Source organism: Rouxiella sp. S1S-2, from assembly GCF_009208105.1.
Taxonomy (GTDB): Bacteria; Pseudomonadota; Gammaproteobacteria; order Enterobacterales; family Enterobacteriaceae; genus Rouxiella.
The window spans coordinates 1,897,474-2,012,816 of record NZ_WFKL01000001.1 but is presented as its reverse complement, the minus strand read 5'-3'; the positions used below and the strand labels follow the sequence as shown (position 1 = coordinate 2,012,816).

Annotated in this window: 107 protein-coding genes, 3 tRNA genes, 1 pseudogene and 1 other annotated feature (2 of these 112 only partly in view); of the genes and pseudogenes, 48 read left to right on the top strand and 63 right to left on the bottom strand. The window is 50.6% G+C overall.

Going from position 1 to position 115,343, the window contains the following annotated elements; translation table 11 throughout:
• The 5 genes from GA565_RS09460 to GA565_RS09440 form a co-directional block, all read right to left on the bottom strand.
• Positions 1-98: the 5' portion of an ABC transporter ATP-binding protein gene (locus GA565_RS09460; RefSeq protein WP_152201400.1), read on the bottom strand. Its footprint begins 925 nt before the window's first position; only the first 98 of its 1,023 coding nucleotides appear in the window; it begins with the start codon at positions 96-98; the stop codon falls past the left edge of the window.
• 11 nt (positions 99-109) lie between these two features.
• Entirely contained in the window at positions 110-1,018 is a 909-nt protein-coding gene (oppC, locus tag GA565_RS09455; protein ID WP_152201398.1) for an oligopeptide ABC transporter permease OppC, read from the bottom strand.
• A gap of 18 nt (positions 1,019-1,036) precedes the next feature.
• A complete protein-coding gene (oppB, locus tag GA565_RS09450) occupies positions 1,037-1,957 on the bottom strand; it encodes an oligopeptide ABC transporter permease OppB (RefSeq protein WP_055770431.1) in 921 nt (306 codons plus the stop codon).
• Between the two features lie 95 nt (positions 1,958-2,052).
• The gene (gene oppA / locus GA565_RS09445; protein ID WP_152198239.1) at positions 2,053-3,699 is read right to left on the bottom strand and encodes an oligopeptide ABC transporter substrate-binding protein OppA; all 1,647 of its coding nucleotides are present in this window, start codon (positions 3,697-3,699) and stop codon (positions 2,053-2,055) included.
• 1,408 nt (positions 3,700-5,107) lie between these two features.
• The gene (locus GA565_RS09440) at positions 5,108-5,995 is read right to left on the bottom strand and encodes an SDR family oxidoreductase (protein WP_152198238.1); all 888 of its coding nucleotides are present in this window, start codon (positions 5,993-5,995) and stop codon (positions 5,108-5,110) included.
• Positions 5,996-6,120: 125 nt separating this feature from the next.
• On the opposite strand from GA565_RS09440, the gene GA565_RS09435 reads away from it, so the two are divergent.
• Positions 6,121-7,047 (top strand): AraC family transcriptional regulator, encoded by a 927-nt coding sequence (locus GA565_RS09435; RefSeq protein ID WP_152201396.1) that lies wholly within the window; start codon positions 6,121-6,123, stop codon positions 7,045-7,047.
• 43 nt (positions 7,048-7,090) lie between these two features.
• Here GA565_RS09435 and GA565_RS09430 read toward each other — a convergent pair whose 3' ends face one another.
• On the bottom strand, positions 7,091-7,735 hold the full coding sequence (locus GA565_RS09430) for a YchE family NAAT transporter (RefSeq protein WP_055770420.1): 645 nt from the start codon (positions 7,733-7,735) through the stop codon (positions 7,091-7,093).
• 557 nt (positions 7,736-8,292) lie between these two features.
• Here GA565_RS09430 and adhE point away from each other — a divergent pair.
• Entirely contained in the window at positions 8,293-10,995 is a 2,703-nt protein-coding gene (adhE, locus tag GA565_RS09425; RefSeq protein WP_152198237.1) for a bifunctional acetaldehyde-CoA/alcohol dehydrogenase, read from the top strand.
• A 140-nt stretch (positions 10,996-11,135) separates the two neighbouring features.
• Here adhE and GA565_RS09420 read toward each other — a convergent pair whose 3' ends face one another.
• Positions 11,136-11,723 (bottom strand): thymidine kinase, encoded by a 588-nt coding sequence (locus tag GA565_RS09420; RefSeq protein WP_152198236.1) that lies wholly within the window; start codon positions 11,721-11,723, stop codon positions 11,136-11,138.
• 695 nt (positions 11,724-12,418) lie between these two features.
• Here GA565_RS09420 and hns point away from each other — a divergent pair.
• Complete coding sequence (gene hns / locus GA565_RS09415; RefSeq protein ID WP_055770413.1) at positions 12,419-12,823, top strand: histone-like nucleoid-structuring protein H-NS; 405 nt, start codon at positions 12,419-12,421, stop codon at positions 12,821-12,823.
• 205 nt (positions 12,824-13,028) lie between these two features.
• On the opposite strand, the gene GA565_RS09410 is transcribed toward hns, so the two are convergent.
• From GA565_RS09410 to rssA, 4 genes and pseudogenes are all read right to left on the bottom strand, one after another.
• The gene (locus GA565_RS09410) at positions 13,029-14,036 is read right to left on the bottom strand and encodes an NAD-dependent epimerase (RefSeq protein ID WP_152198235.1); all 1,008 of its coding nucleotides are present in this window, start codon (positions 14,034-14,036) and stop codon (positions 13,029-13,031) included.
• 9 nt (positions 14,037-14,045) lie between these two features.
• Positions 14,046-14,260 (bottom strand): annotated as a pseudogene (locus GA565_RS24770) (UDP-glucose 6-dehydrogenase); the annotation flags it as partial.
• A 206-nt stretch (positions 14,261-14,466) separates the two neighbouring features.
• On the bottom strand, positions 14,467-15,480 hold the full coding sequence (rssB, locus tag GA565_RS09400) for a two-component system response regulator RssB (protein ID WP_055770406.1): 1,014 nt from the start codon (positions 15,478-15,480) through the stop codon (positions 14,467-14,469).
• 97 nt (positions 15,481-15,577) lie between these two features.
• Positions 15,578-16,489: a patatin-like phospholipase RssA gene (rssA, locus tag GA565_RS09395; RefSeq protein ID WP_055770403.1), complete on the bottom strand. Its 912-nt coding sequence runs from the start codon at positions 16,487-16,489 to the stop codon at positions 15,578-15,580.
• Between the two features lie 136 nt (positions 16,490-16,625).
• Between rssA and GA565_RS09390 the strand changes: the two genes are divergently transcribed.
• From GA565_RS09390 to GA565_RS09380, 3 genes are all read left to right on the top strand, one after another.
• Positions 16,626-17,090: a YchJ family protein gene (locus GA565_RS09390; protein ID WP_152198234.1), complete on the top strand. Its 465-nt coding sequence runs from the start codon at positions 16,626-16,628 to the stop codon at positions 17,088-17,090.
• A 77-nt stretch (positions 17,091-17,167) separates the two neighbouring features.
• Positions 17,168-18,016, top strand: a complete 849-nt coding sequence (gene purU, locus GA565_RS09385) for a formyltetrahydrofolate deformylase (protein ID WP_152198233.1) — start codon at positions 17,168-17,170, stop codon at positions 18,014-18,016.
• A gap of 212 nt (positions 18,017-18,228) precedes the next feature.
• Positions 18,229-18,313, top strand: a tRNA-Tyr gene (locus GA565_RS09380).
• Positions 18,314-18,382: 69 nt separating this feature from the next.
• Here GA565_RS09380 and GA565_RS09375 read toward each other — a convergent pair.
• From GA565_RS09375 to pspA, 6 genes are all read right to left on the bottom strand, one after another.
• Positions 18,383-19,441 (bottom strand): YcjF family protein, encoded by a 1,059-nt coding sequence (locus tag GA565_RS09375; protein WP_152198232.1) that lies wholly within the window; start codon positions 19,439-19,441, stop codon positions 18,383-18,385.
• Positions 19,438-20,835: a YcjX family protein gene (locus GA565_RS09370; protein ID WP_152198231.1), complete on the bottom strand. Its 1,398-nt coding sequence runs from the start codon at positions 20,833-20,835 to the stop codon at positions 19,438-19,440. The genes GA565_RS09375 and GA565_RS09370 overlap by 4 nt, the downstream gene beginning before the upstream one ends.
• The gene (locus GA565_RS09365) at positions 20,816-21,061 is read right to left on the bottom strand and encodes a phage shock protein PspD (RefSeq protein ID WP_152198230.1); all 246 of its coding nucleotides are present in this window, start codon (positions 21,059-21,061) and stop codon (positions 20,816-20,818) included. Before GA565_RS09365 ends, GA565_RS09370 begins: the two co-directional genes overlap by 20 nt.
• A 98-nt stretch (positions 21,062-21,159) precedes the next feature.
• Complete coding sequence (gene pspC, locus GA565_RS09360; protein ID WP_152201395.1) at positions 21,160-21,519, bottom strand: envelope stress response membrane protein PspC; 360 nt, start codon at positions 21,517-21,519, stop codon at positions 21,160-21,162.
• Positions 21,519-21,746 (bottom strand): envelope stress response membrane protein PspB, encoded by a 228-nt coding sequence (gene pspB, locus GA565_RS09355; RefSeq protein WP_152198229.1) that lies wholly within the window; start codon positions 21,744-21,746, stop codon positions 21,519-21,521. The genes pspC and pspB overlap by 1 nt, the downstream gene beginning before the upstream one ends.
• 51 nt (positions 21,747-21,797) lie before the next feature.
• Positions 21,798-22,469, bottom strand: a complete 672-nt coding sequence (gene pspA / locus GA565_RS09350; RefSeq protein WP_152198228.1) for a phage shock protein PspA — start codon at positions 22,467-22,469, stop codon at positions 21,798-21,800.
• A gap of 219 nt (positions 22,470-22,688) precedes the next feature.
• Between pspA and pspF the strand changes: the two genes are divergently transcribed.
• The 9 genes from pspF (at position 22,689) to fabV (ending at position 34,253) form a co-directional block, all read left to right on the top strand.
• A complete protein-coding gene (gene pspF, locus GA565_RS09345) occupies positions 22,689-23,699 on the top strand; it encodes a phage shock protein operon transcriptional activator (protein ID WP_152198227.1) in 1,011 nt (336 codons plus the stop codon).
• A gap of 308 nt (positions 23,700-24,007) precedes the next feature.
• Positions 24,008-25,741, top strand: a complete 1,734-nt coding sequence (gene sapA / locus GA565_RS09340; protein WP_152198226.1) for an ABC transporter substrate-binding protein SapA — start codon at positions 24,008-24,010, stop codon at positions 25,739-25,741.
• Positions 25,738-26,703: a putrescine export ABC transporter permease SapB gene (gene sapB, locus GA565_RS09335; RefSeq protein WP_152198225.1), complete on the top strand. Its 966-nt coding sequence runs from the start codon at positions 25,738-25,740 to the stop codon at positions 26,701-26,703. Before sapA ends, sapB begins: the two co-directional genes overlap by 4 nt.
• Positions 26,690-27,580: a putrescine export ABC transporter permease SapC gene (gene sapC, locus GA565_RS09330; RefSeq protein ID WP_152198224.1), complete on the top strand. Its 891-nt coding sequence runs from the start codon at positions 26,690-26,692 to the stop codon at positions 27,578-27,580. Before sapB ends, sapC begins: the two co-directional genes overlap by 14 nt.
• Positions 27,580-28,572, top strand: a complete 993-nt coding sequence (gene sapD, locus GA565_RS09325; protein ID WP_152198223.1) for a putrescine export ABC transporter ATP-binding protein SapD — start codon at positions 27,580-27,582, stop codon at positions 28,570-28,572. Before sapC ends, sapD begins: the two co-directional genes overlap by 1 nt.
• The gene (sapF, locus tag GA565_RS09320; RefSeq protein WP_152198222.1) at positions 28,572-29,387 is read left to right on the top strand and encodes a putrescine export ABC transporter ATP-binding protein SapF; all 816 of its coding nucleotides are present in this window, start codon (positions 28,572-28,574) and stop codon (positions 29,385-29,387) included. The genes sapD and sapF overlap by 1 nt, the downstream gene beginning before the upstream one ends.
• Positions 29,388-29,580: 193 nt before the next feature.
• Positions 29,581-30,759, top strand: coding sequence for a peroxidase-related enzyme (locus GA565_RS09315; RefSeq protein ID WP_152198221.1), 1,179 nt, complete (start codon positions 29,581-29,583; stop codon positions 30,757-30,759).
• A gap of 563 nt (positions 30,760-31,322) precedes the next feature.
• Positions 31,323-32,846 (top strand): dipeptide/tripeptide permease DtpA, encoded by a 1,524-nt coding sequence (dtpA, locus tag GA565_RS09310; RefSeq protein ID WP_152198220.1) that lies wholly within the window; start codon positions 31,323-31,325, stop codon positions 32,844-32,846.
• 207 nt (positions 32,847-33,053) lie between these two features.
• Positions 33,054-34,253 (top strand): enoyl-ACP reductase FabV, encoded by a 1,200-nt coding sequence (fabV, locus tag GA565_RS09305; RefSeq protein WP_084982750.1) that lies wholly within the window; start codon positions 33,054-33,056, stop codon positions 34,251-34,253.
• 67 nt (positions 34,254-34,320) lie between these two features.
• Here the strand turns inward: fabV and GA565_RS09300 are convergent, their stop codons facing one another.
• Positions 34,321-35,328 carry an alpha/beta hydrolase gene (locus tag GA565_RS09300; RefSeq protein ID WP_152198219.1) on the bottom strand — a complete coding sequence of 336 codons (1,008 nt, stop codon included), beginning with the start codon at positions 35,326-35,328 and terminating at the stop codon, positions 34,321-34,323.
• 41 nt (positions 35,329-35,369) lie between these two features.
• Complete coding sequence (locus tag GA565_RS09295) at positions 35,370-36,266, bottom strand: MBL fold metallo-hydrolase (protein WP_152198218.1); 897 nt, start codon at positions 36,264-36,266, stop codon at positions 35,370-35,372.
• Between the two features lie 76 nt (positions 36,267-36,342).
• Here GA565_RS09295 and GA565_RS09290 point away from each other — a divergent pair, with 76 nt between their 5' ends.
• From GA565_RS09290 to gstA, 4 genes are all read left to right on the top strand, one after another.
• On the top strand, positions 36,343-37,278 hold the full coding sequence (locus GA565_RS09290) for a LysR family transcriptional regulator (RefSeq protein WP_152198217.1): 936 nt from the start codon (positions 36,343-36,345) through the stop codon (positions 37,276-37,278).
• A gap of 102 nt (positions 37,279-37,380) precedes the next feature.
• Positions 37,381-37,659: a hypothetical protein gene (locus GA565_RS09285; RefSeq protein WP_152198216.1), complete on the top strand. Its 279-nt coding sequence runs from the start codon at positions 37,381-37,383 to the stop codon at positions 37,657-37,659.
• Positions 37,660-37,928: 269 nt separating this feature from the next.
• Positions 37,929-38,795 (top strand): 4-hydroxy-tetrahydrodipicolinate synthase, encoded by an 867-nt coding sequence (gene dapA / locus GA565_RS09280; protein ID WP_152198215.1) that lies wholly within the window; start codon positions 37,929-37,931, stop codon positions 38,793-38,795.
• Between the two features lie 96 nt (positions 38,796-38,891).
• Entirely contained in the window at positions 38,892-39,497 is a 606-nt protein-coding gene (gstA, locus tag GA565_RS09275) for a glutathione transferase GstA (protein ID WP_152198214.1), read from the top strand.
• Positions 39,498-39,646: 149 nt separating this feature from the next.
• Here the strand turns inward: gstA and pdxY are convergent, their stop codons facing one another.
• The 5 genes from pdxY to anmK form a co-directional block, all read right to left on the bottom strand.
• Positions 39,647-40,507 (bottom strand): pyridoxal kinase PdxY, encoded by an 861-nt coding sequence (pdxY, locus tag GA565_RS09270; protein WP_152198213.1) that lies wholly within the window; start codon positions 40,505-40,507, stop codon positions 39,647-39,649.
• Between the two features lie 102 nt (positions 40,508-40,609).
• Positions 40,610-41,884 carry a tyrosine--tRNA ligase gene (gene tyrS, locus GA565_RS09265; RefSeq protein WP_152198212.1) on the bottom strand — a complete coding sequence of 425 codons (1,275 nt, stop codon included), beginning with the start codon at positions 41,882-41,884 and terminating at the stop codon, positions 40,610-40,612.
• Positions 41,885-42,045: 161 nt separating this feature from the next.
• A complete protein-coding gene (gene pdxH / locus GA565_RS09260) occupies positions 42,046-42,723 on the bottom strand; it encodes a pyridoxamine 5'-phosphate oxidase (protein WP_152198211.1) in 678 nt (225 codons plus the stop codon).
• Positions 42,724-42,757: 34 nt separating this feature from the next.
• Positions 42,758-43,084: an MliC family protein gene (locus GA565_RS09255; protein ID WP_152201394.1), complete on the bottom strand. Its 327-nt coding sequence runs from the start codon at positions 43,082-43,084 to the stop codon at positions 42,758-42,760.
• Positions 43,085-43,154: 70 nt separating this feature from the next.
• On the bottom strand, positions 43,155-44,279 hold the full coding sequence (gene anmK, locus GA565_RS09250) for an anhydro-N-acetylmuramic acid kinase (RefSeq protein WP_152201393.1): 1,125 nt from the start codon (positions 44,277-44,279) through the stop codon (positions 43,155-43,157).
• A 364-nt stretch (positions 44,280-44,643) separates the two neighbouring features.
• Here anmK and GA565_RS09245 point away from each other — a divergent pair, with 364 nt between their 5' ends.
• Complete coding sequence (locus tag GA565_RS09245; protein ID WP_055770303.1) at positions 44,644-45,117, top strand: glycine zipper 2TM domain-containing protein; 474 nt, start codon at positions 44,644-44,646, stop codon at positions 45,115-45,117.
• A gap of 155 nt (positions 45,118-45,272) precedes the next feature.
• Here the strand turns inward: GA565_RS09245 and slyA are convergent, their stop codons facing one another.
• Positions 45,273-45,707, bottom strand: a complete 435-nt coding sequence (gene slyA / locus GA565_RS09240; RefSeq protein WP_152198210.1) for a transcriptional regulator SlyA — start codon at positions 45,705-45,707, stop codon at positions 45,273-45,275.
• Positions 45,708-45,899: 192 nt separating this feature from the next.
• Between slyA and GA565_RS09235 the strand changes: the two genes are divergently transcribed.
• Genes GA565_RS09235 through GA565_RS09225 form a run of 3 tightly spaced genes read left to right on the top strand, consistent with a single transcriptional unit; the run spans position 45,900 to position 49,061 of the window.
• Entirely contained in the window at positions 45,900-46,136 is a 237-nt protein-coding gene (locus GA565_RS09235; protein ID WP_193311888.1) for a DUF1656 domain-containing protein, read from the top strand.
• Positions 46,137-46,142: 6 nt separating this feature from the next.
• Positions 46,143-47,000 carry an HlyD family secretion protein gene (locus tag GA565_RS09230; RefSeq protein WP_152198209.1) on the top strand — a complete coding sequence of 286 codons (858 nt, stop codon included), beginning with the start codon at positions 46,143-46,145 and terminating at the stop codon, positions 46,998-47,000.
• A gap of 9 nt (positions 47,001-47,009) precedes the next feature.
• The gene (locus GA565_RS09225; RefSeq protein ID WP_152198208.1) at positions 47,010-49,061 is read left to right on the top strand and encodes an FUSC family protein; all 2,052 of its coding nucleotides are present in this window, start codon (positions 47,010-47,012) and stop codon (positions 49,059-49,061) included.
• Between the two features lie 6 nt (positions 49,062-49,067).
• Here the strand turns inward: GA565_RS09225 and GA565_RS09220 are convergent, their stop codons facing one another.
• Together GA565_RS09220 and GA565_RS09215 are read right to left on the bottom strand one after the other, a co-directional pair.
• Positions 49,068-49,964, bottom strand: coding sequence for an aldo/keto reductase family oxidoreductase (locus GA565_RS09220; protein ID WP_152198207.1), 897 nt, complete (start codon positions 49,962-49,964; stop codon positions 49,068-49,070).
• Positions 49,965-50,042: 78 nt separating this feature from the next.
• Positions 50,043-50,282 (bottom strand): DUF1289 domain-containing protein, encoded by a 240-nt coding sequence (locus GA565_RS09215; RefSeq protein ID WP_152198206.1) that lies wholly within the window; start codon positions 50,280-50,282, stop codon positions 50,043-50,045.
• Positions 50,283-50,484: 202 nt separating this feature from the next.
• On the opposite strand from GA565_RS09215, the gene GA565_RS09210 reads away from it, so the two are divergent.
• From GA565_RS09210 to rnt, 3 genes are all read left to right on the top strand, one after another.
• Positions 50,485-51,576: an alkene reductase gene (locus GA565_RS09210; RefSeq protein WP_152198205.1), complete on the top strand. Its 1,092-nt coding sequence runs from the start codon at positions 50,485-50,487 to the stop codon at positions 51,574-51,576.
• Between the two features lie 124 nt (positions 51,577-51,700).
• Positions 51,701-52,108 carry a lactoylglutathione lyase gene (gloA, locus tag GA565_RS09205; protein ID WP_226950934.1) on the top strand — a complete coding sequence of 136 codons (408 nt, stop codon included), beginning with the start codon at positions 51,701-51,703 and terminating at the stop codon, positions 52,106-52,108.
• A gap of 92 nt (positions 52,109-52,200) precedes the next feature.
• Complete coding sequence (gene rnt / locus GA565_RS09200; RefSeq protein WP_152198203.1) at positions 52,201-52,899, top strand: ribonuclease T; 699 nt, start codon at positions 52,201-52,203, stop codon at positions 52,897-52,899.
• A gap of 76 nt (positions 52,900-52,975) precedes the next feature.
• On the opposite strand, the gene GA565_RS09195 is transcribed toward rnt, so the two are convergent.
• Positions 52,976-53,374, bottom strand: a complete 399-nt coding sequence (locus tag GA565_RS09195) for a VOC family protein (protein WP_152198202.1) — start codon at positions 53,372-53,374, stop codon at positions 52,976-52,978.
• Between the two features lie 221 nt (positions 53,375-53,595).
• Complete coding sequence (locus tag GA565_RS09190; RefSeq protein ID WP_055770254.1) at positions 53,596-53,943, bottom strand: Grx4 family monothiol glutaredoxin; 348 nt, start codon at positions 53,941-53,943, stop codon at positions 53,596-53,598.
• Positions 53,944-54,431: 488 nt separating this feature from the next.
• Between GA565_RS09190 and GA565_RS09185 the strand changes: the two genes are divergently transcribed.
• A complete protein-coding gene (locus GA565_RS09185) occupies positions 54,432-55,343 on the top strand; it encodes a C40 family peptidase (RefSeq protein WP_055770251.1) in 912 nt (303 codons plus the stop codon).
• Positions 55,344-55,479: 136 nt separating this feature from the next.
• Here the strand turns inward: GA565_RS09185 and GA565_RS09180 are convergent, their stop codons facing one another.
• The gene (locus GA565_RS09180) at positions 55,480-55,569 is read right to left on the bottom strand and encodes a YnhF family membrane protein (protein ID WP_139804061.1); all 90 of its coding nucleotides are present in this window, start codon (positions 55,567-55,569) and stop codon (positions 55,480-55,482) included.
• A 337-nt stretch (positions 55,570-55,906) separates the two neighbouring features.
• Between GA565_RS09180 and purR the strand changes: the two genes are divergently transcribed.
• Positions 55,907-56,932 carry an HTH-type transcriptional repressor PurR gene (gene purR, locus GA565_RS09175; RefSeq protein ID WP_055770250.1) on the top strand — a complete coding sequence of 342 codons (1,026 nt, stop codon included), beginning with the start codon at positions 55,907-55,909 and terminating at the stop codon, positions 56,930-56,932.
• A 63-nt stretch (positions 56,933-56,995) separates the two neighbouring features.
• Here purR and punR read toward each other — a convergent pair whose 3' ends face one another.
• Entirely contained in the window at positions 56,996-57,898 is a 903-nt protein-coding gene (gene punR / locus GA565_RS09170) for a DNA-binding transcriptional activator PunR (RefSeq protein WP_055772373.1), read from the bottom strand.
• Positions 57,899-58,069: 171 nt separating this feature from the next.
• On the opposite strand from punR, the gene punC reads away from it, so the two are divergent.
• Positions 58,070-59,269, top strand: a complete 1,200-nt coding sequence (gene punC / locus GA565_RS09165) for a purine nucleoside transporter PunC (protein ID WP_055770246.1) — start codon at positions 58,070-58,072, stop codon at positions 59,267-59,269.
• A gap of 346 nt (positions 59,270-59,615) precedes the next feature.
• Positions 59,616-60,767 (top strand): cyclopropane fatty acyl phospholipid synthase, encoded by a 1,152-nt coding sequence (cfa, locus tag GA565_RS09160; RefSeq protein ID WP_055770243.1) that lies wholly within the window; start codon positions 59,616-59,618, stop codon positions 60,765-60,767.
• Positions 60,768-60,917: 150 nt separating this feature from the next.
• Here the strand turns inward: cfa and GA565_RS09155 are convergent, their stop codons facing one another.
• On the bottom strand, positions 60,918-61,571 hold the full coding sequence (locus tag GA565_RS09155) for a riboflavin synthase (RefSeq protein ID WP_055770240.1): 654 nt from the start codon (positions 61,569-61,571) through the stop codon (positions 60,918-60,920).
• 318 nt (positions 61,572-61,889) lie between these two features.
• Here GA565_RS09155 and GA565_RS09150 point away from each other — a divergent pair, with 318 nt between their 5' ends.
• The 5 genes from GA565_RS09150 to GA565_RS09130 all read left to right on the top strand — a co-directional run bounded on the left by GA565_RS09150 (position 61,890) and on the right by GA565_RS09130 (position 66,196).
• Positions 61,890-63,263, top strand: a complete 1,374-nt coding sequence (locus GA565_RS09150) for an MATE family efflux transporter (protein ID WP_152198201.1) — start codon at positions 61,890-61,892, stop codon at positions 63,261-63,263.
• A 200-nt stretch (positions 63,264-63,463) separates the two neighbouring features.
• A tRNA-Val gene (locus tag GA565_RS09145) sits at positions 63,464-63,540 on the top strand.
• Between the two features lie 31 nt (positions 63,541-63,571).
• A tRNA-Val gene (locus GA565_RS09140) sits at positions 63,572-63,648 on the top strand.
• A 606-nt stretch (positions 63,649-64,254) separates the two neighbouring features.
• Complete coding sequence (gene pykF / locus GA565_RS09135; protein ID WP_055770234.1) at positions 64,255-65,667, top strand: pyruvate kinase PykF; 1,413 nt, start codon at positions 64,255-64,257, stop codon at positions 65,665-65,667.
• Positions 65,668-65,959: 292 nt separating this feature from the next.
• Complete coding sequence (locus GA565_RS09130; RefSeq protein WP_055770230.1) at positions 65,960-66,196, top strand: major outer membrane lipoprotein; 237 nt, start codon at positions 65,960-65,962, stop codon at positions 66,194-66,196.
• A 209-nt stretch (positions 66,197-66,405) separates the two neighbouring features.
• On the opposite strand, the gene GA565_RS09125 is transcribed toward GA565_RS09130, so the two are convergent.
• The 7 genes from GA565_RS09125 to sufA all read right to left on the bottom strand — a co-directional run bounded on the left by GA565_RS09125 (position 66,406) and on the right by sufA (position 73,342).
• A complete protein-coding gene (locus GA565_RS09125) occupies positions 66,406-67,371 on the bottom strand; it encodes a L,D-transpeptidase family protein (RefSeq protein WP_152198200.1) in 966 nt (321 codons plus the stop codon).
• A gap of 293 nt (positions 67,372-67,664) precedes the next feature.
• On the bottom strand, positions 67,665-68,081 hold the full coding sequence (gene sufE / locus GA565_RS09120; RefSeq protein ID WP_055770226.1) for a cysteine desulfuration protein SufE: 417 nt from the start codon (positions 68,079-68,081) through the stop codon (positions 67,665-67,667).
• Positions 68,082-68,109: 28 nt separating this feature from the next.
• Positions 68,110-69,330: a cysteine desulfurase SufS gene (gene sufS, locus GA565_RS09115; RefSeq protein ID WP_152198199.1), complete on the bottom strand. Its 1,221-nt coding sequence runs from the start codon at positions 69,328-69,330 to the stop codon at positions 68,110-68,112.
• The gene (gene sufD, locus GA565_RS09110) at positions 69,330-70,631 is read right to left on the bottom strand and encodes a Fe-S cluster assembly protein SufD (protein ID WP_152198198.1); all 1,302 of its coding nucleotides are present in this window, start codon (positions 70,629-70,631) and stop codon (positions 69,330-69,332) included. The genes sufS and sufD overlap by 1 nt, the downstream gene beginning before the upstream one ends.
• On the bottom strand, positions 70,606-71,352 hold the full coding sequence (sufC, locus tag GA565_RS09105; RefSeq protein ID WP_055770217.1) for a Fe-S cluster assembly ATPase SufC: 747 nt from the start codon (positions 71,350-71,352) through the stop codon (positions 70,606-70,608). The genes sufD and sufC overlap by 26 nt, the downstream gene beginning before the upstream one ends.
• Positions 71,353-71,419: 67 nt before the next feature.
• Entirely contained in the window at positions 71,420-72,940 is a 1,521-nt protein-coding gene (sufB, locus tag GA565_RS09100) for a Fe-S cluster assembly protein SufB (RefSeq protein WP_152198197.1), read from the bottom strand.
• A 30-nt stretch (positions 72,941-72,970) separates the two neighbouring features.
• A complete protein-coding gene (sufA, locus tag GA565_RS09095) occupies positions 72,971-73,342 on the bottom strand; it encodes a Fe-S cluster assembly scaffold SufA (RefSeq protein ID WP_152198196.1) in 372 nt (123 codons plus the stop codon).
• Between the two features lie 458 nt (positions 73,343-73,800).
• Here sufA and GA565_RS09090 point away from each other — a divergent pair, with 458 nt between their 5' ends.
• The gene (locus GA565_RS09090; RefSeq protein ID WP_152201391.1) at positions 73,801-74,205 is read left to right on the top strand and encodes a hypothetical protein; all 405 of its coding nucleotides are present in this window, start codon (positions 73,801-73,803) and stop codon (positions 74,203-74,205) included.
• A gap of 154 nt (positions 74,206-74,359) precedes the next feature.
• On the opposite strand, the gene GA565_RS09085 is transcribed toward GA565_RS09090, so the two are convergent.
• Both GA565_RS09085 and GA565_RS09080 read right to left on the bottom strand, forming a co-directional pair.
• On the bottom strand, positions 74,360-74,779 hold the full coding sequence (locus GA565_RS09085) for a hotdog fold thioesterase (protein ID WP_152198195.1): 420 nt from the start codon (positions 74,777-74,779) through the stop codon (positions 74,360-74,362).
• Between the two features lie 19 nt (positions 74,780-74,798).
• Entirely contained in the window at positions 74,799-77,852 is a 3,054-nt protein-coding gene (locus GA565_RS09080; protein WP_152198194.1) for an FAD-binding and (Fe-S)-binding domain-containing protein, read from the bottom strand.
• A 210-nt stretch (positions 77,853-78,062) separates the two neighbouring features.
• Between GA565_RS09080 and ydiK the strand changes: the two genes are divergently transcribed.
• Positions 78,063-79,160, top strand: a complete 1,098-nt coding sequence (gene ydiK, locus GA565_RS09075; protein WP_152198193.1) for an AI-2E family transporter YdiK — start codon at positions 78,063-78,065, stop codon at positions 79,158-79,160.
• 528 nt (positions 79,161-79,688) lie between these two features.
• Here ydiK and ppsA read toward each other — a convergent pair.
• Positions 79,689-82,064 (bottom strand): phosphoenolpyruvate synthase, encoded by a 2,376-nt coding sequence (gene ppsA, locus GA565_RS09070; protein ID WP_152198192.1) that lies wholly within the window; start codon positions 82,062-82,064, stop codon positions 79,689-79,691.
• 526 nt (positions 82,065-82,590) lie between these two features.
• Between ppsA and GA565_RS09065 the strand changes: the two genes are divergently transcribed.
• From GA565_RS09065 to GA565_RS09040, 6 genes are all read left to right on the top strand, one after another.
• Entirely contained in the window at positions 82,591-83,412 is an 822-nt protein-coding gene (locus tag GA565_RS09065) for a pyruvate, water dikinase regulatory protein (protein WP_152198191.1), read from the top strand.
• A gap of 193 nt (positions 83,413-83,605) precedes the next feature.
• Positions 83,606-84,658 carry a 3-deoxy-7-phosphoheptulonate synthase gene (locus GA565_RS09060; RefSeq protein ID WP_152198190.1) on the top strand — a complete coding sequence of 351 codons (1,053 nt, stop codon included), beginning with the start codon at positions 83,606-83,608 and terminating at the stop codon, positions 84,656-84,658.
• A 540-nt stretch (positions 84,659-85,198) separates the two neighbouring features.
• Positions 85,199-86,230: a hemin-degrading factor gene (locus GA565_RS09055; protein ID WP_152198189.1), complete on the top strand. Its 1,032-nt coding sequence runs from the start codon at positions 85,199-85,201 to the stop codon at positions 86,228-86,230.
• Entirely contained in the window at positions 86,227-87,057 is an 831-nt protein-coding gene (locus tag GA565_RS09050; protein WP_152198188.1) for a hemin ABC transporter substrate-binding protein, read from the top strand. Before GA565_RS09055 ends, GA565_RS09050 begins: the two co-directional genes overlap by 4 nt.
• Complete coding sequence (locus tag GA565_RS09045; RefSeq protein WP_152198187.1) at positions 87,054-88,082, top strand: iron ABC transporter permease; 1,029 nt, start codon at positions 87,054-87,056, stop codon at positions 88,080-88,082. The genes GA565_RS09050 and GA565_RS09045 overlap by 4 nt, the downstream gene beginning before the upstream one ends.
• Positions 88,075-88,890 carry a heme ABC transporter ATP-binding protein gene (locus GA565_RS09040; protein WP_226950933.1) on the top strand — a complete coding sequence of 272 codons (816 nt, stop codon included), beginning with the start codon at positions 88,075-88,077 and terminating at the stop codon, positions 88,888-88,890. Before GA565_RS09045 ends, GA565_RS09040 begins: the two co-directional genes overlap by 8 nt.
• Before the next feature lie 79 nt (positions 88,891-88,969).
• Here the strand turns inward: GA565_RS09040 and GA565_RS09035 are convergent, their stop codons facing one another.
• Positions 88,970-90,412, bottom strand: a complete 1,443-nt coding sequence (locus GA565_RS09035; RefSeq protein WP_152198186.1) for a YdiU family protein — start codon at positions 90,410-90,412, stop codon at positions 88,970-88,972.
• A 9-nt stretch (positions 90,413-90,421) separates the two neighbouring features.
• Positions 90,422-91,120: a TetR/AcrR family transcriptional regulator gene (locus tag GA565_RS09030; protein WP_152198185.1), complete on the bottom strand. Its 699-nt coding sequence runs from the start codon at positions 91,118-91,120 to the stop codon at positions 90,422-90,424.
• A 132-nt stretch (positions 91,121-91,252) separates the two neighbouring features.
• Here GA565_RS09030 and GA565_RS09025 point away from each other — a divergent pair, with 132 nt between their 5' ends.
• The 4 genes from GA565_RS09025 (at position 91,253) to GA565_RS24940 (ending at position 95,798) form a co-directional block, all read left to right on the top strand.
• On the top strand, positions 91,253-92,365 hold the full coding sequence (locus GA565_RS09025; protein WP_226950932.1) for an HlyD family secretion protein: 1,113 nt from the start codon (positions 91,253-91,255) through the stop codon (positions 92,363-92,365).
• Complete coding sequence (locus GA565_RS09020) at positions 92,362-93,921, top strand: DHA2 family efflux MFS transporter permease subunit (RefSeq protein ID WP_152198184.1); 1,560 nt, start codon at positions 92,362-92,364, stop codon at positions 93,919-93,921. The genes GA565_RS09025 and GA565_RS09020 overlap by 4 nt, the downstream gene beginning before the upstream one ends.
• 6 nt (positions 93,922-93,927) lie before the next feature.
• Positions 93,928-95,340: an efflux transporter outer membrane subunit gene (locus tag GA565_RS09015; RefSeq protein WP_152198183.1), complete on the top strand. Its 1,413-nt coding sequence runs from the start codon at positions 93,928-93,930 to the stop codon at positions 95,338-95,340.
• Between the two features lie 188 nt (positions 95,341-95,528).
• Positions 95,529-95,798 carry a superinfection immunity protein gene (locus tag GA565_RS24940; RefSeq protein WP_152201388.1) on the top strand — a complete coding sequence of 90 codons (270 nt, stop codon included), beginning with the start codon at positions 95,529-95,531 and terminating at the stop codon, positions 95,796-95,798.
• Here GA565_RS24940 and GA565_RS09005 read toward each other — a convergent pair.
• From GA565_RS09005 to GA565_RS08940, 14 genes are all read right to left on the bottom strand, one after another.
• Positions 95,707-96,720, bottom strand: a complete 1,014-nt coding sequence (locus tag GA565_RS09005) for a lipoate--protein ligase (RefSeq protein ID WP_152198182.1) — start codon at positions 96,718-96,720, stop codon at positions 95,707-95,709. The genes GA565_RS24940 and GA565_RS09005 overlap by 92 nt on opposite strands.
• 17 nt (positions 96,721-96,737) lie before the next feature.
• Positions 96,738-97,217 carry an NlpC/P60 family protein gene (locus GA565_RS09000; RefSeq protein ID WP_152198181.1) on the bottom strand — a complete coding sequence of 160 codons (480 nt, stop codon included), beginning with the start codon at positions 97,215-97,217 and terminating at the stop codon, positions 96,738-96,740.
• Positions 97,218-97,323: 106 nt separating this feature from the next.
• Complete coding sequence (gene arnF / locus GA565_RS08995; RefSeq protein ID WP_152198180.1) at positions 97,324-97,716, bottom strand: 4-amino-4-deoxy-L-arabinose-phosphoundecaprenol flippase subunit ArnF; 393 nt, start codon at positions 97,714-97,716, stop codon at positions 97,324-97,326.
• Positions 97,713-98,057, bottom strand: coding sequence for a 4-amino-4-deoxy-L-arabinose-phosphoundecaprenol flippase subunit ArnE (gene arnE, locus GA565_RS08990; protein WP_152198179.1), 345 nt, complete (start codon positions 98,055-98,057; stop codon positions 97,713-97,715). The genes arnF and arnE overlap by 4 nt, the downstream gene beginning before the upstream one ends.
• Positions 98,054-99,721, bottom strand: coding sequence for a lipid IV(A) 4-amino-4-deoxy-L-arabinosyltransferase (arnT, locus tag GA565_RS08985; protein WP_152198178.1), 1,668 nt, complete (start codon positions 99,719-99,721; stop codon positions 98,054-98,056). Before arnT ends, arnE begins: the two co-directional genes overlap by 4 nt.
• The gene (arnD, locus tag GA565_RS08980) at positions 99,722-100,621 is read right to left on the bottom strand and encodes a 4-deoxy-4-formamido-L-arabinose-phosphoundecaprenol deformylase (RefSeq protein WP_152201386.1); all 900 of its coding nucleotides are present in this window, start codon (positions 100,619-100,621) and stop codon (positions 99,722-99,724) included.
• 13 nt (positions 100,622-100,634) lie between these two features.
• Positions 100,635-102,617 carry a bifunctional UDP-4-amino-4-deoxy-L-arabinose formyltransferase/UDP-glucuronic acid oxidase ArnA gene (gene arnA, locus GA565_RS08975; protein ID WP_152198177.1) on the bottom strand — a complete coding sequence of 661 codons (1,983 nt, stop codon included), beginning with the start codon at positions 102,615-102,617 and terminating at the stop codon, positions 100,635-100,637.
• Positions 102,617-103,603, bottom strand: coding sequence for an undecaprenyl-phosphate 4-deoxy-4-formamido-L-arabinose transferase (gene arnC, locus GA565_RS08970; RefSeq protein WP_152198176.1), 987 nt, complete (start codon positions 103,601-103,603; stop codon positions 102,617-102,619). Before arnC ends, arnA begins: the two co-directional genes overlap by 1 nt.
• A gap of 3 nt (positions 103,604-103,606) precedes the next feature.
• Entirely contained in the window at positions 103,607-104,746 is a 1,140-nt protein-coding gene (arnB, locus tag GA565_RS08965; RefSeq protein WP_152198175.1) for a UDP-4-amino-4-deoxy-L-arabinose aminotransferase, read from the bottom strand.
• A 368-nt stretch (positions 104,747-105,114) separates the two neighbouring features.
• Positions 105,115-105,864: a vitamin B12 ABC transporter ATP-binding protein BtuD gene (gene btuD / locus GA565_RS08960; RefSeq protein ID WP_152198174.1), complete on the bottom strand. Its 750-nt coding sequence runs from the start codon at positions 105,862-105,864 to the stop codon at positions 105,115-105,117.
• A 70-nt stretch (positions 105,865-105,934) separates the two neighbouring features.
• The gene (locus GA565_RS08955; protein WP_152198173.1) at positions 105,935-106,486 is read right to left on the bottom strand and encodes a glutathione peroxidase; all 552 of its coding nucleotides are present in this window, start codon (positions 106,484-106,486) and stop codon (positions 105,935-105,937) included.
• A gap of 78 nt (positions 106,487-106,564) precedes the next feature.
• The gene (btuC, locus tag GA565_RS08950) at positions 106,565-107,572 is read right to left on the bottom strand and encodes a vitamin B12 ABC transporter permease BtuC (RefSeq protein ID WP_152198172.1); all 1,008 of its coding nucleotides are present in this window, start codon (positions 107,570-107,572) and stop codon (positions 106,565-106,567) included.
• A 222-nt stretch (positions 107,573-107,794) separates the two neighbouring features.
• Positions 107,795-109,645: a glycosyl hydrolase family 18 protein gene (locus GA565_RS08945; protein WP_152198171.1), complete on the bottom strand. Its 1,851-nt coding sequence runs from the start codon at positions 109,643-109,645 to the stop codon at positions 107,795-107,797.
• A 280-nt stretch (positions 109,646-109,925) separates the two neighbouring features.
• Entirely contained in the window at positions 109,926-110,354 is a 429-nt protein-coding gene (locus GA565_RS08940; RefSeq protein ID WP_152198170.1) for a DUF2502 domain-containing protein, read from the bottom strand.
• Between the two features lie 270 nt (positions 110,355-110,624).
• Between GA565_RS08940 and GA565_RS24610 the strand changes: the two genes are divergently transcribed.
• Positions 110,625-110,768, top strand: a complete 144-nt coding sequence (locus tag GA565_RS24610) for a hypothetical protein (protein WP_193311887.1) — start codon at positions 110,625-110,627, stop codon at positions 110,766-110,768.
• Between the two features lie 485 nt (positions 110,769-111,253).
• On the opposite strand, the gene ihfA is transcribed toward GA565_RS24610, so the two are convergent.
• The 5 genes from ihfA to rplT all read right to left on the bottom strand — a co-directional run.
• Positions 111,254-111,550, bottom strand: coding sequence for an integration host factor subunit alpha (ihfA, locus tag GA565_RS08935; protein WP_004717732.1), 297 nt, complete (start codon positions 111,548-111,550; stop codon positions 111,254-111,256).
• 4 nt (positions 111,551-111,554) lie between these two features.
• Positions 111,555-113,942 carry a phenylalanine--tRNA ligase subunit beta gene (gene pheT, locus GA565_RS08930; protein ID WP_152198169.1) on the bottom strand — a complete coding sequence of 796 codons (2,388 nt, stop codon included), beginning with the start codon at positions 113,940-113,942 and terminating at the stop codon, positions 111,555-111,557.
• A 14-nt stretch (positions 113,943-113,956) separates the two neighbouring features.
• Complete coding sequence (gene pheS / locus GA565_RS08925; protein ID WP_055770087.1) at positions 113,957-114,940, bottom strand: phenylalanine--tRNA ligase subunit alpha; 984 nt, start codon at positions 114,938-114,940, stop codon at positions 113,957-113,959.
• A gap of 77 nt (positions 114,941-115,017) precedes the next feature.
• Positions 115,018-115,142: a sequence feature (Phe leader region), on the bottom strand.
• Entirely contained in the window at positions 115,093-115,137 is a 45-nt protein-coding gene (gene pheM / locus GA565_RS08920) for a pheST operon leader peptide PheM (RefSeq protein ID WP_106120997.1), read from the bottom strand. (Overlaps the previous feature by 45 nt.)
• Before the next feature lie 71 nt (positions 115,143-115,213).
• A protein-coding gene (gene rplT, locus GA565_RS08915) for a 50S ribosomal protein L20 (protein ID WP_013576134.1) crosses the window boundary here: on the bottom strand, positions 115,214-115,343 show its final stretch. 227 nt of this gene lie beyond the right edge of the window; only the last 130 of its 357 coding nucleotides appear in the window; its start codon lies beyond the right edge, outside the window; it ends in the stop codon at positions 115,214-115,216.

The following is a 115,343-nucleotide window of genomic DNA, read 5'->3' as shown; positions in this document are numbered from 1 at the left end:
CCAAAGGTCACGCGCAGGTCTTTAACATCCAACAGAATAGGTGCCGCATTGGAATTGGCGGCCTGCGGAGTGCTATTGCTATGTTCAATGGTGCTCATCATCGCACTCCTTAACGATCTTTCGGATCGAGCGCATCACGCAGCCCGTCGCCGATAAAGTTGAAACAAAACAGGGTGATCACCAAGAAACCTGCCGGGAAAAACAGCAGCCACGGTGAAACTTCCATCGAGTTGGCGCCGTCGCTGAGCAGTGCGCCCCAGCTGCTTAACGGCTCCTGCGTACCCAAGCCCAAGAAGCTCAGGAACGATTCAAACAAGATCATGCTTGGCACCAGCAGCGAGGCGTAAACCACGACTACGCCCAGTACATTCGGCACGATATGACGCAGCACGATGTTGCGGGTTGACACGCCGCTCACCAGTGCCGCTTCAATAAACTCTTTGCGTTTGAGGCTCAGGGTTTGGCCACGAACGATACGCGCCATGTCCAGCCAGGAAACCATGCCGATGGCGACAAAAATCAGGAAGATATTTTGACCAAAGAAGGTGACCAGCAGAATAACGAAAAACATGAACGGGAAAGAGTTGAGTATTTCAAGCAGACGCATCATTGCCGAGTCGGTTTTACCGCCCAGATAACCTGAAATAGACCCGTAAAGCGTACCCAGAATAACCGCGACAAATGCCGCAGAGACGCCGACCAGCAGAGAAATTCGTCCACCGATGGCTACGCGCACAAGCAGGTCACGGCCTGAGGAGTCTGTACCGAAGTAGTGGCCGGAAGACATGTCCGGTGCGGCCGACATCATATTCCAGTCAGTATCGTCGTAGCGGAAATGTGCCAGCATGGGCGCAAAGGTTACAAACAGGGCAATCACCAGCAGTACCGCCAGGCTTGCGACGGCCGCGCGGTTGTGAATAAAACGACGGCGGGCGTCTTGCCAGAGGCTGCGCCCTTCTATTTCCAGCTTCTCTGTGAAGTTTTCCAGAGCTTCGCTGCTTTTTTTCTTAGTTAACATCATTGGCGTGCTCCAGCATTAATAACGGATTTTCGGATCGATAACGGCGTACAGCACGTCGACGATCGCGTTAAACAGAATCGTTAAAGCGCCAACCAAAATGGTCAGGCTTAATACCAACGAGTAGTCACGGTTTAATGCACCGTTAACAAACAGCTGGCCGATACCGGGTAATCCATAAATACTTTCAATCACCATTGAGCCGGTAATGATCCCGACAAAGGCCGGTCCCATATAAGAAATCACCGGTAATAAGGCCGGTTTAAGCGCATGACGGAAAATAATCCGGTGCAGTGGCAGGCCCTTGGCGCGCGCGGTGCGGATAAAGTTGGAGTGCAGCACTTCAATCATCGAGCCACGAGTAATACGCGCGATGCTGGCAATATAAGCCAGAGACAGGGCCACCATGGGCAGCACCATATATTTGAATCCACCGTTGTGCCAGCCGCCGCCAGGCAGCCATTTCAGCATGATGGAGAAGACTAATACCAACAGTGGGGCGACCACGAAACTGGGGATAACGACCCCAGTCATGGCAATGCCCATTACCGTATAGTCCCATTTAGTGTTTTGATTAAGCGCGGCAATAACGCCAGCGGAAACGCCGAGAACGATAGCCAGCAAAAATGCGGCCAGTCCTAACTTCGCCGAAACCGGGAATGAGGTGGCCACCAAATCGTTGACGCTATAGTCTTTATATTTAAACGACGGGCCGAAATCACCCTTGGCCAACTGCTCTAAATAGTGGAAATACTGCTTATACATCGGGTCATTAAGGTGATATTTCGCCTCAATGTTCGCCATCACTTCTGGAGGAAGGTTGCGCTCTCCGGTAAACGGGCTACCCGGCGCAAGACGCATCATAAAAAACGAAATCGTGATCAGAATGAAAAGCGTCGGGATCGCTTCCAGACAACGGCGGAAAATAAACTTTAACATTGCTCGTACCTGCTTTGCTCAGCGTGTTACTCGTTCTCTAAAAATCATAATCAAGAGCGGGGCTGCTCGGGAAACCGCCCCGCTCTCACACTTAATTAGTGTTTGATGATGTAGAGATCTTTATCGTAAACGTTATCCTGTGGATCTTTACCGGTGTAGCCACCCACATATTGTTTAACTAAACGGGCATTTACATAGTAATAAACAGGCACAATCGCCGAGTCTTTATCCAGCTGCTGTTCAGCCTGCTGGTAAATAGCCGCACGCTCTTGGTCAGTTTTCACTTTCAGCGCATCGGCAATAAACTTGTCAAACGCCGGGCTCTTATAGTGAGAAGTGTTGTTGCTGCTGTCTGACAGCATGATATTCAGGAACGAGGTAGGTTCGTTGTAATCCGAACACCAGCCCGCACGCGCCACGTCAAAGTTGCCCTGATGACGCGTTTCGAGGAAGGTTTTCCACTCTTGGTTTTCGAGTTTCACGTCGACACCCAAGTTTTTCTTCCAGATTGCCGCCGCGGCGATTGCCAGTTTCTTATGCAGGTCTGAAGAGTTATACAGCAGGCTGAAGGTCAGTGGTTTGTCTTTGGTAAAGCCCGCTTCAGCCAGCAGTTTTCTGCCTTCGGCATTGCGTTGCTCTTGAGTTTCTTTAAACCAGGCCGGAGGCGTCAATTTGCCGTCAGTGCCATCGGTGTAAGGAGGCGTGAAGCCATAAGCCGGCAGGTCGCCCTGTGCTTTCACTTTATTCACGATGATATCGCGGTCCAGGCCCAGTTTAAGCGCGGTACGTACGCGGTTATCGGTGAATGGCGCTTTCTGGTTGTTGATTTCATAGTAGTAGGTGCACAGGTACGGGTCGGCGTGCAGCTGATCAGGAATATCTTTCTTGAGCTTGGAGAACAGCTCGATCGGCAAGTTGTTATAAGTCATGTCGATCTCGCCGCTGCGGTAGCGGTTAACGTCAGAAACTTCAGACGAGATAGGCAGGAAAGTGACTTGGTTCAGCACGGTTTTCGCGTTGTCCCAGTATTCAGGGTTACGTACCAGAACGATACGTTCGTTAACGGTCCAGGTTTTCAGCTTATAGGCACCATTGCTGACGTAGTTTTCTGGCTGGGTCCATTTGTCGCCGAATTTCTCGACGGCTGGCTTATACACCGGTTTCATCGCGGTGTGGGACAGCATTTTAACGAAATAAGGCACCGGCTCGCTCAGAGTGACTTCCAGAGTATGGTCGTCGATGGCTTTCACGCCGAGGGTGTCCGGGCTTTTCTTACCGGCGATAATATCGTCGATATTAACAATGTGGCCGTATTGCAGGTAACTTTCATACGGAGAAGCCGTTTTAGGGTCGGCTAAACGTTCCCAGCTGTAGACGAAATCAGCGGCGGTAACCGGTTGACCATTCGACCATTTAGCGTCTTTACGCAGGTGGAAGGTCCACACTTTAAAGTCTTTGTTGTCCCAGCTCTCAGCCACGCCAGGAATAACGCTGCCGTCTTTTACCGAGGTATTAACCAGGCCTTCAAGCAGGTCACGGATAACGTTGGACTCAGGCACACCTTCAACTTTGTGCGGATCAAGTGACTGAACTTCTGAGCCGTTATTGCGAACCAGCTCTTGTTTATCGGACAGTTGTACACCGGCCGGAACGACTGCCGCGAAGCTGCTAACGGAGGTTACTGCACCGACTGCAGCCAGAATAGCGGCGGCGAGAAGATGTTTTTTTGTGATGTTGGTCATTACTATCAACTCCAGTTGTTATTATATGCCTGATTAACAGGTCAACCCCTACCGGGTTAAACCCTTCATCACGGGCAGGAACGAATTGCCCGCGTATAAACGGTAAGTAGTCAGTCAATCCAGGTGATTGACCCTTCCCTAATTGCATGACTTTTACTGCCTGCTGTCGAATTACCGGATTACAGAGATAAAGACCGTTAAACGCCTCTTTATGCTGTCAATTCTTTCAGAATTTTTTTATCCAATTATTCATAACATCCGCGAAATACAACGATTCATACCTCGCGAAAACTTTACTGACTATGGCTTTTATTCACATTCCATTGCTGGAAATGTGCAAAGCAGTACCGCTAATTAAAAAATCGACTAGCGAAGAGTGTCTATTTTCTGGCGAATAAATTGAGTATAAAAACGGATATCGGGCAAAGGAGAGTGTTTTACCCCAGGCTGCGTAGCTTTTGAGGAGTGACGCCTTAGAGCAGGCGCTGCAGCTTGCTGGGTTTGTTTTCTAATCAACTTCGGGTACTCCAGAAAAAATGAAAAAGAACACGCCTTACTACCTGACTTTACAAGCCTGAGTACTTTGCATAAAAGCTATAGCAAGATCCGTTCTCAATTCGACAAAGTGTCGAAATATTTTCCCTTAAGAAGTGGTCCGAAAATTATCAGATGCCGTGAAACCGCGCCAATAAATTTTACAGAAATGTTAACCAATTCTCTTTTAAACACCGCTATCAGTCGACGGACCCGTCCGATCAAGACGGTCAGCCAAAACATAATTCATTGTTTTTAAAAAATTTTTTAAAAATTAAAATCAAAAATTAAGTCATTTTCGCGCTTAAAAATCGAGCTGACAGATTCCGTTAACATTAGGTTACTTTTAAGAATAAACCCCTGTTAACTGCGCGGTAAACACTAATAACATCTCGAAACAGCATGTACAAGCCCTACAGAATGATGTGACTAATTTAACGACAAAACGGGCAATAAAAGTTAAAAAAAGGGCCTAAATAGGCGAAGAAAAGCAACAGAAATAGCGAGTTGATAGGCATTAGGAGATAGAACGCGACTTTACGCCACATTTGAGTGCAAAAGCCCAATTAAGGGTCATTAGATGCACTATTATAAGGCGAGGCATTATTAGTTTAAGTAATAATTAAGCAAAAGTGTGATCTCTGACTTAAATGACTCAGCAGTGAAATTTAATAAAAAGGATTAAACTCGGGGTGTTAGTGGGCAGGATTTTCAGTAAATATCTTGAGCTGACAGACTCCAGTCTATTTGAGCATCTGCGTCAGTTGATAATGTGACGTTAAAGATAACGAGTGAAGCGAAAATGGCCCAAGCTTATGGGCCTGATAGGCGGGAGTATTTATTATTACGTACACGCTTCAAAAGAGAGTATGTGCTAACGGTAGTCCATCTGCTGAAGGTCAGAGATAAGCCCCGGTCCCGTTGGACTCCATTGCAGCAGTTTCTGGGTAATCGCGCTGGACGCTGACATATCACTGCTCATAAACGGCGCGAGCCAACTAAAATGACTATCAGCACTTTCAGCATCAAGGCTCTTCAGCGGAACATTCAGGCCAAGAGCAATAGCCTCCGCTATTTGTTTGTGAGACACGCCCTCTTCTGCCACGGCATTGTATCGGCTCCCGGCACTATTCCTTTCCAGCGCCAATACATAAAGCCGAGCACAGTCACTGAGGTGAACAGCGGCCCAACGCTTATCTCCTTGACCCACATAGGCCGAAACACCTTTCTCTCTCGCCACTGCGATCAGGTAGGTAATCAACCCTTGTTTAAGCCTATCGTGAACCTGCGGCAGACGTACTATTGAAACGTTTACCCCCTGTTTCACTAATTTGTCCGTCTCTAATTCAGAAATTCTGCGCAAAATGGGTGAGTCAATGTTAAAGGTCTCTTCCGTGGCCACCAGTCCGGGTCCCTTGGCGCCAAGTGCCGCCACCGAAGTCACAACAAAGGGCCGCGAAGACCCCTTAAGCACTGCTCCTATTGCTTCAACGACCTGACGGTCTGCTTCACAATTTGCCGCAAACTTTGAAAAATCGTGATTAAAAGCGGTATGTATTACCCCATCAGACAATTCAGCGCCGCGGCGCAGGCTGTCGAGGTCTTCAATATCACCAAAGTGAACATCGACGCCGCGCGAGGTCAGCAATTGTGCGCCTTCCTCAGAACGCGTCAGGCCTAGTACCTGATGACCGACTTTAGTGAGTTCTTCAATAATCGCCGTGCCCAAAAAACCGGTCGCGCCAGTAACAAAAATACGCATAGTAAATCACCCCTAACATTAACCAAGGACTGAGTTGCTGTCCTGAACGATTTACTGTAAACAGGGAGAGCAGTACGAACAATGCTCTAAAATCCTTATTATTGGTCTAATCGTCCGGAGTCATGATGGATCCACTTTCTGATTGGTTGTCTTTGCTTAAGCCGCGTAGCTATGTCACCGGCGGCGTTGCGCTCGCCGACAATATGGCTATTCAGTGGCCACAGCATGAAGGAATCAAATGTTATGCCGTGGTTTCAGGCCAGTGTTGGCTCACCGTCTCAGGCATTGTCGAGCCTCTACTTCTGACTCCCGGCGACTGCTACATTTTACCGCCAGGTCCACCTTTCTGCCTGGCAACGAGCCTGACGGCTAGCCCCATCGACTTCAGGGTGCTTCGCGACGAGGGTAAACTCGGGACAGAGGTGACGAAGCGCGGTGACGATCCGTGTTTTATGGTGGGAGGACACTTTGTACTGACGGGCAATCATGCGGAGATGCTTTTAGGCTCACTGCCGCCGGTAGTTCATATTCAGAATGAATCGGATAAGGCGGCCATTCGCTGGTCTCTCGACAGGATTTCGCAAGAGGTGCGTTTTCCACAGCCGGGAAGCTCCTTAATTACCCAACAGTTGGCTTACACCATGCTGATTCAGGCACTAAGACTGCATCTGGCAGGCAATCCTAGCGCAGGCTGGCTTTTTGCTCTGGCGGATAAACAACTGAACGCTGCGCTGACCTGCATCCACGACGAGCCAGGGTTTGACTGGACGCTGGATAAACTGGCCTCTCGAATCGGCATGTCGCGATCCAACTTTGCCCTGCGCTTTAAAGAGACGGCAGGCACCTCGCCCATAGAGTATCTAACGCGATGGCGAATGCTTTTGGCCTGTGACAGGCTAGAAAACTCTAATGACTCATTGACGGTTATCGCCAGCAGGCTGGGATACGAATCGGAAAGCGCTTTCGGAAAAGCCTTCAAACGGGTGATAGGCTGTTCGCCAAGGCAGCATGGTCGGCGGACGCAGCTCAATGCATCCACCGCCAAAGCTTAGTCATAAGACTGTTCACGCGGTAAAACTGAACGCGCTGTCAGATTCAAAGCAGGCCCGGGAAGGTCGATTTTAACCCGGTCACAATAAACTCTATGCCGACGGCCATCAGCAATAAACCCATGATACGGGTAATCACGTTAATGCCGGTTTGACCCAGCAATTTCATAACTAACGGGGCGGCGCGAAACAGTAGCCAGCAGCAGAAACAAAAAATGACGATCGCCAGGGTAAAACCAAAAAGATTTGCCCAACTGTGATAACGCGTGCTCCAGACAATGGTGGAGCTAATGGCGCCCGGACCGGCCATTAAAGGCAAAGCAAGAGGAACGACGCCCACATTTTCACGGATGGCTGTCTCCGATTTTTCCTGCTTATTCTGTTTGTCTTCACCCAGCTTGCCGCTGATCATCGACATGGCAATGGTCACCACCAGGATCCCCCCCGCAATGCGGAAAGAATCTATCGAAATGCCAAATACCTGCAGAATGGAATCGCCTAGAAAAAGTGAGGTACACAGAATGATCGCCACGGTGAGATTGGCGGTCATATTGGTTTTATCACGCCCCGTGGCAGGTTGGTAACTGGTCATGCTGATGAAAACCGGCAGAATTCCGACCGGATTAACCAAGGCAAACAGGCCAACAAAGAACTTGATATAACCTGAAAAATCCAAAATTGTCTGACTCACGCAGTGCTCCGCACAAGGGTTGCAGATAGAAGTTATTAATGGGCGCTAATGTACTGGAATTACTGCCGTCACGCCACGGAGTTCAACGGGATTTACCACCACTTTTAAAAGATATAACAGTTATTAATTCTAATAAAAAATCATTACAAATAGACGATTCAAAGCCGCGATCGAATATTTAACAATTTACCATCACTTGCTCACCAAAATTAACAATTAGCCAGCTGAAAGGTGTCAGCTACGCAATATCTCTTGATCTGGATCATATTCAGCCTCCTCATAAGTGAGTAAGCTTGTCTCATAGCAACAAAATCAGAACGTAAGTACAGCAGAACAAATGTGGGACTTACCCCTGATTTTAACAATTTATGTACTGCGCTTTTGAAATAAGGTTAGAGCTTTTTGAGAAAATAGGAGAACTTAGCTAACAATCATCTGATAAATAGTCACTTATAATTGTTCCGGCAGCATTACCGCCTACGACTATACTTGGTTGCATCTTGGCTCGGCTTTTTCAAATATTTTCTAAAAAAGTTTAACATTCTCAGGAGAACACCATGGCTGTCACAAACGTCGCTGAACTGAACGAACTAGTCGCTCGGGTAAAAAAAGCACAGCGTGAGTACGCAGAGTTCACACAAGAGCAGGTTGATAAAATCTTCCGAGCCGCCGCCCTCGCCGCTGCTGATGCACGTATTCCTCTGGCTAAATTGGCCGTTGAAGAATCCGGCATGGGCATCGTTGAAGACAAGGTCATTAAAAATCACTTTGCTTCAGAGTATATCTACAACGCCTATAAAGATGAGAAAACCTGTGGCGTCGTGGCCGAAGATGAAACCTACGGCACCATCACTATTGCTGAACCGATTGGCATCATCTGCGGTATCGTTCCAACCACCAACCCAACCTCAACCGCTATCTTCAAAGCGTTGATTAGCCTTAAAACGCGTAACGCGATTATTTTCTCTCCGCATCCACGCGCCGCTAAAGCCACTATCAAGGCTGCAAAAATTGTTCTCGACGCTGCCATTAAAGCCGGCGCACCTAAAGACATTATCGGCTGGATTGACGCGCCAAGCGTGCCTTTATCCAACGAACTGATGCATCACCCGGATTTAAACCTTATCCTTGCCACGGGTGGACCAGGCATGGTGAAAGCCGCCTATAGCTCAGGTAAACCGGCTATCGGCGTAGGCGCAGGTAATACGCCGGTGGTGGTTGATGAAACCGCTGACATTAAACGCGTCGTTGCTTCCATACTGATGTCCAAAACGTTCGATAACGGCGTAATTTGTGCTTCTGAACAGTCCGTTATCGTGGTTGACTCAGCCTACGAATCCGTAAGAGAGCGTTTCAAATCACACGGCGGCTACATTTTAGTCGGCAAAGAGCTGAAAGCGGTTCAAGACATTATTCTCAAAAACGGCGGTCTTAATGCCGACATCGTGGGCCAGCCTGCGACTAAAATTGCCGAAATGGCTGGTATTTCAGTGCCTTCTAATACCAAAGTATTGATTGGTGAAGTCAGTAAAGTCGACGAGTCAGAGCCTTTCGCTCACGAAAAACTGTCACCAACGCTTGCCATGTACCGTGCTAAAAACTTCGAAGATGCGGTTGATAAAGCAGAGAAACTGGTCACGATGGGCGGCATCGGCCACACATCATGCCTCTATACCGACCAGGACAATCAACCAGAGCGCGTTCGTTACTTCGGCGACAAAATGAAAACGGCGCGTATCCTGATTAACACCCCGGCCTCACAGGGGGGTATCGGCGACCTTTACAACTTCAAACTCGCGCCTTCCCTGACGCTGGGTTGCGGCTCTTGGGGGGGTAACTCCATTTCTGAAAACGTCGGTCCGAAACACTTAATCAACAAGAAAACTGTAGCGAAGCGAGCAGAAAACATGTTGTGGCATAAACTTCCAAAATCTATCTACTTCCGTCGCGGCTCACTGCCTATCGCGCTCGAAGAAGTGGCGACTGACGGGGCCAAACGCGCCTTTATCGTCACTGACCGCTATCTGTTTAACAACGGCTATGCCGACCAGGTGACGCGCGTTCTGAAAAGTCACGGTATCGAAACAGAAGTGTTTTTTGAAGTGGAAGCTGACCCAACGCTGAGCATCGTGCGCAAAGGTGCCGAGCAGATGAACTCCTTCAAGCCAGACGTCATTATCGCCCTCGGCGGTGGTTCTCCGATGGATGCGGCTAAAATCATGTGGGTGCTGTACGAACATCCGGAAACGCATTTCGAAGACCTGGCGTTGCGCTTTATGGACATCCGTAAACGCATCTACAAGTTCCCGAAAATGGGCGTGAAAGCTAAAATGATTGCTATCACCACCACCTCAGGTACCGGTTCAGAAGTGACGCCGTTTGCCGTGGTCACCGACGACGCGACCGGTCAAAAATATCCACTGGCCGACTACGCGCTGACGCCGGATATGGCGATTGTCGATGCCAACCTGGTGATGAACATGCCGAAATCACTGTGCGCATTCGGTGGTCTTGACGCCGTTACCCACGCACTCGAGGCTTATGTTTCCGTACTCGCGAATGAGTTCTCCGATGGTCAGGCATTGCAGGCATTAAAACTGCTGAAAGAGTTCTTGCCTGCCAGCTATAAAGAAGGGGCGAAAAATCCGGTTGCTCGTGAACGCGTTCACAATGCAGCGACGATTGCCGGTATCGCGTTTGCCAATGCCTTCTTGGGTGTTTGTCACTCAATGGCGCACAAATTGGGTTCTGAATTCCACATTCCACACGGCCTTGCCAACGCCATGTTGATTTCGAACGTTATCCGCTACAACGCGAATGACAACCCAACCAAGCAAACGGCCTTCAGCCAGTACGACCGCCCTCAGGCACGTCGTCGCTACGCAGAAATTGCTGACCATCTGGGTCTGAGTGCAGTCGGTGACCGTACCGCGCAGAAAATTGAAAAACTGCTGACATGGCTCGATGAAATCAAAGCTGAGCTGGGTATTCCAACCTCTATTCGCGAAGCAGGTGTTCAGGAGTCTGACTTCTTGGCGAAAGTAGACAAGCTGTCAGAAGATGCGTTTGATGACCAATGTACCGGGGCCAACCCGCGTTACCCTCTGATCTCAGAGTTGAAACAGATTCTGATGGATACTTACTACGGTAATAAATTTAGCGAAGAACTGCCGCTGAGTGTGATTGAAGACAAGGCTCAGCCGGTAACGAAAGCCGCGTCTGCTGCAAAAGCACCGGCCATTAAAAAAGCTAAAAAATAGTAAGCATCAACGGTTAAATAAACAAAAACCCGCCCATTGGCGGGTTTTTTTATGCTTGATACATTACGCATATTAATCATTATATGAACGGCCATTGGCGTTAAATAATAGGCTACCAACGGCGGGGGATCGTTATCGGCTCAATCCCTGTCCTGTGCCATCGCGTCTTTATAATGCTTACGGCAGACGGAAACGTAGCGCTCATTGCCGCCTATAACCACCTGCGCGCCATCGTGAAGGGCTCTGCCCTGCTCATCGAGCCTGAGCGTCTGATTTGCCTTGCGCCCGCAGTGGCAGATAGTTTTAAGCTCAACCAGTTTATCTGCCCATGCCAGCAAATACTGACTGCCTTTGAATAGCTCACCGCGAAAATCAGTCCGCAATCCATAACACAACACCGGGATATCAAGCTGGTCTACAACGTCGGTAAGTTGCTCAACCTGTTGCCGCGTTAGAAACTGACTTTCATCAATTAACACGCAGTGTAACGTTTGCGCATTATGTTCTTCTGCAATCAGGTTGAGTAAGTCGGTGTCCGTGTTATAAAGCTCGGCGTCAGAAGATAATCCAATACGCGAGGTGACCTTGCCAACGCCAAAGCGGTCGTCGAGCTTTGCCGTTAGAACTAAAGTGCGCATCCCCCGTTCTTGGTAATTATATGAAGATTGTAACAAAGATGTAGATTTTCCAGCATTCATTGCTGAATAATAAAAATAAAGTTGAGCCATGAGCCCGTAACTCCAACAGTATAATGAATTCCGATAACGCCTCTTGCTTTCAATTGTATCACACCGCTTTAACCTATTGGCAGCGCGGCATTCGCCAAGACGCAGGGAGCATACACAGGATGTGTATAGCTAGCGTTTAAAATTCGAGTTTAAAAATTGCGAGTAGAATGTCAATAAAGGTGGCTGAAATTACAGCTGCTTACAATCCGAATTTGATATTACTCTTTGTCCTAATTAGTTAATGATGCTTGAAAAACTAGCATCAGATCACAAAAACAAGCCGTGTAAATCAATAATTAAAATCTTACTCTTTTTCGACGGTTATAAACGCCACCGTTAAGCCTCTCGCCTTTATCAACTGACCTAAAGCACATATAGCTAAAATGGATAAGCCTTAACGATGTTGCAGTCTGGTCAGTTATACGTAAGGCCTATTGATATTTGTAACCTCAACCCGAGGTTATAAAAGAGGCGATTAAAAACCTGCCGCGCGCCGCACAAAGCGCTAATCAATTTGCCTTATAGTCATAACTTTAATAGCTCCACTATCGCGCTTATATTTGTAGCGGCAAGAAATATTATTGCTAATAAATGGTAAATTCGCGTCAACATAACAAATTGGCTATTGCAGAATACAGAAGAGCATTCTATTATTACCGCAACGCCCCCCACCTATTTAAATTGAGACTAGTATAATGAGCGAAGCATTAAAAATCCTGAACAACATCCGTACCCTCCGTGCCCAGGCTCGTGAATGTACTCTGGAAACTCTTGAAGAAATGCTAGAGAAATTAGAAGTTGTTGTTAATGAGCGCCGTGAAGAAGATACTCAGGCCGCTGCTGAAATTGAAGAGCGCACTCGTAAACTGCAACAATACCGCGAAATGCTGATCGCTGACGGCATCGATCCAAATGAATTGCTGCAGACTATGGCAGCAACTAAAGCAACGGGCAAAACTAAGCGTGCTGCACGTCCTGCTAAATACAAATACATCGACGAGAACGGCGAAAGCAAAACTTGGACCGGCCAGGGTCGTACTCCTGCTGTAATCAAGAAAGCAATCGACGACGGCAAACAGCTGGATGATTTCCTGCTGTAATTTTGCTCGGCTGTACATCAGTCTCAAAAAATGTTTTACAAAGCCACTGCTCACGCGGTGGCTTTTTATTTAGGTCGTTTACAAACCCGCATTGGGCAATAATTAGTCACCTTCGTTTATCCTTCGCATATCCCGACTTAAACATCAGCCATAAAAAAGGCCGCATCCGCAGCCTTAGTTTATCCCGTACTTTTATCGGGTTCTTTTAACACTGATAATAATCTTTATACCAGTCTACAAATTTTTTGACGCCCTCTTTAACAGACGTCTGCGGCTTAAAGCCGGTGGCCTTATACAGCGGTGTACTGTCCGAGCTGGTCTCGTGGACGTCACCTGGCTGCATTGGCATCATATTTTTCTTCGCCTCAACGCCTAACGCATCCTCCAGAGCCTCTATATAAGTCATCAGCTTGATAGGATTGCTATTACCTATGTTATATAGCACGTAAGGCGCGGAGCTCTGAGAGCCATTACCGGTCTCTACGGTCCAATCAGGCTGAGCCTGCGGAATAATATCCTGCAAGCGCATTACAGACTCGGCAACGTCTTCGACATAAGTAAAATCTCGGCGCATTTCGCCGTGGTTATAAACGTCGATACTTTGATCTGCAATAATCGCCTTCGTAAACTTGAATAACGCCATGTCAGGACGGCCCCAAGGACCATAAACGGTAAAGAAGCGCATTCCGGTCGTCGGCAATCCATACAGGTGAGAATAAGTATGGGCCATTAACTCGTTAGCTTTTTTGGTCGCCGCATAAAGTGAAATTGGATGGTCTACATTATCCTGTGTATCAAATGGCTGCTTACGGTTCATTCCATAAACGGAGCTTGAAGAAGCATAAAGTAAATGCTGCACTTTATTATGACGACAGCCTTCAAGTACGTTAACAAAACCCACTAAATTGGCATCCACATAGGCCAAAGGGTTATCGATCGAATAGCGAACGCCTGCCTGTGCGGCTAAATGTATTACACGCTCAAACTTATTCTCGGCAAAAAGTGCGGTCATCCCTTCGCGATCGGCTAGATCCAATTTAACAAACTTGAAGCCCGGTTTATCTTCCAGCTTCTGAACCCGTGCCAATTTCAAATTGACGTCATAGTAATCATTAAGATTATCCAGACCGGTCACCTGGTGTCCTTCCTCCAACAGTCGTAGAGAAACGAAATAGCCCACGAAACCTGCTGCACCTGTTACTAAATAATTCATGCCATCTCCTTACAATACCGGATCCACTGATACGCCACGGCCGATCCCATAATAGGTAAACCACGTTTTTCGAGTCGCTCAGGATCATACAAATTGCGGCCATCAAAAATAACCGGGTTCTTCAATGCGGTTTTCATCAAATCAAAATCCAGGGCACTGAAATTCTGCTACTCCGTACAATTACTCAGCGCATTGGCCGCCAGGGCAGTTCCATTAATGCGCAAGTGCCGCTATTTCCGGAGTACCCCGAAGTAGCTGCCTCTATTATTGGGCAGCAGTATAACAGTTTAAGAGGACCGTGCGATGTAGAAGATGCGGCAGTGGGCGAGGTGTAGATAGGAATAGTCTTGGGAAATAGTTCGTAATAACGGCAGCTTAAGGCAATTTTGGCAAAATTCCAGACGCAAGCTGTGAGAAAACCACCGTTGAATTATTCTGCAGAAAGCATTAAACGCAGTCGTCCACCGGCTCCCCAAACCTGACACTGCCACGCTTCGCAACGCTGACTGACCTGATTGGAATAGGACGAACCTAACGTACCGAGAGGTACACCGTTACTCAGCTGAATCTGGTTTGAACCCGTGTTGATATTGGCATGCAGTCCCGCTGAAACCAATATCAGATTTTTTTGTTCTGCGTTGTAATAGCCCATCAACAGGGGAAATTGCCCCTCAAGACGTGCCTGTTTGAGCAAATGATTGACTTCTTTAAGCAAGGTCGACATCTGCGGCAGCCGTTGGTTTTGATTACTGAGGTGCTCGCGCAGCAGACCGTTGAAGATGGCACGCAGCAATAAGGCGGCAAGCACGCCGTTATCATTCGCACGCGTCACGTCCAGACAGTAAAAACCGAGATCCTTGGACGACAGCGCGGCAATATCGAGCACCAGACCAGACTGCTGGGCCATGGTGAGCTGACGATAGTTGATGCGACAGTGGGCCAGCGTTTGCTGAACCGGCGGTTGAAGCTCCTGCAGAAGTCTTGCGGCCTCGTGCGGGTTGCGGCAAAGCGCTTCCCAGTCCTGAATCAGGTCACTTTTGTCCATCGCCTGTGAGGAAAAGAGCTTTGGATAAAGGCTCGTGAGCAAAGCATCTTTGAGACGGTTGAGATCTTTAACCGGTTTAAGCAGCACGTCCTCCACGCCCAGACGAAGCATGGTGGCAACGTCTGTCATTTTGTCAGTGGCGGAAATGACCAATACTGGGGTTTTGTTGCCCTGAAGGCGAAGGTTTTCAACGAACTCTATGCCGCCCATTTCGGGCATCGCGAGGTCACAAAGGATTAAGTCTGGTGGAAACTCCTCGACCAGAGACAGGGCTTCGAGGCCGTTAACTGCCTCAGTAAACGTGGCGCCGAGCGAACTTACATAACCTGCGAGTACCGACCGGAAAACGGCTTCGTCTTCGACGATCAGAATGTGCTTGCTTGTAAGTGGCTTGTCCATCAGGGTCTCCCAGAATCTCTTACCCCTAATAGTGGCCTATAAACTAAAATTTTGCCCGTCAGAATTATCAGATATCGCGCGTTTGTTGCTAAGCCGTTCAGAATTGATTGTTTTTAATCAATGGCAATAGCTGATCCATCTGTTTTTCGACCGCCAGACGCCCTGCTTCTATCGCCTCTTCCGCGCGATGGAAATCAAGGGTGGAGATTTGTGGGCAGTAAGGTTGCAGGATAACGTCCGGCGGATCGCCCGCCATGCGATAGCGTTTTAACCGGTTCTCCAGCACCTGAATTGAGGTCGACATGATCTCCATCGCCGTCGGTGCCAGAATGCTTTGCCGCGTTGGCGGACGGGCCAGCTTCTGTCGAATTTTATCGCGCCAGCTAAGCTCTTTTTCATCATCGAGATTGTCGGGATTCGCCTGCACTGACAGCAGCTCCTGCTGCATTAAATGCGCGTCGTGCTGGAGGTCGACCGCAATCACAATATCGGCGCCCATTGCCCGCGTGAGTGATACCGGTACCGGATTTACCACCGCGCCATCCACCAGCCAATAGCCGTTAAACCACACCGGAGCCAGCAGCCCCGGCATGCTGCACGAGGCGCGTACCGCCTGATGCAAATCGCCCTTGGTGAGCCACAGCTCGCGTCCGGTACTGAGATTGGTGGCCACCGCGCCAAATTTGCGATTGCACTGCTCAAAGTCACTGATACGCAGCAGCTGCGACACGGCGTTGAACACTCGCTCACCGCGCAGTAAACCGCCACGACGCCACGAAAAATCCATCAGCCGCAATACGTCCCAATAGCTAAACGAACGTACCCAACCCTCCATTGCAGGCAGACGGCCGCTCACGTAAGCAGCCCCCACCATCGATCCCACCGAACATCCGGCGACGATATCCACCTTTATCCCCAGCTCTTCCAGGGCATTAATAACACCAATGTGTGCCCAACCCTTTGCGGCTCCTGACCCTAAAGCCAGGCCTATCTTTAACTGTCGTGACATTATTTTTCCTATCTTTGCCTAATGACAAAGGATTTGCTGCCGGTTGCGCGTTGTCACCGAGTGACATTGTTAGGTAACATACCGCCCTTCCGCATTCAATAGTGCACGCTGCGTGCTGTCAGCGACTGGAGTTAATGTGACAAGACTTTGCCCCTGCGGCAGCGAGTCAGAATTTGAACAATGTTGCCAACCGGCAATAACCGGCGTACGGCCTGCGGCCACGCCAGAAGTACTGATGCGCTCACGCTACAGTGCTTATGTGACCCAAAATTCCGATTATCTCATTTCGACCTGGCATCCCGACTGCCACGCCGCCGATTTTAGCCATGCGTTGCTTGAAGGGTTTGCGTCAACGCACTGGTTAGGATTACGGGTTATCGCCACCGCGCCCGGAAAAAATGCCGGCGAGGGTTTTGTTGAATTCTCGGCGCGTTATCAGGACAGTGACGGTTCTGCTCCGGTGCTTATTCACGAGCGTTCACGCTTTCTACGCGCCAATGAACGCTGGTATTATATAGACGGTATAAAGCCGCAGACCGGTCGAAACGATCCGTGCCCCTGCGGTTCCGGCAAAAAATATAAGAAGTGCTGCGCGCAATAACACGGCATAATGCGCCCCATAATATAGACATATAACTTAATTTACCCCCCGATCCCTATTGGGGAGACAGGATCCAAATGTCACAACACAACATACAAACTAAAGTTCTTCGCACTATCTGCCCCGATGCGAAAGGCCTGATCGCGAAAATTACCAATATTTGCTACAAACATGAACTGAATATCGTTCAAAACAATGAATATGTCGATCACCGCACTGGTCGATTTTTCATGCGCACAGAGCTTGAAGGCATTTTTAACGACACGACGCTGTTGGCCGATCTCGACAGCGCCTTGCCAAAAGGCTCGGTTCGTGAGCTGCAAAGTACCGACCGCCGTCGCATCGTTATTTTGGTAACCAAAGAAGCGCACTGCCTGGGTGACCTGCTGATGAAATCAGTATACGGCGGGCTGGACGTGGAGATTGCCGCTGTTATTGGTAATCATGAAACGTTGAAAACGCTGGTTGAGCGCTTCGATATTCCCTTCCATCTGGTAAGTCATGAAGGTCTGACCCGCGAACAGCACGACAGCGCAATGATGGAACAGATTGACCAGTATCAGCCAGATTACGTGGTTTTGGCGAAGTATATGCGCGTATTGACGCCGGGATTTGTTCAGCACTACCCACATCAAGTGATCAATATTCACCACTCTTTCCTGCCAGCGTTTATCGGCGCTCGTCCTTATCATCAAGCCTATGAGCGCGGCGTGAAGATCATCGGCGCAACGGCGCACTATGTGAATGACAGCCTCGATGAAGGTCCGATTATCATGCAGGACGTTATTCACGTTGATCACACTTACACTGCAGACGATATGATGCGGGCGGGACGCGACGTAGAGAAAAACGTCCTTAGCCGCGCTATCTATAAAGTGCTGGCACAGCGCGTATTTGTCTACGGCAACCGCACGGTTATTTTGTAAGCAGCTGACAAGCGCTGGCGGCTGATTTTGTTCAGTAAAACGCCCGCCAGCGCAAAAAAAAAGCATTCAAACTATTTTCTGCGTTTCAAGACTTTACAGCAGCGTTTCATTTGATATGATGCGCCCCGCTTACCGCGACAAGCCACGCGGCAGGTGTACGACAAAGCGTCGTTGTACTGTTTTATGAGTAATGAGAAATCCACGAATTTCGTGGTGGGGTTCCCGAGCGGCCAAAGGGAGCAGACTGTAAATCTGCCGTCATCGACTTCGAAGGTTCGAATCCTTCCCCCACCACCATCTCACTGTTGCATCCCTGCTTTATCCTAAACAATTTCCGAGTGTTTCATCTTTTTATCCGCGCTATTTTCACGTAGTTTTATTCGCTTTAGTCATGGTCGATTTCAATTTACCGATAAGTTCGGTGCGAAAATCCCCCAGGCGTGGTTTGTCACCTTCCAGCCACGGCAGCGGGCGACAAAGCTCCATTGTTTTAATCCCCAGCCGCGCAGTCAGTAAACCTGCACCGATCCCCTGCGCCGCACGGGCAGAGAGCCGCGCCGCCAAATCCTGAGAAATCCAGTCCATTCCCACTTCGCGCACCAGCTCTGTAGCACCGGCGAAAGCAATATTGAGTAACACCAAACGAAACAGCCGGATCCGACTGTAATAGCCCAGCTCAATGCCATACAGCGATGCGATACGGTTGACCAGTCGCAGGTTTCGCCAGGCGATAAATGCCATATCAACAATAGCCAACGGACTAACGGCAATCATCAGCGCAGATTCAGCGGCAGAATGGCTAATTTCACGCCGTGCCTGCCCGTCCAGCACTGGCTGAACCAGTCGTGCATATAGCTCAACCACTTCACGATCGCTGTGGGTTTCATGCAATGATGCCAGCCAACGTTGAAGCGCGGGATGGCTTTGGTCCAAACCGGCCTGCCGTGCCAATTTCTCGCAAAAAGCACGCCCCTGACCCAATGCGTGGCTGTGTAGCAGGTCAGTTGCCGTATCACGTTCGTCGGCCCGCTGGCGCAGACGGTATAAACGCCGCCATTCGGTCAGCACCGACCCAGCTCCGGCAACCACAATAAGACCGCCTGCGGTGCAGGCGCCGAGCGCTATCCAGTCCTGCTGTATCCAGGCCTGATGCACCCACTGAACGCCCTGTCCCACCACGCTGGCGGCAAAGACCACCACGCCCAAGCGCACCATTTTACTCCACAGGCTGCGGCGCGGTTTTAACGCGCGACTCACCACCGCTTCCGCTTGACCGTCGTCGGCCAGTAAAGGGTCTGCATCGGGCACGGCCAAAAAGTTTTCGGCCTGTGCGCCTTCAAAGCTTTGCGCCGCGCGCAGGGTCGGCTCTTCAGCGGCTTTAATTGTGTGTTCGAAATTGATACGCGGTTTCAGCGGCTCGCTCATCGCATTTTATCTCCCAATAAAAACTCCATCACAGCGTCCATCCTGATATGCGGCATCGGCACATCAATGTTCATCTGTCGGGGACGAAAATCGTCAAAGTGGAATCCCTGCTGTTCCCAAAAGGCGTTGCCCGGCAGACGAGCGGGAACTTCTCCGGGATAAACCGTAATAGGTTGGCCGTCTTCGAGGCGGTGTCCCTTGATAGCAGGAACCGACTGGCCCTGATAATTAACCAGCCCGCTTTCCGTGGCCTGCACCGAGGCCAGCCCTGCGCAGTCCATGCTTATGCCTTCAAACGCAGCGTTTTGCCACGCCTCCTGCACCAGTTGCTGCAACAGCGACACCAGATTGGCGTGCTGGTCACCGGTAATATGGTCAGCCTTGGTGGCAGCAAACATCAGCTTGTCGATACACGGCGAAAACAGCCGACGAAACAGCGTACGTTTGCCGTAATGAAAACTTTGCATCAACTGAGTCAGGGCCAGACGCATGTCATTAAAGGCCTGAGGACCGCTGTTCAGGGGCTGCAGGCAGTCCACCAGCACAATTTGTCGGTCAAAGCGGACGAAATGTTCTTTGTAGAAGCCTTTCACAATATTGGTGCAGTAATAGTCAAAGCGCTGACGGAGCATGCCAATATTACTGTGCTTGTCGGCCTGTGCTAGCTGACTGTCGCTGTATTGATGCAGCGCGGGCCAGGGGAAAAATTGCAGCGCGGGCGCACCGGCAAGGTCGCCAGGTAAAACGAATCGGCCAGGCTGAATAAAATGCAGGCCTTGATCTTTACAGCGCACCAAATAATCGGTGTAGGCCTGCGCGATAGCCGCCAGCAGATTTTCGTCAGCCGGTGCCAGCGGGTCACACTGCTGGCACAACGCCAGCCACGGTGCAGCCCACTCGGCTCGTTGTCCCTGCAGCAGCGCCGCCATTTGCCGTGACCAGCTCAGATAGTCCTGCTCGAGCATGGGCAAATCCAGCAGCCACTCGCCGGGATAGTCAACAATTTCGAGATACAGCGTTGAGGTATCCTTGAAATGACGCAGCAGTGAGTCATTGGAGCGAAAACGCAGCGCCAGTCTAATTTCACTGACGCCCCGCGTTGGCGTAGGCCAGGCTGGAGGCGTGCCGTAAAGCTGAGCGATGCCTTCATCGTAGGTAAAACGCGAAACGCCCATGTCGCGCTGCGGGACGCGTTTGATCCCCAGCAGTCGTTCTTCGCGCACGACAGAAAACAGCGGCAGACGAGAACCGCTGTGAACGTGGAGTAATTGATTAACTAACGAGGTAATAAAAGCCGTCTTACCGCTGCGACTCAGGCCGGTAACAGCAAGACGTAAATGACGGTCTAACCCGCGGTTGACCATTGACGAGAATTCATTTTGTAGTCTTTTCATTACGCTCCCTGGCATAGCGCCCAAACACTGCGGTTAATATCCGTCTTACCAAAGGCTCTAAAAACAGGGCTAAAAGATAGCGCAGAGGTCCCCTGCCTAGTACACCTAAAACTTTGGCGGCCACCCCCGCCGGAGCGAAGGTGAGCACGACCATAATGATAAATTTGAAGGCCTTCTTCAACAGGCCACTTTTTGCTGATGTTGCCACGGCTGACGCATAGCGCATAAAACTGTCCTCCTGAATAAACCGACAAAATGCAGATTTACTGTTCTTACTGAAAATAGTGCAGATAATGGTACAACTTATTTCGACCCATATTGTGACTACAGGTCGCGGAAGCGGCTGCGAACGCCAAAGGTTTCTGAGGTCACATAGCGCTCAACTTGTCTCAGGCGCTGTTCGCTAGCGTTAAGCTCACGGTCGGCCTCCGCCAGTAAATCACCCGCAGAAACCGCATTCTCGTCGTTAAAACTCTGCGCTGGCACCGGTTCAAGCAGCCAGGCCAGCAGGAAATAGCCCACCACCGTAAACATAAACAGGCCGAAAAACAGTGACAGAACGACAATCAGGCGCAGCAACTTGACCGGAACGCCGAGGTAGTGTGCCAGTCCGGCACACACCCCTTTCAGCACGCCCTCTTCCGGCACGCGGTAAAGCTTTCTTTGTGAGAGGGTTGTCGGCATCATGATTGCCTCCAGCCCGGATGTTCGGCATCAAGAATTTCTTCTAGCGCCTGGATCCTCTCACGCATGCGACGCGCTTCACCGGTAAGCTGCTGTAAATCCTGATACTCATGTTGACTCAACTGACTGCCGCTTTGCGAACGATTGCTGTAGTGCAGCCACAGCCAAATCGGCGCGACAAATAACACAAATATTGTCAGTGGAATGGCTAAAAAAAGAACGCTCATGTCTACTCCTTTAGGATCTCTTCAATAAAATGCCGCGGATGCAGAGAACTGTTATGCGTCCTTGTTAGTCTGCATTCTGGCTTTTAATGCCTCAATCTGCGCGCTGATTTCATCATCGGCTTTCAGTTCGGCAAACTGCTGGTCCAGTGATTTCTTTTTGCCAATGCTCATTGATTCAGCTTCGGCTTCCATACTATCAATGCGGCGTTCAAAATGCTCAAAGCGCGCCATGGCTTCGTCAATTTTACCGCTGTCGAGCTGACGACGAACGTCACGTGACGATGATGCGGCCTGATGACGCAAAGTTAACGCCTGTTGACGGGCGCGCGTTTCGGTCAACTTGCTTTCAAGTTCGCCAATCTCTGACTTCATGCGGTCCAGCGTTTCATTCACGATGGTCACTTCATGTTTGAGCGTAGTAACCAGTTCAACCAATTTTTGCTTCTCGATAAGCGCGGCACGAGCCAGGTCATCTTTGTCTTTGCGCAAAGCCAGCTCGGCCTTGTCCTGCCACTCTCTTTGCTGTGCTTCACCCTGCTCGATACGGCGATTAAGCTGTTTCTTCTCGGCCAACGCGCGTGCTGAGGTAGAACGTACTTCCACCAGCGTGTCTTCCATTTCCTGAATCATCAGTCGCACCAACTTCTGCGGATCTTCTGCCTTATCGAGCAGTGTGTTGATGTTGGCGTTTACGATATCCGCGAAACGAGAAAAAATACCCATAATGAACATTCCTCTTTGACTTATCATTTGACCCAAAGGGCCGGTAATTAGGCCAACGCTAATCTCGCGATGGCGAGTAATCCTGTATTGGTTATTACAAGACCCGTGCCAACTTTTTAAATTTATTATCTTGCTGAATAAAAACAGTTTTTTTATTTCAACTTCTGCTAGGCTTAATTCTGAACTGATTAAATTAACTAAGGGTTGGTAAAATTCACCATGACAGCCACCATTGATAACCTGCTCGGCGAAGCCAATTCATTTGTAGAAGTATTAGAACAGGTCTCGCAGCTTGCCAGACTGAATAAACCGGTGCTGGTCACCGGTGAGCGCGGCACCGGTAAAGAGCTGATAGCCCACCGCCTGCACTACTTGTCCGGGCGTTGGCAGGGACCGTTTATTTCACTTAACTGCGCGGCATTAAATGAAAGCCTGCTCGACTCTGAGCTGTTTGGTCATGAGGCGGGTGCCTTTACCGGTGCGCAAAAGCGCCATCTTGGGCGCTTTGAGCGCGCAGACGGCGGCACCTTATTTCTTGATGAGCTGGCAACCGCCCCGATGCTGGTGCAGGAAAAACTGCTGCGGGTGATTGAATACGGGCATCTTGAGCGCGTCGGCGGCAGTCAACCGCTGCAGGTTGACGTGCGGCTAGTTTGCGCCACCAACGATGATCTGCCCGCACTGGCAGCGGCCGGCAAGTTTCGCGCCGACCTGCTGGACAGGCTAGCGTTTGACGTGATTCAACTGCCGCCACTGCGTGAGCGCCAGCAAGACATCATGCTACTGGCCGAGCATTTTGCCATTCAGATGTGCCGTGAACTTTCACTGCCTTTATTTCCAGGCTTTACCGAGCAGGCGCAGCAGACGCTGCTGGACTATGGCTGGCCGGGCAACGTGAGAGAGTTAAAGAACGTGGTTGAGCGCTCCATGTACCGCCACGGCAACAGCGATACCGCACTCGACAATATTGTCTTGAATCCGTTTAGCCGCACGCCCTCGGCGGTCTTTACACCGGCCAATGCCGAGCGCGATGAACTGGCGCTTCCTACCCTGCCGGTTGACAGTAAAGAGTGGCTCAGCGGGGTTGAGAAAAATTTAATTGAACAGGCTCTGAAACAGGCGAAATTTAATCAGCGACGCGCGGCCGATTTATTGGGGCTGACTTATCATCAGCTGAGAGGAATATTGAAAAAGCATGGAATGCAGGTGAATGCCCAGGATGATAACTGAGGAAAAAGTTTACTATTTCAAAAAATAGCAGACAAAAAAAAGCCAGCACCCGAGCTGGCCAAGTAATACTGGAAGCAATGTGAGCAATGTCGTACCGGCTGTTTTACGTCCCATGGCGGGTCGCTCCTCAGTCGGTAAAAAGATGATAATAGTTATCAGTACCATCTGTAAAGCAGTTTGTTGAGAATATTTCTCATTACCATACAGACCTTGCGGCTACTCGCTCAGCTATTGTTTACGCAATGCATTGGGGTGTCTTGCAGAGTGCGGTACACTTAGTAAATTGCTTACTTACATTTGAAGCCCTTATGCGTCGTTTAACTCTTTGGATGCTGCTACTTGCCGGTCTTTCTACGGCGGGTTTTGCTGCCACAATTTCCGCCGAAACGCTCCCCGCGGGCAAAGACTCCGGCGTAAAAACGCATCCAGCTACCCTGCCTGCTGCCGCCAATGATATTCGTCAAAGCGGGTTCGTTTACTGCGTCAATGGCATGGTAAACACTTTTAACCCGCAGAAAGTTAGCAGCGGTATCGTGATCGATACGCTTGCGGCGCAGCTTTATGACCGCCTGCTGGACGTCGACCCTTATACCTATCGCCTGATACCCGAGCTTGCGCAAAGCTGGGACGTGCTCGACAACGGTGCGACCTACCGCTTCCATCTGCGTAAAGACGTGCCTTTTCAAACCACACCCTGGTTCACCCCAACGCGCATGATGAACGCCGATGACGTTGTGTTTAGCATCAGCCGCATCATCGATGAAAAGAACCACTATCACAGTGTCAACGGCAGCGACTATCCGTATTTCGACAGTTTACAGTTCGCCAAGACGGTGAAAAGCGTAAAGAAAATTGATGATTACACCGTCGAAATCCAGCTCAATAATCCCGATGCGTCTTTCCTGTGGCATCTGGCGACCCACTATTCGCCCATTCTTTCGGCTGAATATGCCAACAACCTGCAAAAAAAGGGTATCGAAGAGCAGATCGACCGCCAGCCGGTAGGCACAGGTCCTTTCCAGCTTGACGACTACCGCGCAGGTCAGTTCGTACGACTGGCGCGCAACGGGCAGTATTGGAAAGGCGTGCCACGCATGCAGCAGGTGGTGATTGATATGGGCGTTGGCGGCACGGGACGTTTGTCTAAACTGCTAACCGGCGAGTGCGACGTGCTAGCGTATCCGGCCGCCAGTCAGCTGTCGATTCTGCGTGACGACCCACGCCTGCGCCTGACGCTGCGTCCCGGCATGAACGTGGCCTATCTGGCGTTTAACACCAGTAAACCGCCGTTGGACGATGTGCGTGTGCGCGAAGCCGTGGCGCTGTCTATCAATAACCAGCGCCTGATGCAGTCAATTTATTACGGCACCGCCGAGACCGCGGCCTCTGTGCTGCCGCGCGCGTCGTGGGCCTACGACAGCAACGCCAAAGTCACCGAATATAATCCCGATAAAGCGCGCAAGATCCTCGAAAGTCTGAATAAAAAGAATCTGGTGCTGCACCTTTGGGTGCCGATAATTTCACAATCCTACAACCCGAGTCCGTTAAAAACCGCCGAGCTGATTCAGGCGGATTTGGCGCAGGTCGGTATCAAGGTGATCATCGTGCCGGTTGAGGGCCGTTTTCAGGAGGCGCGCCTGATGGAGATGAATCACGACCTCACGCTCTCGGGCTGGTCTACCGACAGCAACGACCCGGACAGTTTTTTCCGTCCGGTGCTCAGCTGTGCGGCAATTCATTCGCAGACCAACTATGCTCACTGGTGCAGCCCGGAATTTGACGGCCTGCTGCATCAGGCGCTGCTTTCTCAGCAGCTCTCGCAACGCATTGATTACTACCAGCAGGCACAAAGCATTCTCGAGAAAGAGCTACCCGTGCTGCCGCTGGCGTCTTCGTTACGTCTGCAGGCCTATCGCTACGATATTAAAGGTTTAGTTTTAAGCCCGTTCGGCAACGCCTCTTTTGCCGGTGTCTATCGCGACACGGGTAAAGACAATGCTGATGCCAGCACTCAAATTCAGTCAGGGGGGAAAGCACCGTGATTATCTTCATTTTGCGCCGCCTGCTGCTGCTGATTATTACCCTGTTTCTGCTCAGCCTTGTCGCATTCAGCCTGAGTTATTTTACGCCGCATGCCCCGCTGCAGGGTGCCTCATTGTGGGACGCTTACCGCTTCTTCTTTAGCGGAATGGCACAGTTTGATTTTGGGGTCTCGAGCATCAACGGGGAACCTATCAGTGGCCAACTGCTTAGCGTGTTCCCGGCTACCATGGAGCTGTGTATTTTGGCCTTCGTGTTAGCGCTGCTCATCGGCATTCCGCTTGGGATAACGGCAGGCGTGATGCGCGGAAAATGGCCAGATGTCACTATAAGCACGCTGGCCCTGCTCGGCTTTTCGATTCCCATTTTCTGGCTGGCACTGCTGCTGATGCTGTTCTTTTCGCTCCAGCTCGGTTGGCTACCGGTCTCAGGGCGCATTGACCTGCTTTATCAGCTAAAACCAGTCACCGGATTTACGCTGGTTGACGCCTGGCTATCTCATTCGCCCTATCGCCACGAAATGATCGTTAGCGCGTTGAAACACATGGTGCTGCCGATTGCCGCACTGGCGGTCGCACCGACTACCGAAGTTATCCGCCTGATGCGCATCAGCACTGACGACGTGCTATCAAAAAATTACGTTAAGGCCGCTGCCACCCGGGGCCTGTCGCGCTTCACTATTATTCGCCGCCACGTGCTGCACAACGCCCTGCCGCCGATTATTCCCCAGCTTGGCCTGCAATTTTCAACCATGTTGACGCTGGCGATGATAACCGAAGTGGTGTTCAACTGGCCGGGCCTTGGTCGCTGGCTGGTCAACGCCATTCGCCAGCAGGACTATGCCGCAATTTCAGCCGGCGTGATGGTGGCCGGTTCGCTGGTTATTGTGGTCAATGTACTCTCGGATATTTTAGGCGCGATGTTGAACCCATTGAAACACAAGGAATGGTATGCCTTCCGATAACGTTTACCGCGAAAAACAAGTACCCAGCCCGCTGCGCTATACGTGGCACATTTTCTATCGCGATAGCCTGTCGATGATTGGCTTTTACGGGGTAATAGGGTTGGTTTTCTTGTGCATTTTTGGCGCCCTGCTCGCACCTTATCAACTCGACCAGCAGTTTCTGGGCTATCAACTGCTGCCGCCTTCGTGGTCACGCTATGGCGACGTTTCATTCTTTTTAGGCACTGATGACCTCGGCCGCGACCTGCTAAGCCGCATTCTCAGCGGTGCGGCACCCACGATCGGCGGTGCAATTCTGGTCACTCTGGCGGCGGCATTCTGTGCGGTGATCATCGGCGTGCTGGCCGGAAGCACGCGCGGCATCCGCTCGGCGGTGCTTAACCACGTGCTTGACACTTTGCTCTCTATTCCCTCTTTACTGCTGGCGATTGTGGTGGTGGCGTTTATTGGTCCCAAACTTGAGCACGCCTTTCTGGCGGTGTGGATGGCACTCCTGCCTCGCATGGCACGCACGCTGTACGTTGCCGTGCACGACGAGCTGGAAAAAGAGTACGTGGTGGCGGTTCGTCTTGACGGCGCAACCACGCTGCAAATTCTGCGCTATGCGGTACTGCCTAATATTGTGGCGGTGCTGGTGACAGAGTTCACGCGTGCACTGTCGATGGCCATTATGGACATTGCCGCGCTCGGATTTCTCGACCTCGGTGCGCAGCTGCCCTCACCAGAATGGGGCGCGATGCTCGGTGACTCGCTTGAGCTGGTCTACGTTGCGCCGTGGACCGTTATGCTGCCCGGTGCAGCTATTCTGATTAGCGTGCTGCTTATCAATCTGCTGGGCGATGGTATTCGTCGCGCCATTATTGCCGGGGTGAAATAATGCCGTTACTGGATATTCGCAACCTGACCATAGAATTTATGACCTCCGACGGCCCGGTAAAGGCGGTCGATCGCGTCAGTATGACCCTCACTGCTGGCGAAGTTCGCGGACTGGTAGGTGAATCAGGTTCGGGGAAAAGTCTGATTGCCAAAGCCATTTGCGGGGTCACCAAAGACAACTGGCGCGTCACGGCTGACCGCATGCGTTTTGACGATATCGACCTGCTGCGACTCAGTCCGCGTGAACGGCGTAAGCTGATTGGCCACAATATTTCGATGATTTTTCAGGAGCCGCAGTCCTGTCTGGATCCTTCGGAAAGCATTGGTCGCCAACTGATGCAGGCCATTCCTGGCTGGACCTATAAAGGCTTATGGTATCAGCGTTTTAGATGGCGAAAACGTCGTGCAATCGAGCTGCTGCACCGCGTGGGGATCAAGGACCATAAAGACATTATGGCCAGCTTCCCGTATGAGCTGACTGAGGGCGAGTGCCAAAAAGTGATGATTGCCATTGCGCTGGCCAACCAGCCACGGCTGCTGATTGCCGATGAGCCAACCAACGCCATGGAACCCACCACCCAGGCGCAGATTTTTCGTCTGCTGGCGCGTCTTAATCAAAATAACAACACCACCATTTTGCTGATCAGTCATGATTTGCAGATGATGAGCAAGTGGGCCAATCGGGTTAACGTGCTGTACTGCGGCCAAACGGTAGAAAGTGCCCTGTGTGAGGATCTGCTGGCGGCGCCGCATCATCCTTATACACAGGCGCTCATTCGCGCGATGCCTGACTTTGGCCGTTCACTGCCGCATAAAAGTCGCTTGAACACCCTGCCAGGGGCTATCCCTTCGCTGGAACACCTGCCGATTGGCTGTAGGCTCGGGCCGCGCTGCCCGTATGCGCAAAAAAAATGTATCGAAACACCGCGCCTGCGGTTGGCGAAAACGCACGCCTATGCATGCCACTTTCCACTTAATATGGAGGAGCAATAATGGGCGAGACGCTGCTAGAAGTACGCAATTTGTGCAAAACCTTCCGCTATCGTACCGGCCTGTTCCGCAAAATGAATCTACAGGCGGTCAAGCCGGTCAATTTCACGCTGCGGCCGAAGCAGACGCTGGCGATCATTGGCGAAAACGGTTCGGGTAAATCGACGCTGGCTAAAATGCTGGTCGGCATGATTGAACCCACCGACGGCGAAATTTTGGTTGATGACCAAAGCGTTAAGTTTGGTGATTATCGCAACCGGAGCCAGTTGATACGCATGATTTTTCAGGACCCCACGACCTCACTCAATCCGCGTCAGCGCATCGGCCAGATTCTTGAAGCACCGCTGCGCCTGACCAGTAATATGGAAGCGCAGGAGCGCGAGACGCGCATCAACCAAACGCTGCGCCAGGTGGGACTGCTGCCGGACCACGCCAATTATTATCCGCACATGTTGGCCTCCGGACAGGTGCAGCGCGTGGCACTGGCCCGTGCGCTGATTCTGCAACCCAAAGTGATTGTTGCCGACGAGGCTTTGGCTTCGCTCGACATGTCGATGCGTTCGCAAATCATCAACATGATGCTTGAGCTGCAGGAAAAGCAGGGCATTGCCTACATCTATGTGACGCAGCATCTTGGGATGATGAAGCACATTAGCGATCAGGTATTAGTGATGCACAATGGCGAAGTGGTTGAGCGCGGTAATACTGACGAGGTGTTGGCAGCGCCGCTGCACGACCTGACCAAAAGACTGGTCGCCGGTCATTTTAGCGAGGCACTAAACGCTGATGCCGCGCGGCGCGATGCGAAAATTTTCTGATCTTGCCCGGGTCATGCCCTCAAGTATGGCCCGGCGGATATTTGTTCACTTCTCTACTGCCTTATCCTTTTATAGTCCATTTTTTTGTTTTGCTATTCCTTTTAGCTATTATTTATCACTTAACAGTATTTTATATGGTGCACGCTATCGGCAAGGATAGAGTCTGAAATTGCCTCAAGCAAAGGACTCGAAGATGGAACAACAGCGCCGGGCCGCTCTTGATGGCTGGTATCATGAAACCCAGACCAGCCAGCAGCGCCACACCTTACTGGATCCCTGTCAAACGAACGAATCTGACAGTTTTCTCTTAGGTCTTGAACAAAAGATTGAGCCTTCGTTACGCCGTTTACTGACTCAGCGAAACGGTTTACTGTTTGCTGCGCAAACCGCCTATAACAAGCTGTTTCCTAAAAGCGTGTCACTTTCACGCCATCAGACACTTTCCCTTTATGACCGCCTGAGCAGTGCACTCACCGTCGCTCAGGTAACAGGTATTCAGCCTTTGTGCACGCATTTTGCCGCACGCCTTGCGCCACTAAACTGCCCGGACGCGTCACGCGAGAGCAATATTCGTCAGACGCACCTCGCACAATATGCCAGACTGTTGGCGACTCAACCGACGCTGATTAACCGCGCTATGCTGACTCAGCTCAGCGACGTAGGCCTGAGTGCGCAAGACATTGTGGTTTTCACCCAGCTGATAGGTTTTGTGAGTTTTCAGGCGCGTCTGCTGGCGGTCGTTAATGCGCTGGCCGGTCGCCCTGCCACAGTTTTACCGGGTTTTTCGCATCCCGAAGAGGCAAAGCAGAGTGGATTTTCACTGCAGCTGCGACGCTGGCAATCATTTTTACCCGAAGTGGACTTAGCAAAGGCCACGCGGGAGCAGTTGGATGTCCTGGATTTTAGCGCCCCAGACGCACGGGACTCTTCATTTTATCGCCTGCTGTTACAAGACGCCGGTTCGCTTGAGGCACTTTCAGCATTAACAACGCACATTATGCAGCAGCCTGGCGATGAAAAGTCGGCGCTTAAAGAGTGGGCAGCGGCGGCCACCTCACGTATCAACGGCTGTTTATTCTGTGCGGGCATCCATGGCCGTTATTATCTCGAAATCGGCGGCGCCTCTGGACATATTGATAGCCTGTTCGTGGAGTCAGAACCCCAGCATGCGGGTGTTGCTGAGCAAGATCCGCTGGTAAAAGCGGTGAAAACGCTGACGCAAACGCCTGAGAAATTTGATGCCTCAGCCCTGCAGCCCTTGCTCGATGCGGGCTATACGCATCAGCAAACTCTCGATATTTTACTCAGCAGTGCGCTGTTTGGTTGGTTGAATCGCCTGATTCAAACACTGGGCGCATCCGAGCTAGCCTAACCCAATGATTTACAGGGTCATTGCAGGGTAAATCACCCCGTGATGACCTTTTCATAGTCATCCCTTCTGCTTTCTACCGCCTTGATCGATACGTTTCTTAATTCCTATCTAAAATTTAGTGTTAAATAGTGACGAATATCACATTACAATCGTCGGCTTAAAAACGCTTGCAAAACCCCTCAAAGCACCCATTTATAATATCCTGTTAAAGTACGCTATTGCAGAGTTTGCACTCAGCAAATTCTTATTAAGTCACACCATAAATCCGATAATGCATCAAAGAGCAGCGATTAACACCGCCTAACGAGTGATTGATAATTAATCAGCATATAAATTCAACTATTTAATTAAACCCAATTTTAAATCCCGCGTAACAATTCGATTAGAGTTTAATCAGACTGCCAAGAATAACTGTAACGGAATATAACAAAAAGCTTGCCTGAATCGCCAAGATAGTGAACATTACCCGCCGTCATACATCCTATAACTATGCAAAGAGTGCGTATCTGCACTACTTATGTGCTGCCCGTCTATGAGGCAGGAAGAGATAAACAGAGGTATTAGTGTCAAAGACAAACTCAACACCGACTAAAAATGAAAGCGTCAGCATGAACGCCTTCAAACAGCCCCGCGCGTTCTACCTTATTTTTTCCATCGAATTATGGGAGCGATTTGGTTACTACGGCCTGCAGGGGATCATGGCAGTCTATCTGGTCAAAATGCTTGGCCTGAGTGAAGCAGACTCCATCACCCTGTTCTCCTCTTTCAGTGCACTGGTTTATGGCTTCGTTGCCATTGGCGGATGGCTGGGAGACAAAGTGCTGGGTTCCAAACGCGTCATTATTCTCGGCGCTCTGGTGCTGGCGCTGGGCTATGCTCAGGTCGCTTATTCCGGTCACGATATTTTCTGGGTTTACATGGGTATGGCGACCATCGCCGTGGGCAGTGGCCTGTTTAAAGCAAATCCCTCCTCTTTGCTTTCAACCTGCTACGAGAAAGATGACCCACGTCTCGACGGCGCTTTCACCATGTACTACATGTCGGTGAACATCGGCTCCTTCTTCTCCATGCTGGCAACGCCGTATCTGGCGGCCAAGTACGGCTGGAGCGTGGCGTTCTCCCTGAGCGTAGTGGGCATGCTTATTACTCTGGTGAACTTTATGTTCTGCCGCCGCTGGGTAAAAGACCACGGCTCAAAACCTGACTTCAAGCCGGTAAACTACGGCAAACTGCTGATGGTTGTGATTGGCGTGGTGGCTCTGGTAGCGATTTCCAGCTTCTTGCTGCACAACCAGTCAATTGCTCGCTGGGCGCTGGCGGTGGTGTCTGTTTGCATCATCTTTATCTTCGGCAAAGAAACGTTCACGCTGCAAGGCCTTGCTCGTCGTAAAATGATCGTCGCGTTCTTGCTGATGCTCGAAGCCATTGTATTCTTCGTGCTCTACAGCCAGATGCCAACGTCGTTGAACTTCTTTGCGATTCACAACGTCAACAATCACCTGCTGGGTATCGATTTTCAGCCTGAGCAATACCAGGCGCTCAACCCGTTCTGGATCATGCTCGCCAGCCCGATTTTGGCCGCCGTTTATGCCAAGCTGGGTAACCGCATGCCGATGCCGCACAAGTTCGCGATTGGTATGGTGTTGTGTTCACTGGCCTTCCTGGTTCTGCCGTGGGGTGCAAGCTTCGCCAATGAAGCCGGTATTGTTTCAGTAAACTGGCTGGTGCTGAGCTATGCGCTGCAAAGTATTGGTGAGCTGATGATCTCGGGTCTGGGTCTGGCGATGGTGGCACAGCTGGTTCCGCAGCGTCTGATGGGCTTTATCATGGGTTCATGGTATTTAACCACCGCGGCCGCGGCGATTATTGCCGGTAAAGTGGCCGCGCTGACCGCCGTGCCATCTGACATCAACGATGCGCATGCGTCACTGGCTATTTACAGCCATGTGTTTATGCAGATTGGCATCGTGACCGGCGTGATTGCTATTTTGATGCTGCTGACGGCCTCCAAGCTGCATCGCATGACGCTTGACCGCGTCAGTGATGATAAAGAGCCACAGCCTAAAGCCGCATTATCCCAGTCCTGATACTGCCGATAATGTGTAATCACCCCGCCCCGCATTGGCGGCGGGGTTTATCGACGTGTTTATTTCTTATCCTCTTTTCCCCTGACCGCCCTCTTCGCAGCAAATTAATCCGCACATTTCGCTCACATACAAAAGCAGAGTCTTAAGGTTGTCGCGAAAATAAGGTAATATTACCCTCCATTAATAACCAACAAGATAAGCCTTGTCATGATTATCAAACCTAAAATTCGTGGTTTTATCTGTACGACCACTCACCCAATCGGCTGTGAAGCCAACGTGCGTGAGCAAATTGCATACGTGAAAGCGCAAGGCAAACTGAAAGACGGGCCAAAACGCGTCCTGGTCATTGGTGCCTCCACTGGTTATGGGCTTGCCTCAAGAATTAACGCCGCGTTTGGTGCAGATGCTGCCACCATTGGGGTGTTCTTCGAAAAACCGGGCAGCGAAAGCAAAACAGGTTCGGCTGGCTGGTACAACTCTGCGGCTTTCGATAAAGCGGCAAAAGAAGAAGGCTTGTATTCAAAAAGCATTAACGGCGATGCATTCTCCAACGAATGCCGCGATACCGTGATCAAACTGATTAAAGAAGACCTGGGTCAAATCGACCTGGTGGTTTATTCATTGGCTTCTCCAGTGCGTAAACTGCCTGATTCAGGCGAGCTGGTGCGTTCTGCGCTCAAGCCAATCGGCGAACCCTATGAGTCAACCGCACTGGACACCAACAAAGACAAGCTGGTCAGCGCCGTGGTTGAGCCGGCCAACGAGCAGGAAATCGCCGACACCATTCAGGTGATGGGCGGTCAGGACTGGGAACTGTGGATGAACGCCCTCGCCGACGCTGGCGTGCTGGCCGATAACGCTAAGTCCGTGGCTTACTCCTACATTGGTACCGAACTGACCTGGCCAATCTACTGGCACGGTACGCTGGGCAAAGCGAAAGAAGACCTCGATCGCGCGGCTCAGGCTATCGACAGCAGACTGAAAGCCAAAGGCGGTTCTGCCAACGTGGCCGTGCTGAAATCAGTGGTTACCCAAGCTTCTGCTGCTATCCCGGTCATGCCACTGTATATCTCTATCGCTTTCAAGATCATGAAAGAGCAAGGTATTCACGAAGGCACTATCGAGCAGATCCAACGTCTGTTCGCGACCAAGCTTTACAATAACTCAGTGCCGGAAACTGACGAGAAAAACCGTCTGCGTCTTGACGACTGGGAACTGCGTGATGAAGTTCAGAAAACCTGTGGCGTTATCTGGTCACAGCTCAATGATGACAACATCTATCAGTTGACCGATTATCAGGGTTACAAAGACGAGTTCCTGCGTCTGTTTGGTTTCGGTCTGAAAGGTGTTGATTACGATGCCGACGTCAGCGCCGAAGCTAAATTCGACGTCATTGAACTGGTCTGATAATTCGCACCTACTGTAGTAGGTGAGATAAGAAAGGGGGAACATAATGATTATGTTCCCCCTTTTTTTATTCTTCCGGCTCCTGTCGCAGATAAAAGTCACTCACCGCACGATAGGCCTGAAGGCGATTTTTCTCCATCAGCATCATGTGGGTACTTTCGCCGATTTCGACCCAGCGCCTGATGGGTGCCTGTGTGAACGAGGTGAAATAGTCACTCATTATGCGCAGCGGTACATCGGCATCCCATTCACCGTGCACCAACAGCACCGGTCGGGCAACGTCCTGCGGTCGATAAAACGGCTTGCCCACCGCCCAGAAGTCACGCACGTCCTGAACCGGACCGCTCACCGCGCGCAAAACGGCAGGCGTTGATTCCAGACTCTGCGGGTCCTCTGCCAGCGTTTGCTTTGCCCAGGCCTCAAACCAACCCTCGGGGATCAACCCATCGCGATGCTCCGCCGGCGCGGCGGCCAGCCAGTTGGCTTTCCCCTGCGCGACGGGAATAAGCCGATAAGCACCGATTTTACCCCCGTTGTCGATGCGCATCGGCCCCGAGTTAAGCCACTGCGGTGCCAGCACCACCAGCTTGTTAACCTTATCGTTATAGCGGCTGGTAAAGGCACCTGCCACGCTGCCCCCCCACGACATGCCAAAGATTTGCACCCGTTCGAGTTGATGCTTTTCCCTCACCCAATCAACCACCTGATTGAGGTCACGGATGCCAATTTCCGTACCGTACAGCGGAGGATTTTCTTCGGCAGGCAGCGACATTTCAGCAGGACGGGTTGAATGGCCGTATCCACGCACATCCAGTGCATAAACGTTCAGCCCGCTTAATGCCAAATAGTCGATGAACGACATGCCGTTATAGCGTACGTCATACAGGCTTCCGGACGAATAGCTCGCGCCATGAACCATCACCAGTGTATTATCGGCGTTGAACGTCTCAAGGTCGGCCAGACGACGATGGCGTATATGCAATAAGATCTCCGTTGTATCACTGTTGATGGTAAAACGATCGCTAACCAGTGAGTCAACGTCAGGCCGTATCGCCGTTGAGTAAGTATGTGTCATTTTTGCTCCAAATAATCTTGTTGTTCAATAGGATAAATTTGTTAACGGTACTGCCAACTGAACTGTTCGTCTTCTCGATACACCCGGCCTACCGACGTACCGGCAAAGTGAGTGCTAAACCACAAGGCACCGCTGTCGGCGGCGAATTCAAGCCCCCAACGCCGTGAAGCCGAGGCCTGTGCGGGAAATTCGCAGTAGCGGGTGTTCCATTCGGTGTTGTAAACCTGCAGTGGGTGGTGCATCAGATCACCGGCAAAAAACGCCACGTCGCCGCCAGACTCAATGCTTATCGACATATGGTCGATGCTGTGACCCGGCGTGGGAATAAAGCGCACGCCGTTAAGCACTTCACCGCCCTCTTTGCCAATCAGTTTGACGAGTCCGGCCTTTATCAGTGGCAAAATGCTGTCTTCGTAAACGCCGAGGCTTGTACGGTTAACCTCATTGTGGCTGGCGGTGCTGGCGTAGTAACGGGCCTCAATGGCAGAAAAGAGGTAGGTCGCATTGGGAAATGTGGGCACCCATTTGCCGTCAACCTGTTGGGTATTCCAGCCCACGTGGTCAACGTGTAAATGGGTTAACAACACATAGTCAATTGACTCTGGCGACACGCCAAGACTGGCAAGCCGAGTCAAAAAATCGGTATTCAGATGATGAAAAATGGGCGCATTAGGCCGCTCCTTTTCATTTCCTGATCCGGCGTCGATAAGCAATGTGTACTCGGGCGACTGTACCAGCCAGCTGTGAATGCTCTGCCTCAGGTGTTCGCCGTCGGCCTGCAGGTCATGCTCCGTTGACTTGTCGCAGTAGTCGGCGAACTGCTCAGCATTAAAATCTCGGTTAAACAACTCTTGTGGTGATCCTCCCTGCAAACTCATTTCAGAAATACGGGTAATGCGTAAATCTCCTACCAGATAGGATAATTGCGCTTCGCTCATGATGGTTGCCTTCACTTGTTTTGTTAGTGAAAGCATCGTATAAATAACCCACTCATTACTCAAATCGATGCCAATCATGACCACTATCGACCATTTCAATTTACGTAATTTTGACCTCAACCTGCTGATTGCTTTTGATGCAATGATGGAAGAGTTAAATGTGACCCGCGCCGCAGCACGGCTGAAGATCCAGCAGCCTGCCATGAGCCATTCGTTAAAAACACTGCGTATGCTATTTGGCGATCCGCTGTTTGTCCGCGTTGGGCAAAGTATGCAGCCTACTAGCCGCGCGCGAAGCCTCAGCCTACGTATCCGGCCCGTGCTGCAAAAAGCCGAGGATGCGCTGGCGTTCACCGAAGGGTTTGATTCAACCACTGCTCAACGCCTGTTTCGCGTCGGCTGTTCTAGTGAACTGGCGGTGCATCTACTGCCAATGCTGATGGTCGATTTGCAGCGTAATGCGCCCGGACTCAAGATTGTTGCCCGCCACGTGGAGCGTAAAAATATCAGGGCGGTTCTCGACAGTGGCGAAATAGACCTGGCGGTTGGCTGCTTTGGCGAACAGGGCCAGTGGCACAGCAGTGAAGCACTTTTTAACGAACAGCTCACCTGCTGCTTTAATCCAAAGTTATTGCCGTTTAGCGCACCCATTGGCCGACAGGACTACCTCACCCAACCTCATGCGCTGATATCGTTTAACGAAACGCTGATGGGATGCATTGAAGGGGCATTTAACCGCGCCGGTGCCACCTTGAATGCCATTTTTGCGGCACCGAACTTTCTCACGCTGCTGTCATTTGCCGAACATTCGCCGGTGCTAGTGACACTGCCAAAAAGAATTGCCCAGCGCTACAGTGCGGCATTTAATCTCGCGTGCAGCCCGGTACCGTTAGAATTAGAGGAGTTTCCGAATGTCCTGGTGTGGCCCGCTCATGCCGATAGTGATCCGGCCATAATGTGGCTGCGCGACAAGATAAGCTGTGTGATGAAAACTATTGAAACCACTCTGTAAGCATTTTTGACAAAAAATGCGGATATTTTGCATTACGGCCCAGTATTTGCTTATTCGTTTTGTTATATTTAATTCATACCTACGTTCACCAGGAAGGCCATCATGGAAAAACGCAAAGTCCTGGATGAAGGACGTCAGTTAAAACGCCTCAATGCAGAAACCCGCAAGCTTTCGCACGTGCACAAATGGTTTGCCATTGTCGCCGCGCTTGACTGCATGTTGGTATTTTTCTATGACCGTGATATGCGTAATATTATTTTCTCCGGCGGCGTTTGCATCGTCTGCACCTATCTGTGGCTTGAAGGCCGCATGAAGTCGCGCGCCTACCGCCGTGAATATCGCGAAAAACACGCGAATCCTCCTACGCCTCCCCCGCTCTAACTTGCCGGTTTGATTCAGGAGCCAGCAGTGGCTCGCAGCATCAACATTTACCCTCTTTAACACCTGCAGGAAAAGGTCCTAAAGCGACGTAAAAAACATCATTATTAGCGGCATCAATAATGCTAGCGGCCTTATTAAATCATTCCATTAGCCGAGGCAGGGTTTTTACCGCAAACTCTTTGTAAGCTGGAAAACGGCAACTTATCAATAGGTTTTGAAAGCCTTCCCCTACACTTTTTTGGGTGACCTTCAGGTCATACGTATAAATTATGTCAACATTTTCTGGTATTTGGGTTCCACTGGTTACACCTTTCAATCAGGGCGAAATTGATTTCGCTGCGCTGTCGTCTTTGTGTCATCACGTGATGAAACAAGGCGTGGCGGGCGTTGTTGTGTGCGGCACCACGGGTGAAGCCCCCATGCTCAGCGAAGAAGAACAGTTGCAGGTGCTCGACGCGGTGCTTAACGTCGTCCCGGGCGAGAAAGTGATGATGGGCCTTTCAGGTACACATCTGCCGAGCGTGCAGGCGATGCAGCAGGCCATTACCCAGCGACCGATTGCCGCTATTTTACTGCCGGCTCCTTACTATATTCGCCCTTCGCAGGCCGCACTCGAAGTCTGGTTTACCGAACTGGCTGACAAGTCCAGCGTGCCCATCGTGGTGTATAACGTGCCTTATCGCACCGGCATCCACCTTGAGCTGGAGACGCTGCGACGCCTGGCCAAACATCCGCGCATTGTGGCTATCAAGGACTGCGGCGGCAGCCATGATCTCACCTGTTCACTCATCGCCGACGGCGAGCTTGACGTTATGTCCGGTGAAGACGGGCAGATTCTCTCGACACTGTGCATGGGCGGCACAGGGGCTATTGCGGCCTCGTCGCATATTTTCCCGGAAAAGTTTGTGGCCTTGGTGAAACAAGTTGAAGCGGGTGATTTAAACGCGGCGCGCAAAAATTTCTTTGAACTCATGCCAATGATCCGCCTGATGTTCTCTGCCCCGAATCCGGCGGCGATTAAATTTGCCCTGTCGCTCGACGGCATGATGAAAAACGAACTGCGTGCACCGCTGCTGCCTGCGCCGGTCAACGTTGAAGAAGCGGTTAAGGATTACCTCAACAGCGTCAGCAGATAGCGTATAATATAAACAATCACCTCTTTTTACGATTTAGTTCCTGACAATTGCCCTGCCCCCCACTAGGATAGGGCCAACTTATCAGACGGAGTTTGTATGAAACTTTATTATAAACCAGGTGCTTGTTCGCTTTCTCCTCACATCGTTTTGCGTGAGGCCGGTATTGATTTCACTATCACCCGCGTTGATTTGGCCACCAAAAAAACCGAGCAGGGTGATGACTTCTTCCAGGTCAATCCTAAAGGACAAATCCCGACGCTGTTACTTGATGACGGCACCATACTCACTGAAGGCGTGGCGATTGTTCAGTACATTGCGGATCAGAAACCTGACCGCCAACTGCTGCCGGAAGTGGGTTCGCTGGCGCGCTATCATGCACTTGAGTGGCTCAACTACGTGGCGACCGAACTGCATAAAGGCTTTAGCCCGCTGTTCAATCCTAAAACGCCTGATGAGTTTAAAGTCGTGACCCGCGAAGCACTCGACAAAAAATTTGCCTACGTTAATTCTTCATTGAAAGGTAAGCAGTTCCTGCTCGGTAACCGCTTTAGCGTGGCCGATGCTTATCTGTTTACGGTCATGGGTTGGGCAAAAGCGTTGAAATTTGACCTGTCTGCACTCAGTGATCTGAATGAGTATCTTGACCGCGTAGCATCACGCCCAGCGGTTGACGCCGCCTTGGTGGCTGAAGGCCTGAAGTAATATCTTCATTTAGCCCTTTCCCCCCTTGCGGGGTAAGGTGGGGGTGGGGAAGCAAGCGACTGAGAAATAAAATTTTTCTCCACCCCGCAAGTTCCCCCCTCTTTCTGCTTTTCACCCACCAAAGCGTGAAAAATCAGCCAACGTTTAGCTTAAAGCTTAACCGCCGGGAAGTGATGACCAGGATTAACAATCTTGTCCTGCGCGGCCACAACCTGTAGCTCATACTCCCCCATCGAATGGGTTGCCAGCATGACTTCATACACTGCGGCCGTTACGTGCTCTAACGCTTTATCCAGCGCCTCGCCCTTCAGCAAGTCCACCAGCAACAGTCCGCTGGTTAAATCGCCTACGCCAACCGGCTGACGCACGCCAAAATCAACCAATGGGCGATGAATGTGCCAGGCTTCTTCGGCGGTGACCAGCAGCATTTCAAAACGATCGCTGTGATATCCGGCGCGGCTCAGATGCTTGATAAGCACCACTTTTGGCCCTTTGGCGATCAGTTCACGCGCCGCCGCCACCGACTCTTCAACGTTGCTGACGGTGCAACCGCTGAGCATTTCCAACTCCAGCAGGTTTGGCGCAATTATATCGCAGTTCACCAACGCCAGCTTGCAGTGAAACTCGGCTACGCCAGGCGCAACAATGCAGCCCTTTTCAGGGTGCCCCATTACCGGGTCACAAAAATACCACGCGTTGGGATTCGCTTCTTTCACCTGTTTAACAATCTGCAGAATGTGTTCGCCCTGCTCTGCAGAACCGATGTATCCACTGAGCACCGCATCGCAGTCTTTTAGACGGTCAATTTCGGCGATTCCGCGCACAATGTCAGTCAGATGACTGGCTGGCATCACGCAACCGGTCCAATGGCCGTATTGCGTATGGTTGGAGAACTGAACGGTATTCAGCGGCCAAACGTTTGCGCCCATGCGGCGCATAGGAAACTCTGCCGCGCTGTTGCCTGCGTGACCAAAAACGGTGTGGGATTGAATCGAGAGAATATTTTTCATGCTGGGTCCGATGCCGACGTCATCAGCAATGATGGCGCAACGGGTAAGTGATATAACCCACGGGCGCAGAGGTTGAGCGCGCCCGTGAGTGGATTCAGTGAATTATTTCCAGACTGCCAAGCAGTAGTTCTTCTTGCCTCGGCGCAGCAGCGTGTAGCGATCAAACAGACGATCGTTGGCGCTGAATTTGTATTCAGGGTCAGCCTGTTTCTCACCGTTCACTACCACAGCATTGGACGTAATCGCGGTACGGGCACGGCCTCGGGAAGGCTCCAGCTCGGAGGTAACCAGCGCATGCTGCAAGTCAGCGTCACCTTCCAGCTCGATGGTCGGCATGCCGTCCTGCGCCAGTTGGGCGAAGTCAGCCTCGGTCATGTCACTCAGTGACCCGGAGAACAGGCTCGCGGTAATACGACGTGCCGCCGCCAGGCCCTCCTCTCCGTGCACCATGCCAGTAACCAGTTCGGCCAGCACGTACTGCGCGCGCGGTGCCTTACCGCTGTTTTTGTCTTCTTCTTCCAGCACGTTAATATCTTCGAGGCTCATGAACGTAAAGAATTTCAGGAAGCGGTAAACGTCGGCATCGGCGGTATTAATCCAGAATTGGTAGAACTTGTACGGACTGGTTTTCTTCGGATCCAACCACACCGCGCCGCCTTCGGTTTTACCAAATTTGGTGCCATCGGCTTTGGTGATAAGCGGTACCGTCAGGCCAAATACCTGCTTTTGGTGCAGACGACGGGTCAGGTCAATACCAGAGGTGATGTTGCCCCACTGGTCAGAGCCGCCGATTTGCAGCTCAACCTGATGCAGACCATACAGAGAAGAGAAATCGTAGCCCTGCAACAGGTTATAGGAGAATTCGGTGAAAGAGATGCCGCTGTCGTCACGGTTAAGGCGCTGCTTCACCGCTTCTTTGTTAATCATCTGATTCACAGAGAAATGCTTGCCGATATCCCGCAGGAAAGTCAGCACGTTCATGCCGCCAAACCAGTCGTAGTTGTTGGCAGTGATAGCGCTGTTCTCACCACAGCTAAAGTCCAGGAATGGCGAAACCTGCTGACGGATTTTTTCAACCCACTCATTCACAGTTTCGTTTGTGTTCAGCTTACGTTCGCTGGCTTTAAAGCTTGGGTCGCCAATAAGACCCGTTGCGCCCCCGACCAGAGCCACCGGCTTGTGGCCGTCGAGCTGGAAGCGTTTCAGGCACAGCAAAGGCACCAGATGGCCCAAATGCAGACTATCGGCGGTAGGATCGAAACCGCAATAGAGTGCAATTGGCCCTTGCGCCAGTCGCTCTGCTAACGCTTTTTCGTCCGTAACCTGGGCAATTAACCCCCGCTCCTGCAATTGTTGAATCAAGTTGCTGCTGGCCATCAAAAACTCCATCAATTCTGGGAAATAGTTTATCGAAATTAATAGTGCAAAAAAACGCGCCGACACCCTCTGCGGAGAGTATCCACGCGTTTGTCACGTAAGAGACATAGAATAAAGCGCTCGCGAGGCAAGCGCTAGGTTTTCAGACAACTTTTAGCGGCTTACGGGGCGAGACGGTCTATTTTCCAACCCGTTGTCGGGGAATTGACGTCACTGGCGCCTTCGCGCTGATAAATAAAGCGGTCATGCAGGCGATGTTCGCCACCCTGCCAAAACTCCATAGAGTCAAATTTAACGCGGAAACCGCCCCAGAAGCTCGGCAACGGCACCTCGCCCTGACTGAATTTCTGCTTAAGCTCAAGGAATTTGCTTTCAAGAATTCCGCGCGCCGAGATGCGCGTTGACTGCTGGGAAACCCAGGCGCCAATCTGACTGTCTTTTGGACGACTGGTGAAATACTTCATCACGTCCAGCGTAGGTAAACGCTCGGCCTGACCCAACACGATGACCTGACGGTCAAGCATGTGCCACGGGAAAAGTAGGCTAATGCGCGGATTCACCGCCAACTGCTGGGCCTTACGACTGCCTAGGTTGGTAAAGAACACCATTCCTTTTTCATCAAAGTGCTTGAGTAGCACGATGCGTTGATAAGGCTGACCGTTTTCATCCACCGTCGCCACGCACATGGCGGTCGGGTCAGGCAGCTTGGCCTCGCACGCCTGCTTGAGCCACCGCTCAAACAGCGGCAGCGGCTCAGCCGTCAAATCTTTGCGGCGCAGACCACCGCGAATATATTCACGTCGCAAGTCTGCGACATCAAATTCACTATTTTCAGCCATATAGAGTCAACACACAGTAATGAATGGGATGCGTTTATTTTGCTCCACTGTTCAGCAGATCACAATCATTGATGATGACGTCATCACCACGTTGCACCAGTGCCGCATTCCCTTTAGACCAGAAAGTATAATGGCCGTCGCTGTAGCGCGTGCCTGAGGCCGCCTCTACCTGCGGCAGGTGCAGCTGGATACCGTCGAGCACCAGTGAAACCTCACGCGCCGGTTTGTTGAGCGTGACGGTCAACGGCGTAGTGCCGCAGGTGTAATGGAGTACAGCTTTATCAGACTGTGCGGGTTTATGGTCCATCAGGCTACAACCCGAGAGCGCAACACCCGCCAGCGCCAGCAGCGCCGTTTTTATTTTTATATCCATAGACTCTTTCCCCTGTTTTATACGCCGAAAAGGCAGGTCAATCGTCGGTTATCTTAGCCTACTGGCGGGGAGTGTTTGAAAAAACCGGATAAATCGCACCCAGTACAGTCTCACGGCTGGCACCGGTGACCGAAGGCAGGTTGCCGGGCTTGCCAGAGAGCGTGCGAAATGCCAGCCAGGCAAAGGCCAGCGCCTCCATGTCGTCACCGCTGACGCCAAACGCATCGGTGCTGCTCACCTCGGTACCCGGCAGCATGGCCGACATTCGTGCCATCACTAACGGATTACGCGCACCGCCGCCGCACACCAACAGCCTGTCGCAACCTCCCGCAAGCTGTACCTGCTCGGTAATGCTGGTAGCCGTCAGCTCGGCTAGCGTCGCCTGCACGTCCTCAGGCGAGAGTGGATGCACCTGCGCCAGCTGTTTATCAAGCCAGGACTGATTAAAATACTCACGCCCGGTGCTTTTAGGTGCAGGCTCTGAGAAATAGGGGTCGGCAAGCATGTGCTGTAGCAGAGTCAGGTCGACGTGCCCTTCGCTGGCCCATTCAGCATTCTGGTCGTAAGGGCGTTGCTTATGTTGCCAAATCCAGGCGTCCATTAGCATGTTACCTGGGCCAGTATCATAGCCGCGAATCGGCTGTCCTGGCAGCAGCAAAGACAGATTGGCGATGCCACCAATGTTAAGGATCATCCGCCGCTCGGTAGGGTGCGCCAACAGCGCTTGATGAAAAGCGGGAACCAACGGTGCACCCTGCCCGCCCCAGGCCATGTCGCGGCGGCGAAAATCACCAATGGTGGTGATACCGGTCATCGCCGCAATGCGATTATTGTCGCCGAGCTGCATGGAAAAAGGGGTGTCGCCCTTGGGCTGGTGCCACACGGTTTGTCCGTGACAGCCTATCGCCGTCACTTCTTCAGCGGCAATGCCCGACTGCTTTATAAGACCTAGCACGGCTTCAGCAAATAGCTGCCCCAGCTGGGCGTCCAGCTCACCCACCTGCGCCAGCGTTACCGCCTGCCCCTGACACATACCGAGCACTGCATCTTTAATTGCCTGAGGTATGGGATGCAGATAACTTGCCTGCTGAGCCACCATCCGCTCATCAATTGCCGCCAGAACCACATCAACACCATCAAGGCTGGTGCCGGACATAACGCCAATATAACGGCCTGACTTCATTGATAGCATCTTTTGAACTCCCTCAGAAAAGCGGTAAGGATAGACGTTTAATAAAACAGAACTCTTCCAGCAACGCTATGTTTTACTTTGTCTTTTATCCGAGATATGCGACCTGCGTGCGTTTTTTGTCTGCGAAGTCGTCGCGCAGGCTGTCACAAAGAAATGATTTAGACCGGTTATTTTTTTGCTAATCTCGCAAAATTAAACCAACGTTTATTATTAGTTGATAGGCGTGTCTATAAGATAATCACCAGTTTGAGTTATGATAGTAGCTGACGCTATCTACAATGATGTTGAACTGTGTCCCGATTTCAAACGTCGAAGCGCCAGCAACGTCGGCGTGTAATTAAACAGGAGCTTTTTTATGATCAAGCGTATTCTCATCGTCGCTCTGATGGGCACTTCCCTCGCGGGTTGTGTTAGCGACAACGCACTGTCGGGCAATGTTTACTCAGCCTCTCAGGCGAAACAGGTTCAGTATGTAACTTACGGCACGCTGGTCTCTGTGCGTCCGGTACAAATTCAAGGTGGCGACGAAAACAACGTGATCGGCGCAATCGGCGGGGCTGTGTTAGGTGGCTTCCTCGGTAACACCATCGGCGGTGGCGCAGGCCGCAGCCTCGCAACGGCGGGCGGTGCTGTAGCCGGTGCTGTAGCGGGCCAGGGCGTTTCAAGCGCATTGAACCGCTCTAACGGCGTTGAGCTTCAGGTCCGTAAAGACGATGGCAACACCATCATGGTGGTGCAAAAAGCCGACAGCAATACCAAATACTATGTTGGCCAACGTGTCAGCATGGCGAGCAGCGGCAGCACCATTACCGTTTCTCCAAGCGTTTAACACCCCCGCAAGCATTGCTCGTCTTGACTGTAGACGTACGTTGTAGACAAAAGACGGGCACAAAAAAATCGGAATCCCTGGTAACAAGGTTCCGATTTTTTTTCAAACTCATATTCAAAGCAGCCAAAAAACGTGCGCGTTGCTGTTTGCTATCGTTAAGGTTTGTTCTGCAATGAAGAAATATTTTTTTCTAATCTGGCCAGCATTTCAAGCAGCAGAGTGATATCGGTAGAGGACATACCCGATAAAATTTCCTTGCGAGTATCGGTAATCACCGTTTCCATCTGATTGATGATAGGTGCAGCCTCGTCTGTCAGTTTAATACGTTTAGCGCGACGATCGCTGGCGCAGGTCTGACGGGTTATCAACCTCTTCTCCTCAAGTTGATCCAGCGTTCTGACCAAAGAGGGCTGTTCAATACCAATCGCCTTCGCCAACTGAATTTGTGACTGCTCAGGCGGCAACATATTGATGTTATGCAAAGTAACCCAATGCGTTTGCGTCAGCTCCAACGGCTTAAGTCGGTCGTCAATCAACGCACGCCAGACACGAACTAATCGTGCGAGATCTGACCCAAGATTCGATTCCAATGCACTCTCCTTATAATTAGCATGCTAAGATAACTCCCCAGAGTTTAGCTTAGTTCTCTTGTATTTAATCGTAAAATTACGAATCAAAAAACGTAATACCTTATACAATTAATCTGAGACGTGTGCCCCAAATGCCAATACGCACTTAGAAGCAGGTTATTTATAACACAACCCGATGCAGAGATTAATATTGTGATTGCCCAAATGTTCCATTCTGGTCCTTTTCTCCAAGATCTTGTCCTGGGTGCCTCCCTTTATTTCCCTCCTATTTTTAAAGCTTTTTTACTTGGGCTACTCATTTGGCTATTAATTCATCATCTGCTGCGGGACTGGATCTATTCTGGTGAGATATGGCATCCGACGTTGATGGATTTATCTCTATTTGTCATTTCAATATGCGCTGCACTGTTTCTTATCGTGAACGAGTAAAAAAAGATGAAATTTAAGACAATTAAATATTTTTCAACGATAGCGGTGGTTGCCGTCGCACTCTGTGCTGGTTGGTTGATGTGGAACTATTACATGCAGTCGCCGTGGACGCGTGATGGAAAAGTTCGCGCCGAATTAGTTGATATCACACCAGAAGTGTCCGGAAGAATCACCGATATTACGGTTCATGACAATCAATATGTCCATGTGGGAGAGGTTCTGTTTAAGCTTGACCCGGTGCCTTTCCAAATTGCGGTCGATAACGCACAGGCCTCGGTAGACAAAGCACAGGCCGACGTTGACAAGGCGAACCATGAGGCGCTACGCAGGCAAAAGCTGGGACGCGAGGTTATCTCCAGCGAGTCTCTGGATCAGTCCGTTCTGGAAGCCAAGTCAATGCAGGCGAGTCTTGCCTCTGCCCGGGCTGCGCTAGAACAGGCGCGCTGGAATTTAAGCAAAACCACAATATTTGCCCCAACAGACGGCTTTATCACTAACCTTCAGGCTCGCAAAGGTAACTATGCCTCCACGGGAACGCCCTTAGTCGCGCTCATCGATGCACATTCGTTTTATGTTTTAGGCTATTTCGAAGAAACAAAACTTAAACACATCAACGTCGGGAATCAGGCCGATATTATTTTGTATAACGGCAATATTCCACTTAAGGGGCAGGTTGAAAGTATTGGCCGAGCCATATATGACCAGAGCGTAGAAAGCTCAACCGGCTTATTACTTGATGTAAAACCGAATGTGCCGTGGGTGAGACTGGCGCAGCGCGTTCCGGTGAGAATAAAAATTGAGAATATACCGCTGAATTTGGTTTTAGTGGCGGGCACGACCTGCACAATTTCAATTCATTATTAAGGCAAACGCGTGAATCTCTCGTGGCTGGAATGGAAAAATACGCTGTGGGGTAAAGCAACGGCGGCTCAGTGGCGCTATGCGTTGCGTAATTCTATCGCCATGTGTCTCGCGCTGTGGATTGCCTTTGTGCTGGAGCTTGACGAACCTTACTGGGCACTGACCTCGGCCGCCGTGGTCAGTTTTCCCACCGTCGGTGGCGTGATAAGCAAAAGTATTGGCCGCGTGTTCGGCAGCGTACTCGGCGCGTCGGCGGCGGTCCTGATTGCCGGACACTGCCTCAATGATCCTTGGCTGTTCACGCTCTTTATTGCGGCGTGGTTAGGCTTGTGCACCTACGTGTCAAACCTCTATCAAAACAATGTCTCTTACGCCTTTGCGCTGGCCGGATACACGGCGGCCATCATCGCCTTCTCAACGGTTAACGTCACCGACACCGGCACCATTTTCGATATCGCGCAGGCTAGGGTTTGCGAAGTCATTACCGGAATTTTGTGCGGCGCCTTTATGATGATGGTGCTGCCCAGCACCTCCGACGGCGATGCGCTGCTGACGTCGCTGCGCAAGATGCATGTGCAACTGCTTGAGCACGCGCAGCTGCTGTGGCGCAGTGAAGTGACCCATCAGATCCGCGTGTCGCATGAAGGGGTAATCAATCAGATTCTGACACTGAATCTGCTACGCATTCAGGCATTCTGGAGTCACTACCGACTGCGCCAGCAGAATAATTTACTCAACTACCTGCTGCACCAGCAGCTGCGGCTGACCAGCTATATTTCCAGCCTGCGCAGGATGATGCTCAATTGGCCTAACCCACCCGAAAACCTTAATCAGGTTTTGGCTACGTTGCTCGAGCAGCTCCGCGAGCCTGATATGACGCAATATCAGTTAGCAAAAACCCTGACGCTTATTCGTCCACAGGATCCGGCCGACTACCGGCACCACGCATTTTGGCAGCGTCTACGCGATTTCTGCTGGCTTTATCTGCGCACCGAACACCTGTTACAGCAGGTCGAAAATGCCAATTTGGTTGCCGTGGAGCAGATACGAGCGCCGAAGGTCAGCCGCCTGACTCGCCACGCTGACAGCTACGAAGCAGCTTACAGCGGTTTTCGCACCTTTATTTGCATCGTGATTGCCTGCGCCTACTGGATTAACACGCAGTGGGATTCCGGCGCAGCGGGCGTGACTCTGGCGGCCATCGGCTGCGTGCTTTATTCCTCCACCGCCTCCCCCATCAACAGCATCACCCTGCTAACCAAGTCACTGGTTTTGCTGTTTATTAGCTGCTACATCCTGAAGTTTGGCCTGATGGTACAAATCAACGACTTTTGGCTATTTTGCGCCTTTTTATTGCCGATGCTCACCACCATGCAGCTGTGCAAATTGCAGTTGAAACGCTATGCCGCCCTTTGGGGACAGCTTATCGTGTTTGGTGGATCGTTTTTGGCGGTGACGAATCCCCCCACCTACGACTATCAATCCTTTATCAATGACGGGCTGGCAAAAATAGCCGGCATCATGCTGGCGGGAATAGCCTTTCAGGTGTTACGCCCCAGCTCGGACCAGCGCAAAAGCCGCCGCCTGATCCGCGCGCTGCGCCGTGATTTTATCGACCAGCTCAGCCGCAGGCCGCAGCTTTCACACTTGCAGTTTGAATCGCTGATTTACTATCGCGTCAACCTGCTTAACCAGAGCCAGGATCAGCTCTCTCGCACCTGGCTCCTGCGCTGGGGCGTGGTATTGCTCAACTGTAGCCACATCGTGTGGCAGCTGAGAGAGTGGGAAACGCGGTCAAATCCACTGTCCAAAGTGCGGGATATCTGTATTCACTGCCTGAAGGGGATTATGACCGAACGCGGAGTCAGTCATCAGCGCCTCGAGGCGAGCCTGGCCGAGCTGCAGCGTATTAGCGAGGTACTGGCGCGCCATCCGGATGCTTCTGCGCGCCAGTTGGCGGGCGTTATCTGGCGTCTTTATTGCTCGCTTTCACAGTTGCAGTCGGCGATAAATATTGAGGACGTGACAACAGGCCCTAGCGAGCCTGCGCCCAAACCTGCCTGATACTTTTTACGGTACGTCGTAACCTAACGCCGCCTTGCGAATGCGGAACCACTGCTGGCGGTCAAGATTAAGCGATAATGCCTCCCACGCGGAGACAACACGCTCAATCTTACCGGTGCCAAGGATAGGCAGTGGCTTTGAAGGTAAACGCATAATCCAGGCGTAAATGACCTGATCGATAGTCAGCGCACCGACCTCTTCGGCCACTTTTTGCAGCTCGTCGCGCAATGGCTTGAACTCTGCATCATTAAATATCCGTCCCTGCCCCAGACAGGACCAGGCCATGGGGTGGATGCGCGCCTGCTGGCAACTATCCAAAGTACCGTCAAGGATAGCCGGCTGGTGTATCGGTGAAATCTCGACCTGATTGGTCACCAGTGCAAACGGCAGCCTAGATTGCAGCAGTTGAAACTGTGCGGGTGTGAAGTTTGACACGCCAAAATGTTTCACTTTACCACTTTGATGCAGCGCGATAAGACCCTCTGCGGTATCGTCCGCGTCCATCAGCGGATCGGGACGGTGGATAAGCAGTAGGTCAAGATAATCGGTGTGCAAATTCACCAGCGAGCGCTCTGCCTGCGCAACAATGTAGGCTTTATCGGTAATGTAGTGGCCGATGCGATTACCCGGGGCGGCGGTGGTTGAAATGCCACATTTACTCACCAACTGCATCTTCTCACGCAGCGCCGGCTTCAATTTCATCGCCGCACCAAAGGCAGCCTCACACTGATAGTTTCCGTAAATGTCGGCATGATCGGCGGTAGTCATTCCCAACTCGACGTGCTGCTCGATAAAGGCCAACAGTTGTTGCGCTGTCATGCCCCACTCCATCAACCGCCAATATCCACAGATCATCGTGGAAAATTCCGGTCCTTGCGGTGCAATGCGCGTACGTTGTTCCATGCGATTTATTTCCTTATCTCGTTATTTAGCAGCAAGCATAGCTGCTTTCGGCAATTTTTTATTGATTTAAAAGGGATTTTAAAACAGAGAAGGCTGTTCAGGGGCGGGATCGTCAGAAGGCTTGGTCGCGCGTTTCAAACGCAGATAACGCTGGTGACAGAGCCGCAGTACGTGACGCTTTTCGACATCATTCATGTTCATCCAGCCAAAACGCTCCTCGCGGCTGCGAAAGCAACCACGACAAAAACCGTTAGGACCTGCCTGACATACACCACGGCACGGGCTGGGGATGTCAAAAAACTCAAGCTGCTGAGCCAAAATTCCTCCGCCTTAGTAAATATAAAGGATAAATAATTAACAAGTTGGATACATTTTATACCAGATCGACAGAAGTGATGCATCTCTACGTAGCAAAATGAGCTATCGAATGCGGGTCGGGTTGACCTAGACTGATCGGTCTATTAACGTGTAGGGATTATTCAGTAATCGACTAGTCTAATTTTTAGAGAAAGGATTAACCATGACCCAGCTTTTTACCCCCCTCATCGTCGGCAATAAAACCTTACCTAATCGCGTATTCATGGCACCGTTAACCCGCTTGCGCAGTATTGAACCGGGTGATATCCCGACGCCACTGATGGGCGAGTACTATGCTCAACGTCATAGTTCCGGGCTGATTATAACCGAAGCAACGCAGGTTTCTTTCCAGGCGAAAGGCTATGCCGGTGCACCGGGTTTGCACACGCCTGAGCAAACCGCCGCGTGGAAAAAAATTGTTGCGGGTGTTCATGCTAAAGGGGGCAATATTGCCGTGCAGCTTTGGCACGTAGGCCGTATTTCGCACACCAGCCTGCAGCCCGGTAATCTGGCGCCGGTCGCGCCTTCTGCTATTGCCGCAGGCACCCGCACCAGCCTGCGTGACGAACATGGCAATGCGGTTCGTGAAGATTGTTCAACGCCACGCGCACTTGAAATTGGTGAAATTCCGGGCATTGTTAATGACTTCCGTCAGGCGGCCGCTAATTCTCGCGAAGCAGACTTTGACTATATCGAACTGCACGCCGCCCACGGCTATTTGCTGCACCAGTTCCTGTCACCGGCCTCAAACGTGCGTGAAGACCAGTACGGCGGCAGCATTGAAAACCGCACTCGCCTGACGCTGGAAGTGGTTGACGCCACCGTGGCTGAAATCGGCGCTGAGCGCGTAGGCATTCGTATTTCACCGATGGGCCCATTCAACGGCCTGGACAACGGTGAAGATCAAGAAGCCGCGGCAGTCTATCTACTGGATGAGCTGAACAAGCGCAACCTGGCGTATCTACACATTTCAGAGCCAGATTGGGCAGGCGGCAAGGCTTATACCGAGGAATTCCGTAAAGTTATTCGCCAGCACTACAAAGGCGTAATTGTCGGCGCGGGTGCCTACACCGCTGAGAAAGGTGAAGAACTGATTGAGAAAGGGTACATCGACGCCGTTGCTTTCGGCCGCAGCTATATCGCTAACCCAGACCTGGTTGAGCGTTTAAAAAGTCATGCCCCATTGAACGCCCCACAGCCAGAATCTTTCTACGGCGGCGGCGCACAGGGTTATACCGACTACCCAACGCTGTAAGGCATCCCCTTTTTATTTCCACGTTGATTACAGACTGCGCTGTTGGGCGCAGTCCTAAAGACAAAGCAATTTCATTCAGTTAGTCTAGTATTCAAGAGATTTTAACTGGAAATCAGAGGAAATTATGCGTTTACTCCATACCATGCTCCGCGTTGGCGACATGCAGCGCTCGATTAAATTTTACACTGAAGTGCTGGGCATGCGCGTACTGCGCACCAGTCAAAATACCGAATACAAATATGATTTGACCTTCGTTGGCTATGAAGACGAAAGCAAAGGTGCGGTCATTGAATTGACTTACAACTACGGCGTTGACAGCTATGACCACGGTACCGCATTCGGTCACCTGGCGCTGGGCGTTGATGACGTGGCACAAACCTGCGAAGACATTCGCAACGCGGGCGGCAGCGTAGTGCGTGAGGCAGGCCCGGTTAAAGGCGGCTCCACCATTATCGCCTTCGTTGAAGACCCAGACGGCTACAAAATCGAGCTTATCGAGTCCAAACACGCCGGTCAGGGTCTGGGCAACTAAACCCTTTTCACATCGTGACTTCGGGGCGCTAATTCAGCGCCCTTTCTTCTATTTGCTTCTCCCTCCTGCATCTGGCTCAAAAATTTGCCATAATGCGCGCTGAATTCGTTAAAGATAAGATAAAGATGGCTGACAAAAGTGACATTAACGCCCTGAAAGGTCGTTTCCGTGGGTTTTATCCCGTGGTAATTGATGTAGAAACCGCCGGGTTTAATGCCCAGACTGACGCCCTGCTTGAAATTGCAACCGTAACCTTGCGTATGGACGAAGACGGATGGCTGCACAACGACGAAACGCTGCATTTTCACGTGGAGCCTTTTGAGGGATCGATTTTGCATCCTGAAGCGCTGGCCTTTAACGGCATCGACCCAACCAATCCCCTGCGCGGTGCGGTGAGCGAGTACGATGCACTGCACGCCATTTTTAAAGCTATCCGCAAGGGAATGAAGGAGCAGGACTGCAATCGGGCGATTATTGTTGCGCACAACGCCAATTTCGACCATAGCTTCCTGATGGCCGCGGCCGAACGCGCGGGCCTAAAGCGCAACCCTTTCCACCCGTTCGCCACGTTTGATACTGCGGCGTTGAGCGGGCTGGTGCTGGGGCAAACCGTGCTGGCAAAAGCCTGCATTAGCGCCGGGATTGTTTTTGACAGCGCGCAGGCGCACTCGGCGTTGTACGACACCGAGCAAACTGCAGAATTGTTCTGTGAACTGGTCAACCGCTGGAAACGTTTAGGCGGCTGGCCACTGCCGATCGCCGCAGAAGAAACCGGCGACCCGGAGCAATAAGCTCGGCGGGAATAAAGTTCTAAAAATTAAAAAAATCAGCGGCTTTTCAACGCCGCTTTTTTTATGACACTCATTTTTAGTTTCCCGAGGAAGGCTGAGCAATATAACGTGATATCTCGATGAGGTTCAGATCGGGGTCTCGCATATATAATGAAACAATCGGCCCCTGCGCGCCGGTTCTATTCACTGGCCCTTCAAGAATCGGCCAATGATGGCTTTCTAATTTTAATTTAACCTGTTCGATAGGCAGTGAAGCGATAAAACAAAGGTCGAGAGACCCCGGAACAGGCAGGTGTGCTTTGGGTTCTATTTCTTTACCATACTCGTGGATATTTATTTTTTGTTCACCAAACTTAAGCGCTAACCTATTTGCCCCAAACTGTTCAAGCGTAAAACCCAATACTCGGGTATAAAAATCGACACACGCTTTCACGTCGTGGGTGGTTAATACCAGATGATCAAGATGATTTATCATGTTGCACTCCTACGCTGACTCATTAACCAGATTGGCTTGGTCAATATACAAGCCATAGCGCGTTCATCAACCCCAAGGTTAGGCCCGAGCGCCCTACCTCCCGCTGTGGATTTCACGTTATCGGCTTCACGACCTCATAAAAAAACCCCACACAAAAGTGGGGTTCTTCATTAATCTGAAAAGCAGCTATCCTGGCCGTTCTTTATCAGAGTCGAGACGGCTTATTCTGGCTGCTCTTCCTGAGATTTGTATTTCTCGGCCGTTTCTTTGATCAACTGCTGAAGTTCGCCACGCTGATACATTTCGATGACGATATCGCAGCCGCCGACAAGTTCACCGTCAACCCACAGCTGTGGGAAGGTTGGCCAGTTAGCGAATTTTGGCATTTCGGCGCGGATATCCGGGTTTTGCAGGATATCGACATAGGCGAAACGCTCGCCGCAGGCTGACAGCGCCTGAACGGCCTGTGCAGAGAAACCGCAGCTTGGCAGTTTAGGAGAGCCTTTCATATAAAGAAGAATTGGGTTCTCGGAAACCTGTTGTTGGATTTTTTCAATAGTGGTGGTCATTTTTTGCTTCCTCAAGCCATTAATTGGCTGTTACGTCGTATTTATGTCGCAAAAGCTTAAATCGGGAAAAACCTGATCAACTGTCTGCCATTGTAACGAGGGCAGCGCTCAGATGAAAACGTCATTTTTTGTAGGGTCTTTACACGCTAAATAAGCCTAAGTTGATGCATCACCCTAATGTCGGTGATAGTATCCCTGATTACCAAAACAGTGCAAAAATAAACATTCATATAGAATAACATTTTTATTCTGTGACTTTAACCCAAACGATCTTGACAAGATCCTTTGGGTAAGGTGAGTTTAAGCCTCTGAATTTAGGTTAATTTTTCAGCGTTATAGCTTATATTTCGCCCAAAAAAAAAGTTATTAACTTTTACTCACAATATGAATTAGAATCGAAGCAATTCGTGCTGTTTTGTCTCCCGCTTTTGGGGAATACTGGGACATCTTTTGATGTTTAACTTCGGCCTAATATTGGTAGCGACGCCATGCGTTTAATGTTTACGCTTTTTGTGCTGCTGTTTACCCAGCTTTTTTTGAATTTGGCGCATGCTTCGCCAAGCAGTCGCGTTTCTGCAAAGCAAGCGGAAGCGCACGTAAGTCAGGCAAAGCCTGATGAACGACGAAAGCGAAAGGTCGTTGCCAGAAGCAATAAGAAGACCAAAGTTGTTCCGGTAAAAGAACAATCAAAAGCAAAAGAACACAGTAAGACAAAAGAAAAGGTGCATGCCAAAACGAAGGTGGAAGCTAAACACCCTACCAGTACTAAGTTAGTAAGACACAAGGCCGAAAAGCCGGTCAGCCGAAAGCTGGCGAAACATCAGGCTGAAAAGCCGAAACGAGAAATTAAAAATATTACAACTTCTCTTGCCAGCACGACCAACGTGGTCTGCGCGAAAGAACCGAAAAAAGCCTACGGCCGACACCGTAAGCATCAGGCAAAAACAGAATCCTGCGCACCGCTCACGTTAAGCGCAGCACATAAGAAGAAATACCTGCACGCGAAAGAGACCGCGATGAACAAGCTGATGCACCAGGTCGGCAAGCCTTATCGCTGGGGTGGTACCTCACCTAACACCGGATTTGATTGCAGCGGTTTGGTCTATTACGCGTACAAAGATTTAATGCGAATTAAAATGCCTCGCACCGCCAATGAGATGTACCATTTGCGTGATGCAGCACCGGTTGCACGCGGTGAACTTGAGTCGGGCGATCTGGTGTTCTTTAGAATAACAAAACGCGGCGCAGCCGATCACGTAGGCGTTTATCTCGGCAACGGCAAATTTATTCAGTCACCGCGCACCGGTGAAGAGATTAAAATTAGTTATCTGGCAGATAACTACTGGCAAGACCACTATGTGGGTGCTCGCCGGGTGATGACGCCAAAAACGATTCGTTAAATAATGATTTCTCGCTGAAACCTGTGAATAGCATTTAACGAATGGTTTAAGACTAAAACGGTGCGTCGTTTTGGTAAAATAGAAAAGGGCGATTTCTGTGATAAGAAATCGCCCTTTTCCGTTCTCGCGCTAAAAATTAGTGCATGACTGCGGTGAAGCTAAAAGCAACAATCATCGCGAGTGCGCAGACTACGGTCATTAATGAATATTTCAGGTTAGTATCCACGTGAACTCCTTACGAGATAAAAGGGGCAAAAACCCTACATTTTGTACGCCATCTTATTCTGCCTAAATCTCGCCAAAACGTCCATTTAGAAAGTACACAACACTATCACTTTACTCTAAAGCAAAAATTTGGCTTTCCCTTTTTTGAGTTATAAGAGAAAATTAGCGGTTACCACGCTGTGTGCCCGGTCGTAGTTGCCCGACGCTTCTTTCAGGCCTTTCTGGAACCATCCAACGATTTGACTGCTTAAAATGATTTATGCAGTTGAATGCACGCAGGCAAACGATTAACAAAAAACTAACGTGCTGAAAATGGTTAGTTCAGGAGTGATTTTTACATGGCCACGATAAAAGATGTCGCTAAGCGCGCCGGTGTTTCGACTACAACCGTGTCGCACGTCATCAATAAAACCCGATTCGTCGCCGAAGAAACCAAAGCTGCTGTTCGCGCCGCTATCAAAGATTTGCACTATTCTCCCAGTGCCGTCGCGCGTAGCCTGAAGGTTAATAACACTAAATCAATCGGCCTGCTGGCAACCTCAAGTGAAGCGCCCTATTTTGCCGAAGTTATTGAAGCGGTCGAAAATAGCTGCTTCGCCAAAGGCTACACGCTGATTTTGTGTAATTCGCATAATGATTTTGAAAAACAGACTGCCTATCTCGCTATGCTGGCGCAAAAACGCGTCGATGGCCTGCTGGTAATGTGTGCAGAATATCCCGCTGAACTCCTTGCCATGCTGGAAGAGTACCGGTCTATTCCAATGGTAGTCATGGACTGGGGCGAAGCGCAAAACGACTTCACCGACTCCATCATTGATAACGCCTTCGAGGGCGGTTATCTGGCGGGTCGCTACCTGATTGAGCGTGGCCATCGCGATATTGGCGCCATACCCGGCCAGCTTAACCGCAACACCGGCGGTGGCCGCTACCGTGGTTTCCTGAAAGCGTTAAACGAAGCCAACATTGAAGTGCGAGATGAATGGGTAGTTCAGGGCGATTTCGAACCCGAATCCGGTTACCAGGCGATGCAAAAAATCCTAAACCAGAAGCAGCGCCCTACCGCAGTATTCTGCGGCGGTGACGTCATGGCAATGGGCGCGATTTGTGCAGCCGACGAAATGGGTCTGCGCGTTCCTCAAGACATTTCGGTCATTGGTTATGATAACGTTCGCAATGCGCGTTATTTTTCACCGGCACTCACCACCGTACATCAACCGAAAGAACGCCTTGGAGAAATGGCCTTTACCATGCTGCTTGACCGCATTATCAGCAAGCGCGAAATACAGCAAACCATTGAGGTGAAGCCCAAGCTGGTTGAAAGGCGCTCAGTGGCCGATGGCCCGTATCTTGACTATCGCCGTTAATACACTTATTAGCCTAACTTGCCCTTCACGCTGGCCCTCAGCCGCGCCAAGGGCAGCATTTCTTTAGCGCAGCCATTCCTCGTTCAAGGTCTCACTTTCCCCAAGGTAGTCAAGCAGCCAGTCAAGCGCCAGTGAATGGTTACGCTGATCCCAGGTCAGGCAGCACGGACTTTCAGGAAAGCTGTTGGCCAACTCAAGCACCACCAGTTTTTTTTGCGCTAGCCACGACTCAACCATGTGCACCGGCAGCATGCCAACGCACAACCCCTCACACAGGCAATCAATGGCACAGGTCCAGTCTGGGACCACCAGGCGGCGCTGGTTATCGAGTGTCCAGGTATCTCTTTTGGGTAGACTTCTTGAAGTATCTTCAATACACAGCGCCGGATAAGGACGCAGGGCCTCATCGTTTAATGCGCCTTTATGAGCAGCCAACGGATGCTGGGCACTCACTACACAGTGCCACGGCAGCGTGCCCATATCGCGAAAGCTAAAACGCCCGCCGACCGGCACCGCGCTGGTTGCGCCAATCGCCACGTCAGCACGATCGTCTGCCAAAGCGTCCCATACCCCGTTAAATACCTCGCCCTGAATCAACAGCTCGGTATCAGGAAATACCCGATAGAAATCAACCACCAGCTGCCGCACGCGGTCAGGCTTGACGATACGGTCTACTGCTACACGCAGCTGGCCGCTCCAACCATTAGCCACCTGCTGACACTGACGACGGGTTGATATCATTTTTTTGATAAGCACGCGCGCTTCATCAACAAAAATACGGCCGGCAGGCGTTAACTCCACGTCGCGGTGACGGCGTTCAAACAGCGGAACGGCCAGCCACTCCTCCAACTGCCGCACCTGATAACTGATGGCTGAGGGCACACGATTAAGCTCCTGTGCAGCCGCGGTAAAGCTGCCATTGCGGGCCACGGCGTCCACCACTTCCAGAGAATATTCAGACCACATTGCTGCCACCTGTTTCAAACCTCATTGGCGCCGTCCTCTTGCTTTCAATTTTTTTCATCCTAGGGTGCAAATATTAACGTTTCACAACCCACAAGCCAAGCAGATACACTGCGCCACTGGCAACACCCCTACAACACTTTTAGCTACTTTTTCGTATTATAAGAGAACATCATGAAACCCTCATTTGGCTTTTTACTCTACCTTGCTGGGCTGAGCATGCTCGGCTTTCTGGCAACTGACATGTATTTACCGGCATTCAGCGAGATGCAAGATAACCTCGGCACCTCTGCCAGCGCGATCAGCTCGAGCCTGAGCATTTTTCTGGCAGGCTTTGCCGCCGCACAGCTATTTTGGGGCCCGCTCTCCGACCGCTTTGGCCGCAAGCCGATTTTACTCGCCGGTCTAAGCCTCTTTTCAATCAGCTGCCTTGGCATGATCTGGGTGCAGAGCACCGAGTTACTGCTGGTTCTGCGTTTTATGCAGGCGGTTGGGGTATGTGCAGCGGCGGTAAGCTGGCAGGCACTGGTGGTTGACCGTTACTCTGCATCGGTTGCAAAACGTACGTTTGCCAGCATTATGCCGTTGGTCGCGCTTTCACCTGCACTGGCGCCGCTGGTGGGTGCCTGGGTGCTCAACCATTTTAACTGGCGAGTGATTTTCGCACTGCTGCTGGTTATCAGTGCTCTGTTGCTGATGTTTACTTTTACCCTGCGGGAAACTAAAAAATCGATTGCCGAGAAGCTGCAGCCGCAAAGTGGGCTTACCGCCATGCTGTCATCGCGTGTCTATACCGGAAACGTGCTGATTTACTCCGCCTCCTCGGCTGGATTTTTTGCCTGGCTGACCGGCTCACCTTTTATTTTAAGTGAAATGGGATACGGACCCTCAGCCATTGGCCTAAGCTATGTTCCTCAAACGATAGCCTTTTTACTCGGTGGTTACGGCTGCAGAATGCTTATCAGTAAAATTGAAGGCACCCGCCTATTGCCTTGGCTATTAGTGGGCTATGCTGTAAGCGTCGTGTCACTTTATTTTATTGCGACAATGACGCAATCAACACTGGTGACCCTGTTAATCCCATTCTGTCTGATGGCGTTAGTTAACGGTGCCTGTTACCCGATTGTAGTGGCAAATGCACTAATGGCATTTCCTGCCAATACAGGCAAGGCTGCAGCATTGCAAAATACGCTACAGTTAGGTTTGTGTTTTTTCGCCAGCATGATGGTTTCTGCATTTATCGAGCAGCCGTTGTTCTCTACGGTGACGGTAATGCTGTCGACGGTTGGGCTTGTCGGGATTGGATATTTTCTTTTAACGCTTTCGGCGAAGGAAGAGAAGTCTGGACATCCAGAAGCAGAGCATGCTAACTGATTGCAATAATACCCTTGCGGTACAATAACTTGAACAATAGATGCGCCTGCAGCGATTTAATATTGAGAATGCGCGCAGGCGAGCTTATACTCAAAACAACATAATAAAATATCACTTTTACAAAACTTTTATCACAGTAACTTTTAGGCGCGCGAAACGCGTCACATTTTTAGTGCAAGGATGCTTTCACCGCGGCGAATTATCGTCAGGTGTCCTCTGTATTTTCCTCTGTTCATAGTCATATTTCAGACAAGGCGGATAAATCGCCTGTTCTCATAAAGACCTGCAAATGGCCGTTGCTTTTAAAGCAGGTTAATAAGTCAGAAGAGAAAGTGATGGAGAAGCTATGAGTTCATCGTGTGTAGAAGACTTGAGTATTCAAGACAATCATTGGTACCGAATCGCGAGCGAAATGTTAACGATGGCAGGCATTGAAGTTAATGGAACCCGCCCTTTTGACATTAAAGTTAAAAATCCCGACTTTTTTAAGCGCGTGCTCCAGGACGGCTCTCTAGGCCTTGGCGAGAGTTATATGGACGGCTGGTGGGAATGTGAAAGATTAGACATGTTCTTTCATCGCGTCGTAGAGGCGGGGCTTGAAGATAAACTCCCGCATCACCTCAAAGATACGTTGCGCATTGCTGCGGCGCGACTGACCAACCTGCAATCTCGCAAACGCGCGTGGATTGTCGGTAAAGAACATTACGACCTCGGTAATGATCTCTTTAGTAAAATGCTCGACCCGTTTATGCAATATTCATGTGCATACTGGAAAGACGCCACCACGCTTGAGCAGGCACAAGAAGCCAAATTAAAAATGATTTGCGATAAGCTGCAACTGCAACCAGGGCAGCGTTTGCTTGATATTGGCTGCGGTTGGGGTGGTTTGGCGGAATATGCCGCCAGAAACTACGGCGTAAGCGTTTTTGGTGTCACTATCTCTGCCGAACAGCAAAAAATGGCTCAGGAACGCTGCGAAGGCCTTGATGTCACTATCTTGCTGCAGGACTATCGTGACTTAAACGATCAGTTTGACAGGATTGTTTCCGTCGGCATGTTTGAACACGTTGGGCCTAAAAATTACCAAACCTATTTCGACGTGGTAAAGCGTAATATTAAACCTGACGGTCTTTTCCTGCTGCACACTATTGGCGCCAACAGAACCGACCTCAACGTTGATCCGTGGATTGATAAATATATATTCCCCAACGGCTGCTTGCCGTCGGTGAAACATATTGCGCAGACTACCGAGGGATTATTCGTGATGGAGGACTGGCACAATATCGGCTCAGACTACGACAGAACATTAATGGCCTGGTATGACCGTTTTCTGGCGTCATGGCCTACTATCGCAGACAATTATTCCGACCGGTTCTACCGCATGTTCACCTATTATCTGAACGCTTGCGCAGGTGCATTCCGTGCGCGCGATATTCAGTTATGGCAGGTGGTGCTCAGCCCTAACGGCGTTGAGGGTGGCATTCGCGTACCGCGCTGAGTTTGTTTGCGAACAAGATTCAAATACTAAAAAGCCGAAAACAAATTTTATTGTTTTCGGCTTTTTGCATTTACGCGCAAACTCTTACTTTTCACACGCCTAATAACCTATCCGGCGGCTATTCCAGCACGTTATTGAACCGGACTACACTTATTTCGGCTGTTCGGCCAAGGCTGCTGCGGCGGCCATCGCGGCTTCACGACTGGCAAGTACGCGTTCAACGGTATCGACAATTGCCTGTGTTTGCGGGTCAATTTCAATATTGATTTTATCGCCCAGACGTTTTGCACCCAGCGTGGTACGCTCCAGCGTCTCAGGAATAAGATGCACACAAAAACGGCTGCTGGTCACCTCTCCAACCGTCAGACTGATACCGTCAATGCCGATATAACCTTTGTGTAAAATATACTTCATGTAATCTGGATGCGGCAGGCGGAACCATATTTGACGATTATTTTCTGATGTCAGAATTTTTTGAACTTCTGCGGTGCAAACAATGTGGCCTGACATTAAATGGCCGCCAATTTCGTCGTTAAAGCTGGCCGCACGCTCTAAATTAACCTCGTCCCCAACCTGCAGGTCACCCAAGTTGGTCAGGCGCAGCGTCTCTTTAATTAAATCAAAACTGACCAAGTCATTTTCAACCTTGGTTACCGTTAAACAACAGCCGTTGTGGGCAACCGAGGCGCCCAGCGCCAGATTTGGCAGCATCTCGGCCGGCATTTTAACCACATGCGTTCTGAAGTTAGGTTTTTCGACAACGGACACCAGAGTGCCAGTGCCCTGTACTATTCCGGTAAACATAGGGTGTGCCTCTTCAATTCAATTAAAATTCCAAAATATAATATTGATAAGTTTGCCGCAGATTGACGTGAAAGCCAAATTCAAGAACAGAAGAAAGCACGCGAACCCCAAACAACAGGCCAACATTCAGGCTGCGCGGAAAAAACGTCACAAACGCTGAATATACTAAATACTATAACTGCGGCAGTTCATGAAATTTCAGCATGCGATTTGCTTAAAAAGCATGACGAGGTACAATCTTTCGACTATTCCTCAGTATATTATCGTCACCCTCGGGTGGCTTTTTTAGTTTCTTAATCATTATAAAAAGGTGTATGCGTGCAGAAGTACCTTACAGAAGCGCGTAGTTTATTGGCTCTCGCTATCCCCGTTATCCTGGCTCAAATTGCTCAAACCTCGATGGGTGTAGTTGACACCATTATGGCAGGATCGGTCAGCGCTACCGATATGGCTGCGGTTGCCGTAGGCACATCAATATGGCTGCCCGCCATACTGTTTGGCCACGGTCTTTTATTGTCATTAACTCCCACCGTCGCGCATCTTAACGGTGCAGGTCGACGCGACAAAATAGGCGATCAGGTTCAGCAAGGTTTCTGGCTGGCCGGTGGCGTTTCAGTGCTGGTGATGGTGGTTATTTATAACTGTGACTTAATGATTGGCCTGATGCACAACATCGACCCTCTGCTTAAAGAGAAAGCGATTGGGTATCTGCGGGCCATTATGTGGGGCGCACCGGGCTATCTGTTTTTCCAGGTGCTTCGCGACCAGTGTGAAGGGCTGTCGAAAACCAAACCCGGCATGGTATTTGGCTTTATCGGTCTGCTGGTGAATATCCCGGTTAACTACATTTTTATCTATGGCAAATTCGGCGCCCCGGCACTGGGTGGCGTTGGCTGCGGTGTGGCAACAGGCACGGTTTACTGGGTAATGTTCATCATGATGCGCATCTATACCAAGCGCACCTATTCATTGCGCGATATCGTCGCGACCAAACCCTTTGCCAAACCTGACTGGCAGGTGCTTAAGCGCCTGACGCAGCTGGGTTTACCCGTTGCACTGGCGTTATTTTTTGAGGTCACCCTGTTTGCGGTTGTGGCGTTGCTGGTTTCGCCGTTGGGCATTGTGGCGGTGGCAAGTCATCAAATCGCTCTCAACGTGGGCTCGTTGATGTTTGTTGTGCCGCTTTCGCTGGGCGTTGCGGCCACCATTCGCGTCGGTTCTCGCCTCGGCGAATCAAACCCGCAGGGGGCCAAAGTGTCGGCCCGTACCAGCGTGGCGACCGGTATTGTGATGGCCTGCATCATTGCTACGCTCGCCGTTATTTTCCGCGTTCATATTGCGCGGCTGTATAACGACAATCCGGAAGTGGTCACCCTCGCCTCGCATCTGATGCTGTTTGCAGCTATTTTCCAGATATCGGACGCCGTTCAGGTGATAAGCAGTGGCGTGCTGCGCGGCTATAAAGATACCCGCTCAATTTTTTATATCACCTTTACCGCCTACTGGATTTTGGGGCTTCCTATCGGTTATCTGCTGGCGCTCACCGATTATCTGGTTCCAGCCATGGGCCCTAGCGGATTCTGGTGCGGGTTTATCATTGGGTTGACGTTTGCCGCCACCATGATGTCGTGGCGCGTGCGATGGATACAAAAACAGTCCTCGTTCTCTATTTTGCAGCGAGCGGGACGCTAGTTCCATCCAATATCCCCCCACCCTCGGTGCGCTGTTTAAAGGCAGCGCACTGCAATTAATGTGCAAAAAATAAACGCAATGAGCACTCGCGCAGCAATCAGCTGCAATATGTCATTAAAATGCATTTTTTCCCTTGCCAGCACTCCGGTAGGCCGTTAATATTCGTCCCCGCTGCCAGACTGGCAGACAGAGATAACGATGCGTCCGTAGCTCAGTTGGTTAGAGCACCACCTTGACATGGTGGGGGTCGGTGGTTCGAGTCCACTCGGACGCACCAAATATCTCAGGATTCAAACGTTGCATGATGTGCGTCCGTAGCTCAGTTGGTTAGAGCACCACCTTGACATGGTGGGGGTCGGTGGTTCGAGTCCACTCGGACGCACCAATGCAAAGCGCGTTACCTCGGAAACTTTATAGACTCCCGCAACACATCATCTGATACCGCCTTATTACCCTGATTTTTTACTGATTCACATTGCCTTTTTCTTTTTCCAATGATCCAGACGTTCCCCCGCTATCGCCCATTTTATAACAGTGCCGTTAACGCAAATTTCAAATTGTTAATACTTGCCTTGCGTTTGTTAGCATTCGATGCCGGCTTTTGAACGATTGCGCAACAAAGCTGCGGATAAGCCCATTCTCTTGCGCACGCTGCTAATTTTTGATTGGTTTCCCTCCCTCGAACCCTCTATACTATGAGCCAACAAACTGGCACAGTTTCTTAGATTGAATGGATTCAGCCCCTTGATCTATCGATATCGTCATATAACAAGCATTTTCACCCCTAAAACGATTAAAACTCGTCCATACAGTTGCGTGCCCGTCGAATTTTACACAACGTTTCTCCTGCACTCGCCTATTCTTAGAAATGTTTTGCTCAAACTAACGTTTTTCTCAAACCAGGTCAGAAAACCATTCAGCGCGAACGGTGACCGCATTACCGCCTTGCGCACTCTTATCCTATCCATCACAACTTGTAGAAAAAATCGTCATGAAAAAGACTAAAATTGTTTGTACTATCGGACCAAAAACTGAATCCGAAGAGATGCTGACTAAACTGCTTGATGCAGGTATGAACGTCATGCGTTTGAATTTTTCTCACGGTGATTATGAAGAGCACGGTCAGCGCATTAAGAACATCCGCAACGTTATGGCCAAAACAGGCCAGAAAGCCGGTATCCTGCTTGACACCAAAGGTCCAGAAATCCGTACCATCAAACTGGAAGGCGGCAAAGACGCTTCCCTGGTTGCGGGCCAAACTTTCGTCTTTACTACCGACCAGAGTGTCATCGGTAACAGCGAACGCGTTGCGGTAACCTACGCAGGCTTCGCAGCTGACCTGAAAGTGGGCAACACGGTTCTGGTCGACGATGGTCTAATCGGAATGGAAGTCACTCAAGTCACCGACACTGAAGTGACCTGTAAAGTGCTAAACAACGGTGATCTGGGTGAAAACAAAGGCGTTAACCTGCCTGGCGTTTCTATCGCCCTGCCAGCACTGGCAGAAAAAGACAAACGCGACCTGATTTTCGGCTGTGAGCAAGGCGTGGACTTCGTTGCGGCTTCTTTCATTCGTAAACGTTCAGACGTAATCGAAATTCGCGAACATCTGAAAGCACACGGTGGCGAACACATCCAGATCATTTCTAAAATCGAAAATCAGGAAGGCCTGAACAACTTTGACGAAATCCTCGAAGCTTCAGACGGCATCATGGTTGCTCGTGGTGACCTCGGCGTTGAAATTCCTGTAGAAGAAGTTATTTTCGCGCAGAAAATGATGATCGAGAAATGTAACCGCGCACGTAAAGTGGTTATCACTGCAACGCAAATGCTTGACTCGATGATTAAAAACCCGCGTCCAACACGCGCAGAAGCGGGCGACGTGGCAAACGCCATCATCGATGGCACCGATGCAGTTATGCTCTCTGGCGAAAGTGCCAAAGGGAAATATCCACTGGAAGCTGTTCGCATTATGGCCACTATCTGTGAGCGTACGGATCGTGTCATGCAGAGCCGTATCGACGGTCAGAACGACAGCCGTAAACTGCGCATCACCGAAGCCGTATGCCGCGGTGCGGTAGAAATGGCTGAGAAGCTGGATGCACCGCTGATTGTTGTCGCAACCAACGGCGGCAAATCGGCGATCGCCGTGCGTAAATACTTCCCTAATGCCACCATTTTGGCATTAACTACCAATGAAGTGACCGCGCGTCAGCTGATCCTCACTAAGGGTGTTATCACCCAACTGGTGAAAGAAATTGCATCAACTGACGATTTCTATCGCATTGGTAAAGAGGCTGCACTCGAAAGTGGCCTCGCACAAAAAGGCGATAAAGTGGTTATGGTTTCAGGTGCATTGGTTCCAAGTGGCACCACGAACACCTCTTCAGTTCACACTGTTTAATCCTAATTAGGTTAAACAATTATAAAACGCCGCGAAATGCGGCGTTTTTTTTGACCGTTTTTCTGTATTTTCCAAAAAGGCTGTCAAATACGATGTTCTGAAAATGGGACAAGTCTCATGGAATCAGCCTGTTTTAGATAACGTTTTTCAAGTTTTATGTAAAAAAAGATGCTTCTTTGAGCGAACGAGCAAAATAAAGCATTTGGCGATAAAAATTTATTCTCATTAGAAAAAGGTTTGTGTAATACTTGTAACGCTACATGGAGATTAACTTAATCTAGAGGGTTTTATAATGAATCGCACTAAACTGGTACTGGGCGCAGTAATCCTGGCTTCTACTCTGCTGGCTGGTTGTTCAAGCAATGCTAAAATCGACCAACTGTCTTCTGACGTTTCAACTCTGAACTCTAAAGTTGATCAGTTGAGCAACGACGTTGCAGCAGTTAAAGCTGACACCCAAGCAGCTAAAGACGACGCAGCACGTGCTAACCAACGTCTTGACAACCAAGCTCACGCTTACAAGAAGTAATATTTACTTCTCATAGTGAAATGGCGCACATTGTGCGCCATTTTTTTACCTAAATATCCCCACCACACTCTCTGCCCGCACTAGCCCGCCTTAATCACACCCAGACAGACGCACTATCGCAAGCCTACTCGTTAAAAGTATTTAAATAAAAACGCCACCAAAGCGTTCTGGTGGCGTTTAAACCGCATTACTGACTAAGACCGCTGCGATTACATGGCTGCTGCCGGTGGCGTGTTCGTTTCTTCAGTACCGGTATTCACCAATACTGGCATGCCTGAGCGGCGCTCAATGGCGCTTGTCAGTACGTCTTTGTTGGTTTCGTCACTGGATTTAAATTTCTTGAGACTGGAACTGATGGCAATTGGCATAGTTTGTGGATCGTCTTTTTCAGTGCGTGATAGCGGCTGATGAACCTCAACGTAGCGTTTCCCATCGGGTTCTATGTCGAACTTGATAGGTTGATTAATTACCTGAACGCGAGTGCCTTTAGGCACGCTGTTGAACAGCGCTTCAATATCATCGGGTCGCAGGCGTATGCAGCCTGAACTGACGCGCATCCCGATACCAAAATTGGCATTGGTACCGTGTATCAGATAATGGCCCTGACCCGCAGCTAAACGCATGGCAAATAGCCCCATTGGATTCTCAGGTCCCGCCGGAACCACGCCCGGCAGAGTGATCCCCTGCTCTTTCAAATAAACTTTGCGAATGTTGGGGGTAGGCGTCCAGGTCGGGTTGGGAATTTTCTGGCTGACGGACGTGACCATTTCAGGCGTATTTCGACCCAACTGGCCGATGCCAATCGGGTAAACCACCACTTTGCTCTCGCCTTTTGGATAGTAATAGAGGCGCAACTCAGCCAGATTTATCACTATCCCTTCACGTTTGGTGTCAGGCAACAGCATCTGGCTGGGAATAGTCAATACCGTGCCCGGTTTTGGTAGCAAAGGGTCAACACCAGGGTTAGCCTCAAGCATGGCAATAAGCCCTATTTGAAACTTGGCAGCGATGGCCTCAAGCGGCTTGCCGTCGTTGGGCACGACGTAGGTGGTGTTTTCGCCAATGAGTCGGCTATTTTCGGCTGGAAGCGGATAGTCGGCAGCCAAGGAAGCATTGATCCCGGCGGTAAACACGGTGGCGAAAAGCATTCCCATTAGAGGCAAAGAAAGTTTCATGCTAATTCCTACTCAGTGGAGTGTTCGACTGATTCAGTACAGTGCTGAAGAGTCGTTCATTATGTGAGTTAATACTAGCAGTACCGAGCTGAAAGACAATTTACGCTTCTGAAATCAAGATGTTACGATCTCCTGGTCGGGCGTAATTTAGGAAAAACTAAGAGATTAAGATGCTGAAAAATCAGAAATAAATCAGGAAAAAAAATCTGAGGACCATTAATTAGCCCAACTCATTAGCAGAACATTCCTAACAAGTCGGGCTACAAGCAACGCAATTTTGAACGGGAAAAACCTTAGGCCATCACCGTCGCTTTTGCACGGATAGCACGGATCATCGCTTCCAGCCCCTGAGATCGGGACGGGGTAAGATGCTGACTCAGTTCGAGCTCACCAAAGAAGGGGCGAACGTCTAGCGCCACCACTTCTTCCGCCGTTAATCCGTGATACAGGCTGAAAACAATCGCCAGCAGACCTTTGACAATAGCGGCATCGCTGTCGCCCAAAAACGTAATCTGGCCGTTGTCATCGGTCTGCATCACAATCCACACCTGGCTTTGACAACCAGAGATGAGATTCTGCGCTTGACGATTTTCATCACTCAGCGGTGCCAACAGCGCGCCAAGTTCGATAACGTACAAGTATTTTTCTTCCCAGTTCGGGCACCGGGAAAAATTCTTAACCAACTTTTGCTTATCTGGCAAATTTGCCATAAAAAACCATCCTGCTTGTTGCTTATTGTTAACCCAGCAGCAGGCTAATACGTTTAAGTCCTGCAACCAAACGGTCTACTTCTTCACGGGTATTATACATCGCAAGAGAAGCGCGGCACATTGCCGGGACGCCGAAGAACGACATGAGCGGCATCGCACAATGGTGACCGGTGCGAATGGCAATACCGTATTGGTCAAGGAAGCTGCCCACGTCATACGCGTGATGATTGCCCAAGTTAAAAGCAATCACGCCAGAACGAATCGCAGGCCCATAAATATGAATATCAGGGATCTGCGCCATCGCCTCAAGCGCGTAGCTCATCAGGGCATTTTCATATTCATGAATTGCATCAAGGCCAAGCTCGTTGACATAGTCAAACGCTGCGCCGAGGCCGATCATCCCACCGGTATTGGGTGAACCCGCTTCAAAACGCCAAGGCGCTTTAACGTAGGTAGTGCCTTCGGTGAGACTAACGTGTTTGATCATCGAACCACCGCCTTCCCAAGGTGGCATTTCGTCAAGCAGTGCCGCTTTACCGTAAAGGATACCAATACCGGTTGGACCATAAAGTTTGTGGCCAGAGAACACGTAGAAATCGCAGTCAAGCGCCTGAACGTCAACCTTGTGATGCATTACCGCTTGCGCACCGTCCACCAGCACATACAGGCCAGCAGCTTTTGCCTGGGGAATAATGGTTTCAATCGGGTTGCGGGTGCCCAACACGTTTGACACGTGGGTCAGCGCCAGAAGCTTGGTTTGCGGCGTGAGCAATGAAGCAAACTGTTCCATATCCAGCTCGCCCTGCGGCGTGAGATGCCAGACATCGATATGCAAACCGCGCTCTTTAGCAATCATCTGCCACGGAACGATGTTCGCATGGTGCTCCATTTCGGTGATGATAATGCGATCGCCAGCGGACAACTTGGTGCGGCCAAAGGTATTAGCGACCAAGTTGATAGCCTCGGTCGTGCCCTTCACAAACACAATTTCTTCGGCAGATGCCGCATTAATAAATGCGGCGGCCTGCTTACGAACGTTTTCCATCTGCTCGGTAGCTTCAACGCTGAGGGTGTGGATCCCACGGTGCACGGCGGCGTAGTCATGCTGATAGAATGCACTCTCGCGGTCGATAACCTGACGCGGTTTCTGCGCACTGGCAGCGCTGTCAAGGTAAGCCAAAGGCTTACCATTAACGTCGCGGCTCAGTAAAGGGAAGTCACTACGCACTCTTTCCAGTGGAAAACTCATTACTTACCTCGATTAAGTCGACCTGCAATCCGTGCAATAACGACTTTGCGCAATGTTTCATTTTCGATGGCTTCAGTCAGCTCGGCTGCAAAAGCAAAGATAATCATGTTACGCGCATCAAACGCATTAATACCGCGAGCACGAAGATAGAAAAGTTGCTCCTCGTCCATACGCCCCACGGTGGCACCGTGTCCGCACTTGACGTCGTCAGCCCAGATAACGAGCTGCGGTTTGGTATCAACTTCTGCCTTATCACTCAGCAGCAAGTTATTATTGGTCATCTTGCCATCGGTTTTGATTGCGTCTTTAGCAACGTAAATCATACCGTTGAATACTGCCTTGGCCTTATCGTTAACAATGACCTTATGCAACTGGTGGCTGTTGCAATAGCCTTTGTTATGCTCAAGATAAGTACGAGTATCGGCAAGTTCAGAATCCATCGGCAACAGCAGGCTGTTCATGTTCAGATTGCTGCCTTCACCGTCGTGACGCGCACTGGTGTGATGACGCGTCAGGCCAGCACCCAACAGGAAGCTGTTGCTTGAAACATTCGCATCACGGCCAATAACCAAATCGTTATGGGCAAAGTGGAAGCTTGCCTGACTTTCGAAAGACAGTTTGTAATGGCTTAGCGTCGCGTTATCGCCAACGTTTGCCGTCAAACGGGCGCCGGTGAAATGACCAAGGTCGTTCAGGCTGACGTAATGCTCAATAATTTCAGCATTGGCCCCGCTCTCAATCTCAACGTGATAGCGGTGATGTACCGTGTTCACTTCACGTGATTTGTCGCGACCGCTGCTGATGTGCAACAAATACAGCGGCTTCTCAGCGTGCTTGCCCTTGGGCAAACGGATTTTAAGGCCGTGCTGTGCCAGACTCTCCGTCAGGTGCAGGAAAACTTCTGACTCAACGGCTTCGGGCAGCGTTTGTTGAATAGCGGGTGTCAGCTTTTCAATCTCAAACTCGCCGGTGGCAGAGTCACTCAGCGCCTGGCTGAAACGCCCATCAACAAACACCAGACGGTACGCATCAATAGGTAACACCAGTGCTTCAAACTTCTCGGCGGACAATGTCTGTTCTTCAGGTAAAAAGAACTGATTGCCCAACAAAGGGGCGACCGGTGTATATTTCCAGTCTTCCATTTTGGCATGCGGGAAACCAAGGCGCAGAACCTGCTGCCAGTGATTGTGGGCATGGGAAGACTGTTCGCCACCTACGCTTTCAAACAGACGGTAAAACTGCTGCATGGCATGCGAGCTACCGGCTGCAGGTGCATTACTCTTCGTCGGTAAGCCAGCCATAACCTTGCTCCTCCAACTGTTTAACCAAGCTAAAATCACCCGATTTTACGATGCGACCCTGTGACAGTACGTGCACGAAATCAGGTTTGATATAGTCGAGGATACGCTGGTAGTGAGTCACAATAATAAAGGCACGCTTACCATCACGCAGCGCGTTAACGCCGTTAGCAACGGTTTTCAAGGCATCGATGTCCAGACCTGAGTCGGTTTCATCAAGAATGCACAGACTTGGCTCAAGCGCGGCCATTTGCAGAATGTCGTTACGCTTTTTCTCACCGCCGGAGAAGCCAACGTTGACAGAGCGCGTCAGCAGGTCCGCAGGCATTTTCAGCAGTTCGATTTTTTCGTCCATAAAGTCGGCAAAATCGAAGCGATCCATTGGCGGCTGTTCGCGATATTTACGTACCGCATTGACTGCAGTTTGCAGGAAGAAGTTGTTGCTGACGCCAGGGATTTCAACCGGGTATTGAAATGCCATGAAAACGCCTTCACCGGCGCGATCTTCAGGGTCTAATTCCAGAAGGTCTTTACCGTTAAACTCAACAGTACCCTCAGTAACTTCATAATCTTCACGGCCCGCAAGGGTGGCGGAAAGCGTACTTTTACCTGAACCGTTTGGGCCCATAATAGCGTGCACTTCGCCTGGCTTGATCTCGAGATCTAACCCCTTAAGAATTTCCTTTTCTTCTACGCGGACTTTTAAATTCTTAATGCTTAACATGTGTATCCTTGATTTTGCGTCTGTGCGCTCGTGTTTCTGCTTATTCTGTTTTTCTTCAAGTGCAGCATTAGCCAACACTGTGTTCTAGGCTGATTGCCAGAAGCTTTTGAGCTTCAACGGCGAATTCTAACGGCAGCTCGGAGAATACGTCTTTACAGAAACCATTAACAATCATTGAGATAGCATCATCTTCACTGATCCCGCGCTGCAGGCAGTAGAACAGCTGATCTTCACCAATTTTTGAGGTTGTGGCTTCATGCTCAAGCTGCGCACTGTTGTTGCGCACTTCAATGTACGGGAACGTGTGCGCGCCACAGTCGGCACCAATCAGCATTGAGTCACACTGGGTAAAGTTACGTGCGTTCTCGGCAGAAGGCAGGATTTTAACCAGACCGCGATAGCTGTTTTGACTGCGTCCTGCTGAGATACCTTTCGCGATAATGGTCGACTTGGTGTTTTTACCAATGTGGATCATTTTGGTTCCAGTATCGGCCTGCTGCTTGCCGCTGGTCAGCGCGACCGAGAAGAACTCACCTACCGAATTATCACCTTTAAGGATAACGCTCGGGTATTTCCAGGTAATGGCTGAGCCAGTTTCTGACTGGGTCCAGGACATTTTAGAGCCTGAGCCTTCGCAAATTGCGCGCTTGGTAACAAAATTCAGAATGCCGCCGCTGCTCTCTTCGCTGCCAGAGAACCAGTTCTGTACGGTGGAATACTTCACTTCGGCATCTTTAAGAATGATGACTTCAACCACCGCCGCGTGCAGCTGATAGGTATCACGCACGGGGGCAGAACAGCCTTCGATGTAGCTAACGTAGCTGCCTTCATCGGCAATCAGGATAGTACGTTCGAACTGGCCGGTTTTCGCCGCATTGATACGGAAATACGTGGACAGCTCCATCGGGCAACGCACGCCTTTAGGAATATATACAAAGGTGCCATCGGAAGCGACCGCGGCGTTCAGGGCAGCAAAGAAGTTGTCTTCCGGCGGAACTACGGTGCCCAAATACTGTTGCACCAGCTCTGGGTAGTCGTGAATGGCTTCACCGAACGAGCAGAAAATAACGCCTGATTCGGCCAGTTTATCGCGGTAAGTGGTAGAGACCGACACGGAGTCAAAGATGGCATCAACGGCCACTTCTTTGCCTTCGCGTACCGGGATACCTAACTGATCGAATGCTTTTTCTACTTCGCTGGTCAGGTAGTTTTTATCAAGCGCAGGCATTGCCAGCGAGTCTGCCGTAGACTGCTGCGTGGCACCTGGCTGAGAGCCGCAGGCATCGTCACAGCTGCCGCATGAAGGCGCAGAATAGTAGCTGTAATCCTGGTAATCCAAAGGTGTATATTTACCTTTGAGCCAGTGCGGTTCTTCCATTTTGAGCCAAGCACGGAAAGCCTTCAGACGGAACTCTAGCATCCACTCCGGCTCATCACGCTTAGCGGAAATGGCGCGGACGACATCTTCGTTGATGCCGGATGCGAGTTCATCGGTTTCAAGCGCGGTGAAAAAACCTTCTTTGTAGTTATTTTTTTCGCCAGCCCAAGACTGCACGTTGTCTGGAACTTCTACGTTGCTTCTTGACATATTAGTTACATCGCTTTGATTACATGAAAATTACAGGCCAAAGCTTTCCCCACACCCGCAGGCATGCTGAGCTTTTGGATTGTTGAACTTGAAGATTTGATTCAGCCCTTCGTGGACATAATCAACTTCTGTTCCATCGATGAAAGGCATGGCTTTCAACGGAATATACAGGTGAGCACCATTGCGCTCGAACACCAGATCATCGCTGGCCGGTTGCTTAGTCAAATCAAGCACGTAGGCAAAACCCGCGCAGCCTGACTGTTTGACTGAAAGCTGTAGCCCTTTGACTTCAGGGTCTTGAGTGACCAATGTGTTGACCTGCTTGGCCGCAGAATCAGTCAGCGTCACGCCTTGCCATACGTTGTCATCCAATGAGAACGTGGCGACATTTTCGGTTTGCATCTGTCTACCTCATAGATATCAGGTTATTAATAGACAACCCTATGGTCTCTATTTTAGTGATTACACATGTCACTTCAACCTCTTGTTTTAAGAGGTTATAGCGATTACGGACGCTAAATGGCCCTGCACAGGTCCGTAAGAGAGGTGCCGCCATTTCAGGGCTTCATCAAGGCACCTCATCAACTAATTGAATAAGTTGTCAATTTTTTGTTAAAAATTGATAAAACTCGCCTTCGAACGCACTTTCCGCTGCCTCTGTTTTACTACGACAAAACATTCATCGGAAATACCTATTTATGTATTTCCCCCATCCTATCGGCAAATAAGGCTCTTTTTGCCTTATGCCCCTACATTGAACGGGGTCAAAAAAGGTGTTAGAAAACGTTGATTCGCAGCATTTTTGCCAATATGATGATTTTAAATATGATAATAGTTATCATTCAAATCGGAATGTGCTCATGGCTCAATCGGTAAATGCGTGGCTTCAGGCTAAAATCGACGAATATAAATTTAATGTACGCGATGCAACCGTCGACTTTTATTTAGCCGATGCAGCATTAAAGCGCGACGATGCCGATATAAGTCAACTGAAAAGCTATAACAGTCTTTGTCTCGATATGGCCAATCTCTGCCTGCAAAACGGCGATGACCCTAGTTATCTTCATGCGCTGTGTAAACTTCATAACCAATTGATATTGGAAATTAATAACCCGCAACGTAGCGAACTTTTTCACGTACAGAGCTACCACTTCGCCCGCCACACTCTAAAGCTCATTTGCCAGTATTATGCCATGATGGGCATCTGGGAAAAAGCGACAGCGTTTCAAACTGATTTTGTTAAGCGTGTACCTTTCCAACTTTAATAGCAAATAGTCTACCAAAGCGCGGAATAATCTTATTATTTGTGTGGTTAATAACGCCACTAATATAAAACAACGCTTATTACCCTTATAAACAATAAGGGTGAAGGCCGCTATTACCTTCACCCTCAGTTATTATTTTAGCACTAAAACCTTGTCAGAGATCGATAACGGCGGTGGTCAACCGGGAAATACAGCACAAATGATCACCTTCATCAAATATCTTTATTTCCCAAACCTGATTACGACGGCCAACGTGTAAAGGCTGACACACCCCCCTCACATAACCGCTGTGTGCGGCACGCAGATGATTGGCATTCACCTCAATTCCCACGATTTGCTGGTCGCCTTGAGTACATAAATAGCCGGCCATTGAGCCCAAGGATTCCGCCAACACCACCGACGCACCGCCGTGCAGCAGTTTGAAAGGCTGCGTAGTGCGCGAATCAACCGGCATTGTCGCCTCAAGGCGGTCTTCGGCCAGCAAAGTAAACTCGATGCCAACGTGCCCAACCATGCATCCCTGACTGGTTTTGTTAAGCTCTTCGAGCGTGGTTTCGCGTTTCCAAAGTGCCACTTTACTCTCTCCTTGATTGTTAAATCAGTTCAACCAACGCCTGTAGCGGATGACGAAGTCCATTACCTTCAATACGTTTTACCTGACTGCGGCAAGAATAGCCGGTTGCCAGACAGCGTTGGCGTGGAAGGCGCTGCAGTGATTGATGCCATGAAAGCTCATAAATACCGAGTGAGTTCTCGATATTTTTGGTTTCGTGGCCGTAAGTTCCCGCCATGCCGCAGCAGCCGACGCTAACGTTTTCAAGTTTGGCACCGAAGCGGGCAAAGATATCGCCCCACTGCTTGCCGCTGGTCGGCAGCGCGGTGCTTTCAGTACAGTGACCAAACAGATACCACGACTCGCCACTCTGCTGCATTTCAGGCCTGTCGGCCAGCAAAGTGCTTAACCACTCATGCACCAGCTGTACCTGGAAGGAGCCGCGCGACTGACCGAGGATCTCTTTATACTCATCGCGGTAACACAGCACCAACGCGGGGTCGACGCCCACCATCGGCATGCCCAGCTGCGACACGCGATTAAGAAACAGTGAAGTTTTTTTAGCGGTTTTAGCAAAGCGCTGCAAAAAACCTTTAACATGCTGCGCCTTGCCGTTTGGCGAGAACGGCAGTACCACCGGCTTAAGGTTGAGTTTCTCAACCAGACGGACAAAATCGGCGACAACCTGCGCATCGTAATAGCTGGTAAACGGATCCTGCACGATTAATACATACTGCGCGCGCTCGGCAGGCGGAATGCTTTCGAGCTGCTCCAGCGTCATGGTGGCGCTAGCGTTTGCGGAAAGCTGTTCACGTAAAGTAGGCGTTGAGAGCAGAGGAAGGTCGACCATGCCGACACTTTTGCGGCTGAGTTCACGAACCCACGGCTGCTTAAAGAAAAAGTTAAACACTTTGGGCGCGCGGGACATGAGTGGCGCATAGCTTTCTACGCCGGCCACCACGTAATCGCTGACCGGACGCAGATAGCGGGTGTGATAGAGCTGCAGGAAGCGCGAGCGAAAACCGGGTACATCGATTTTAATCGGACACTGGGTTGAACAGGCTTTGCAGGCCAGACAGCCGGACATGGCGTCTTTCACTTCATGCGAGAAGTCATACTCACCCTTGCTGGCATACCAACTGTTGCGCGTTTTCTCAATTAGCGTTCTAAAGCTCATCGACTGCTGCGGCAGTGCCTGTTCGAGCACCAGCGGTTCAACGCCCTGCTCCGACAACAGCCTCAGCCATTCGCGCACCATACCGGCGCGACCCTTTGGCGAGTGAATACGACTCGCGGTGATTTTAAACGACGGGCACATCGGACTCTTCACATCATAGTTAAAGCACAGCCCGTTGCCGTTGCACTCCATCGCGCCGCGAAATGCCGTGCGCACCTCGACGGGAATACGGCGATCCAGCGTACCGCGCTTGGCCGCATCAACCTTCATCATCGGCTCATCGCAGTCAAGCGGGGAACAAATTTTCCCTGGGTTTAGCCGGTTAGCTGGATCAAAGGCGGTTTTAATACGGCGCAGCTCGTGAAACAGCTCATCGCCAAAGAAGGCCGGACTGTATTCAGCACGAAAACCTTTGCCGTGCTCTCCCCACAGTAATCCACCGTATTTGGCTGTCAGTGCGACCACTTCATCAGAAATCTTTTTAAGCAGCATCTCCTGCTGCGGGTCGCACATGTCGAGCGCCGGACGCACGTGTAAAACACCCGCATCTACGTGGCCAAACATGCCATAACTCAGATTATGACTGTCGAGCAACGCACGAAACTCAACGATATAATCGGCAAGATGCTCAGGCGGTACGCAGGTATCTTCGGCAAACGGCAGCGGCTTGGCGGCACCCTTGGCGTTACCCAACAGGCCAACGGATTTTTTGCGCATATTATAAATACGCTCAATTCCAGCAAGGTCGGCACAAATCTGATAGCCAATCACCCCGCCCTCTTCATCGCGAATCAGCCCATCGAGGCGCTCGCAAAGAGATTCAACCTGCTGCTCAATCAGACTCGAGTCATCACCGGCAAACTCGACGATGTTCAGACCCTGCATATCTTTGCCCGGCACATCGGTGATGTATTCACTGACTGTATGCCACACAATGTCTTCACGCGCGAGATTAAGTACTTTTGAATCAACGGTTTCAACCGACAGCGCTTTAGCATCAACCATCAAGGGCGCATTGCGCAGCGCCGAATTGAAGGAGTCATACTTGATGTTCACCAGGCGTCTGACTTTCGGGATCGGCGTTAAATTCAAACGTGCTTCAGTAATAAAGGCCAGCGTTCCTTCAGAACCGGTCAAAATGCGCGTCAGATTAAAGGTCTGTAAATCATCGCTGAACACGTGGCGCAGGTCATAACCGGTGAGGAAGCGGTTAAGTTTGGGGAATTTGTCGATAACCCGTTGACGATTATCGCGACAGCTTTCCAGCACGGTGCGATAAATTCGGCCAACAGTAGAATTCTCTTCACCAAGCTGCTCGGCCAGCGGCGTAGGCATCGCGTGGGTATCGAGCAGCTCACCGCCGAGAACGATTGCGCGCACACCAAGCACATGGTCGGACGTCTTTCCGTAAACCAGAGAACCCTGACCCGACGCATCAGTGTTAATCATGCCGCCCAACGTGGCGCGGTTACTGGTAGAAAGCTCCGGAGAGAAGAAATAGCCTAACGGACGCAGGAAGTCATTTAACTGGTCTTTAATAACGCCAGCTTCAACCTTTACCCAACCCGCTTGGGTATCAATATCGAGGATGCGGTTCATATGTCTGGACATATCAACCACAATACCGCGGTTCAGTGACTGACCGTTGGTGCCAGTGCCGCCACCGCGCGGGGAAAACACCAGCGATTTGAAACGCTCCTGACCCGCCAGCCTGCCCAGCAGAGCCACGTCGGAGGTGGCGCGCGGAAACAACACCGCATCAGGTAAAAGCTGATAAACGCTGTTGTCGGTCGCCATAGTCAGACGATCGGCGTAGCTGGTTGCCATGTCACCCGTAAAACCGTCTTTCTTTAACGCTTCCAAAAAGTCGAGCACCAGTTGAATGACGCCGGGTGCCTGAGAAATTTGTGGGATCATTGATTACGACTCTGTCTTTGTTGTTGTTTGCAGGCCTGTAGGCGGCCGCTGGATCCGTAAAACGCATCCACCCTGTCTAAAGCAACTTAAAAACTACCATACTTCGTTTTCCAGCGCTTCTAAAACCCCGCATAATGCGCCATCCTTAAGAGGACCGATTAAGGCCAATTTCTGGCCGCCTGCCTTTGCTTTCTGATACGAGAATGATTAATGAATCTCCCGAACAAGCGTTATGATTTACCGCAAATCATGTTTGGCGTGCTGTTTATAGCCTTAATGACGATCGCCAGTATTTGGGTGGTCAAACCTTTTATCTTGGGATTTGCCTGGGCGGGAATGATCGTTATTGCAACCTGGCCGGTGATGATAAAAATTCAGTCCCTGCTGTGGGGACGCCGATTTTTGGCGGTAATCGTCATGACGGTGCTGCTTATCCTTCTGTTCGTTTTGCCTATCGCACTGCTTATTTCCAGCGCAGTGGAAAACGGTGCGCCGCTGGCCAAACTCGCCAGCAATCCTTCACGACTGCATTTACCTGATTTTGCCTGGCTCCAGTCTATTCCTTTAATTGGTAGCAAAACCTACAGCGGCTGGCACACCCTCATTAACAGCGGCGGAAGCGCACTGCTGGCAAAAGTACAACCCTACGTGGGGCAGACGGCAGGCTGGTTTGTGTCACAGGCCGCCAACATTGGCCGATTTATCCTGCACTGTTCGCTGATGCTGCTGTTCAGCGCCCTGCTTTACAGTCGTGGAGAACACGTAGGAATGGGCATTCGCCATTTCGCCATTCGCCTGGCGGGTGACCGGGGTGATGCGGCCGTCATTCTTGCCGGTCAGGCAATACGCGCCGTAGCGCTGGGCGTGGTGGTGACTGCCATTGTGCAATCAGTTCTCGGCGGCATTGGCCTGGCCATTGTCGGCGTTCAATACGCAACGCTGCTTACGGTCGTGATGTTCGTATGCTGTGTAGCGCAAATTGGGCCACTGCTGGTGTTAATTCCGGCAATTATCTGGCTGTACTGGACCGGCGATAATACCTGGGGCACGGTGCTGCTGGTTTGGAGTTGCGTCGTTGGCTCACTCGACAGCGTGCTGCGTCCAATGCTGATTCATATGGGTGCTGATTTACCGATACTGCTTATTCTGTCTGGCGTTATTGGCGGGCTGGTTGCTTTCGGGATGATTGGTCTGTTTATCGGGCCGGTGGTGTTAGCCGTTTCTTATCGTTTGATTTCACTTTGGATAAATGAAGCCCCTCAGCCCGAAAAAGATATCGAAGAAGTAAACAAACTTCTCGGAGAATAAACGCGTATAATATACTGCCTGGGGGTATTTCAAAATACTTCCGGGTAGGTTAATTTACCCCTACAAATACCCTTCAATTAATTCTTATCCCCGCCTGTCGATTAATTTGAAATTCTTACTCACTGAAAACTATAAATTTCTATTAAGAAAATTCTTAGAGACTAACATGGCTTTGGATCTTAGTATTAATAACAGTTGAATTTTCAACCCCATGATTTATATGCAGGCTTTCCCCAAGTATGCATGCCAAAGAATTGCTGTGTGTAGTCTTTGCCTGTCATTTATGACGGGCCTTTTTTTTACTCTATTTTGACTCAAAAAGCCTTATATCCCGCTTCTATAAATTTAGTTTGAATGATTAAAATAAAATTTAATCGTCACGCATATTTATACTCATTTCTTCTGCAATAGCTTACCCCGCCGTCAGTGTAGGATTTGAAATTATATTTACAGCGGTATAAAAAAACCGCGAACACATTAAACGTTCGCGGTTTTCATTAACTCAATGACTGTAGGTCTGAATAAATTTTATTTTTCAGCCAAGGCTAACCAGGTTTGCACCACGGTGTCAGGGTTTAGAGAAAGGCTGTCTATGCCCTCATCCATCAACCACTGTGCAAAGTCCTGATGGTCAGAAGGTCCCTGACCACAGATGCCCACGTATTTGCCCTGTTTTTTGGCCGCTTTAATGGCCATCGATAGCAGCATTTTTACCGCCTCATTCCGCTCGTCAAACAGTTCAGACACCACGCCTGAATCTCGGTCGAGACCGAGAGCCAACTGAGTCATGTCGTTAGAACCAATCGAGAAGCCGTCAAAGTGTTCAAGGAACTGGTCTGCCAACAGTGCATTAGAGGGAATTTCGCACATCATGATCACTTTCAGTCCATTTTCACCGCGCTTAAGCCCCTGATTGGCCAGTTCAGCGACTACCGCTTCAGCCTGCGCTACGGTGCGAACAAACGGAATCATCACTTCAACGTTAGTCAGCCCCATGTCGTTACGTACGCGCTTCATTGCATCACATTCCAGCGCAAAACAGTCACGGAAGTTCTCGGAAACGTAGCGACCCGCGCCACGGAAACCAAGCATTGGGTTCTCTTCGTGAGGCTCGTATTTCTCGCCACCGACTAGGTTGGCGTATTCGTTAGACTTGAAGTCTGACAGACGCACAATGACTCTTTTTGGCCAGAATGCCGCCCCAAGAGTCGCAATTCCTTCAGTAAGGCGGGCAACGTAGTACTCAACAGGAGAATCGTAACCTTGAATCAGCTTTTTAATCTCTTCCTGAATGGCCGGTTCCTGTTTATCAAACTCAAGCAGGGCTTTAGGATGCACGCCGATCATGCGGTTAATAATAAACTCAAGGCGCGCCAGTCCTACTCCTTCATTTGGCAAGCAGGCAAAGTCAAAGGCACGGTCAGGGTTACCGATATTCATCATGATTTTAAGCGGTAATTCAGGTAGCTCGTTGACTTCTGAACTCTGCACAACAAAGTCCAGCTCGTCCTGATACACGTAACCGGTATCGCCTTCCGAGCAAGAGACGGTTACTTTTTGGCCTTCAGTCAGGCGTTCCGTCGCATCGCCGCACCCTACTACCGCCGGAATACCCAGCTCACGGGCAATAATTGCCGCGTGACAGGTGCGCCCACCGCGGTTGGTGACGATAGCCGACGCCTTTTTCATGATTGGCTCCCAATCAGGGTCGGTCATGTCGGTCACCAATATATCGCCCGCCTTAACGTGGTGCATCTCACTGATGTTATGAATAATTTTCACCGGGCCGGCACCGATACGGTGGCCAATCGCACGGCCTTCCACCAGCACCTTGCTTTTGCCATTCAGCTGGTAGCGCTCCATCACTTGACCGTTGGAGCGGACAGTTTCAGGACGCGCCTGAACGATGTAAAGCTTGCCGTTATGACCGTCTTTTGCCCATTCGATATCCATCGGGCGACCGTAATGTTTTTCAATCAGCAGCGCCTGACGCGCCAGGTCTTGTATTTCCTGATCGGTCAATGAGAAGCGTTGGCTCAGTTCTTCAGGCACGTCTTCGATTTGCACCTGTTTGCCGTGTTCCTGGCTGTCGGCGTAAACCATGCGAATTTTCTTCGAGCCCATAGTACGGCGCACAATCGACGGCTTATTTTTCTCAAGCGTCGGTTTATGCACATAGAATTCATCAGGGTTTACTGCGCCCTGTACCACCATTTCGCCTAAACCGTAGGCCGAAGTAATAAAGACCACCTGATCAAAACCTGATTCGGTATCGATGGTGAACATCACACCGGCAGCCGCGAGGTCGGAACGCACCATGCGCTGAACGCCTGCGGAGAGCGCTACGCCGCGGTGGGTATAGCCCTGATGCACGCGATATGAGATGGCACGGTCGTTAAACAGAGAGGCATAAACGTGTTTCACGGCGATCAACACTGCGTCAAAGCCCTGAACGTTAAGGAAAGTTTCCTGCTGGCCGGCAAAGGAGGCATCCGGCATATCTTCGGCGGTAGCGGATGAGCGTACAGCAAACGACGCGTCCGGTTCACCCTCAGAAAGTTGCTGATAGGCTTCACGAAGATCTTTTTCCATCTCCGGCAGGAATGGCGTTTCCACAATCCATTGTCGTATCTGGGAACCTGCCTTGGCCAGTTGAGCAATATCATCAACGTCGGTTTGATCGAGCAAGTCATAGATACGCTTGTTCACGCCGCTTTGATCGAGGAAGTCTATAAAGGCCTGAGAGGAGGTTGCGAAGCCGTTAGGCACCGAAACACCTAAATCAGTCAAATTAGTGATCATTTCCCCCAGGGACGCATTTTTGCCCCCTACTTTATCTACGTCGTGCATACCCAACTGGTTGTACCAGATGACATTGCGCAAATCAGCATCGAGATTGGCCATGAAACAATCCTTTCTATTTTTAGGGCTAAAATTAGAGGGTGCGCGTCAAAAGACGAATTCATAAAATGTTGGTTGAGTAATACTCAACAATTTTAGACTAGCATAATGATCCATATCTATAGGACAGGTGAATCGATACAGCAAATCAATATTTTTTGCTTTAAGACTATTCTTCTGCGGCTTTTTTATCAGAAAAGCCAAAAACACGAAATTTTGTTGTAAATCAGCCATCCAGGCCGCTGAATTTGCCTATAAAATAAACATCACACTGTCTGCTGACGCGCTGCTGAAGTTTATAAAATCTATCGATAATGCTCGAAAAAATTGAAATGTCATTTCATTATTTTCAATAGAAATGCGCAAGGTCTCGAAAACATCATCACAATGTTCGACACCCCTTTTTATTAGGAAAAAACGCGTTAATAATGGAATGAAGAATTATTGAATTAAATATAACTCAAAAATTTCATGTTGCGTAAAGGCGAGGTAACCCCTGCAGCGTGGAAGATAGAGAGTCGGGAGGCTCATGGATAGATGCGTATTTTATATATCTGACGGTACGGCCATCACTGCCGAAGTGCTTGGCCATGCGGTACTGTCGCAGTTTCCGGTCAATGCCACGACCTTTTCGCTGCCGTTTGTTGAAAACGAAGGCCGCGCAAAAGCGGTTTGCCAGCAGATAAATGATATCTATGAAAAGACCGGCATCAGACCACTGGTATTTTATTCGATTATTTCAACCCAGGTACGCGACATTATTGCCAGCAGTCAGGGGTTTTGTCAGGACATCGTTCAAGCGCTGGTGGCTCCGCTGCAAAATGAGCTAGGCGTTGACCCCTCACCGATTGCCAACCGCACTCACGGCCTTACTGCCAGCAATATCAGCAAATATGATGCGCGTATTGCCGCCATTGATTACACCCTGGCTCATGATGACGGCATCTCGCTGCGCAATCTTGAACAGGCACAGGTTATTTTACTGGGCGTTTCCCGCTGCGGTAAGACGCCCACCAGCCTTTACCTGGCGCTGCAGTTTGGGATACGTGCAGCAAATTACCCGTTTACCGCCGACGACATGGATAATATCCAGCTTCCTGCCGCGCTGAAGCCTCATCACCACAAACTGTTTGGTCTCACCATCAATCCAGAACGCCTTTCTGCTATTCGTCAGGAGCGCGTCGAAAACAGCCGTTACGCCTCATTAAGACAGTGCAGAATGGAAGTCTCGGAAGTTGAGGCGCTGTTTAGAAAAAATCAGATTCGATATCTCAACAGTACCAATTATTCGGTAGAAGAGATCTCGGCTAAAATTCTTGACAGTTTTGGTATGAGTCGCCGCATGTTCTAACACCGATTTTTCGCGTCTGCGGGCGTGATTACCATCGTGAATAGGTCGAATTCTAACGATATGTGCCAGATTTACTGATGTAGGTAATATTCCGTGCCAACGGGAGTTGAAAAGCGCTGATTTTGCGTTATTGTGACATTCATCACTTCCCGGCACTCCTGCCGTTGAGAAGAAACAAATTTTAGAGAATCACATGTCACAAACGGATGAACTGCGTACGACGCGCGTCGGCAGTCTGATAACGCCTATGGCACTGGCTGAAAAACTGCCGATTACACCTTCTGTTGCAACAAACGTTACGGCCTCGCGTGAAAGAATTGAGAAAATCATCAGCGGCGAAGACAAACGTCTTCTGGTTGTTGTCGGCCCATGCTCGATACACGATATTGAAGCCGCAATAGATTACGCGGGCAAACTCAACGTATTGCGTGAAAAATACCAGGACAGTCTCGAGATTGTCATGCGTACCTATTTTGAAAAGCCGCGCACCGTTGTAGGTTGGAAAGGCCTCATTTCCGATCCGGATCTCAACGGCAGCTATCGCGTCAATCACGGTATTGAACTGGCGCGTAAAGTGTTGCTGGCCATCAATGAAATAGGTATGCCGACGGCAACCGAGTTTCTCGATATGGTTATCGGCCAGTATTTTGCCGATTTAATCAGCTGGGGCGCTATCGGCGCACGCACCACTGAAAGCCAGATTCACCGTGAAATGGCCTCGGCGCTCTCCTGCCCGGTCGGATTTAAAAATGGTACCGACGGCAATACGCAAATTGCTATCGATGCCATTCGCGCCGCCCGGGTGAGCCATATGTTCCTGTCTCCGGACAAGAGCGGACAAATGACAGTCTACCGCACCTCCGGTAACCCTTATGGCCATGTGATCATGCGCGGCGGTAAAACGCCAAACTATCATGCCAAAGACATCGCCGAGGCCTGTGCTAACCTGGCAGAATTTGACCTCCCGCAGCGCCTGGTGGTGGACTTCAGCCACGGAAACTGTCAGAAACAGCACCGCCGACAACTTGACGTAGCGCAGGATATTTGTGACCAAATTCGCGACGGCGGCAATGGCATTGCCGGGATTATGGCCGAAAGTTTCCTGATTGAAGGCACGCAGAAAATGGTAAACGGCGAACCGCTGGTTTATGGTCAATCCATCACCGACCCTTGCCTGAACTGGGGCGATACCGAGACGCTGCTCGATATGCTGGCAGAAGCCACCCGCACTCGCTTCGAGGCCTGATGGCAATAGCGTATTTTGGGGTGCGTTTTAACTAATACGCGGATAAAAATCACCCCTACTGTTCCGAGTTATTGCAAAAAGGTTCATGTCTATCATGAACCTTTTTTTCTAATGAGTTTGAAAATTACTCATTTAAGTACGCGTTGATATATCGTTACTTATCCATCAGAAATACAATCATCATTCATAAAGGTAATAGCACGAAAAAGCTACGTAATCACTCACGCACTTAGCCCTGTACAAGACTGTCTATTGCAGAGTTTTTAGCATGTAATATGACAACAATATAAGCAAATGTGTCCCGCAACTCAGCAAACATTGTCGATATAGTAAACATCAAGTTTAAACGCTACAAAAACCTTATGCCAAAGCCTAGATAAACCCTGCACCCTCCCCCTTGACGGGTAGTGTTCTCTGCTAAGTTTGTTATCAAATATCGCTTGATGTGATCTTACATTGACTTGATAATGATTATCAATTTGATATCAATTCCTATTAACATTGATCTCTGTACGACTATCCACTCACGAGAAGATGCCCATGACCCAAGTCAGCTATGAAACTTATCTGCAAGCTAAAGAACAGAACCCGGGGAAATACGCCAGGGACTTAGCCGGTATTCTGGGTGTCAGTGAAGCCGAGCTGACTGAAGCACGTGTCTCCTTTGACGCTGTAAGGCTGGACGTGGATGCACGTACGCTGCTGGCGGCACTCGAAAATGTGGGTGGCACAAAATCAATTACTCGCAATGAGTTTGCGGTTCATGAGCAGCAGGGCGAATATAAAAATCAACATTTGAAGGGTCACGCCGGACTGATTCTTAACCCGCGCGCGCTGGACTTACGTCTGTTTCTAAGTCAGTGGCAGGCCATTTATGCGCTGACTGAAGCCTCACCGAAAGGGCCTCGTCACAGTTTCCAATTTTTTGATGCGCAGGGTCATGCCGTACACAAAGTGTATGCCACCGACGAAACTGACAGTCAAAAATGGGCCGAACTGGTTGAAACCTACAGTACTACATCAGCTCTGCCACTCACCCTTAAAGCCGCAGAAGTTACCACACTGGTAACCGGTGATATGCAGGGTCTTGATGCAGAATGGCGTGAAATGACAGACGTTCATCAGTTCTTCCAACTGCTTCGCCGCCGCAACCTTACTCGTCAGCAGGCATTCCGCGCAGTCGGCGATGACCTGGCCTATCAGGTTGATAACGGTTCACTGACGCAAATTCTGCACGGTGCCTGCGAACATCAGAATGAAGTAATGATTTTTGTCAGCAATAAAGGCTGTGTGCAGATTTTTACCGGTCAAATCGAAAAAGTTGTGCCGCACGGCGAATGGATTAATGTGTTCAATGCGCGTTTTACCTTGCACGTAGTTGAATCTGCGATTGCCGAAAGCTGGGTCACACGCAAGCCGACAAAAGACGGTTTTGTCACCAGCCTGGAGCTTTTTGCCGCCGACGGCAGCCAAATTGCCCAGCTATTTGGCCAACGTACGGAAGGCAATCCCGAACAAAGCGTCTGGCGCGACCAGATTTCTGCCCTCCTCGCACGGGGTGTAGCCGCATGAAAACGGGTTTAAAATTTGCGCTGGCGGGCATATGTCTCGCAGCACTTTCATCGGCGCAGGCCGCAGAACGAATAGTCAGCATCGGCGGCGATGTGACAGAAATCGTTTATGCATTGGGCGCCGGTGACGAGCTGGTTGCCCGTGACAGCACGAGCACACATCCAGATAAGGCAACCAAACTGCCGGATGTTGGGTATATGCGTCAACTCAACGCCGAAGGCATTCTTTCGACCAGGCCGACGCTGGTGCTGAGTTCTGATTTGGCTCAGCCTTCCCTAGCGCTGCAGCAGGTTGCACAAAGTAATGTCAAGGTCGTGCGCGTGCCTGGCAACCCAACGCTCGACACCGTAGTGCAAAAAATTGAAGTGGTGGCGACGGCGTTAAATCGGCAGGCCGAGGGCGATAAACTGATTGCTGCTTATCACAGTCAGTTAAATGCCGTTAAAGGCACGCCGCTTCACGTTAAGGTATTGTTTATCATGAGTCACGGCGGAATGAGCGCGATGGCCGCGGGGCAAAATACCGCCGCCGATGCGATTATCACCTCAGCCGGAGCGCAGAATGCGATGCAGGGTTTTAGCCGCTACCGCCCACTTTCTCAGGAAGGCATTGTGGCAGCCGCACCGGACCTGCTGCTGTTGACCCCGGATGGGGTTAAAACACTGGGCGGCATCGACAACGTATGGCAACTTCCCGGTATGGCGTTAACCCCAGCAGGAAGAAACAAACGCGTGCTGGTAGTGGATGATATGGCACTGCTAGGCTTTGGTCTTGAAACACCGGCCGTACTGGCAAAACTTCGCCAGGCGGCGGAACAAGTAAAATGAGTAGCATCAGCACGCCACTGCGGCAGCGGGTTGCCAATCAGGTATGGATTTTACTCGGGCTGGGGGTGTTGCTGATTGTTTTAGCGGTGATGGCGGCCAACAGCGGCGCCCTCGCCCTTTCGATTCCAACGCTTCTGCATCGCCCGTTTGACAATGAACTGTGGCAAATCTGGGTCACTATTCGCCTGCCGCGCGTGCTGCTGGCGATGGTTGTGGGGTGTGGTCTTGCCTGCTCGGGCACCGTGATGCAGGGTGTTTTTCGCAATCCGCTGGCGGACCCCGGGCTACTGGGAATAAGCAGCGGCGCAGCGCTTTTTGTGGCGCTGATGATTGTTTTTCCTCTGCCACTGTTACCGGTGATGGCGCTGTATAGCCAAATGCTGGCGGCCTTCTGCGGCAGTCTGGTTATCTCGTTTATCGTCTTCATGCTCAGCCGGATGGGCCAGCACGGACTTTCAAGGCTGCTGCTGGCCGGTATCGCCATCAATGCTATTTGCGGCGCGGCCGTGGGCGTTCTCACCTATGTCAGCAACGACAGCCAGCTGCGTCAGTTTTCGCTGTGGAGCATGGGTACGCTTGGTCAGGCACAGTGGTCTACGCTAACCGTCGCGGCAACAATCATAATTCCCGCCAGTTTTGCCACCCAATTTTTGGCCCGCAAACTGAATTTGCTGCAGCTTGGTGATGAAGATGCGCACTATCTTGGGGTGAATGTGCGGCAGACTCAGCGCATTTTGCTGCTGCTGAGCGCCCTTCTGGTGGGGGCCTGTGTGGCCGTTTGCGGTATTATCGGCTTCATTGGTTTGGTCATTCCTCACCTGCTGCGAATGCAAGTCGGTGCCGATCATCGCTGGCTGCTGCCGGGCTCTGCACTGGGTGGCGCTTGCCTGCTGTTATTGGCCGACACTTTGGCCCGAACGGTGGTCGCCCCAGCCGAAATGCCGGTTGGCCTGCTCACGGCATTGCTGGGTGGACCCTACTTCCTGTGGCTGATATTACGGGCAGGAGGACAACGCCGTGACTGATGCAACCTTCTATAATCCTGAAGTTCAGGCTAAGAACCTCCTTGAGGCCAGCCATCTGTCTTATATGGCGGGTAATCGCAGGCTTATTAAAGATATTTCGCTGCAGTTGGCCAGCGGGGAACTGGTCGCACTGATTGGTCCCAATGGGGCAGGAAAGTCCACCCTGCTGCGACTGTTAACCGGGTATCTTACGCCGGAGGCTGGCGACTGTAAGCTGATGAGTCGTCCGCTCACACGCTGGAACCCGCTGGAGTTGGCACGCACCCGCGCGGTTATGCGCCAAAACAGCGAGCTGGCTTTTGGCTACAGCGTGCGGCAAATTGTGAGCCTCGGACGTTCACCGCACAACAATGCTCAGCTGCAGGTTGCTTTACAACAGGTGCTTGAGCAGACCGACTGCCTTTCACTGGCCGACAGAGATTATCGGCAACTTTCAGGCGGAGAGCAGCAGCGCGTACAGCTTGCGCGGGTGCTTATTCAACTGTGGAGTGCCAACCCTTCCCCCCGCTGGCTATTTCTCGACGAACCTACCTCGGCGCTGGACCTTTATCACCAGCAGCACAGCTTGCGTTTACTGCATCGCTTAACCCGCCAGTCGCCGCTTGCCGTTTGCTGTGTATTGCATGATTTGAACCTGGCCGCGCTCTATGCTGACCGGATCCTGCTGCTGCATCAGGGAGAGTTGGTGGCCGCGGGAACGCCAAAGGAGGTGTTGCAAACAGAGGTGTTACAGCGTTGGTATGGTGCTGACCTGGGCGTGGTAAATCACCCGGAGAGTCCGGTTCCGCAGGTATTTTTACGCCACTAATGAAGAGAAAATAAGGAAATAATCAGAGAAAAATCAGTTTTCACGCCCTGAACCATGCGGGTTAGGGCGTGTTATAGACTTAGCTTGAGCAAGAAACTTCGAGATGTTTGCCCCAGTCCGGCGGCAATGCAGCCTGTTTATCAAAACGTGGGTCGTCGCTGTAAGGCTGCTGCAGCGCATTATGCAGCGCCGTCAGTTGAGTTATGTCATCCACTTCAGCGCCTTCAATGGCTTCCTGCGCCAGGTAGTTGCGCAAGATTACGCGCGGATTAACCTGCTTCATCGCCTGTTGCCGCTCGCTATCGTCTTTTTGATCAAGCAACAGGCGTTGACGATAAGCCTGATACCACGTGTCAAACGCCTCGCGGTCAATAAACTCATCACGCAAACGTGACCCTGCATCGGCCTGTTCAACCTCGCTAAGCAGGCGGAAGGTCTGCGTATGATCGCGCCCCTCTTTGGCCATCAGACTCAATAAATCGGTCAGCAAGGCGTTGTCTTGCTTATTTTCACTGAACAAACCCAGCTTGGCGCGCATCAGTCTGCCATATTCGGCCATCAGCGTCGGTTCGTAGGCAGCAATGGCAGTCTGCAAGTGTTCGGTCGACATCAGCCCCGATAATGCCTGCGCCAGCCGATGTAAATTCCAGTAAGCCACCGCAGGTTGGTTATCAAAACTATAACGCCCCTGACTGTCGGTATGATTACAGATAAAGTCCGGCTTATAGTCGTCGAGGAAACCATAAGGCCCAAAGTCGAGGGTCAGGCCTAGAATCGACATATTGTCAGTATTCATTACGCCGTGAGCAAAACCAACGCTCTGCCATTTCGCAACCAAGCTTGCCGTACGTGCCACCACGTCGGTGAACCACAGCAGATAGCGGTCTTTCTCCCCAGCGAGTGTTGGCCAAAAATGTTCAATCGCGTAGTCAGCCAGCATGGCGACCTGTTCTGGCTGTTTGCGGTAATAAAAATGCTCGAAGTGCCCAAAACGGATGTGACTTGGCGCTACGCGAATCAGCATTGCACCGCGTTCTGTCTGCTCGCGATAAACCGGCTCTTCGCTGGTGACAATAGTTAACGCACGGGTGGTAGGGATACTCAGATGATGCAACGCCTCTGAGGCAAGAAACTCGCGTATCACAGAGCGCAAAACAGCACGGCCGTCGCCCATGCGTGAGTAGGGAGTCAGCCCTGCGCCCTTTAAATGCCAGTCGAAATAACGCCCGTCGGACAATTTTTGTTCACCGAGCAGCAGGCCGCGCCCATCGCCGAGCTGACCGGCCCATTGACCAAACTGATGGCCGCTGTAAACCTGAGCCAAAGGCTTCATGCCAGGAAACAGCTTCTCACCGCTCCAATAGGCCGAATTTTCAGTCTTGAACAAGGATGCATCGAGCCCCAACTCTTCCGCCAGTGGCACACTGTGATACAGCAGTTTTGCGCTCTTAAGCGGCGTAGGTTGCAGTTCAGTATAAAAACCGGGTAATTGGTCGAAATAGTGGTGTTCGAATTGCGGCATAAGCCCTCTTTAAACCATCCAGCTGCGCATAAGTACCTGGCACTGCTCGCGAACGTTACGTTTGATTAATGACATTTTATCATAGGGGAACTCATTGCCATCGCTGGAACCTAATGCCGGATGCTTCACGGTATAAAACGTCGTGGCGAGGCCAAACAGCGAAAGCACTCTGATTTGCGCCTGCTCATCATCAAGCGAACTGCCCGTTATGCGCGAAACCAACGTGACACCGGCAAGATGAATGTGGCAGAGAAGTTTTTCATTGAACAGACTTGCTGCCCTTTCTGGCCCCTGCCCCATTTTGATTCGAACGTGAAAAAGGCGCCGCTGATGCACGGCCTTATTGTTTAACACGCGCTCAAGCACGGTCTCCAGCATCTGGCAAAACATTTCAATGCAGGTTTCGGCATCAGGATTTTTCAACAGCTCAATATGCTTGAGCAGAGGGGCGAACCAGTCATAACTCTCCTGCGCCAAAAAGTCCACACAGGTGACGTACAGCCCTTCTTTATTCTCGAAATAATACTGCAGTGCGGGCGTGTTCACGCCAGCCAGTTTTGCAATCGCTCGCGTCGAGGCGCCTTCAAAGCCTAATTCTCCAAACAGAATTATCGCGCTGTCGATGATACGTTGCCGGGTTTCATCACCGCGGGCATAGCCGCCAGAAGGCGGATGGCGAAGCTGTTTCGGGAGGCTGTCATCATTCATTAATCAATTCCTGTAGCAAAACATGCGAATTATAACAGTCAATTTGCATAATAAAAGTATATCACTTGACACAATTGTCCCATTTGGAATATTTATCTCAAGTGTAATAAATTCACTTATAAGGTTCTCTCTGTGTTACTAGCCTCGATGACAACGCCTTCAGAAGCCCCACCTGCGGTAAACGTAAAGTCCCAACCCAATAGAAAACGCCGTATTATTTTCCGCGTTGTCGCGGTGGCGGTCCTGATTGCGCTGATAGCATTCTTATATTGGTTTTTCATCGCTCGTTACAACGAATCAACCGATGATGCCTATCTGCAGGCCGACAGTGTGACACTGGCGCCAAAGGTTTCGGGCTATGTGTCCAAAGTTTTGGTTAAAGATAACGAGTGGGTTAAAGCCGGTCAGCCAGTGGTACAGCTCGAAGACGACCAATATCAAGCCAGACTGAATCAGGCTTCTGCCAATATCATGGCCGATCGCGCAGCTATCGATCAGGCCACCGCCGAGATTAATCGACAGAATGCACAGATAGAACAGGCTCAGGCGCAGCAGCGTTCTGCTCAGGTTCAACTCAACTATTCGAATCGTGAATATCAGCGCTACCTTCCTCTGGCTGCAAGCGGTGCAGAAAATCAGGAAAAACTGGCTGAACTGCGCCGCAGTCGCGACCAGGCGCAGGCAGATTATGATGCCAACGTCGCCGCAGTGAAATCAGCTTCGGCGCAAATTCAGTCGATGCATGCGCAGATAGAACAGGCCAAGGCACAGCTTGCGTCCGCAGAGGCAAACCGTGCGCAGTCCGATATTGATTATCGTGGCACAGTCATTTATAGCCCGCAGGATGGCCGCGTTGGCGATCGCGCCGTACGCGTTGGCCAATACGTACAGCCGGGCACGCGCCTGCTGACCGTTGTGCCTGAGAACGATCTCTATTTGGTCGCCAATTTTAAAGAGACTCAGCTTACCCACATGTTGCCTGGCCAAGCGGCAACGCTGCACGTCGACGCGTTTCCCGACCACGATTTTAGCGGCGTAGTTGACAGTTTCGCCCCAGGAACCGGCTCGCTGTTTGCCCTGCTCCCGCCGGATAATGCCACCGGAAACTTCACTAAAATCGTTCAGCGCGTGCCGGTACGTATTCGTATTACTGACACCAGCGACGCTGTAAAACGCCTGCTGGCGGGCATGTCAGTAACGGTGGATGTCAACACTCACCCTAATCAGCATCAGGCGCAGCCATGAGCAGCACCACGCTTGAGCAAACTCAGCCCTCTGCCTCGGTCACCGACTGGATAGCCGTATTTGCCGGTGCGTTGGGTGCGTTAATGGCGACGCTGGATATTTCGATTACTAACTCGGCCCTGCCGCAAATTCAGGGCGAGATTGGTGCAACGGGCACTGAAGGCACGTGGATTTCCACCGGCTACCTGCTGTCAGAAATTGTGATGATCCCTCTGGCAGCCTGGCTTAGTCGCCTGCTCGGGCTGCGCAACTTCTTGCTTTGGTGTGCGCTGCTGTTTATCGCTTTTTCCGTGATGTGTGGCGTCTCGAGCAGCCTGACGCAGATGATCATTGGCCGCGTTGGTCAGGGTTTTGCCGGCGGAGCGATGATCCCTACCGCACAGATGATCATACGTACCCGGCTGCCGCGCAGGCAGTTACCGCTGGGGATGTCCATTTTTGGGGTTATTGTGATCCTCGGGCCGGTAATGGGCCCAGTACTCGGGGGTTGGCTGACTGAAAACGTCAGTTGGAACTGGTGTTTCTTCCTCAATCTTCCGGTGGGGATCGGCCTGATCGCCCTGCTATTAAGCGGATTACCCAAGGAAAAACCGCACTGGGAAGGCTTTATGGAGGCAGACTGGCTGGGCATTATCGGGCTCAGCGTCGGGCTCAGTTGCCTTACCGTGGTGCTTGAAGAGGGTCAGCGCGATAACTGGTTTGATTCCACGCTGATTATCTGGCTCACAGTGGCGATGGTGGCCGGTTTTATCCTGCTCAGCATCTCGCAGTTCACCGCCAAAAAACCGGTTATCCGCCTCTCTTTATTGCGCAACCCGCGCTTTGTCAGCGTGCTGGTTATCATATTCGTGCTCGGCATGGGGCTGTACTGCGTGCTCTATCTGCTGCCACAGTTTCTGAGCGGCATCGTGGGATACAACGCGCAGCAGTCGGGGATGGTATTGCTGGTATCCGGTATTCCGAGCCTGATGCTAATGCCGGTATTGCCACGCATGCTGCGCAGTGTCGACACAAGGCTGTTGGTCATCACTGGCATTGGTTTCTTTGCACTGAGCTGTTTTCTCGATATTTCGATGACTACCCAAAGCACCGGGGATGATTTTTTCTGGTCGCAGCTGCTGCGAGGTGCCGGACAAATCATGGCGATGATGCCGCTCAATCAGGCGTCGATGGCGGCGGTAAACGACGATGAAGTTGCCGATGCAGCCGGACTGTACAACATGATGCGTAACCTCGGCGGCTCGGTGGGGCTGGCGCTGCTAGGCATCTTTATTGACCGCCAGAGAAAACTCCATGATGACATTATTCGAGAATCTGTGACCGCTAACTCGCCGCTGGCAGACAGCCGAATATCGGCCAGTACGAGTCAGTTTTTTAGCCGAAGTGGCGACATGGTGCATGCAAAAATGCAGGCCATGGGGCAGCTGGCCAACGAGATTTCCCAGCAGGCGCTGGTAATGACTTACTCAGAATCGTTTTTCGTACTGGGCGTGGCTCTGGTGTGTTGTATTCCACTGGCGCTGTTGTTACGCACCCCACGTTTAACTAATAAGTGACAGAAAATGAACAATAAATTATTGCGATTTGTCCCGCTGGGCAGTCTAGCGCTTCTGCTGACCGGCTGCAGCGTAGGACCTGACTATCACGGAACGCCGAGTGTGCCGCTCACGTCGACATTTACCCGCCTGCCTGCTTCGGGTGTCAGCAGTGGGCAGGTGCAGTCTCAATGGTGGTTAGCATTTAACGACAGCAGGCTTAACCAGTTGATTATGAAGGCCATGCAGCACAACCCTGATATCGATATCGCCCGTGCACGTCTGCAGCAGTCGCGGGCGTCACTGGCGGGGGATCAGGCACAACAGCTGCCAAAACTTGACGCCAGCGGCGCTCTGGTACGTGCCAAATTGCCAGAGAGCAGCACGGGAGACTTATCGTTAAACAACCCGCTCAACCTCTACAGCAGCGGCTTTGACGCCAGCTGGGAGCTTGATTTGTTTGGCGGACAGCGCCGTGCCACCGAGGCAGGCCGCGCTCAGCAGCAGGCAAGCGAAGCTAGTCTGGCCGACACGCAGGTGGCCATTGCCGCCGAGGTGGCCAGTAATTATCTTCAACTCTGTGGCGCGCAGGAGCAACTGGCCAATTTGCAGCAGAATCTCGTATTGCAACAGCAAATGCTAAACCTGACTCGTCAACGTCAGGCACGCGGCGCGGCTAACGAGAGCGACGTTAATCGACTGCAAACCCAGTTTGAAAACAGTCAGGCTGAGTTGCCCACTCAGCGCGCACAGATAAACGGCTACAAAGATCAGTTGGCGTTTTTATCCGGCCTTACGCCGGGCGCACTGGACGACCTGCTTTCCGGTGCTGTGAAGCTACCTGCTCAACCGGGTGAAATCAAAGTGGGAGACCCCACAGACCTGTTGCGCCGACGTCCGGATGTGCGCAATGCCGAACGTAAACTGGCGGCCAGCACCGCAACCGTTGGTGAACACGTCGCGGATTTGTATCCTAAAATCACCCTTCGCGGCATTCTTGGTTTCAGCAGTGATACCGGTAGCCAGGTCTTCAACCAAAGCAACCAGTCATGGCTGCTCGTGCCGATGCTGCAGTGGAACATTCTCGATTTTGGTCGCATTCGTTCGCAAATAAACGTCGCCAAGGCGCAACGCGATGAAGCCGAAGCCCAATGGCGAAAAACGGTGCTCGATGCCCTGCGTGACGCCAATGGTTCACTTTCCCGCTATGGCGAACAGCGACAGACACTGGTGAGTTACATGACGGTTGAACAGGGGGCAGACCGCGACGATGTGCTGATGAAGCAGCGCTATAATGCGGGTGTAGCCAGCCTGATTGACGTACTCGACACGCAGCGCACTCGTCTAAGCGCGAGCCAAAAGCGTATTCAGTCACAGACCGATTTAGCGCTGGACTATGTCGCGTTGCAAAAAAGCCTGGGACTGGGCTGGCAGTCTTAATAAAGGCCAATTTTCCGTCAGGGGGAGAAACTATTTTCCCCTGACGGAAAGCCTTTTTGCGGCTGTGATAGCGGGCAAAAAAAAGACAACATTGTTAGCAAATGCGATTGCAATTGAAATTTCCAGGCAACAAATTTAAAGTGCTGAATTCTAATTTTTCAGTGAGTTAATAAGTGACTACAGGTGAAATGTTGGTACCGGTCGCCGTTATTCTTGCGGTCGCGGGCTATTTCCTGCCCTTTCTGGTTGCTGATCACAGGAAGCATAACAATCTCCCGGCGATCTTTGCGTTAAATCTGCTCTTGGGCTGGACGATCGTAGGCTGGATTGCGGCGGCGGTATGGGCTTTTTCTCGCCCTACGGTTTTTATTGGATGCAACCCACCATCCAGTGTTGCAGCTGTTCTAACTCATCACGAAAATCAGGAAACTGAGCGCACGAGGCCTGACAGGCCATGATAACGTCGTCAGCATGATACTTTTGCCCAACCAGACGATGGGCGAAATTATTAAGCGGTTCGGGATTCAGGCTGTCGGTAAACAGTTGTGCGCGGCTGATGCGTCCTTTTTCAACGTCAAAATGGATATCAACCCCACCCCAGGTAAACCGCTCATTGAGCTCGTGGCTAAACGCGGGGGCTTTACCGAAGTTCCACTGCCAGCTGCTCTGCTTCTCAAACTGTTCAGCAAATCCCGGCAGGTCGGGGAAAACGTCAGGAGAGATAATTTCTGGCTCTACCCGTGCACCGTACCAGTCAAAAAAAGCCTCGGTAATTGCTTCACTTATCTGCTGATGATTGATGTCTTTTACAAACTCGCTAAGATTAGCCACCCGAGAGCGCACCGAGGTAATCCCTTTGGCCTGCAGTTTCTTAGGGTCGGGATTGAGGTAGTTGGCCAGCCGACTAAGATCGGCATGCAGCAGCAGCGTGCCGTGGTGAAAACCACTGTTCAACGTTTCGCGATAAGCTGAGCCGGAGATTTTTCTCTCACCCTCGCCGGTTAGCGCCACTAAATCATTTCGTCCCGATGCGCTGGCGCGAATGCCGAGGCTCGACAATGCGTTGAGGATTATCTGCGTCGAAACACTTTTATCGTATTCGGGTTTACCGGCCATAAACGTGAAGCAAGTGTTACCTAAATCGTGAAACACCGCGCCGCCGCCGCTGCTGCGTCGCGCCAGCCGAATACCATCCAGCTCCATGCGGGCAGTGTTGCACTCTTTCCACGGATTTTGCCCCTGCCCGATGACCACGGTTTCGGCATTTCGCCACAGGAACAACACGCGCTGAGTGGTCATTTGGCGAAAGATGCAATCTTCAACCGCCAGGTTAAACCACGGATCGTAAGAGTCAGAAAGCAGAAGGCGTAAAGCGGTCATCAATGTTCGTCCTGAAGTTAAATTCGGCGTGCCTGCCAGTAAACCTTGCGCCAATAGACGTTATCCAGCGAAGAACGCACTACACCTCGACTGGTTGAGGCGTGAATGAATTCATTTCCAGAATCATAGATGCCCACGTGGAGACCGTTTTCACCTGCACCGGTTTTAAAGAATACCAGATCGCCAGGAAGCAGTTCTTTACGCGAAATTTTGGTGCCAACCTCGGTTTGTGCCGCGGTGCTGCGTGGAAGAATAACGCCGAATCGATCGCGGAATGTGCGGAAAACGAAGCCTGAGCAATCAATACCGCCTCGGCTCAACCCACCGTAGCGATAAGGCGTACCGTGCCACTGGCTCAGTTGATCGTTCAGCTGAGCCACAACGACAGCAGAGTTGGCCATTCTCCCGCTTGGCGGCGGTGCATGGCCGCTACAGCCGCTGAGGATCAGCGCCATCAATGCCAACAATATATACAAAATTCCTGAGCGGTTGTGCATTTTGGATAACTTACCGTTATCTAAGGATTAAAAGAATTTAGCGCTATTTTATCCGCCGTCCAACTACTATCTGCGATATTTGCAAAGGCGAAGGCTGAGAATGGGATTATTTTTCTGCGTGAACGCCGGGTTTACTGTGAATAAGCCAAACGCCGAACAGGATGAAAAACGCACCGAGTGACTTGAGCCAATGCACGTTTTCGTTAAACCAAGGCAGGCAAACTGCGCCGAGATAGACCAGCGCATAACTCAGGCTCAGCAAACTGTAGGCACGGTTAAGGGGCATTTGACGCAGAGCAAAGAACCAGCAAGCCATGGATAATGCATAGCCTGCAATACCGCAGCAGACGATGAAAACGGGCAGCAGATTATTGATAACTAGCGAAAAAACAAACTGATCCAGTGAAAAAATTGGCATATGGGTCATGCCCCATTTCATCAGTAACTGCGCCGCACTCACCAAAAGCAGGCTAGAGATACCCCATCCAAGTCCCTTCACGCGCTTAACCCCATCAGCAAAATACCCAGCATAATAAATGCTACGCCTATCCAGTGTCGGCGGTCGATTGCCTCGTCAAAAAACCAATTGGCACTAAAGGTAATGAGTACAAAATTCAGACTCAGCATCGGATAGGCTACGCTCAGCGGCAGCAGCTGCAAAACGCGCAGCCACAGCAATAATCCACAGCCCATCAGAAAAATGGCAAGTATCAGCCAGCGGAGGATCGCCCCCAGGTTACCCGTGACCTGGTGCTGACCCAGCTGTGCGGCTTTTTTCTGACAAAGTTGCCCCGCACAGGTCAGGATGCTAACAACCAGAACCAACAAATAGCCCATCATGGCAGTTTTTTGTACACCAGCAGCCTGAAGCGACCGGCGCTGATTTCGTTGTCGGCCGGCGGCAGATTTGCCGTAGTTTGCAAATCATGATCCAGCTTGATAACCACTGAAACGTCACCCTGCTCCCGAGCTTTCAACAGCCATGAAGGGAAGTCTTTGCCGCTGATATAATGACCTTTTGCATCCGGGTAGTTCAGCCCGTACTCCAGTTCACCTTTTTCATCAAACATCAGAATGTCGCTGCGTTCAAGCTCCCAACCCAGCGCAGCCGCAAAGCCGACGTCGTCACTCAGCACATATTTGCTCTGCTGCAGAGTCTGAATGTTCTGCAAGATAAATTCCTGAGGCTGTTTGGAGTCCACCACTTTTTGCGGGATAGCCTGACCAATCAGCAGCGAAAGCACCAGCGGGCAGGCGGCGGCCCAATACCAACGGCGGGGCAGCGTCATACTTAACGCACCGGCAAGTCCCCAAACGGCGAAACACAGCAAGGCAATGAGAAGTTTATACAGCTCAACGCGGGTATAAATCGGCTTAACGTGCAGCGGGAACAGCCCCGACACCACCAGCAACGCAATAATACCCACCACCCCGAACAGGATATTGATGATGCCGTTAGCCTTGAGCACTCGCGAATTAACCGATTGACGGACCTGTTCAAAGTAGTCGGCCATCAGTAGCGCGAGCGGGGCAAAGCAAGGCAGAATATAGGTTGGCAATTTTCCCTTGGCAATGCTGAAGAAAATAAGCGGCATAATCGCCCAGCTAAGCAGGAAAAATAGCTCGGGACGCAGCACTCTTTTCTTCCATCCGCTGGCCAGAGCACCTGGTACTAACGCCAGCCAAGGCAGTGTGCCAAGCATGAGCACCGGAATGTAATACCAGAAAGGCGCACTGTGCTGGGCATTTTTTTCAGCAAAACGCTGAATATGCTCAACCCAAAAGAAATAGCGCCAAAAATCCGGCTCGCGCTGCGCAATGGCTATCACCCACGGCAGACTGATTGCCACGGCACTCACTATGGCCAGAGGCCCCCAGGCGAACAGGGTTTTAAAGCGTTTTTCGCGCCAAACGATAGGTAAAACGGCAATAACCGGCACCGCGAGCGCCAAAAAGCCTTTGGTCATAAAGCCCATACCGCAGGCCAGGCCCAGCGCTATCCAGCTCAACGCTTTCGCTTTTGTTGAATTAACCCGTAAACAAAAGTAGGCGCTGACCATCGCCGCCGTCATCCACAGCGTGATCATGGGGTCCAGTACGCTGTAGGTACCTATGCCGAAAACCAGCGCACAGGAGAGGTAAATCAGCGTGGCCGTATAAGCCTTAGTGCGATTGCGCCACATCAGGTTAGCTAGCCAGAACACCAGCAGTGCACTCATCGCCGTTGAGAACACAGATCCAACGCGGACGGCGAAGTTAGAATGACCAAAAATCATCTGGCCGATATTATTGAACCAATAGCCCGCAACCGGCTTTTCGAAATAACGCAGGCCCATAAAGTGGGGGACTATCCAGTCGCCCCGCTGCAGCATTTCGCGGCTGATTTCTGCATAACGCGTTTCATCAGGTTGCCAAAGCGAACGTAAATCTAAAGGCACCAAATAAATCAGCACAAAAAACAACAGCAACATAAAACCGTAAGCGCGTTTAATACTGTTCGACATTCAGTCTAATCCTTTCTGCTGGCAGCCTAACCACCCTTCTCGACCTGGAAACGCCGAACGCACGACGCGACCGGTGGGTAACGTTTTGCTGTCGGCGGGCAATAACTCACCCAGTGGACAAAATTTGATCCCCTGCTGCTCTGCTCGTGTCAGTAATTGATCGAACATGGCAGACAGTGACATGCCCTCAACCTCGGCATGAATGGTATATACCGGTACGCCTTCATCGCGCGCAATAGCGTCCAGAATGAAATCGTTAAAACCGTCTGCCTTAACCTGCGTACCAATCACTTCATCATAAGTGGGCAAGGTCACCGGTATTTGCACAGTTCCCGGTTGTCCATTGGCTAAAAGCGGGAGAAACGGTGCCGTACCGCGGCAGTCGCTGTTATAGCGAAAGTTAAATTTCTCTTTAACGTCAATAACACGTTGGTCACCGCGCCATCCGGCAACGGCCGAACAGTCCACCGGACGACCGATACTGTTTTCCAGCGCGGTAAGTCCTTTGCGAACCTGCTGCTCAAGCTGCGTTGGTGTCCACTTTTCAACCTTGGCCTGCCATCCCTGATGGTCCCAGGCATGTAACCCGATTTCGTGACCGGCATCAGCCGTCTGCTTCATTAACGGCGCAAACGCTTTAGCGATCAGCTTGCCGGGCCAGGCAGTACCGGCAATCAGGATATCCATTCCGTAGAGCGATGCCGCATTAGAACGCAGCATTTTCCACAAAAAACGGGGACGCAAAAGGCGCCATAAATGGCGCCCCATGTTGTCCGGCCCAACGCTGAAAAAGAAACTGCCTTTGATGTGATGCTTATCCAGAAGCCTTAACAACTCAGGAACCCCTTTTTGGGTGCCGCTCCAGGTATCTACATCAATTCTCAGGCCTACTTTTTTCATTTCGGTCAAAGCCTTATCCTTTCTCGGCAGGTGATTCAACGGTGCGCAGGAAGAAGTCCAGCGTTGCATCTACCGTTTTATCCATGCTGACTTCAGGCTGCCAGTTCAGCAGGCGGCGCGCGTTCTTGATGCTCGGCGTGCGGTGCTCAACGTCCTGATACCCTTTACCGTAATAAGCGCTGCTCTCAACCATTTTGAATCCGGCAAACGGCGGGAACTGGTCACGCAGTGGATGCGCTTCAAAGCTTTTCAGCAGCATTTCAGCCAATTCGCGGATGCTGGCTTCGTTGGTTGGGTTACCAATGTTAATGATTTGCCCATCACACAGGCTGTCTTTGTTTTCAATGATGCGGAACAACGCTTCAACGCCGTCGTTGATATCGGTAAAGCAACGTTTCTGCTCACCGCCATCAATCAGCTTAATCGGTGAACCTTCAACCAGATTGAGGATCAACTGAGTAATGGCGCGCGAGCTGCCGATACGTGCAGCATCCAGGTTGTCCAGACGAGGTCCCATCCAGTTAAACGGACGGAACAGCGTAAAGCGCAGACCTTCTTTAGCACCGTAAGCCCAAATAACGCGGTCAAGCAGCTGCTTGGAAACCGAGTAGATCCAACGCTGTTTGTTGATAGGACCGACAATCAGACGTGAGGTGTCTTCATCAAACTCTTTGTCATCACACATGCCATAAACTTCGGACGTGGATGGGAAGATGATGCGTTTTTTGTATTTAACGCAGTCGCGAACGATCTTAAGGTTCTCTTCGAAGTCCAGCTCAAACACGCGCAGTGGATTACGGGTGTATTCAATCGGCGTAGCGATTGCCACCAGCGGCAGCACAACGTCACATTTCTTGATGTGGTATTCAATCCACTCGGAGTGAATGCTGATATCACCTTCAACAAAGTGGAAATTAGGATTGCCCATGAAGCGGCTGATGGCATCTGAACTGATATCCAGACCGTAAATTTCGTAGTTGCCATCGCGCAGCAGGCGCTCGCTGAGGTGGTTACCGATAAAGCCGTTAACGCCTAAAATCAGCACGCGAGTACGACGCTTCATTACCGCCGTTGGGCGTGGTGAGAGGCGAACGTTTGGCATAATACCCATTTCACTTGCCAAACGGGTACCCTGCACATAAAGCCCTGATTCGTTCTGACCGGCAACGATTTCCAGTGCGCCTTCACCGCAGGCGATCACCAGCGGATCACTGCTTAACACGGTGCCTGGCTGTTTGTCGTGAGCCTGTTCCAGCACGCGCGCGCGCCAGATAACCATCTTACGCTCACCCAGGAAGCTGAATGCGCCAGGATAAGGTTCGGTCACTGCACGGATCAGGTTATTGATTTGGGTAGCAGACTTTTGCCAATGGATTTCACCGTCGGCGGCTGTGCGGCGACCATAGTAGCTGGCCTTGGACTCGTCCTGCGGTGTTAGGGTGAAATCGCCCTCAAGCATGGAAGGAAGTTGCGCTTTCAGCAACGCCTGTGCAGCTTCGCGCACTTTACCATGCAGCGTTAATGCGGTGTCCTGTGCGTCGATACTGACGGCTTTCTGGCCAACAATGTCGCCGGCATCCGGGCGCTTAACCATTTTGTGCAGTGTAACGCCAGTTTCAGTTTCACCGTTAACCAATGCCCAGTTAACCGGTGCGCGACCGCGATAATGAGGCAGCAGCGAGCCGTGCAGGTTGAAGCCACCCTGCGGGGCGAGAGCCAACAGCTCTTCGCTCAGCATATTGCGGTAGTAGAAAGAGAAGATCACGTCCGGTTGCAGGTCGCGAATGCGATTAAGCCAAAGCGGGTGATTTACATCTTCCGGTGCATAAACCGGTAAATTCAGTTCCGCGCCCGTGCGAGCTACCGAGGCGAAAAAGTTATTTTCGTCAGGTGAATCGGTATGGGTAAACACAGCCTGAACGTCATAGCCTGCTTCAACCAGAGCTTTTAAGCCAACGCAACCAATATCATGGTAGGCAAAAACAATCGCTTTCATTATTTATTTTCCTGATCTGTATCGACATCAACGGGCTGTGCACCGATGACTTTTTGAACAAAATAGCGTGGACGCGCGCGCACGTCGTTATAGATACGACCGATGTATTCACCCAGCAGTCCCATCCCGACAAATTGCGCACCTATAAACATAAATAACAGTGCAAACAGCGTGAACACGCCCTCTGCTGCCCATTCGGGACCCAAAATAACGCGCATTAGAATCAACACTAATGCCAGCACGAAGCCGAACAGGGCAATAAAACTGCCGACAACGCTGAGCATTCTCAACGGCGTGGTGGTTAAACAGGTGATCAGGTCAAACATCAGATTGACCAGCTTCATCAGGCTGTATTTTGAATCACCAAACTCGCGCTCGGCGTGCTGTACCGGGATCTCGACCGTTTTACGCGCAAAGGTATTGGCAAGAATGGGAATGAACGTACTGCGCTCGTGGCAGTGCAGCATCGCCTCGATAATATGGCGACGATAGGCACGCAGCATGCAGCCGTAATCGCCCATCGATTTTCCGGTGGCGCGTTGAATCATCATATTGATGACCTTCGAAGCGCTTTTACGGAACCAGGTGTCACGACGATTGGCACGCACGGTGCCCACTACGTCATACCCTTCTTCCGCTTTCAGCACCAGGCGCGGTATTTCTTCCGGCGGGTTCTGCAAGTCGGCGTCGAGGGTAATAATCAAGTCACCGCTGACCTGATTAAAACCGGCCATTATGGCCGAGTGCTGTCCGTAGTTACGGTTAAGGAGCACGGCAATGACGCAGTTTTCAGGCTGTTCAGCATACTCAGTCAGCATTTGAGCTGAATTGTCGGTGCTGCCGTCATCAATCAGAATGATTTCAAACGGTTGCGCGAGCTTGCGGCACGCAGCAACCGTACGAGAAATCAATATTGGAAGGCTGTCTTCCTCATTGAATACCGGTATTACCACGGAAACTTTTTTAATCACTTCAAACTGAGCCACTACTTACTTCTCCAGCAGGGATTTAAGCGCGTCAACAACGCGATCAACGTCACTGTCCTGCATGTCAGGGAACAGAGGTAAACTGCACAGGCGCGCAGTGTTCCACTCGCTGTTTGGCAGTGACAAGTCAGGGTAACGTTCACGATAATATTTCTGGGTGTGGGCCGCGCGGAAGTGCAGTCCCGTCCCGATCCCACGCTCTTTCAGACGCTCCATCAGCAGGTCGCGACTGATACCGCAGCGTTCTTCATCCACGCGGATCATGAACAGGTGCCAGGTGTGCAAATGAGGATAGGTCGGTACCTGCATCGGCAGGAACGGCGTGCCCTGCAGTTTTTCAAGATAAAGACTGGCCAACTCGGCACGTCTGGCATTCATTTCGGGTAAACGCTTCAACTGCACAACGGCAATGGCGGCGTGAATATCAGAAAGATTATATTTAAAGCCAGGTTCAATCACTTCGGCCTGTGGACGTCGGCCCTGCACCTGACGGTCAAAAGCGTCAACCGCCAGACCGTGGAATTTCAAAGCACGGACCTTGGCAGCCAGTTCATCGTCATCAGTGGCAACCAGTCCCCCTTCGGCACAGGTCATGTTCTTGATGGCGTGGAATGAGAACACCGCGGTACCCTGAGCACCAATCCAGCGGCCGCGATACTGCGTACCTGCCGCGTGGGCTGCGTCTTCAATTAGAGGGATATTATGTTCTTCGGCCAGCGCATAAAGCGGGTCGAGATCCAGCGAGGCACCCGCATAATGCACGGGAATAATAGCTTTGGTTTTGGGGGTAATGGCAGCAGCAACGTCTTCAGGACGGACCATCAGGGTGTTCGGGTCTACATCGATCATTACCGGCTCGGCGCCAAGAAGCACAATCATGTTCAGAGTAGAAACCCACGTTTGAGAAGGCGTAATGACTTCATCACCCGGGCCTATTCCCAACGCCATCAGCGTTACATGCATACCCCCTGTTGCAGAACTCACCGCTATAGCGTGTTTACAGCCAAATGCCGCTGAAAAGTCCTGCTCCAACTGATGAGTTTGCGGTCCGGTGGTAATCCATCCAGAGCGTAATACTTGCTCAACAGCCTTGATTTCTTCGTCTCCCATTGAAGGACGGGAGAAGGGTAAAAAGTTATCCATGTAGCATATCCTGTAATTTAAGGACGGCAAAAAGGGCATGTGGGTCAGGGCAAACTGTATCGTCTGTTTATTTAACGTAGAGTAAACGCCACCCTATAAACAATGGCAATATTATTGTTGTTTAAGCTTAATTTAACATTAAGGATATTCAAGCGTTCTGAGAGAAAAGAATTGTTTACAGGCTATTAGCTAATTCATTGTTGTAAATCAACTAAAGAGGCGATGCTAGCAATCCTTGCAAGCTTTCAGAGGTGATAACGCACACTAGCTAATAATGACCAGAAAAGAAATCAATTTTTATTAACGAGGTATTTAATTCTTACAAATAACATAGCAGTGAAATTATTTATTTTTTTAAATTTGTGACATTAAGAGGCCATAATCCACGGTTTTCCTGAAAAATGCTGCAACTGGAAATAAACACCGTATACCGGAGAAAGGTTAGCGGGTTTTAAAACCGCCTCACAAGGTCCTGCCGCAATTACCTCACCTTTTGACATCAGCCAAACCTGCGACGCCTGATGTAGCGTGTGATTCAGGTCATGATCGCTGATAATGGCAATGCCTCCCGCAGCGCAAAATTCATTGACGATCAGATCAATAGCAAGCTGGTGGGCAATATCAAGGCTATTTGCGGGTTCATCAAGCAATAAAAGTGCCCCCTGCGGATTCAAGGTCGGCCAAACTTGTAACAGTGTTGCGACCAGCCGAACGCGCTGCCATTCTCCCCCAGAAAGCTGTGTCACAGGCTTAGAAAGTTTGTCCGCCAAATGCAGCCGCTCACATAACATCATTAACGTTTCTTCAAGCTGCGCGGCGTTAACCTCTGCCGGTTGATGCAATGATAAATATTGGAATACGGGCATGACCGAAAGGGGTAAATATTGCTGGCACAAATAGCTGCGAAATCGTGAAAGCTCGCGCCCTGAAAGACTGCTGATTAATTGGCCCGCAATTGATACTTCACCTTCGGCATTCAACATGCCGGCAATACTTGCCAAAAGGCTACTCTTTCCTGCGCCATTAGGGCCAATAATATGAACGCGTGTTCCCGGTGATACTTCGATACTGAAAGGTAAAAAACGTGAAACAACGTTCAGTTGATTTAATTGCAGCATAAACGAACCATTTATTGACAGCGTTTAAAAATTTTAGGGCGGAAATTATCCGCCCTTTTCATACTGCTGCTTATTTTTGCACGGCCTGTTTTACGGCATCGTTCAACAAAGCATCTTCGGGCGTCATATCCGGTGCAAACCGCTGGATAACTTCGCCATGGCGCCCAATCAGGAACTTCTCGAAATTCCACAGAATATTTTCTGCTTTCAGCGGCTCGCGGCCTTTGCTGGCTAAACGTTGATAAAATTCGCTGCCTTCTGGCTTTATTGCCTGGGGTTTTTCCGCAATTAACGCCGTATATAAAGGATGACGCCCCTCACCGTTAACTTCTATTTTACTGAACATTGGGAATTTAACGCCAAACTGGGTGGTACAGAACGTCTGGATCTCTTCTTCCGTACCGGGCTCCTGAGCGCCAAACTCGTTGCAAGGGAATCCCAGCACTTCAAAGCCCTGCTCGTGCCAGGTCTGATACAGATTTTCCAATCCTTCATACTGTTTAGTCAGGCCGCACTGCGAGGCTACGTTCACTACCAGCAATACCTTGCCCTCGTATGCGCCAAGGGTGGTAGATTTGCCATCGATAGTGGTCAAAGGCGTTGCATAAATCGCGTTACTCATGAGTCATATCCTATTGTCGGGGTTCGGTTAAGAACGATGATGATAGTAAATTCTGAGTTGAAGGCTGCAAACGACAGGTTAATCGGTACGCTCGGCCCGCGTCAGCAGCCAAATAAACAGGGGTGCGCCTAACACGGCGGTAACCACGCCAACCGGCAGCTCGGCCGAATAAAGAGCGACACGCGCAATCACGTCCGCCAGCAGCAGCACAGAGCCTCCGGCCAACGCACAAGCGGGCAACAGGCGGCGTTGATCTGTCATGCCGGTCAGGCGCAAAAGATGGGGGATCACCAAGCCAACAAAACCAATAACACCGGCCAAGGCAACGCTAATGCCGACTATCCACCCCATTGCCAGTACCAACACATTGCGCCACAGAACGACGGGCAGACCCAGCTGCTGTGCCTGATTTACGCCAAGTGCCAATAAATTAAGCGACCGTCCCTGCCAGCAAAGCCAGACTAGCACCGGTATCATCAACACCCCCAGCCAGGATTGACGCCAATCGATACCGCCAAAGCCGCCCATCATCCAGTACATCAACTGACGCAAATCAATGCTCGAACTAAAATACACTGCCCAGGTCATGATGGCGCTGCAGATAATGCCAATCGCAACGCCCACCAGCAGCAGTCGTGAATGGCTGAAAAAGCGCCTGCGTGCATAATAGAGCAAAAGGAACGTGACGAGCAGTGCGCCACAAACCGAGGCTAGGCTCATCATCCACACCGGTAGCAGGCCGTGACCGAACATCACACAGAGTACTAACGCCACGCCCGCCCCGCTGGCAACGCCCAGCAGTCCCGGTTCGGCCAATGAATTTTCAAACAGCGACTGCATTACCGCACCGCAAACGGCAAGCCCTGCCCCAACCAGTATTACGGCCAGCGCACGTGGAAGCCGAATCTGCCAAATAAAAAGTTTAGCTGAAGGGGTTAGCCATTCGCTGGGCCAGATCCAGCTGTCGCCCGCACACAAGCTGAGCATCAAAACCAGAACCAGCAATAATCCCAGTATCAGCAAGCGACGAGCATCGCGGCTTTTTTGCTGCTGTTCCAGCTGGGTAAATGTTGGAAGCGATGACATAGAGCAGCGACGTCCTGTTGCATAAGCGAGTGAGTATCAGATTGCATCCCGATCACCAGAATGATTATCCTACCCAGATTAAGCAGTTAACTCTATAGGCTTATAAGCTGCGATTAAACGATGTGTTTCACAGGCATTGAGACGACTAAAAAAAATCGGGTTCTGTGGTGAACAGAACCCGGAGATATTAACGTTTCAGGGAGATGAACGTTATCCTGCTACCTATACTCGTTCCCACGCCTGCTGCCAGTAAAGGCCGGCTCCCGGCGCATAATAACTGTCAGTACCTACCTGGCCACACCAACCTGTAACCTTGCACTGGTAGTATTTTCCTTGCGATTTAACAATATCGTCTTTGTGATAGGCATGCCCACTCTCATACTCTTTTGGAGTAAAAGGTCGATTCCCTAATCCTTCATTCATTGCGTTGAGCAAATCGCCATTATCCATGCTGACCTCCCATGAGAAGAGGCCGCCAAGATGTTGCTGCCTGACATAATTACCTTTGGCCAACGTCGAACGCGCGTTGTCATAGCTGATAAGATCGCCAGTTTTTTCGTTAAAAATATAAGGGGATTGCGCTTTTTCATCATAGAACTGCTTAAAATCACCCTTTGAAAATTTCTCGGCAATCTCTTTATAGGTGGCGTTTCCGGGGTCAGCAACCCCATTCACCATCGGTCCTTTTGCTTTACCGGTAAAGGGTTTCCCTGACTGATAATCATGCACGCCGCTCCAGGCTTTCCCATATTTGGCAATGCCTACAACAATTTTTTCCGGCGCGACGCGCTGAGCCAGCAGTGCCTCTACGGCGTGGGTAGCACTGTGTTCTGTCACCACCCCAATGTCATTTTCGCTACCGAGATTCGTATGGTGATTGAGACGATTAAGATCATAGCTGCCCGAATAGTCGTAGCTCATCACAAATATATGATCCATATACTGCTGGGCAGTTCCATAGTCAACGGGGTCAATCTTCGAGACAGTGCCCGCAATAGCAGAGGATAACTCAAACTTCTTGCCATACTTTTTCGATAGCTCATCGAGCATTTCGCGTAACTCTTTCATTAATGTGGTATACGTCTGCCTGTCGTGCCCTTCCCCAAGATCCGGATTTGCCCCGCCGCCGCCCGGATATTCCCAATCGATATCTACGCCATCAAAGAACTTCCAGCTTTCAAGAAACTCTTTAACGGATGCCACAAAAACTTTTCGTTTTTCCGCATTATCAAACTGATAGAACGGGTCAGAAAGCGTCCAACCGCCTATTGAAGGAAGAATTTTCAAATGTGGATAGGCTTTTTTTAGCGCCATCAATTTACCGTAGCTACCCGCATAGGCTTGACCTTCAATCGCCCCCATGTCCAACGCCGCGTAAGGATCATGAATAGCGACTTTAAAGTCCTGTCGGCCTTCACACGCGTTCATTAGCGCCTTATAGCTCTCAGGGTTACCCTCTTTCAGGCTGTCGTTGATCCCCTCGCCGCCACAAACAGGGATAAAACCGTATAAAATATGGGTGAGATTGTGGGCCGGGATTTTATCAACAGTGAATTGACGACCATATACGCCCCATTCTGGGAAATAGGTACCTACCACAGTGCCGGGGGTCTGGGTATAGGGTTTGTTATTCTCAAGTAAATCATTAAACAGAGGGGCCAAATGGCTCCCGTCAGTATCAGCAATAGTCAGACTTGCAGGCTGACTCGTGGTGCAGCCCTCAGCATTGCAGAGTTCAACAACCACCGCGTAGTTTCCGCCTTTGGACATTTCGAATGTCGCGAATTTTTGACTGCCAGCACCCTGCCACTTTTCAGTCCCGTCGACCAGCAGGCGAGCCTTGCTGGCAGAGCTATCCTTTGCAATATCCCACGTTACCGTGATCTGTACTTTTTCGTGGCGCTTGACTCTTTTTTCATACGCGACCTCCCAGTTGGCAGACTCCACGAGCTGGTAACCGGTCAGTTCGTTTTGGTTAGTGATATTTGCAATGCCTGGAGTCGACGCCAATGCCGAGCCGCTCAACGTTGCGCCAATCAATAACGCCAATAATTTAATGTTTCCCTTCATCATCAACTTTCCCTAATAAAACTTTAAATTCAGCTATTTATAGGGAGACTATAATTTGCATCAACAGCAGAGTCGTTAAGACAAGCGCGTCAATCATTGAGAATAGCGAACCAGAACTGTTGAAATTGCGTACGCTAGCGAGAATATTCTGGGATCAGCTTCTCTCAGGTTAACGCCATATTTGAAGGTTTAATGCAGGGGAGCTTTGAAAAATATGAAAAAAAAGCCACCGCATCGGAATGCGGCAGCTTGTATGGGGATAAACGCGGTATAAGTTAAACGATTAGTTATGCTGACCGTTAGGAGGCACTGGCTGTCCGTGCCCCTGATTGCCCTGCACACCGTTACCCTGAGGACCATGGCCCTGCTGTCCATGATTGGGTTCGCCGCGCTGTTCATGGTGTTCCGGCTGCGGACGAACTGGCTTACCGCCGTTGTGTTTAGGCGGTGGAGCAGACTCCCAACGATTGCCGTGCCAGTACATGCCGCGATTATTGCGCTCGCCCATGCGTTTGTTTTGGTGCTCGCGCCACCACTGAGGAGTCCGCCAGTCGTATCCATCCCAGTAATCACCGCGGTTATTTTTATCACCGATGTGAATTGATGCACCTGGAACATTCACGTCGACAGAGACATTCGCCTGCGCAGCATTCATTAGACCAACGGCAGGAAGGGCCAGAGCTATGCACAGCATCAAATGAGATTTTTTCAAAATATTCACCTTAATTTTATTGTTCTACGTGTTTTTTATATCAAGGGGAATTATAGCTTACCATGAGAATAAAAGAGATTTTCAGATTACTTGCAACGACCTTACAATAAGACAACATATATTACCCCGCAGAAATAAATCAGCAGAGTCTTGCGTAAATATTATTCAGCTTTCATAACTGCGCTAACATCTCTTAACGTTAGTCTGACAACAGTTATTTATTGTTTTATCTATAATCGAACTGTTTAATCAAACAAAGGAATAATTATTATGCGTCGTATATTGGCATTTGTTACTGTAGCTCTGGTCGCCTGCAGCCTAAGTGGCTGTATCTTTCCGCCGTTCTGGGGCCCGGGTGGCGGTCATGGTGGTGGCGGCGGCGGCGGTTGGCACGGCGGCGGTCCGGGTCGTTAAAAATTCAGTCAGCCTAATCGTGGTGTTATCCATACTTATCATTGAATGAATTCACCTCGATTTATTTAGCTGGCCTGATAATTAGTTTATGAATTATTTTTCTTAAATTAAAAAGCCGTATTGCACTAAGGGACTTCGGTCCCTTTTTTTTATAAAGTAATCCCTGATATTGATATTTATAGATAAAACATTCACCAAGTATTAACTTCAGTAGCTACGGAAATTAATCTATCAGACTATTCTTGAAGAACCCAATGAATTAACACTATCTTTTCACTTCTGCCGATTCCCTTTCAAACGACACAGTTTGGACATATTTAAATTAATGCTTTTAACCTAATACATAAAGCAAGATGCGCAACGTTGATGACTATCAAACCACGGCTCTCGTTAATGCGCCACAATACCAGCGTGGTTGATTTGTTGTCGCTTGCACTTTTTTGCAAAAAAAAAGGCCGCTTTCGCGGCCTTTTTATCAGTGTTGCTTATTCTTTCGGGGTGGCGTTTTCCACCCGACTTTTTAACTTCTGTCCTGGACGGAAGGTCACCACACGGCGCGCCGTAATTGGAATGTCCTCGCCAGTTTTCGGGTTACGCCCCGGACGTTGGTTTTTGTCACGCAGATCGAAATTGCCAAAGCCAGACAATTTAACTTGTTCACCGTTCTCTAAAGCACGACGTACCTCTTCAAAGAACAGCTCAACCAGGTCTTTGGCATCCCGTTTGCTCAGCCCGAGCTTTTCAAACAGGTGTTCTGACATTTCAGCTTTAGTAAGCGCCATAGGTTCAATCCCTCAAGGATGCTTGGAATCGCTGTTTTAGAGCCTCTACACATCTTGCAACAGTAGCGGCGATCTCCTCTTCTTCCAGTGTACGAGCGGTATCCTGCAATACCAGGCTGATAGCCAGACTTTTATAACCGTCCGCCACGCCCTTGCCACGGTACACGTCAAATAAGTTTACGCCAACTACCTGATTTGCGCCAACTTTCTTACACTCTACCAAAATATCGTCTGCGGCGACGTTTTCGGGCACTACAACAGCGATGTCGCGACGGTTCGCAGGGAAGCGAGAAATCTCGCGCGCATCAGGCAGGACGCGGTCTGCGAGCTTATTCCACAGCATTTCAAACACCACAGTACGGCCGTTCAGGTCGAGCTTACGTTCCAGCTCAGGATGCACTACTCCAATGAAACCAATACGTTCGCCGTGTAAATAAATTGCCGCACTCTGCCCCGGATGCAGTGCAGGGTTAACTTCTGGCTTGAACTGAATCTGGTCTAATTTGCCGGTAAGTTCAAGAATCGCTTCAAGATCGCCCTTCAAATCGTAGTAGTCAACCGACTGGCGCGCCAGGTCCCAATGCTCTTCATTTTTGTTGCCAGAAATGACGCCTGACAGCATGACATCCTGACGGATACCTAAATAAGCTGCGGAATCAGGAACAAAACGCAGGCCGCTTTCGAATAAACGTACGCGATTTTGCTGACGATTCTGGTTATTAACCACCGCAGAGAGCAGACCGGTCCAAAGAGACAGGCGCATTGCAGACATTTCAATCGAGATTGGGCTTGGTAACAACAGCACCTCTTCACCCGGGTGAAGCCACTGCTGAACCTTAGGATCGACAAAGCTGTAGGTGATCGCTTCCTGGAAACCGCGATCGACCAGCAGGTTTTTCACACGCTTTAGCGAAAGATCCGCCTCACGGTGTTTGGTCATTTCCAGATTCGCTTTTACCGGCACGTCAGGAATATTGTTGTAGCCATAAATACGGGCAACTTCTTCAACCAGGTCCTCTTCGATTTGCATATCGAAGCGCCAGCTTGGCGCAAGAGCAACCCAGCTTCCGGCCAGAACCTCTACCTTAAAGCCCAGACGCTGAAGAATATCGGTAACCTGAGCATCTTCAACGTGATGACCGATCAGACGATCGAGCTTTTCACGGCGCAGAGTAATCTTCGCCGCTTTAGGCAGTGCAGACTCGGTAGTCGCATCAATAATCGGACCCGCCTGTCCGCCGCAAATTTCAAGCAACAGCGCGGTAGCACGCTCAATAGCTTTATGCTGTAGCTGCGAGTCTACGCCGCGTTCATAACGATGCGATGCGTCAGTGTGCAGGCCCTGACGACGTGCACGGCCAGTAATCGACAGCGGATTGAAGAATGCGCACTCAAGCAGCACGTCTTGAGTCTGCTCATTGACGCCGGAATGTTCACCGCCAAAAATGCCGCCCATGGCCAGCGCTTTCTTGTGGTCAGCGATCACCAGAACGTCATCGTTTAATTTAACCGTAGTACCGTCCAGCAGCGTCAGCGGTTCGTCTTTCTGCGCGAGACGAACAACGATGCCACCCTCAATGCGATTCAAATCGAAGGCGTGCATTGGCTGACCCAGCTCAAGCAGCACATAGTTGGTGATATCAACCACTGGGTCGATTGAACGAATACCGCAACGACGCAGTTTTTCACTCATCCACAGCGGGGTCGCCGCGGCAACGTTAATGCCTTTAACAACGCGGCCCAAATAGCGCGGACAGGCTTCGGTCGCCTGAACGTCGATAGGCAGCGTGTCGTCGATGGTTGCAGCAACCGGTGACATGTCCGGCTCGTTCAGCGGTAACTGACTGACCACCGCGACATCGCGGGCAATACCCATGATACCCAGGCAGTCGGCACGGTTAGGCGTCACGCTGATTTCAATGGTGTTGTCGTCAAGCTTAAGGAACTCGCGAATGTCGGTGCCAATGGGCGCGTCCAGCGGCAGCTCAATAATACCTTCACTCTCAACGTTGATACCCAATTCAGAAAACGAGCACAGCATGCCTTCAGAAGGTTCGCCGCGAAGTTTTGCTGCCTTGATTTTGAAATCGCCCGGCAACACGGCGCCTACGGTAGCCACGGCCACTTTAAGCCCCTGACGGCAGTTTGGCGCACCGCAAACGATATCAAGCAGGCGATCGCCGCCAACGTTGATTTTAGTCACGCGCAGTTTGTCAGCATTTGGATGTTGGCCGCACTCAACCACTTCACCCACTACTACGCCGTGAAAAGCACCGGCAACGGCATCAACGCCGTCAACTTCTAAACCGGCCATGGTAATTTGTTCTGATAATTCTTCGCTGCTGATGGCTGGGTTTACCCACTCACGCAACCAGAGTTCACTGAATTTCATGTGATATTCCCGCCTTACTTAAACTGTTTGAGGAAACGCAGATCGTTTTCGAAGAATGCACGCAGATCCGTCACGCCGTAGCGCAGCATGGTCAGACGTTCCATGCCCATACCGAAGGCGAAACCGGAGTAAATTTCCGGATCGATGCCCACGTTGCGCAACACGTTCGGGTGAACCATGCCGCAGCCCAGCACTTCAAGCCATTTGCCATTTTTACCCATCACGTCCACTTCGGCAGAAGGCTCGGTGAAGGGGAAATAGGAAGGACGGAAACGAATCTGCAAATCGGCTTCAAAGAAGTTGTTCAGGAAATCGTGCAGCGTGCCCTTCAGATTGCTGAAGCTGATGTCTTTATCAACAATCAGGCCTTCCATCTGATGGAACATCGGCGTGTGAGTCTGGTCGTAATCGTTACGATAAACACGGCCCGGCGCAATGATGCGGATTGGCGGCTGCTGATTTTTCATGGTGCGGATCTGCACGCCAGAAGTCTGGGTGCGCAGCAAACGGGTGGCATCAAACCAGAAGGTGTCGTGATCGGCACGCGCCGGATGGTGGCCTGGAATATTCAGGGCATCAAAGTTGTGGTAGTCATCTTCGATTTCAGGGCCGGTCTCAACCGAAAAGCCAAGCTCGCCGAAGAAGGTTTCGATACGATCGATAGTGCGGGTCACCGGGTGCAGGCCGCCGTTCTCGATACGACGACCCGGCAGGGAAACGTCGATAGTCTCCTGTGCCAGACGTGCGTTCAGTGCAGCAGATTCCAGGTCATTTTTACGCGCGTTAAGTGCGTCCTGAACTTCCTGCTTGGCCTGGTTAATCACCGCACCGGCCGCCGGACGTTCTTCGGCTGGCACTTCACGCAGTGAAGTCATCTGTAGGGTCAAATGCCCTTTCTTGCCTAAATATTCGACGCGCACTAAATCTAGCGCGACGACGTCCTGGGCACTCTCTACGGCTGCCTTGGCATTGGCAACCAGTTCTGCGAGATGTGACATTGCTTTCCTCTTCTTCTGGTCGATATGACCCGATGTGAAATAAAAGTATGAGTAAATTAATTAAGACCGGTAATAGCAAAAAAAAAGCCTCCACAGGGGAGGCTTTAGCGCTAGTTTCCGTTTCTTCTCTTACGCGCGAAAGCCTTCCTGAATCAGGCGCTAAAGTAAAAAAAGAAGCGGAAAATAGCAGCATTCATGCTTGCGTTACCTTAAGTATTTACGGTTTTATCAACACAATATAAAAGAGGGAGCAAGCTCCCTCTTTCACCTGACTTACGCCAGAGCTGCTTTCGCTTTCTCGACCAGTGCAGAGAATGCCACTTTGTCGAATACTGCGATGTCAGCCAAGATCTTACGGTCAATTTCAATAGAAGCTTTTTTCAAGCCGTTAATGAATTTGCTG

Coding starts and splice junctions, on each gene's coding strand:
- oppC (WP_152201398.1), bottom strand. CDS start 1,018: ATGTTAACTAAGAAAAAAAGCAGCGAAGCTCTGGAAAACTTCACAGAG.
- oppB (WP_055770431.1), bottom strand. CDS start 1,957: ATGTTAAAGTTTATTTTCCGCCGTTGTCTGGAAGCGATCCCGACGCTT.
- oppA (WP_152198239.1), bottom strand. CDS start 3,699: ATGACCAACATCACAAAAAAACATCTTCTCGCCGCCGCTATTCTGGCT.
- GA565_RS09440 (WP_152198238.1), bottom strand. CDS start 5,995: ATGCGTATTTTTGTTACTGGCGCGACCGGTTTTTTGGGCACGGCGATT.
- GA565_RS09435 (WP_152201396.1), top strand. CDS start 6,121: ATGGATCCACTTTCTGATTGGTTGTCTTTGCTTAAGCCGCGTAGCTAT.
- adhE (WP_152198237.1), top strand. CDS start 8,293: ATGGCTGTCACAAACGTCGCTGAACTGAACGAACTAGTCGCTCGGGTA.
- GA565_RS09420 (WP_152198236.1), bottom strand. CDS start 11,723: ATGGCTCAACTTTATTTTTATTATTCAGCAATGAATGCTGGAAAATCT.
- hns (WP_055770413.1), top strand. CDS start 12,419: ATGAGCGAAGCATTAAAAATCCTGAACAACATCCGTACCCTCCGTGCC.
- GA565_RS09410 (WP_152198235.1), bottom strand. CDS start 14,036: ATGAATTATTTAGTAACAGGTGCAGCAGGTTTCGTGGGCTATTTCGTT.
- rssB (WP_055770406.1), bottom strand. CDS start 15,480: ATGGACAAGCCACTTACAAGCAAGCACATTCTGATCGTCGAAGACGAA.
- rssA (WP_055770403.1), bottom strand. CDS start 16,489: ATGTCACGACAGTTAAAGATAGGCCTGGCTTTAGGGTCAGGAGCCGCA.
- purU (WP_152198233.1), top strand. CDS start 17,168: ATGTCACAACACAACATACAAACTAAAGTTCTTCGCACTATCTGCCCC.
- GA565_RS09375 (WP_152198232.1), bottom strand. CDS start 19,441: ATGAGCGAGCCGCTGAAACCGCGTATCAATTTCGAACACACAATTAAA.
- GA565_RS09370 (WP_152198231.1), bottom strand. CDS start 20,835: ATGAAAAGACTACAAAATGAATTCTCGTCAATGGTCAACCGCGGGTTA.
- GA565_RS09365 (WP_152198230.1), bottom strand. CDS start 21,061: ATGCGCTATGCGTCAGCCGTGGCAACATCAGCAAAAAGTGGCCTGTTG.
- pspC (WP_152201395.1), bottom strand. CDS start 21,519: ATGCCGACAACCCTCTCACAAAGAAAGCTTTACCGCGTGCCGGAAGAG.
- pspB (WP_152198229.1), bottom strand. CDS start 21,746: ATGAGCGTTCTTTTTTTAGCCATTCCACTGACAATATTTGTGTTATTT.
- pspA (WP_152198228.1), bottom strand. CDS start 22,469: ATGGGTATTTTTTCTCGTTTCGCGGATATCGTAAACGCCAACATCAAC.
- pspF (WP_152198227.1), top strand. CDS start 22,689: ATGACAGCCACCATTGATAACCTGCTCGGCGAAGCCAATTCATTTGTA.
- sapA (WP_152198226.1), top strand. CDS start 24,008: ATGCGTCGTTTAACTCTTTGGATGCTGCTACTTGCCGGTCTTTCTACG.
- sapC (WP_152198224.1), top strand. CDS start 26,690: ATGCCTTCCGATAACGTTTACCGCGAAAAACAAGTACCCAGCCCGCTG.
- sapD (WP_152198223.1), top strand. CDS start 27,580: ATGCCGTTACTGGATATTCGCAACCTGACCATAGAATTTATGACCTCC.
- sapF (WP_152198222.1), top strand. CDS start 28,572: ATGGGCGAGACGCTGCTAGAAGTACGCAATTTGTGCAAAACCTTCCGC.
- GA565_RS09315 (WP_152198221.1), top strand. CDS start 29,581: ATGGAACAACAGCGCCGGGCCGCTCTTGATGGCTGGTATCATGAAACC.
- fabV (WP_084982750.1), top strand. CDS start 33,054: ATGATTATCAAACCTAAAATTCGTGGTTTTATCTGTACGACCACTCAC.
- GA565_RS09300 (WP_152198219.1), bottom strand. CDS start 35,328: ATGACACATACTTACTCAACGGCGATACGGCCTGACGTTGACTCACTG.
- GA565_RS09295 (WP_152198218.1), bottom strand. CDS start 36,266: ATGAGCGAAGCGCAATTATCCTATCTGGTAGGAGATTTACGCATTACC.
- GA565_RS09290 (WP_152198217.1), top strand. CDS start 36,343: ATGACCACTATCGACCATTTCAATTTACGTAATTTTGACCTCAACCTG.
- GA565_RS09285 (WP_152198216.1), top strand. CDS start 37,381: ATGGAAAAACGCAAAGTCCTGGATGAAGGACGTCAGTTAAAACGCCTC.
- dapA (WP_152198215.1), top strand. CDS start 37,929: ATGTCAACATTTTCTGGTATTTGGGTTCCACTGGTTACACCTTTCAAT.
- gstA (WP_152198214.1), top strand. CDS start 38,892: ATGAAACTTTATTATAAACCAGGTGCTTGTTCGCTTTCTCCTCACATC.
- pdxY (WP_152198213.1), bottom strand. CDS start 40,507: ATGAAAAATATTCTCTCGATTCAATCCCACACCGTTTTTGGTCACGCA.
- tyrS (WP_152198212.1), bottom strand. CDS start 41,884: ATGGCCAGCAGCAACTTGATTCAACAATTGCAGGAGCGGGGGTTAATT.
- pdxH (WP_152198211.1), bottom strand. CDS start 42,723: ATGGCTGAAAATAGTGAATTTGATGTCGCAGACTTGCGACGTGAATAT.
- anmK (WP_152201393.1), bottom strand. CDS start 44,279: ATGAAGTCAGGCCGTTATATTGGCGTTATGTCCGGCACCAGCCTTGAT.
- GA565_RS09245 (WP_055770303.1), top strand. CDS start 44,644: ATGATCAAGCGTATTCTCATCGTCGCTCTGATGGGCACTTCCCTCGCG.
- GA565_RS09230 (WP_152198209.1), top strand. CDS start 46,143: ATGAAATTTAAGACAATTAAATATTTTTCAACGATAGCGGTGGTTGCC.
- GA565_RS09220 (WP_152198207.1), bottom strand. CDS start 49,964: ATGGAACAACGTACGCGCATTGCACCGCAAGGACCGGAATTTTCCACG.
- GA565_RS09210 (WP_152198205.1), top strand. CDS start 50,485: ATGACCCAGCTTTTTACCCCCCTCATCGTCGGCAATAAAACCTTACCT.
- gloA (WP_226950934.1), top strand. CDS start 51,701: ATGCGTTTACTCCATACCATGCTCCGCGTTGGCGACATGCAGCGCTCG.
- rnt (WP_152198203.1), top strand. CDS start 52,201: ATGCGCGCTGAATTCGTTAAAGATAAGATAAAGATGGCTGACAAAAGT.
- GA565_RS09195 (WP_152198202.1), bottom strand. CDS start 53,374: ATGATAAATCATCTTGATCATCTGGTATTAACCACCCACGACGTGAAA.
- GA565_RS09190 (WP_055770254.1), bottom strand. CDS start 53,943: ATGACCACCACTATTGAAAAAATCCAACAACAGGTTTCCGAGAACCCA.
- GA565_RS09185 (WP_055770251.1), top strand. CDS start 54,432: ATGCGTTTAATGTTTACGCTTTTTGTGCTGCTGTTTACCCAGCTTTTT.
- purR (WP_055770250.1), top strand. CDS start 55,907: ATGGCCACGATAAAAGATGTCGCTAAGCGCGCCGGTGTTTCGACTACA.
- punR (WP_055772373.1), bottom strand. CDS start 57,898: ATGTGGTCTGAATATTCTCTGGAAGTGGTGGACGCCGTGGCCCGCAAT.
- punC (WP_055770246.1), top strand. CDS start 58,070: ATGAAACCCTCATTTGGCTTTTTACTCTACCTTGCTGGGCTGAGCATG.
- cfa (WP_055770243.1), top strand. CDS start 59,616: ATGAGTTCATCGTGTGTAGAAGACTTGAGTATTCAAGACAATCATTGG.
- GA565_RS09155 (WP_055770240.1), bottom strand. CDS start 61,571: ATGTTTACCGGAATAGTACAGGGCACTGGCACTCTGGTGTCCGTTGTC.
- pykF (WP_055770234.1), top strand. CDS start 64,255: ATGAAAAAGACTAAAATTGTTTGTACTATCGGACCAAAAACTGAATCC.
- GA565_RS09130 (WP_055770230.1), top strand. CDS start 65,960: ATGAATCGCACTAAACTGGTACTGGGCGCAGTAATCCTGGCTTCTACT.
- GA565_RS09125 (WP_152198200.1), bottom strand. CDS start 67,371: ATGAAACTTTCTTTGCCTCTAATGGGAATGCTTTTCGCCACCGTGTTT.
- sufE (WP_055770226.1), bottom strand. CDS start 68,081: ATGGCAAATTTGCCAGATAAGCAAAAGTTGGTTAAGAATTTTTCCCGG.
- sufS (WP_152198199.1), bottom strand. CDS start 69,330: ATGAGTTTTCCACTGGAAAGAGTGCGTAGTGACTTCCCTTTACTGAGC.
- sufD (WP_152198198.1), bottom strand. CDS start 70,631: ATGGCTGGCTTACCGACGAAGAGTAATGCACCTGCAGCCGGTAGCTCG.
- sufC (WP_055770217.1), bottom strand. CDS start 71,352: ATGTTAAGCATTAAGAATTTAAAAGTCCGCGTAGAAGAAAAGGAAATT.
- sufB (WP_152198197.1), bottom strand. CDS start 72,940: ATGTCAAGAAGCAACGTAGAAGTTCCAGACAACGTGCAGTCTTGGGCT.
- sufA (WP_152198196.1), bottom strand. CDS start 73,342: ATGCAAACCGAAAATGTCGCCACGTTCTCATTGGATGACAACGTATGG.
- GA565_RS09090 (WP_152201391.1), top strand. CDS start 73,801: ATGGCTCAATCGGTAAATGCGTGGCTTCAGGCTAAAATCGACGAATAT.
- GA565_RS09080 (WP_152198194.1), bottom strand. CDS start 77,852: ATGATCCCACAAATTTCTCAGGCACCCGGCGTCATTCAACTGGTGCTC.
- ydiK (WP_152198193.1), top strand. CDS start 78,063: ATGAATCTCCCGAACAAGCGTTATGATTTACCGCAAATCATGTTTGGC.
- ppsA (WP_152198192.1), bottom strand. CDS start 82,064: ATGGCCAATCTCGATGCTGATTTGCGCAATGTCATCTGGTACAACCAG.
- GA565_RS09065 (WP_152198191.1), top strand. CDS start 82,591: ATGGATAGATGCGTATTTTATATATCTGACGGTACGGCCATCACTGCC.
- GA565_RS09060 (WP_152198190.1), top strand. CDS start 83,606: ATGTCACAAACGGATGAACTGCGTACGACGCGCGTCGGCAGTCTGATA.
- GA565_RS09055 (WP_152198189.1), top strand. CDS start 85,199: ATGACCCAAGTCAGCTATGAAACTTATCTGCAAGCTAAAGAACAGAAC.
- GA565_RS09050 (WP_152198188.1), top strand. CDS start 86,227: ATGAAAACGGGTTTAAAATTTGCGCTGGCGGGCATATGTCTCGCAGCA.
- GA565_RS09045 (WP_152198187.1), top strand. CDS start 87,054: ATGAGTAGCATCAGCACGCCACTGCGGCAGCGGGTTGCCAATCAGGTA.
- GA565_RS09035 (WP_152198186.1), bottom strand. CDS start 90,412: ATGCCGCAATTCGAACACCACTATTTCGACCAATTACCCGGTTTTTAT.
- GA565_RS09030 (WP_152198185.1), bottom strand. CDS start 91,120: ATGAATGATGACAGCCTCCCGAAACAGCTTCGCCATCCGCCTTCTGGC.
- GA565_RS09020 (WP_152198184.1), top strand. CDS start 92,362: ATGAGCAGCACCACGCTTGAGCAAACTCAGCCCTCTGCCTCGGTCACC.
- GA565_RS09015 (WP_152198183.1), top strand. CDS start 93,928: ATGAACAATAAATTATTGCGATTTGTCCCGCTGGGCAGTCTAGCGCTT.
- GA565_RS24940 (WP_152201388.1), top strand. CDS start 95,529: ATGTTGGTACCGGTCGCCGTTATTCTTGCGGTCGCGGGCTATTTCCTG.
- GA565_RS09005 (WP_152198182.1), bottom strand. CDS start 96,720: ATGACCGCTTTACGCCTTCTGCTTTCTGACTCTTACGATCCGTGGTTT.
- GA565_RS09000 (WP_152198181.1), bottom strand. CDS start 97,217: ATGCACAACCGCTCAGGAATTTTGTATATATTGTTGGCATTGATGGCG.
- arnE (WP_152198179.1), bottom strand. CDS start 98,057: ATGATGGGCTATTTGTTGGTTCTGGTTGTTAGCATCCTGACCTGTGCG.
- arnT (WP_152198178.1), bottom strand. CDS start 99,721: ATGTCGAACAGTATTAAACGCGCTTACGGTTTTATGTTGCTGTTGTTT.
- arnD (WP_152201386.1), bottom strand. CDS start 100,621: ATGAAAAAAGTAGGCCTGAGAATTGATGTAGATACCTGGAGCGGCACC.
- arnA (WP_152198177.1), bottom strand. CDS start 102,617: ATGAAAGCGATTGTTTTTGCCTACCATGATATTGGTTGCGTTGGCTTA.
- arnB (WP_152198175.1), bottom strand. CDS start 104,746: ATGGATAACTTTTTACCCTTCTCCCGTCCTTCAATGGGAGACGAAGAA.
- btuD (WP_152198174.1), bottom strand. CDS start 105,864: ATGCTGCAATTAAATCAACTGAACGTTGTTTCACGTTTTTTACCTTTC.
- GA565_RS08955 (WP_152198173.1), bottom strand. CDS start 106,486: ATGAGTAACGCGATTTATGCAACGCCTTTGACCACTATCGATGGCAAA.
- btuC (WP_152198172.1), bottom strand. CDS start 107,572: ATGTCATCGCTTCCAACATTTACCCAGCTGGAACAGCAGCAAAAAAGC.
- GA565_RS08945 (WP_152198171.1), bottom strand. CDS start 109,645: ATGATGAAGGGAAACATTAAATTATTGGCGTTATTGATTGGCGCAACG.
- GA565_RS24610 (WP_193311887.1), top strand. CDS start 110,625: ATGCGTCGTATATTGGCATTTGTTACTGTAGCTCTGGTCGCCTGCAGC.
- ihfA (WP_004717732.1), bottom strand. CDS start 111,550: ATGGCGCTTACTAAAGCTGAAATGTCAGAACACCTGTTTGAAAAGCTC.
- pheT (WP_152198169.1), bottom strand. CDS start 113,942: ATGAAATTCAGTGAACTCTGGTTGCGTGAGTGGGTAAACCCAGCCATC.
- pheS (WP_055770087.1), bottom strand. CDS start 114,940: ATGTCACATCTCGCAGAACTGGTTGCCAATGCCAAGGCAGCCGTAGAG.